Here is a 111,907-nt window from a genome sequence, read left to right as displayed (position 1 = left end):
ATTTACAAAGGCGCGTACTGGCGACACACCTGATGAGATTTGGGTGTTAGAGCATCCCCCTGTGTTTACTTTGGGTTTAGCTGGTGATGCAGGGAATTTGCATTCGCCGAGTAATCAAATTCCTCTGGTGCAGGTGGATCGCGGTGGCGAGATTACTTATCACGGGCCAGGGCAAATTGTTGTTTATCTTCTGTTGGATCTCAGGCGCCTTGGAATTTTCGTCAAGGAGCTGGTCTCTCGAATTGAGCAAGCAGTGATTGATACCCTAGCCGATTTCGGCATTAAGGCTGAAAGACACCCAGGTGCCCCAGGAATTTATGTCTCTGAGCAGCCAGGAGTGCCCCCGGAGTGGATTGGCGCCAAGATCGCTGCTTTGGGTCTCAAGGTCTCCAAAAGCTGCTCCTATCATGGTCTTGCCTTGAATGTAGCAACCGATCTGGAAGCTTTCAAGCGTATCCACCCTTGTGGTTATGAGGGTTTAAAGACGGTTGATATGCAAACCCTTGGGATCAAGGACAATATAGACACTATTAGCCAAAGGCTTTTGCAGCATTTACAAAAGCAACTGATGCCATCATGACAACGAATAAGCCTGACACCAACACACCTATTGAGGGTCGCCAAGATCTCAATTACGACGCATCACGTAAGCAAAAATCTAGTGAGAAGACTGCGCGTATCCCAATCAAGATTGTTCCACTAGAACAGGTGCTCAAAAAGCCAGATTGGATTAGAGTTAAAGCCGCCTCTAATAATTCACGCTTTTCTGAAATCAAAAAGATTTTGCGCGAAAACGAGTTAGTAACTGTTTGCGAGGAGGCAAGCTGCCCTAATATTGGTGAATGTTTTGGTAAGGGCACTGCAACTTTTATGATCATGGGTGACAAATGCACGCGTCGTTGCCCATTCTGCGATGTAGGTCACGGCAGACCAGATCCTTTGGATACAAAAGAGCCGGCTAATCTAGCCCGCACGATTGCCGCACTCAAATTGAACTATGTTGTTATTACCAGCGTGGATCGTGATGATCTGCGTGATGGTGGTGCAATGCATTATGTGGATTGTATTTCTCAATCACGTGCTCTTTCGCCCAATACCCGTATCGAAGTGTTAGTGCCAGATTTTCGCGGTCGCCTTGATAAGGCCTTAGATATTTTTGCTGAGCATGCTCCAAGTGGTTTGCCGGATGTGATGAATCACAATCTAGAAACAGTACCTCGTTTGTATAAGCAAGCAAGACCCGGTGCTGATTACCTACACTCTTTAAAGCTTCTAAAAGACTTCAAAGAGCGTTTCCCGCACGTGCCAACCAAGAGTGGTTTGATGGTAGGTCTGGGTGAAACGGATGATGAGATTTTGGAGGTTATGCGCGATATGCGTGAGCACAATATTGATATGCTCACGATCGGTCAGTATCTTGCCCCATCGGGACATCATTTGCCGGTGACGCGTTATGTTCATCCCGACGTCTTTAAGATGTTTGAGGAAAAGGCTTATGCAATGGGCTTCTCCCATGCGGCAGTAGGCGCTATGGTGCGCTCAAGCTATCACGCAGATCAACAGGCGCATGGAGCTGGGGTTGTTTAGAGGAATTACAAAAGCCGCTGCTTTATTGGCGGCTTTAGTTTTTCTCATTGCATGTAGTCCAAAGTTAGATTGGCGAACAGTCCAGTCACCACAAGAGCGATATACCGCTTTATTCCCAGGTAAGCCTGATAAATTAGACCGACGCATTCCCTATCTTGATCAAGAGTTTTTGCAGGTTCTTGAAGCGGTGAAAATTGATGATGATATTTATTCGGTTAGTACCATTCAGTTACCAGCGAATCAAAGTGCATCACTGAGCAAACTTATTTCGCAGTTGCAGGCAAATTTAATTGATAGGGCAAAAGCATCTGGCGGAGATGTTGCTGTTGAAGATGCGTTTTATAAAACTGCGGATAAACAGCGTTTATCAACAAAAGATTATTTTATTGATTTGAAGTCGAATGGAAAATCACAGCAACTCATGCGTGTTCGTTGGATTAACCGAGTTGCATCCAATGGAGATAGTTGGATTTATCAGATCTCAGTGCTGCATACGAGTGCAGCGACAGAAAATGCAAAAACATTTTTTGCCAAAGAAGAGTATGAAAACTTCTTTAGTGACTTCGTGCCAGAATAATCCGAAGACTAAAAAATTGAATCTACTGTAGTAACTTACTGTTACTGTTTTTCAAGTGCGGCTACTTTAGCTTCTAGTGCTTCTAATTTCTCACGTGTCTTAGCAAGCACCTTGCTTTGTAGTTCAAACTCTTCGCGCGTGACCAAATCCATTTTCTGAAATCCTTGATTCATCATGGCGCGTACATTTTTTTCAATCTCTTGAGCTGGTGAATTGCGGATCGCATCGCCAACTTTATTCTGCATATCGCTAGCGATACGTTGGATTTGTTCGAGGATTTCGCCTGGTTTTTGCATGATGGGGATTCGCAGTTCTATTGAGAGTTGCAGAAAAGATACACATTGGTATTTTAAGTTGTGTGGGTAAAAATGCCCAAAAAGGGGTTGAAACCTAAAAAATGACCCAAATTCACCTATCGGGTGCAATCTTGAGCACCAAAATAGTGCATAAGCATTAAATAGGGGAATTAGGCCTAAGTCAAAAAAGCCCATCCCTTCATGATCACTCCATGCAATAAGCATTTATCCCTTTTTTCATGACCACTTAGGAGTTTTAAATGAAAACAATTCAAAAGACAGCCATCGCTCTAGCAGCCTCTGGTTTATTTGCAACTGCAGCATTTGCACAAACAGCCCCAGCAGCAGCTCCTGAAGCTCCTGAAGCTAGCCCAGTTACTGCTAACGTGACATTGACTAATGACTATCGTTATCGCGGCATTACTCAGACCAATTACATGCCAGCTGTACAAGGCGGCTTTGACTATGCTCACGAGAGCGGTCTCTACATTGGTAACTGGAACTCAACAATTAGCTGGATTAGCGATCAAAACCCAGTTGGCACATCAGCGCCGTTGGAGATGGATTTTTATGCCGGCTTCAAGAAAGAATTAATTGCTCCAGGTTTTGCATCTGATTTTGGTGTTTTGCAGTACTACTACCCAGCTAAAGGTTTCAGCTCAAGCTTTATGCAAAACCCAAACTCAACTGAATTGTATGCAGCCCAAAACTTTACATTTGGTGCTCTAACCGGTTTTGTTAAGTTGTCCTATGCAGTTACAACACTCTTCGGCATTCCAAATAGCTCTGGCTCAATGTACCCAGATTTAACTTTGAACTATGACACAGGTATTTGGGGTTTAACAGCTAATGGACACATTGGATATCAGTACATTGCTGGTCAGCCTAACACTACAACCGGCTACGGAACAACACCTAACAACATTAGCTACACCGATTGGAAGTTGGGTATGACTAAAGACTTTGGCGGCGGTTTGTCTGCACAAGTTTCTTACATTAGCACCAATGCTAATCCAACTTGGTATCAAACAGGTGGCAATCAAACAACTTGGGCTGGTCGTGGCGGCGCTAACTTCTCAGTTACCAAAGCATTCTAATTTCCACTCTGAACGGAGAAACGTATGAAATTAATTACCGCAATCATCAAGCCATTCAAGCTTGACGAAGTGCGCGAAGCTCTCTCGGAAGTGGGAGTTTCGGGCATTACCGTTACTGAAGTTAAAGGCTTTGGTCGTCAAAAAGGTCACACTGAGTTGTATCGCGGTGCTGAGTATGTTGTCGATTTCTTGCCTAAGGTAAAAATTGAAGCTGCTGTTGAAGATGGCATCTTGGAGCGTGCGATTGAAGCAATTGAAAAATCTGCACGTACAGGCAAGATTGGTGATGGCAAGATTTTTGTCTCACCAGTTGAGCACGTCATTCGTATTCGTACCGGTGAAACCGGTGCGTCAGCACTTTAAAGAGAGGTTCAAAATGTTAACTTGGATGAAACGACTCGTTGCTGGTGGTGCTATGGCCTTGGCCATTGGTGCTACTAGTGTAATGGTTACTTCACCAGCGCATGCTGATGAAGTTAAGAAGCCAGCTGTAACAGCGCCTGCTGCGACTCCTGCTGCTGCAGAGCCTGCTCCAGTTCTTTGCTCTGAAAAGTGCAATAAGGCTGATACAGCTTGGTTGCTAGTGTGTACTGCATTAGTAATCCTAATGACTTTGCCTGGTTTGGCTTTGTTCTACGGTGGCTTAACAAGAAGTAAGAACATTCTTTCTGTACTCGTACAGTGCATGTTTATCTTTTCACTAGTAACGGTCTTGTGGTCACTATATGGCTATAGCTTTGCATTTAGCGAAGGCGGGGCATTTATTGGTGGATTGGATCGCTTGTTCTTGCAAGGCATGAACCCAGATTCAGTAGCAGCTACCTTTAGTAAAGGTGTTGTTATTCCTGAGTTTGTATTTATGGCTTTCCAAGCTGCGTTTGCGACGATTACTTGCTGCTTGATCGTTGGTGCGTTTGCAGAGCGTGCAAAGTTCTCCGCAATCATTTTGTTTGTGATTCTCTGGTTTACTTTCAGCTACTTGCCAATCGCTCACATGGTTTGGTTCTGGCCCGGTCCTGATGACATCAAAGATGCAGCATCACTTGAAGCAATTACAGCGCGTGCTGGTTGGTTGTGGCAGAAGGGTGTTCTCGACTTTGCTGGCGGTACCGTTGTTCATATCAATGCTGCGATTGCAGGTTTGGTTGGCTCATACGTAGTTGGTAAGCGTTTGGGTTACGGCAAAGAAGCTATGAAGCCACACAACTTGGTGTTCGTCATGATTGGCGCTTCACTATTGTGGTTTGGTTGGTTTGGTTTCAATGCTGGTTCAGCCCTCGAAGCAAACGGCAGTGCAGTACTAGCCTTCGTAAATACATTATTGGCAACAGCTGCTGCAGTATTGGGCTGGTCATTTGCTGAGTGGATTACAAAAGGCAAGCCATCTATGTTGGGTGCTGCTTCTGGATGCGTAGCTGGTTTGGTAGCTGTTACTCCTGCTGCTGGTTTTGTTGGTCCAATGGGCGCGCTCGCCATCGGTGCTGCTGCTGGTGTAGTTTGCTTGTGGGGTGTTTCTGGTCTCAAGAAGATTTTGGGTTCAGACGACAGCTTGGACGTATTCGGCGTGCATGGCGTTGGCGGTATCTTAGGTGCATTGTTGACAGGCGTATTTGCTGATCCAGCTCTCGGCGGAACAGGTATCTGGGACTATGTAGCAAATGCTGTTGCCCCTGATTACTCTATCGCTAGTCAGCTTTGGATCCAAAGCCAAGGCGTGATTGTGACTTTAATTTGGTCTGGCGTGGTTTCTTTCATTGCCTTCAAATTGGTCGATATCGTGATTGGTTTGCGTGTCAAGGAAGATCAAGAGCGCGAAGGCCTCGATATCAGCTCACATGGTGAGTCTGCCTACGAGTCTTAATCTGTAATTTACCCCTCACTGGGCGGCTGTGGTTAGCTGCCTAGTTTTAAGCGCGGGATCCTCGGATCCCGCGTCTTTCTTTTAATAATCTTACAATGGTGGAATGGTTCCACATCTCATTACTGCACTCAGCGGCCCTTTGCTCGAATTAGAGTCAAAGGTTCTAGAAGCGACCCCAACCATAGAGCGTTGGTTCAGGTTGGAATGGCAAGAGCACACGCCGCCTTTTTACTGCTCAGTTGATCTTCGTAATTCTGGGTTTAAGTTGGCGCCGGTAGATACCAATCTATTTCCAGGCGGGTTTAATAATCTATCTCCGCAGATGTTGCCTTTAGCAGTGCAAGCTGCAATGGCTGCTATTGAGAAGATTTGTCCGGAAGCAAAAAACTTATTGTTAATTCCGGAACGTCACACCCGCAATACTTTCTATTTGCAAAATATTGCTCGCTTGTCTTCGATTTTGCGTCAAGCAGGGTTGAATGTTCGCCTCGGAACTTTCTCTGAAGAAATTAAGAAGCCAACTTGGATTGAGCTGCCTGATGGCAATCGCTTATTGATGGAGCCTCTTTCCCGTCTTGGGCTAAAGAAACAACGTTTAGGTTTAAAAGATTTTGATCCCTGCTCGATCTTGTTGAATAACGATTTATCTGCAGGTATTCCTCCGATTCTGGAAAATATTTACGAACAATATCTGTTGCCAGGCCTGCATGCGGGCTGGCACGTTCGTCGGAAATCCAATCACTTTGCCGCTTATGAAGAGGTCGCAAAGAAATTTGCCAAAGTGGTTGACATTGATCCGTGGATGATTAACCCCTATTTTTCAAGTTGCTCGAATATTAATTTTCATGAGCGTAAGGGTGAAGATGAGCTGCAGACTGCAGTTGAACAAGTGCTGAAGAAGACTGCCAAAAAATATCGTGAATACGGTATCAAAGAGAAGCCATATGTCGTTGTGAAAGCGGATGCAGGAACCTACGGCATGGGCATCATGGTGGTAAACGATCCCGCACAGCTAAAGGGTTTGAACCGCAAAGATCGCAATAAGATGAGTGTGGTTAAAGAGGGTCTTGAAGTCAGCGATGTGCTGATTCAGGAGGGTGTCTATACCTTCGAAAAGGTTAACGAGGCAGTTGCTGAGCCAGTGGTGTACATGATTGACCGCTACGTTATTGGCGGCTTCTATCGCGTTCATACCGATCGCGGTCCAGATGAAAATCTTAATGCACCCGGCATGCACTTTGTGCCTCTGGCATTTGAGCAAAACTCCATGCCTGATTTAGGTGCTAAGCCAGGCAGCGCAGCACCCAATCGCTTCTATTTATATGGCGTGGTTGCCCGTTTAGCCCTTCTTGCCGCATCATTGGAGCTAGAGCGCACCGATCCAGATGCCGAAGCTGCATAAATGAAACACTAATCTCTCAATAGAAAAAATGGACTTTCTTTTTATTGCAGATCCCCTTGAGTCTTTCAAGATTCAAAAAGATTCCACGCTGGCAATGATGCGCGCTGCGCAAGAAGCTGGACATCGTTTATGGTTTTGTCAAAGTAGAAATGTTTTATGGCGAGATGATTTTGTTGTTGCTGATTGCCAAGCCTTAGCAATTAAACCAAGCTCTACGAATTGGTATGAGTTGGGTGATATAGAGTCGCGAGCACTCAAATCTTTTTCCGCAGTTCTCATGCGTACTGACCCACCATTTGATATTGAGTATCTCAATACAACTTGGTTGTTATCCGCTGCAGTTCGTCAGGGTGCAAAAGTATTTAATGAGCCGAGCGCGGTGCGTGATCACTCAGAAAAACTGTCTATTACTGAGTTTCCAGAGCTTATTCCCCCTACTCTGGTAACGCGTGAATTGGAGGCAGTAGAGCACTTTCATCAAACTCACCGAGATATTGTGATTAAACCCTTAGATGGTATGGGCGGTATGGGAGTATTTAGGGTGGGTGCCGATGGTCTTAACCTCGCTAGCATTGTCGAAACGCTTGGGGAAAATGGTGCAAGAACGCTCATGGTTCAGCGCTTTCTTCCAGAGATTGCCCAGGGCGATAAGCGAGTGCTATTAATTGGTGGCGAGGTGGTGCCATTTGCATTGGCGCGCATTCCACAGGGTAATGAAATTCGCGGCAATTTAGCAGCGGGCGGTAAGGGAGTTGCTATGCCTTTAACTGAGGGCGAAAAAAGGGTTGCCGAAAAATTAGCGCCAATCCTCAATCAGCGTGGATTATTCTTAGTTGGATTGGATTTAATCGGCGGCTTTCTCACTGAAATTAATGTGACTAGCCCCACTTGTTTTGTTGAAATTACCGACCAAAGTGATTTTAATGTTCCGCAATTTTGGTTGGCAACACTAGAGAAAGCATTGGCATAAATATGGCTGGAATTGTCATCGTTGCTCATACACCTGTTGCAAGTGCAATGTTGGGCTTTGCAGAGCATGCTTTTGGCGTGGTGCCAGAACGTGTGCAGGCGGTTGATATTCCCCCTTATGAAGATACCAAGGTAAGTTTCGATCGCGTACTGAAAGCAGCTTATGGTGTTAATACCGGCAATGGTGTTCTTATTCTGACTGATGTCATGGGCGCCACCCCTGCGAATGTCGCATCTAAGTTAGAGGCTCTGGGCCCCTTATCAGGATTAAATGCTCCTGTGGTTGTTTTAGCTGGACTTAATCTCCCTATGTTGATGCGTTGCATCTCTCACCGCGGTGAGGGTTTGGAAGAGCTCGCGCAAAAGGCGCTTGCTGGTGGGCAGCATGGCATTTTGCGCCTCGGTTCAAAAGTCAATCAAGAGTAAAGAGGGTCCATCTCAAAATGCCTACCGCAGAAATTGAAATCATTAATAAGTTGGGTTTGCACGCTCGCGCTTCTGCAAAGCTTTCTCAATTAGCCGCACAGTTTCCCTGTGAAATATTCTTGTCACGTAACGGGCGTCAAATTAATGCCAAGAGCATTATGGGCGTCATGATGTTGGCGGCTGGAATCGGCAGCACTGTCACTCTTGAAACTGTAGGTGAGAAAGAAGATGAAGCCATGCAGGCTCTGACAGCTTTGATAAATGATCGCTTTGGCGAAGGTGAGTAATTAGCATGACATTTGCTTTGCACGGAATTCCGGTATCAAAGGGCATTGCCATAGGCAAGGCCGTGCTGATATCTCGTGCAGCATTAGAAGTGAGTCATCACTTGGTTGAGGTAGGTAAAGAAGAGGCTGAAGCTCAAAAGTTGTTGGATGCGTTTGATCAAGTACGTTTAGAGCTTGATCAGTTGCGTCAAGGCTTGCCTAAAGATGCGCCACAAGAGATGGCGGCATTCTTAGATGTGCACGGCATGATATTGGCTGACCCTGCGTTGGCTGAGAAGCCGATTAAGTTAATTCGCACCCAGAGATTAAATGCCGCTTGGGCTTTAACCACTGAGCTCAATGATCTATTGGAGCAATTTGCAGATATTGAGGATGCATATCTAAAAGAGCGCGCAAATGATATTCGGCAGGTTGCTGAGCGTGTGATTAAGGCATTAAATGCCCAGAAAAAAGATTCTTTAAATGATTCAGATTTCTTACCCGGAAGTGATGTTGGGGTTGAATCGATCATTGTTGCCCATGACATTGCTCCGCATGACATGTTGCGTTTTAAAGAGCATGCCTTTACAGGCTTTGTAACGGACCTTGGTGGTAAGACCTCCCATACCGCTATTGTGGCTCGAAGTATGGAGATTCCTGCGGTAGTCGGCGTGCGTCATGCGAGCGAAATGATTCGTCATGGCGACTGGCTCGTATTGGATGGCGAGCGAGGTGTTGTGGTTGTCGCTCCTGATGAGCAACTGCTAGCCGAATATCGAAAATTACAAACTCAGGTTTTAAAAGAAGCCCGCAAGCTCCAGCAGTTAAAACATGCCAAAACTGAAACAGCTGATCGAGTTGAGATTGAGTTATTCGCCAATATTGAGTTGCCAGAAGATGCTATTCAGGCTGTGAAGTTAGGCGCCGTAGGTGTTGGCCTATTTCGATCTGAATTTTTATTCATGGATCGCAAACAGGCTTTGCCAGACGAAGAGCAGCAATATCAAGAATACCGCCGTGTAGTAGATTTGATGCATGGCTTGCCTGTCAATATCAGAACGATCGACGTTGGTGCTGATAAAGCTTTAGGCGGCGGCGGTGACATTTCGCAAACAGGCACGTCACCACTAGGTTTGCGAGCAATCCGCTGGTCCTTAACAGAACCTGAAATTTTCTTAACGCAGTTAAGAGCGATCTTGCGTGCTTCGGCACATGGCCAGGCTCGCATCATGATTCCAATGTTGGCGCATGCAAAAGAAATTGATGAAACATTTAGGTTGATTGAAAAAGCGAAGCAGCAATTGCATCAGCGCGGCAAAGCATTTAATCCGAATATTCAAGTCGGTGCCATGATTGAGATTCCGGCTGCCGCTTTAGTGCTGCCTTTGTTTATTAATCGCTTTGATTTCCTGTCCATTGGTACTAACGATTTAATTCAGTACACCTTGGCGATCGACCGAGCTGATCATGCTGTTGCACATTTATACGATCCCCTACATCCAGCCATATTGAACTTATTGGCAAATATCATTGAGCAAGCTAAACGCGCAAATGTACCTGTGGCCGTTTGTGGTGAGATGGCTGGTGATCCTGCATTAACAAGGTTATTGCTGGCGCTGGGCCTGACCGATTTTTCAATGCACTTTAGTCAGTTGCTATTGGTAAAGCGTGAGATCCTACAGGCAAATGTAGGCCTATTAAAGGCTCGTGTAGCCAGAGTATTAAGGGCTTATGAGCCCGAAGAGCAAGCGAAAGCTTTAGAACGCTTGCTTTCTTAGGGTCTTAGTGCGCTGAGCCGCACACCGAACACTCACCATTGCGGCTAATGCGGATTTCATCAATCTGGGTTGTCCGCCCATTCCATAGCAGCATGCGTCCCACTAAGGTTTCACCAAAACCAATTAAAAGTTGCAGGGCCTGAGCCGCCTGCATGGCGCCAATAATTCCCACCAAGGGTGAGAAGATGCCCATGCTAGAGCAGCTGACTTCTTCAAATTGCTCATCCGGCGAAAAGATGCAGGCATAGCATGGTGACTTTGAGTTACGTGGATCAAAAACGCTGACTTGACCATCAAATTTGAGGGCCGATCCGGACACTAGTGGAGTTTTGTTTTTAACGCAGGCAGCATTAATCAGATGCCTAGTTGAAAAATTATCTGTGCAATCTAAAACTACATCCACGCTCGGCAATAACTCATCCAGCAGTGAGCTAGTTGCTTTAGCTTGAATGGTTTCGATTTGAATCGTGGAATTAAGTCGTTCTAGAAATTCTTTTCCGGAGACAACTTTGCTTTTGCTAATACTGCTTTCGGCATGCATGATTTGACGCTGCAAATTCGTCAGCTCTACTGCATCATGATCTATCAGTGTGATGTGACCTACTCCTGCTGCTGCCAAGTAAGGCGCGGCCGCACTGCCCAGGCCGCCAGCGCCAATTACTAATACATGTGCGTCGAGCAGTTTTTCTTGGCCGACAACATCAATTTCTTCCAGCAATAAATGCCTGGAGTAGCGAAGTAACTGCTCGTCATTCATGCGCTAGCCGTAAGCTAAAAATTATTCAAGCTTAGAGGATGAGCGCTTCACTGGCTGGCCATTAATAAAGGCCACCGCCTGAGAAAGCATGAAATCATCTGCGCTGCCAAGCTCTGGCGGCTTCTTATTTTTATCTTTCTCTTTTTCCTCAGGAGTTTTCTTCGCATTTTTTTCTTCAATACGTTGCAACTCTTCAAGACGACGTTGCTCGCGATCTTTAATGAGCTTGTCTTCAGCAGATTGTTTGTTACGCAGATGCTTCTCGCTATCAATCTCACGAGTGATCAAAACATCATCAGGATCACCATCTTTATTTTGATCTACCGGAATGTCTGGTTTAACGCCAAAAGCCTGAATCGATTTACCGCTAGGGGTGTAGTAGTAAGCGGTAGTAATTTTGAGCGCTGAATCATTAGTCAGAGGGCGAACGGTTTGTACTGAGCCCTTACCAAAAGTTGTTTTGCCGATAATGGTTGCGCGTTTGTAATCCTGAAGTGCGCCAGCCACAATCTCAGAGGCTGAGGCGGAATAGGCATTTACCAACACCACCATAGGCAACTTCTTGAAGATGGCTGGTACGCCCGCTAGTGGGTCGCCAGGTTCATTCAAGCGGTACATGGCTGGAGTGGCATTGAATACTTGCTTCGAATCTGGGGATTGGCCCTTGGTAGAGACAATAATTGCATCTGCTGGCAAGAACGCTGCAGCCACTCCGACGGCACCTTGCAATAAACCGCCGCCATTATTACGCAGGTCAAGAATGATGCCTTTGAGTTTTGGATCTTGATTGGCGATATCAGTTAATTTTTTAGCAAGATCAGGAACGGTGCGCTCCTGAAAACTAGTGATACGTACCCAAGCAATATCGTTGTCGAGAATTTTAGTTTTGACTGATTGAACTTTAATTTCTGCACGAGTAATTGTTACTGGGAAGCTGCGCTCTTCACTCTTGCGGAATACTGTCAAAGTAATTTTGGTTCCCGGTGTGCCACGCATAGTACGGACAGCTTTATCGAGAGACATACCGCGTACTGGCTTATCGTCTAGACGTGTAATTAAATCTCCTGCCTGCAGACCTGCACGAGCTGCTGGGCTGTCTTCAATGGGATTTAACACCTTCACTACACCATCTTCAGATGTAATTTCAATACCGAGACCAGCAAATTTTCCAGATGTTTGTTCCTGCATTTCTGAAAAATCTTTTTTGTCTAAGAAGGTGGAATGCGGATCAAGACTACTTACCATTCCTTTGACAGCATCTGTCAATAATTGCTTGTCTTCAATCGGCTCCACATACTCACGTTTAATCTGTGCAAAGACATTGGACAGTGTGCGCAGTTCATCCAGTGGGAGCTGGGCGCCTTGCTGGGCGGTCGCGGAGAGCTGGATCGTTGCTGCAACTCCAGCAATAAGACCAACTGCGATCAGTGCAAAATTCTTTAGAAATTGGCGCATAGCTCTTTTGTTTTAATCCAAATAAAAATGTTGAATAGGCTTAAGGTCATCGTCTAATTCGTAAACCAGTGGGATACCATTTGGAACGTTGACTTCCATAATGGCTTCATCAGACATTTGATCTAAATACTTAATGAGAGAACGAATGCTATTGCCGTGAGCAACTAATAAAACGCGCTTGCCAGCTTTGAGCGCTGGAGCAATCGATTCATTCCACAATGGCAATACACGCTCAACGTTATCCTTCAGACACTCACCCAATGGAATATCGGAGGTATTGAGTTTGGAGTAACGAGGATCATTCTTAGGATTGCGCTCATCTTCGTTTTCCAGCAAAGGAGGGCGTACGTCATATGAGCGTCGCCAGATGTGAACTTGTTCATCACCATACTTCGTTGCTGTTTCTGCTTTATTGAGTCCAGTGAGGGCTCCATAGTGCCGTTCATTCAGTCGCCAGCTATGCACAACTGGAAGCCACATGAGATCCATAGTGTCTTGCACATTCCAGAGGGTGCGAATAGCGCGTCTTAAAACAGAGGTATAGGCAATATCGAATTCATAGCCCGCTTTTTTGAGGTTTGCACCTGCTGCTAGGGCCTGTTCTGCGCCTTTTGGGGTTAAGTCAACGTCCGCCCAGCCAGTGAAGCGGTTTTCAAGGTTCCAGGCGGATTCGCCATGACGAATAAGGACAAGTTGTTTCATAGAGCCATTCTATAATCCGGTGATGAACTTTCTCACGCAAATTGATAATTTAGCGCTTATTGCCCTACTACTGGTTTCGGGCGCAGCGCTTTTCCTACCCACATTATCTACGCTTATTGGCGGAAAAGGCTTGTCGCCTACAGAGGCGACGATTTGGATTAATCGTCGCAAAGCGTACGTACTTGATCTGCGTTCCGAGGAGGAGTACAAAACTGGGCACCTCCCTGGCGCTAAATTTGCCAATTCTTCCGCCTTGACCGCCGCAATTGAAAAGCTGAAGTTAGACCGTAAGCTGCCTGTTGTCCTGGTCTGTGACACTGGCACTCAATCCCGCAAACTCCTTGCTGAAGCTCAAAAGTTGGGTTTCGTAGAGGTGGGTGTATTGGATGGTGGCGTGCAGGCTTGGAAGGCAGCAGCTCTTCCCTTGGTGAAGTAAGGAAAAATAATGCCCCCAGTAACGATGTACAGCACCCAGGTTTGCCCATATTGCGTCATGGCAGAAAAGCTATTGCACAAAAAAGGCGTCGCGAACTTAGAGAAGATTTTGATTGATCGTGATCCATCTCAGCGAGAGATCATGATGACCCGCACTGGTCGCCGCACAGTCCCGCAAATTTACATTGGCGACACCCACGTTGGTGGCTATGACGACTTAGTTGCATTGGATCGCGCCGGCAAGCTTGATCCTTTGTTGGCTTAATAGATTAAACATACAAAAGAAAGTTAGTAATGACCGAACAATCCTCAGCACCCCAAGAGAGCATCGAACAATCTAAAGAGCCTGGATTTCGTATTCAGCGCATTTATCTAAAAGATTTGTCGCTTGAGCAGCCAAATGCACCACAGATTTTGTTGGTTGCATCTGAGCCTCAAGTGCAAGTAGAGATTGATATTTCCGTTGCTCCTTTAAGCGAAGGAATCTTCGAGGTGGCTTTGAGCTCTACTGTGACTGCTAAGGTGGATACAAAAGTATTGTTCTTGGTTGAAGCTAAACAAGCAGGTATTTTTGAGTTCAGCAATATCCCTGTTGAACAAATTGATCCAATGCTCGGCATTGCTTGCCCAACTATTTTGTACCCATACTTGCGTTCAAATATCGCCGACATTATTAGTCGTGCAGGCTTCCAGCCAATTCATTTGAATGAAATCAATTTCCATGGCATGTATGAGCATCGTTTGATGCAGGCTCAACAAGAAGCCGCTGCAAAAGAAGGCGCAGCAACAGAAAGTAAGCCTCACTAAGTTTTTAAGTGGGCCCACAGATCATGAAAGTGACACTGCTTGGTGCTGGCGCTTGGGGAACGGCGATGGCCGCACAGGCTACTCGCCATCTCAATGAAGGTGATGTCTGTTTATGGTCTCGCAGCCAGCAGCAATTACAAGATATTCAAAAGAGCGGTGAAAACCGTGAATACCTTTCAGGCATTCAATTACCCGAAGGATTAAAACTCGAGAGCGATTTTGCTGCTGCAATTAAAAGACTTTCGAGCGATGATCTTTTAGTCATTGCTACGCCAATGTCTGGGCTTTCTGAAACAATTGCTCATGTCTTAAAAGCTGCCGAACACCCTCTCAATATTATTTGGCTATGCAAAGGCCTAGAGCCTGATACTGCTTTGTTGCCGCATCAAGTAGTAGAGCGTGAAAGCAAAATTCACTCACATGGCATAACGCATTCGTATGGCGCCTTGTCTGGCCCTAGCTTTGCCCGTGAGGTTGGTGCGGGCATGCCTTGTGCCTTAACTGTCGCAAGTAAATCTGTAAAACTTTGCGAGGTTGTTCAAGCTGCCTTCCATCACGGTAATATGCGCGTTTACTCAAGTGATGATTTGATCGGCGTTGAATTGGGTGGCGCCATTAAGAACGTCTTGGCTATCGCCGCAGGTATTGGCGATGGTTTAGATTTAGGTCTGAATGCTCGCGCCGCAGTGTTGACACGCGGTTTGGCTGAAATGATGCGTCTAGTAAAGGCTGCAGGTGGCAAGTCTGAAACTTGTATGGGTTTAACTGGAGTCGGTGATTTAATTTTGACCGCAACAGGAGATCTGTCTCGTAATCGTCGCGTTGGTCTTGAGCTTGCCGCTGGAAAATCATTGTCCGAAATACTTGCTAGTCTTGGCCATGTTGCTGAGGGTGTGCTGTGCGCTCAAGCTGTTGGAGACTTAGCCAAACGTCTTGATGTAGAGATGCCTATTACTGCCATGATGGGCGAAGTATTGTCTGGAAAATTAAAACCACATGATGCCGTTAAGAAGCTCATGGGGCGCGATCCCAAAATCGAATCTTAAGCGCGGTTCCTAGGTCAGCTTGTTATTGACCACCAGCAAGGCCATTTTGGCGCCATGCTTCATACACAACGATTGCCACTGTATTAGATAGATTTAAGCTACGGCTACTATCTTGCATTGCAAGACGCATGCGATTAGTTTCCGGGATGGAATTTCTTACTTCATCTGTAATACCTTTGGTTTCAGAACCAAAGACAAAGTAATCATTGGGTGAATATTTGCCCTCATGAAATTTTCCTGACCCTTTGGTGGTCAATGCAAAAAGATGTTCAGGATTGGGTTTCTCATTTTGTAAAAACTCAGCCCAATTTTGATGAACTTTGACTCTTGCAAATTCGTGATAGTCCAAGCCAGCTCTGCGAAGCTTTGCATCCTCCATCGGAAAACCAAGAGGCTCTATTAGATGTAATTTCGCACCAGTGTTTGCACAGAGGCGAATGATGTTCCCGGTATTGGGAGGAATTTCTGGTTCGAATAAAACGATATTAAACATGTTGCACTCTTTCGATTGGTCGCGCAGCCCTGAGAAGTACCCAATTGATTACGCGATATACGCCATTGTCCTTCAGAATGCGGGAAATTTCATTTAGGGTTGCTCCGCTAGTCATAACATCATCAAAGATGATGACCGTTTTATCTTGAATTTGTTCGATATATTTTGCTTCAACATAAAACATTCCTTTAATGGATAGATGTCGGTCTTCAAGATTGCTTCCAGCCTGGTGTTCGGAATAATGGTGACGCTTCAGTATGTAGGGTGATTTCTGAATATGCCGCCCACATTTAATTCGTTTAGCAATTTCCCAGCTTTGATTAAAGCCACGTTGCGCCAAATTTTGGATGCTTAATGGAACAGGTAGCAAATAACTTGAGTCAATGTGTTCAAGTTGCGAAGAGATAAGCATGTTCCAGGCGCTGCTGAGTGCATGGCCATAAGCAATGCGTTTTTGATACTTAAACTCATGCAATGGCGATTGAAGAATGCCTGTGTAGCGATCTAAGCAATAAGTTTCATCAAAATAGGGTTCAGATATTTGGCAGGGTGCGCAATATTGCTGGGCAATTTCTTCGGGCTGAAGTGTGACGCCGCATTGATAGCAGCACTGATAGTTAAACAAGCCTTCATATCGCAAAGCGCCTAAACAGTTATTGCAAATCGAACGATGCTGAAACTGATGACAAGCAATGCAAGCCGTTGGTAAAAGCCGGTCACAAATCGCTTCAAAAATGTTCTCTGGAAATTGCATGGGGCGCTGAGTATACTGAGCCGATGACCCAGCCCATCAAATGGTTACAAGACGAAATTGCAGATCGCATGCTGCAGAAGTTAGACATAGTTAAGCTCGATGTAAAAGATATTTTGATAGTGCCGGACTTTCCCGGAAAGCATTTGAATACATTTGCCAAGCGCTACCCAAGGGCGCGCCTAATAAGCCTCGTAGATGAGAGTGTTTCTGGTTTTGCAATGTGGCGCGCTAAAGCAGTCACACATTGGCGCTCACTATTTGGAGCTAGCACTAGCTCTTTAGCCGATTACACATCGTCGGGAAAATTTGATCTTTCTGATAATTCTGTTGATTTGATTTTTAGTGATCTTCTATTGCACGATCTGGCAGACCCAAAAGAATTTCTACACGAGTGTTGGCGCGTCCTGCGTGAGGGTGGATTAATTGCATTTAGCTATCTGGGCCCCGATACCGGGAAAGAGTTGCGCTCAATATCCCTTTCAGAGTTAAAGCTGAAAAATCTATTAAGCCCTTGGGACATGCATGACATGGGCGATGCGTTGCTTGCTGAGCGGTTTTCAGATCCGGTAATGGATATGGAGTACCTAACCCTAGACTATGAAAACAGTGCCTTATTGTTGGGTGATATCAACGCTCTCAAGTTGATCCATTCCACCCCCATAGAGACTTCAGAATTGAGTTCTTTGCCGCAAAAACTCACTTTAGAGGTGGTTTATGGGCATGCCTGGGTCATTGGAAAGCACCTAGCGAAGGCCAAAGACAGCGTGGCCTATATTGATCTAAATCAAATTGGACGCAAGACTAGACCAGATTCTGCTTAAGTGTAAGTGCTCACTATCATTTTAACCTTGGTCAAGATTGGATCAGGCTGGGTTATCCTGGTTTGTTGTTACGCCTAATTAACCCTATAATCACGGCAGGATGTATTGGCTTGAGACCGTTTTTTGGGCAATTTGCGGCATTTTTGTCGCTTTGCTCACGACAATAAACAGAGAATAAGATGAATTTATTTGGAAAAGTCACTAGGGCTTCGCTCTATTTCGTAGCTGCTTTTGGCACTGCATTTGCATATGCAGCAGAGAATATGCCTGGTGGCCCAGCTGTTAATCAGCTAAATTTTGCAGCTCCTGCTACCAAAATCATGCAAGAGATCCACTGGTTACATTGGATGATGTTGGTAATTTGCGCCCTAATTTTTGTCGGTGTATTTGGAGTGATGTTCTATTCCATCTTGAAGCACCGTAAATCATTAGGTCACAAATCAGCGTCTTTCCATGAAAGCACCACTGTTGAAATTATTTGGACAGTGATTCCATTGCTCATCGTTATTGGTATGGCATTGCCTGCAACAAAAACAGTTGTAGCAATGAAAGACACCACCAACTCTGACATCACTATTAAAACCACTGGTTATCAGTGGAAGTGGGGTTACGACTACATCAAAGGTGAAGGTGAAGGCATTAGCTTCTTATCCACTTTGTCTACTTCACGCGAAGCAATTAATAATTTAGCACCAAAATCAAATACCTATTTGATGGAAGTTGACAATGAAATGGTTGTGCCAGTAGGCAAGAAAATTCGTTTGATCACTACTGCTAATGACGTGATTCACGCTTGGGCTATCCCAGCGTTTGGCGTAAAGCAAGATGCGATTCCAGGCTTCGTTCGTGACACCTGGTTCAGAGCTGAAACTATTGGCACTTTCCGCGGTCAGTGCTCTGAGCTTTGCGGTGCTGAGCATGCATTCATGCCAATCGTTGTGCGTGTAGTTTCACAGGATGACTACACCGCTTGGGTTGCTCAGAAGAAAAAAGAAATGGGCGCTGCCGGTGATGATCCATCTAAGGTTTACACCTTGGATGAGCAAAAAGAGCGTGGTGCAAAAGTTTACGCAGCAAACTGCGCAGCTTGTCATCAGCCTAACGGCAAAGGTGCGGGCGCTTTCCCTGCATTGGATGGTAGCAAGATGGTATTGGGCCCTAAAGCTGCTCAGTACAACATCCTGATTAATGGTAAAGGCGCAATGCCGAAATGGGCTGGCGTGATTTCTGATGGCGATATCGCTGCAGTGATGACTTATACACGTAACGCATGGGGTAATAAGACGGGTGAAGTGATTCAGACCCAAGACATTATTACTGCGCGCGGCAATTAATTCAGATTAACAAATACAGATAAAAACGAAACCGGAGTAATTCATGAGCACAGTCTCTACTACCCACGATCACGCACACGACCACGCGCACGACGATCACACGCCACATGGCTGGCGTCGTTGGTTGTTCGCAACCAACCACAAAGACATCGGTACGATGTATTTGATCTTCTCATTCGTTAGCTTGCTAGCTGGCGGTGTGATGGCTTTGGGAATTCGTTTGGAATTGTTCCAACCTGGTTTGCAGTTTCTGCGCCCAGAGTTCTTTAATCAGCTGACAACCATGCACGGTTTGGTGATGGTGTTCGGTGCGATTATGCCGGCCTTCGTTGGTTTTGCTAACTGGATGGTGCCTTTGCAAATCGGCGCATCTGATATGGCATTTGCCCGTATGAACAACTTTAGCTTCTGGATTCTTCCGGTAGCGGCAACACTGTTGTTGAGTTCATTCTTAGTTCCTGGCGGCGCTCCATCAGGTGGTTGGACTATCTATGCTCCATTGACTTCACAAATGGGCCCTGGCATGGACATGGCGATTTTTGCACTCCACTTATTGGGTGCTTCATCGATCATGGGTTCGATTAACATCATCGTAACTATTTTGAACATGCGCGCTCCTGGCATGACATTAATGAAGATGCCAATGTTCTGCTGGACATGGTTGATTACTGCTTACTTGTTGATCGCTGTGATGCCTGTATTGGCTGGCGCAATTACGATGGTTCTGACTGACCGTCATTTCGGCACTTCATTCTTCTCCGCAGTTGGCGGTGGCGATCCAATCATGTTCCAGCATATTTTCTGGTTCTTCGGTCACCCAGAGGTTTACATCATGATTCTTCCAGCATTCGGAATCATTAGTGAAATCGTACCTGCTTTCTCCAGAAAGACATTGTTTGGTTACAGCTCAATGGTTTATGCAACTGCATCGATCGCGATCTTGTCATTCATCGTTTGGGCTCACCACATGTTTGCAACTGGTATGCCAGTAACTGGTCAGTTGTTCTTTATGTACGCAACCATGTTGATCGCAGTTCCAACTGGCGTGAAGATTTTCAACTGGGTAGCAACCATGTGGAAAGGTTCAATGACCTTTGAAACTCCAATGTTGTGGGCTATCGGCTTTATCTTCGTTTTCACGATGGGCGGCTTTACTGGTTTGATCTTGGCGATGGCGCCAATTGATATCGGCGTACAAGATACTTACTACGTTGTTGCTCACTTCCACTATGTATTAGTTGCAGGTTCATTGTTCGCAATGTTTGCTGGCTTCTACTACTGGTGTCCAAAGTGGACTGGCTACATGGCTAGTGAAACTCGCGGCAAGATCCATTTCTGGGCTTCCATGATTTTCTTCAACATTACCTTCTTCCCAATGCACTTCTTGGGCTTAGCAGGTATGCCACGTCGCTATGCTGACTACCCAACTCAGTTTGCTGACTTCAATGCCATTGCATCGATCGGCGCATTGGGCTTCGGTTTAGCACAGGTTTATTTCTTACTCTTCGTTGTGATGCCAGCGTATCGGGGCCAAGGCGAAAAAGCTCCAATGAAGCCATGGGATGGAGCTAAGGGTCTTGAGTGGACAGTACCGTCACCAGCACCACACCATACTTTTGAAACTCCGCCTAGCGCAGAGCAGATGCGTGAAGCAGGAATTTAATTCATCAGGTAAGCAAGCCCTTGCTGCGAATAATCGCAGGATGGGCTTCATCCTGTTGAGCGTTGTAGCAGCCTTTTTTATTGGCATTGTGATTAAACGGAGCTTGTTGGGTTAACCCCTTGTAGACATGGTTATAGATCAAGCACTCAACCGCCAAATTTTGTTGAAGCTCTTAATTGCAGCTGTGATGATGTTTGGTTTTGGTTATGCCTTAGTTCCGATGTACAAGGCCTTGTGTGAGGTCACCGGAATTAACGTAGTAACAAGCAAGAATGATTATGGTGTCAGAGCCTTCAGTCCTAATAAGGTTGGCAATACCCAAGTTAACTATGCTCGTACAGTAACCATTGAGTTTGATTCGAATAGCCGCGGTCCGTTTACCTTCAAACCTGTAAAGAATTTTTTAGAAGTACACCCTGGTGAAATGACAGAGATTGTTTATGAAGTAACTAACAATCAAAATCGCCCAGTGCGTGCTCAAGCAATACCGAGTTATGCACCTAAAAGTGCAACTGAGTTTTTTACGAAATTAGAGTGCTTTTGCTTTCAGGAGCAAACACTAGCAGCAAAAGAAACAAAAAAGATGCCGGTAGTCTTTGTGATCGATGCAGGTTTGCCGGATGATGTAAAAACAATTACTTTGTCATATACCTTCTTTGAGTTGGGTTTAGGCGGTACGCCGCCAGCCCCCAAATCAAGGTTGGCTTCATGAAAAAGAAAAGTAGTTTTATGCAGTCTATGAAAGCCGTGATGTGGGGCTTTTTAGGAGTGCGTAAGAAGTCTGGTTTGCAGGAAGATGTTGCTTCATTGAGTTTTGTGCACATTATCATTGCAGGTGTAATTGGCGCCTTGATTTTTATGGGTGTCCTCCTGTTGATAGTGAAAGTAGTTGTGTCCCATTGATTATTTTTTGATTGAATAGAGAGAATAAGATGTCATCCAATTCAACCCCATACTATTTCGTCCCTGGACTATCTAGACATCCAGCAATGGCCGCTTTCGGCTTAATTGCTTTTGGCTTTGGTATTTCTGGATGGGTAAATCATGCCTCTTGGGGCGGACCTTTGACCCTCGCAGGCGTTGCGTTTGTTCTCTACGTTCTCTATAACTGGTTCGGTGACACGATTGCAGAATCTAATGCTGGTAAGAACGGTGTCAACGTTGACATCTCCTATCGCTGGTCGATGGCTTGGTTCATCTTCTCTGAAATCATGTTCTTCGGTGCATTCTTTGCAGCTTTGTTCTATGCACGCAATATTGCGATGCCTTGGATGGGCGATGTAGAAAGCAAATTGCTTTGGCCTAATTTCCAAGCTGTTTGGCCAAATGATGGTCCTGCTGGTTTGGTTGAGAAATTCACCACTATGGGTCCTTGGCCAATTCCAACAATCAACACATTGTTGCTCTTGAGCTCAGGCGTAACGATCACTATCGCTCACCATGCGTTAGTAGAAAACCATATGAAGAAAGCCATCATTAGCTTGGCTGCAACTGTTGGTTTAGGTATCGTTTTCTTGGGTTTCCAGGTTTATGAGTACTACCATGCATATCATGAGTTGAACTTGAAGCTGACTTCAGGCATCTACGGCTCTACATTCTTCATGTTGACCGGTTTCCATGGATTCCACGTTTTCCTTGGCGGCACGATGTTAGCGATTGTCTTGCGTCGTATGATTCGTGGCGACTTTACTTCTAAGCATCATTTCGCATTTGAAGGTGCTGCTTGGTACTGGCACTTCGTTGACGTAGTCTGGCTCGGCCTGTACATCGCTGTTTACTGGATGTAATTTAATAAAAATCGGGGCCTAAAGCCCCGATTTGTTTATAAGCCTTCAAGAAAGGTGCCGTTTAATTGGTGCCTACTTTAATTCCAGTGGCCTCAATGAGTCCAAAGTAGTGGGCCAGTAGAATTCCTGCAAACAGTACGATTGATAGTCCGATACGCAGCATGAGTGAGTGGACCATGCGTGAGCTATTGCCCCTATCTTTCATCATGTAATACAAAGCCGATCCTAAGCTAAAAACAATCATTAGTAGGACAATTGGAATAATCCACTTCATTACAAATCCTTATTATTAAATCTCTTGAATAGTCTTTTTACCGCTCTCATAACAAAGCGCATAGTTGCTACTGTATCAGCCTTGATCGTGATTGCGATTGGCTGTGGAGCAGGTATTTGGCAGCTGAGTAGAGCGGATACCAAAATTGCCTTGGCCGCCAATTTGTTGGTCCGCCAACAAATGCCTATCTTGAGTGCGAATGCCGGTCCTTGGGCTTTAGAGGAGGCTCGTGAGCGCCGCATGATTGCAAGGGGGCAATACCTTCCCGAAGCGGCCATTTGGCTGGATAACCGGCCTAGACCCATTCCTCCTGCCGGCAGTACTACTTCGCAATCGGGTTTCTATCTGATGATGCCTTTAAGGCTAGAGGGCAAGGATGAGATTCTTTGGGTTAATAGGGGTTGGGCGCCACGCAACAATGAAAATCGTGAGACCTTGCCGCCAGTACAAACGCCAAATCGGATAGTCAATGTAGAAGGCATCGTTTTTGCGCAGCCTGGTAAGGTTTATGAGTTAGGTAGCGGCAAGAATGACATTGATCCTAGTAAGCCTAGGATTAAGCAAAATTTTGACTTGGTGTCTGAAGGTAAGTGGCATAGTTGGGCGCAAGCTCCGTTTATTTTGCGTGAGGTTGAGACCGGTTCGGATGATGGTTTGCTACGTGAGTGGCCGCCTCTGACAAGTGGAGTCGATCGCCATTATGCTTATGCATTCCAGTGGTTTGCTTTAGCTTTTGCTGGTTTCGTATTTTGGTTGGCTACAGGTTTGCAGCAATATAAACGTCAGGGTTTTGGTCATGGGCATCGAGGGGATCAAGGGTGAGTGATAAAGAGTTATTAATTCCAGCATCACAGGTAGATTCGGCTGCTATTAATGCGCGCACCCGTCGTGGTCGCATTCAGATGCTATTGCTATTGCTAGCTTGTGCCTCTCCAGTAATCGCATCGTATTTTACGTATTACGTGATTAAACCTACAGGCGGTAAAACTAATTTAGGAACCCTTATTTACCCAGCTCAAGATTTCAATACAGCATGGCTTGATACACCCACAAAAGGCAAATGGAGTCTCTTAATTGCTCGCCCTGCTGGTGAATGCAAGGTTAAGGATGAAAAATGTATTGAAGCATTATTTTTGATGCGTCAAGTAAAGGTTGCTATGGGGAGAGAGGGTGGTCGTCTCCAACTCCTATGGGTTAACACAGATGGTCATCCTGTTGATCCAGAAGTTATTAAAGCATATGACGAAAAAGCTGCGGGCTTCAAAATTGTTTCCCTTCCGTCGGATACTAAACTTCGCTCTGACTTTGAGACATGGCTTAATAAAGAGGGTGCGGGTCAGCAGATTCAATTAATAGATCCAACTCCTGCAAAGATGATGTATTTCCCAGTGACAAATTCTCCTAAAGAGTTCGCTGGCATGAAGAAAGATCTAGAAAAGCTCCTGAAGCTAAATCATAAGGGCGAGAATTTGTAATGCCGAGTTTGATTTTATTTTTAGAGTTAGCGGCTATCGCAATTATTTTTGCCGGCCTGCCGCTGCTCTATCTTTGGAGAAAGCCAGGCTATAGTTTTTTCCAAAAACTCAATTGGGTATTGGTCTTTATGACCTTTGATCTGATTGTGTTTGGTGCGTTTACACGGCTTACTGACTCAGGTTTAGGCTGTCCTGACTGGCCTGGATGTTATGGCACCTCTAATCCATTTCATGCGCTCAGTGAGATTCAGCAGGCTGAGAGCGCAATGCCCACCGGGCCTGTGACGGTTATCAAAGCTTGGATCGAAATGATTCATCGCTATTTAGCGATGACTGTAGGCGCACTCATTTTGGTACAAGTAGGAATCGCTTTTACTAAGCTGAAGTCCTTAGGAAAAAATCCTTTACTTGGCAGCCTCGGTTTACTTATATTGGTTTGCGTGCAAGGCGCTTTTGGTGCTTGGACCGTGACCCTCAAGTTACAACCCATTATTGTCACCATTCATTTGATGTTGGCCTTAGTTTTATTGTCTTGCTTAACTCTGTATGCACAACATTCTTGGGAAGAAAAGCTTTCTGCAGTACGCGTTCTTCGTATTCGACCCATTTCAGCGCAGCTTCTCACTCTTTCTTTTGTAGTTCTCTTTATTCAGATTTTTTTGGGTGCTTGGGTGAGTACCAATTACGCCGTCTTAGCATGTCCAGATTTTCCGACCTGCATGGGTAGCGTATGGCCAGAAACTAATTGGAGCGAAGGCTTTACCCTTTGGCGCCAATTGGGCTTAAATGCCCAAGGCGAATTTATCTCCCCTGTAGCCTTGCAAACCATTCATTGGGCGCATCGCCTCTTTGCCATATTGGTATTGGTGGTGTTGGGCACCTTAGGCTTTAAAGCACTTCATTTGGCAACCTCAGTCTTATCTGGTCTGGGTTTGGTAGCTAAGTTGTTATTGGTTGTACTTCTGCTACAGATCGTGACCGGTATTTCGAATGTGATATTTCAGTGGCCTTTATTAGCCGCTCTATTACATACCGCTGGCTCTGCTGCTTTGGTATTCTGTTTAGTCAGAATGAGTTATTGGGCCTCTTGGAAGCCTTTCATTCAAAAGAAGATGGCATAAATATGAGTGACTCTAAAACAAACGCATCAGTGGTTATGCCACGTTGGCGTCAATATTGGGTTCTAACTAAACCTAGAGTGACTCAGCTCGCCGTATTTTGTGCTGTTATCGGCATGTTCTTAGCAACCCCTGGGATGGTGCCTTATCCAGTTCTCTTTGGCGGCATTGTGGGTATCTGGCTTTTAGCCGGTGCAGCGTTTGCAGTGAATTGTTTAATTGAGCAAGCTGTTGATGCCAAGATGAAGCGAACCTCTTGGCGTCCATCTGCTACTGGCGAAGTAACGCCATTTCACATCATTATTTTTTCCATCATTCTGGGTTCGCTCGGAATGGTTATTTTGTGGACCTTCTGTAACCCCTTAACAATGTGGCTAACACTTGCCACTTTCGTTGGATATGCAGTGATCTATACCTGGCTGCTGAAGCCTGCGACACCGCAAAATATTGTGATTGGAGGCTTGTCCGGTGCAATGCCACCAGCATTGGGCTGGGCGGCGGTAACCAATACCCTTTCAGCAGAGGCGTGGCTCCTAGTTCTGATCATCTTTGTATGGACGCCCCCACATTTCTGGGCCTTGGCTTTGTATCGCCGCGATGACTATGTACAGTCGGGCTTACCAATGCTACCGGTGACTCATGGTGAACGCTTTACGCTTTTGAATATCGTGCTCTATACCCTGATCTTGATTGCCGCCACAATGTTGCCTTATATCTATGGCATGAGTGGCATGGTGTATTTGATATCAGCCATTATTCTCGGTTTATTGTTCTTGGCTTATGTAGTTGCGCTATTTATTTCTTATAGTGATGCTTTAGCTAAGAAAACATTCCGCTTTTCCATTACCTATCTATCGCTACTCTTTGCAGCACTTTTAATAGACCACTATTTCCTCTGAGATCCATATGAATTTTTTACGCATTTGCTTTTTAGCAATTCTTTGCGTTGTATTGACTGCATGTAGCCCAAAGCCAGAGTTCAAAAACATTGATATCACCGGTAGCACTGCATTTGGTAAAGACTTTAGTTTGTTGGATCCAGATGGGAAGGTGAGAACCTTAGCTGACTTTAAGGGCAAAGTAGTTGTGATGTTTTTTGGCTATACCCAGTGTCCTGATGTCTGCCCAACGACCTTGACCGAGATGCAGCAAGTCATGACTCTGCTGGGACCCCAGTCAGATAAGGTTCAAGTGCTTTTTGTGACTGTGGATCCAGAGCGAGATACAGCGGAGATTTTGAAACAGTATGTTCCTGCATTTGATCCGCGTTTCTTGGGCTTGCGTCCAGCGGATGAAGCTGCTTTAGAGAGGGTTACCAAAGACTTCAAGATTTATTACAAAAAGGTGCCGGGTACCAAGCCGGGCTCGTACACCATGGATCACACAGCAGGTAGCTATGCATTTGATCCAGAGGGTCGTTTACGCTTATATATCAAACATGCACAAGGTCCAGAGACCTTGGCGCATGATTTGAAAGAACTGCTGAAGTAAAATAAAAAAGGGTTCTTAATCGAACCCTTTTTATTTAGGCTGCCTGGAGTAATCCACGCATCTTTTTGAGTGCAGCAGTTTCGATTTGGCGCACGCGTTCAGCAGAGATGCCGTACTCATCAGCAAGATCATGCAAAGTCTTGGTGCCATTGCCTTCAGCATCCATCGCCAACCAACGAGATTGCACAATATTGCGACTACGCTCATCTAAAGCCATCAGTGCTTGATCTAATTTAGGACCCTGCAAGGCATCCGCTTCAGCGCTGGCAATGCGGGCGGTAGGCTCTTGTGAGCTGTCTGCTAGCCATTGAATAGGCGCATATGCAGACTCTTCATCGCTGTCATCGCCTTCAAGCGCAACATCTCCACCAGCAAGACGCATTTCCATTTCTTTAACGTCAGAGCCTTTGACATCAAGCGCTTTAGCTAAAGCATCTACTTCGCTAGGAGTTAGTGCGCTTAAGGTAGGTTTATTGCTTCGCAAGTTAAAGAACAATTTACGTTGTGCTTTAGTGGTTGCAGTTTTAACCAGGCGCCAGTTCTTGAGAATGTACTCATGAATTTCTGCTTTGATCCAGTGAATAGCGTAAGACACTAAGCGAGCACCATTGTTTGGGTCGTAGCGTTTTACCGCTTTCATCAAGCCAATGTTGCCTTCTTGAATTAAGTCTGCGTGTGGAATACCGTAGCCAAGATATTGACGAGCAACAGAAACCACTAAACGCAAATGTGACAGTACTAAAGTTTTAGCGGCATCAACATTTTCTGTGCGACGAAATTCCTGCGCAAGATGCAATTCTTCCGCAGCACTGAGCATCGGTACGCGATTAACGTACGCAATGTATGAATCGAGAGTGCCAACCCCAAGAGTTGGCAGCATTGGAAATGCAGACGCCGCCGCAGTCTGCGCGACGGGCAGCGTTTGCAAATTCGGTTTGTCAGATTTCTTTTGAACCATTTTTTCTTATAAATATGAGGTGTTAATAGAGTTCTATTTTAGCACTCTTGTCAAGAGAGTGCTAATCGTTTTTAAGCTCTATAAGTTGCTGATTTAATTTAATAATTCAGAAGAATATTGCCCTGCTGTAAAGGGGGCTAAATCATCAATTCCCTCACCTTTGCCTAGGGCTAGAACAGCGGGTTTTGGGCCTTCTTGTAGGGTGTGGGCAAGGGCGCAGATCACGCCACCTTTAGCGGTGCCATCTAGCTTGGTCACGATGATTCCAGTCAGCCCCAAGGCGGCATGAAATGCCTTTACCTGGCTTAAGCCGTTCTGCCCGGTATTGCCGTCCAAAACGAGTAGTGTGTGGTGAGGCGCTCCAGGGAGTGCTTTGCCAATGACACGTTTCACCTTCTTGAGTTCTTCCATCAGATTGTCCTGGGTTGCCAGACGACCTGCGGTATCAATAATGAGAATGTCATTCTTGCGAGATATGGCAGCATGAATTGCGTCATGCGCAACAGCGGCAGCGTCACCACCTTCCTGGGTGATGACATCTACTTGATTGCGTCCACCCCACTCTTGAAGCTGGTTACGTGCGGCGGCTCTGAAGGTGTCGCCAGCAGCCAGGAGAACTGATTTACCTTGAGACTGAAAGAGTCGGCAGAGTTTGCCAATAGTTGTAGTCTTGCCGGCGCCGTTTACCCCTACAACTAACCATACCTCTGGAGTGTTAGGCTTATCACTAGTAAAGAGTGGGTTTGGTGAAGGCTCAATAGCAGTGAGTAATGAGCTAACTTCTTGAATAAGTAGCGCTTGTAACTCTTCGGGGCTGGAGGCTTTCTCTGATTTTGCTGCTTTACGAAGTTTGCTGATGAGTTGTTCGGTCGTAGAAAGGCCCACATCACTTTGTATTAGCGATTCTTCCAAAGTGTCAAACCAAGATTCATCAATCTTGTTTGATTTGAAAAGGGATCCGAGGGTTTTACGTAAGCCGAACATAATCGATACAATTTAAAACATGCATCTTATCAATTTAATTCTTAAGGTATGGTGATTTAGCAGATGCTTTCCAATTTACTTCGAATTTCCTTTGTATTCATCCTATTTACTCAAATTAGTTGGGCTACTGGTGCTCAACCTGCTGATACGCATGAATATCAGCTAAGCAATGGCCTGAAATTGATTGTCAGAGAAGATCATCGCGCGCCAACAGTCGCGCATATGGTCTGGTATCGAGCTGGCTCTATGGATGAGGTCAATGGAAAGACTGGTGTTGCCCACGTGCTTGAACACATGATGTTTAAAGGTACTCATAAGGTGAAGTCCGGAGAGTTTTCACGCTTGGTAGCTGCTGTAGGTGGGCGCGAAAATGCATTTACATCCCGTGACTACACCGCATACTTTCAGCAAGTTGAAAAATCAAAGCTAGAAAACGTGATAAAGCTTGAGGCTGATCGCATGTCTAATTTGAATTTTGACGATGCAGAGTTTTTTAAAGAAATTCAAGTCGTCATGGAAGAGCGTCGCTTACGTACTGAAGATAATCCAAGTAGCTTGCTCAATGAAGCTCTGATGGCAACCGCTTACATGAGTTCGCCATATCGTCACCCTGTGATTGGTTGGATGAATGATTTACAAAATATGAAGCCAGTAGATGCACGAGATTGGTATCGCAGCTGGTACGCGCCAAACAATGCAACCGTAGTTGTGGCTGGTGATGTGGACGCAAAACAAGTTCTGGCCATGGTGGAAAAATATTACGGCGCAGCTGCTACTCACGAACTGCCAGTTCGTAAACCACAAATTGAGCCACCCCAAAAAGGGATTAAGCAGGTTCAGGTAAAAGCACCGGCGGATAATGCTCAGCTAGCTATGGCCTGGAAGGTGCCCCGCCTTGAGCCTGGGAAGCTTGATGATGTTGAGCCATATGCATTAGAGCTGCTGACGGCTGTTCTGGATGGTTATGACAATGCCCGTCTAAATCGCACTCTCGTTAAGCAAGAAAAAGTGGTTAATGATGTTGGCGTGGGTTACGACATGGTCTCTCGCGGACCAGAGTTATTTTTAATTGGCGCAACTATGGCCAAGGGTAAGACAGTTGACCAGGCTCAGGGGAGCATTCGGAAGGCGCTTGAAGAGGTAAAGCAAAAAGGAATATTAGAGTCCGAGCTCAAAAGAATTAAGGTGCGCATTTTGTCTGACCAAATTTATAAGCGTGATTCCATCTTTGGTCAGGCAATGGAAATTGGTAGCACTGAAATGGCAGGCTTCTCTTGGAAGGATATCAACTATATGTTGGAGAAAATGCAGACCATTACTCCAGAACAAGTCCAAGCAGTTGCAAAAAAATATTTGGTTGACGAGGGTTTGACGATTGCTGTTTTGGATCCACAGACTCGTAAGTCTGCTGACAAGGGGGTTAAATAATGAATGCCTTCTTCAGAATAATTTCAGCTTGTCTATTAGGTTTGGGTGTGCTGAGTAATGCTTACGCAATATTGCCGATTGAGAAATTGGATTCCTATAAGGGCGCCCAAGCCTATTTAGTCCAGACCAAAGCGTTGCCCATGGTCGATATTGAGGTCAGTATTGATGCGGGTGACCGCTATGACCCTTCTGGTAAAAGCGGCGTGGCTGATATGGTTGCAGGCCTGATGAATTATGGTGCTAGGGGCGATAAGGGTTTGTTAACAGAGGCTCAAATAGCCGATGAAATTGCTGATTTAGGTGCCAATATTGGTTTATCAGTGGGTGGTGAGAGAGCAATTCTGCGTATTCGCAGTCTCAGCAGAAAAGATTTGCGCGACAGGGCGGTGCAATTGGCGGCAGCCATGTTGAGTGCGCCAAGCTATGATCCGAAAATAGTTGAGCGTGAGAAGCAAAGAACAATCACGAGTTTGCGTGAAGCTGAAACAAAGCCAGAATTTGTTTTAGAGCGACGTTTTAAAAAATCAGTTTATGGAAATTATCCTTTAGCAGACTCACCATCGGTGCAGTCAGTTGGTTCTGTAAACGTGAATGACCTCAAACAATTTCATAAGCAGTTTTATCGCGGTGATCGCATGATTGTGAGCATTGTGGGAGATGTGGATCGTTCTCAAGCTGCCGAAATCGTACAGACTTTGTTAAAGCAGATTCCTCAATCCGGCCAACCTATCGCGAAGTTGCCAGATCTGCAGCGTTCCCCAGTAGAGACCTTAGCTCAACGAGAGATTCAAATTCCGTTTGACTCCCAGCAAGCCCATATAGCCATGGGAATGACGGCCGTAGCACGCAACAATCCTGATTATTTCCCGTTGCTCGTTGGTAACTACATTTTGGGCGGCGGTGGTTTTGTATCTCGTCTAATGTCTGAAGTGCGTGAGAAGCGTGGCTTGGCATATAGCGTGTTTAGCTACTTTGCCCCTGGAAAAGAAAATGGTATTTTTCAAGCCGGTCTACAAACCAAGAATGATCAAGCCGCTCTAGCTTTAGATGTGATGAGCACCACTATCGCTCAATTTATTGCCGATGGCCCCACTCCATCAGAACTCGAAGCAGCTAAATTAAACTTAATCAATGGCTATCCACTACGGATTGATAACAACCGTAAATTATTGGATAACGTTTCTTCCATTGCCTGGAATGATTTACCTCTCGACACTATGGATGTTTGGACCAAGCAAGTTGAGGCAGTGACATTAGAACAAGTTAAAGCTTCGTTCCAAAAATATCTGGCAATGGATCGTATGAAGATTGTTGTATTGGGAGCAAAAAATAAATAAGCCCAATAAAGCGAATAAGCCTTTGAAGACTGAACCGCCCAAGAAGGTTCGAATTATTGGGGGTAACTGGAGGAGTCGTCTGCTAACGGTTTTAGATTTGCCGGGCTTGCGTCCCACAACTGACCGAATCCGAGAGACGCTATTTAATTGGTTGGGGCAGGATTTATCAGGCTTACGCTGTTTAGATCTTTTTGCCGGTACTGGCGCTCTAGGTTTTGAGGCGGCTTCGAGAGGGGCGCAATTAGTGATCTTGCTGGAGAAGGATAAGAAGGCTCACGCAAACTTAAACGCTAACTTTGCTTTATTGCAGTCATCTCCCGCTGATGGGGTTGTAGAAATATTGCAACGAGATAGCCTGGAGTTTTTGAAGCAACAAGCGGATCGCTCCAGTAACTTAATTTTTATTGATCCCCCATTTCAGGATTCGAGCTTACTAGATCGAGCTGTGATTGAGGCGGGAAGAGTGTGTGATGACGCCTCTGGAGGTGGTATTTATGTCGAATTCCCATCTACCCGTCCTCGCGAAGAGATAGAGGCCCTATTGCCGGACTGGCATTGTGGAAAATACTTAGAGGCAGGACAGGTAAAAGCCTGTCTATTTCGGGGTGGAAGAGGCTAAACTCTTGCCTGTAGCCGATAAAGCCTTAGGAATAATATGACTGTTGCTGTATACCCTGGAACATTTGATCCATTTACTCGTGGTCACGAGGACTTGGTGCGTCGTGCATCAAGCATTTTCACAGAGCTAATTGTGGGTGTCGCCGATAGCCGTAGCAAGCGCCCATTCTTTACACTGCAAGAGCGTATTGATATCGCCAAGGAAGTGCTGGGACATTATCCCAATGTCAAAGTTGTGGGCTTTACTGGTCTGTTAAAAGATTTTGCGCGTGAACATAATGCGCGCGTGATTGTGCGTGGTTTACGAGCTGTCTCTGACTTCGAATACGAGTTCCAAATGGCGGGTATGAATCGCTATTTATTGCCGGATGTTGAAACACTGTTTTTAACTCCATCAGATCAATATCAATTTATCTCCGGAACCTTCGTGCGTGAAATTGCATCGATGGGTGGTGATGTGAGCAAGTTTGTTTTCCCATCAGTGGAAAAATGGCTTGTGAAAAAAATTGCTTCTGGTGCTCAGAATAAAGAGTGACCAAATGAAATTTGGCGACTAAATCATGGCTTTAATGATTACGGACGAATGCATCAACTGTGATGTATGTGAGCCAGAATGTCCGAATGATGCGATTTATATGGGTCTAGAGATTTATGAAATTGATCCCAGTAAGTGCACTGAATGTGTGGGGCACTACGATGCCCCTCAATGCCGCCAAGTCTGCCCAGTAGATTGCATTCCGTTTAATCCTGAAGTTGTTGAATCTCAAGAGCAGTTGATGGTGAAGTTCAAGCTATTAACTGCCAATAAGAAAGCCAACCCAGCCTAACTGGGCGGCATATACGGTCAGCCCTTCGAGTGGAGCTCCATCATGGCGGTTTGGGTATCGCCTTTCAAAAAAAGTGACAAAATTTGTAAGCCATTTTCAATGCTGGCATCGATAAGTTTTTGCTCGGCTAATTGCGGTCTGCGCAATACATAATCTGCAACGTCCATAGGGCGGCCATCGCCTGCTAAATCTCTGGGGTGACCAATACCTAGGCGCAAGCGCCAATACTCTGGGGTACTTAAATGCGCCTGAATATCTTTTAAGCCGTTGTGACCACCTGTGCCCCCGCCTAGTTTTAAGCGTGCAGTGCCCGGCTTGAGATCCAGTTCATCTTGCACTACCAAAATATCTGCAGGTGTCATTTTATGAAAACGACAAAGCGCGCCAACAGACTGACCACTCAGATTCATGTAAGTGCTCGGTTTTAGTAGAAAGAGGTCTTCACCTTCCCATTTTGCTTTAGCTACTTTTCCATGAAAGCGTTTCTCTGATTCAAAACGAACGCCCAATTGTTTTGCTAAGGCGTCGACAAACCAGAAGCCAGCGTTATGCCGATCTTCTTCATGTTCATCTCCAGGGTTGCCTAAGCCAACAATTAATTTAGTCATGTTGAGAGTTTAAAGATATAAAAGTATTTCGCCAAAAAAGAATGAAAACTTGGGACAATAAAAAAGGCCCGCTTGCGCAGGCCTTCCAGTACAAGTGATTTAGCTAATGAATTAAGCTTTATCCTTTGCCGCATCAGCAGCCGGAGCTGCTGCAGCTGGTGCTGCAGGCGCATCGGTAGGCTCAGCAGCTTTAACTGCTGGGATACGTGCATTAGCAAGCACTGGGTTCTCTTGCTCAACATGCAATACCAAGGTAACGCCTTTTGGCAATGCGATGTCTTTAGCATGAATACCATGACCAACTTCAATCTTAGCCAAGTCCACTTCGATGAACTCTGGCAAGTCTGCTGGTAAGCAAGAAACTTCGAGCTCAGTCATGATGTGGCTGATAACAGCGCCTTGCAATTTCACAGCAGCTGAAGTGTCAGCATTTGTGAAGTGCAATGGAACGCGCATATGAACTTTCTCAGACGCGGATACGCGCTGGAAGTCAATGTGCAATACCAATGGTTTAAATGGATGCATTTGGTAATCGCGCAACAACACTTTCTGTGTCTTGCCACCAATTTCCAAATCCAAAATAGATGAGTGAAATGCTTCTTTACGGAGAGCATGGAACAACGCGTTGTGGTCTAACTCAATGACCAAGGCTGGATCTTTACTACCGTAAACGATTCCCGGAGTTTTTCCGGAATTGCGCAGACGGCGGCTCGCACCCGTTCCCTGTACGCTTCTTTCAAAGGCAACAACTTTCATATTTAATTCCCTAGTTAAGGTTAATTTCCGTTCGCGACCAAACAGAAAAGCCTTCGATTATATCGTGGGAAAGGACGTTTTTGCCTACAAAATGCTTAAAACTGCCAAAAACCGGGGTAAAACTGTGATTTTTGGCTTATTCGGCAAACATCGACATCACTGAATCACCTTTACTAATGCGGGAAAGGGTTTCAGCAAGGATGGGGGCAACGCTTAATTGGCGAATTTTTGCTACTTTCATGGCTTCAGGAGTGAGGGGAATGGTATCGGTAACAACCAATTCGTCTAGCTCAGAAGCTGCAATACGGGCCACAGCACCGCCTGATAGCACGGCGTGAGTACAGTAGGCGGTAACACCCTTAGCACCACGCTCTTTAAGCGCCTCAGCGGCTTTACAGAGGGTTCCGCCAGTATCAATGATGTCGTCCATGATTACGCAGTGGCGGCCTTCTACTTCGCCGATTAGGTGCATTACTTCAGATACGTTTGCTTTAGGGCGACGTTTATCAATAATCGCCAAATCAGTACCTAATTGCTTAGCCATCGCGCGGGCGCGAACTACGCCGCCTATGTCTGGAGACACAATGATGAGGTCTTTTTTGGTTTTCTGCGCTTCTAAATCGGCTAAAAGGACTGGAGAGGCGTAGATGTTATCTACTGGGATATCAAAAAAGCCTTGAATCTGGTCGGCATGCAAGTCCATTGTCAAAACCCGCTCAATGCCAGCAACAGACTGGAGCATGTTTGCCACGATACGTGCAGAGATCGCAACACGCGCTGAACGGGGGCGACGGTCCTGACGGGCATAGCCGAAGTAAGGAATCACTGCGGTTATGCGGCTTGCAGATGCTCGTTTCAGGGCATCAATCATGATCATGAGCTCCATCAAGCTGTCGTTTGTAGGTGCACAGGTTGATTGGATCACTACGACATTTTTGCCGCGAACGTTTTCTTGAATTTCTACTTGGATCTCACCGTCTGAGAAGCGGCCAACAAAGGCTTTTCCCATCGGGAGATTGAGTTCTTTGGCTACAGCCTCAGCCAAAACGGGATTTGCGTTGCCTGTGAAAAGAGTCAATAAATCTGCGTTTATGGAGGACATAGTCTTAAGGGTTTTGTGGGGTCAAAAGGTTTTCTTTGTCGTTTCTACAGTCTTTGGCAGGGGAAGAAGGATTCGAACCTTCGCATGCTGGAATCAAAATCCAGTGCCTTAACCAGCTTGGCGATTCCCCTACAGGTCAATCTGAAGAAATCAAATTGTAAGCGGGATTTTTATTTAGCCCCCGAACAACCCGACCTACCCACCCTTTAGGAAGATTTTGAAGCAGATTTTCTAGTTTTGCGAAGTCAGTCTTAGGGTCTAAGACTGCAAAAACGCTACTTCCAGATCCGGACATACGGGGCTGAGAGCCCGGTACTGCCTGGGTAATCCAATCCAAAGCTTGCTTCACTTCTGGGCAAATCCGCATCGCTACAGCCTGACAATCATTTGATTGAAATAACAATGGCGATGCAAGAAAGCCATCTATTGTAATCTGAGCGTGATCTCGGGTCAATTCCGGGTCTTGAAAAATACTAGCGGTTGCAATAGCCTGGTTGGGGAAGATGACCAAAAAATGAGGAGTTTCAAGAGAAATTTCTTGAATTTTCTCCCCAATACCTTCAACAAAGGCATTTTTGCCAAAAATAAAGAATGGGACATCAGCCCCTAGCTTTAAACCCAAGTTACAAAGAGTTTCATTGGGTAGATTGAGATTCCAAAGAGTGTTGAGGCCAATCAATGTGCTTGCTGCATCCGAGGATCCGCCACCCATTCCTGCGCCCATCGGAATTTGTTTTTGCAGATCAATTTCAACACCAGCCTCAAGCTTGCAAAAATCTTTCAACAGATTTGCGGCGCGTACTACTAAATCTTGTTCAGGTGCAACTCCAGGAATGGGATTTACTCGGCGCACTTCATTTTCAGGAATGCGTTTTAAGTGGAGCGTGTCACACCAGTCGATGAGTTGAAAGACGGATTGAAGTAGGTGATAACCATCTTCTCTGCGCCCAACAATATGTAAAAAAAGATTGAGCTTAGCTGGCGAGCGAAGAGATAAAGAATCGAGACTCACCATATTCTTCTTGCTTAATCATTCGGTCTGTCAAATACAAGACGAATATCAATTGAACCAATATTCGAGCTGCGTGTCATAGTGAGTTTCTCTAGACGACCGGTATTGCTCCACGTATAGAGAAGGTCCCAGCCATCTTGACTAATTTTGTTCACCTGGCCATTAGCATTTCTATCAACGCTCGCTTCACTACCGGCACGAACCTCACCTCTTAACCAGTTTGATAGACCTCTTGCTGGCAGGGGGAGTCCTAAGGTATTTTGTACTAAGGTGTCAGCGTCTACTGCCGTTACAACCTTACCATCGCTCTCCAGAGTTGCTTCACCTGGTGTGATGGTAATTTTTGCAATTGATCCACCCATGGGATTGCGTATCTCTAGTACATCTTTTAACGATTCTTGCGTTAAGGTAAATCCGCCTGAGCCACCTTGGTTTTGTGTTTCAGTTAAGCCAATAACTTTGACTGCGAAACGACCATCCCAAGAACCTTTAGCTGTTTGATCATCTCTTGTCCAATCAGGCTTAAAGCGTTTAAGTGTTTCCTTAAGCGTTGGGTTATTGGCATCCAACTTCTGGCCTTTTCGCCAGATTGCTTCTGCTTCGCTCTGGCGATTCATGACCCACAAAACCTCTCCAACATGGGCAGCAATATCTGCTTCTGGTTTCATGGCAAATGCTTGTTGCAGTTGCTCTAAGGCGAGAGCGTTTTTTCCAAGACGAAAATTCACCCAACCCAAGCTATCCAAAATGAAACTGTCTTTTGGTGATAGTTGATGTGCTTTGGTGATTAGTGCAAATGCTTCTGGTAACTGTACATTTCGATCAGCCAGAGAGTAGCCAAGAGCATTTAAAGAGTTCACATCATTTGGGTATTTCCGCAAAATATCGCGCAAGGTTTTTTCCATGACATCGATGCGGCCGACTTTTTCGGCAGACATTGCATAGGTGTAGAGCAAGCCAGGATCTTTGGGGGCAATTTTGACGGTTGATGCGATTTCATAAAACGCACGCAGTGCATCCGATTCATCTTTTGCTTTGGCAAGCAGTGCTTGTAATTGCAAAAGAGTGTTTACTTGTTGTGCCGGAGTTTGTTGTCGCAGCAATGCGATGGCTGGCTTAACTGCATCAGACCAGCGATTGCTCAGAATCAACAGGGTCACTAAAACTTCTTTCGGCTTTGAATCTGAAGCTGGAGATAGTTCATCCCAAGTCTTAGCGGCTTGCATGGCTAGGTCTGGTGAGCCGCCCGCAATCGCTATTTCCATCGCTCTTTGGGCCAACCTAGGATCTTTGTATTGACGCGCCATCTCCAGGTAGGTGTTGTAGGCCAAGCCAGCCTCGCCACGTTGGAGCGCGATTTCGGAGGCAAGCACCTCAAAGATGGCTTCACCGGTTTGTAATCCATTTGCCTGCGGCTGCGCTTGGGCGTGTGAAAGGACTCCACCAGCCAAGGTTGCCAGGAATAAAGCCGGTAATAGAGGTTTCAGTACGAATTTACTCATAAGCACATTCTAATCCGCGAATCTACAATCCATTTATGCCAGAACTTCCAGAAGTAGAGGTCACACGATTAGGAATTGCGCCTCACCTTGAGGGACGCAAAGTCACCGCCGTCAAAATCATTGATGGGCGCTTGCGTTGGCCCGTCCCTGTAAGTCTAAGCAAATCCTTGCCGGGGCAAAAGGTCAGCACCATAGAGCGTCGCGGCAAGTACCTCTTATTGGAAATGGATACGGGTTATTTGCTCATTCATTTGGGGATGACGGGAACCTTGCGAGTTTTACCAAGCTCGGATCCCCTGAAGACCCATGATCGAGTAACGTTTGAATTTGGGAAGTTGAGTTTGCGTTTGCATGACCCTAGAAAATTTGGCGCCGTTTTGTGGCACCCTAAATCTAAGGGCCCTATTGAAAAATTTACGCTTTTGCAAAAGCTGGGAGTAGAGCCATTCTCTCCAGAGTTTTCGGGAGAATTAGGTGCAGAGGTTTTGTATCAATCTTCGCGCAAGCGTAGTGTTGCAGTTAAACAATTTCTTTTGGCAGGCCAAGCAGTTGTCGGTGTTGGTAATATTTATTGTTCTGAAAGTTTATTTGAGGCAGGCATTCATCCTGCTAAGGCGGCCGGAAAGTTAACTCGACCACAATGTTCGCGCCTTGCACAGGCTGTCAGGTTGATACTAAAAAAAGCAATTGATGCCGGTGGTAGCTCACTAAAAGATTTTGTGAATAGTGATGGCGATCCAGGACATTTCATGGTCCAAACCAAGGTCTACGATCGCAAGGGGTTGCCATGCAAGGTATGTAAAACGCCCATTAGCCAGATAGTGCAGGGTCAGCGCTCCACCTACTTTTGCCCACAATGTCAAAAACGCTGATTAACACCTTTGCGCCAAAGTTAATTGCTTGGCATGGCATCAGCGGTCGCTCTGGCTTGCCTTGGCAAGGCAATCGAGATCCGTACGCGGTATGGGTGTCTGAAATCATGCTGCAACAAACCCAGGTGGCCACTGTGCTTGAGCGCTACCCACGCTTTATGAAGCGCTTCCCAACGGTTAAAAAATTAGCTGCTGCAGATATTGATGAAGTGTTGGCAGAATGGGCTGGCTTAGGCTACTACTCTCGCGCTAGAAATTTGCATTCATGTGCCAAGCAAGTAATGACAGAATTTGCGGGGAAGTTTCCAAGTGATCCCGTTTTGCTAGAGCAATTAAAAGGTATTGGTCGCTCTACTGCGGGTGCAGTCGCTGCCTTTGCATTTCATGAACGTGCGCCCATTTTGGATGCCAATGTGAAGCGCATCTTGGCTCGTTTATTTGCGGTTGAGGGTAGCATTCAAGACAAGGCCGTGAATGATCAACTTTGGAATTTGGCAACCGATATGCTGCCAAAAAAATCGGTTGATATGCCGGTATATACGCAAGCCTTGATGGACTTTGGTGCAACCTGGTGCACATCACGCAAACCGGTTTGTTTGGGATCTGAAAGAAAATGCCCCTTTGCAAAAGACTGCCAGGCTAATTTGAGCGATCAAGTACTTCTGCTTCCGCAAAAAACCAAGAAAACGAAATCTCCTGAATTCGACTGCAATATGTTGTTGATCCGTTCAGGTAATTCTGTTTTGCTGCAAAAGCGCCCCAGCAAAGCGATTTGGGGCGGCCTCTGGTCTCTGCCTGAATCAACCTGGAAGCCCAGGGTGCTGGGCTCTAAAGAGGCTGATTTAAGCTCACAGGAATTGTTTGAAGCTGCGATGCCACAAGTAAAGACGGTGGCCCTTGCAAAGGCTTGTAAGCCTTTCCAGAAGGCAAATGAAATTAAGCATGTATTTACTCATAGACGTCTATGGATGCATATATGGCAATCAAATTGCTCAAAGGAGTTGACGCTTTCAAACCCGGATTTAAAGTGGGTGCCCTTGAATCAGTTGGGGCGCTACGGCCTACCGCAACCGATTAAGATTTTGCTACAGGGATTGAGTCTAGTTCGCGGTGACGGTCTAAAAAATTAAGCTGTAAGTTGCTGAAGTCTTTTTGGCTGCGAAAGTATTCACTTAAGCGATTAACTAAATAAACCGAGCGATGTTGACCACCAGTACAGCCGATAGCCACCGTTAGATAACTGCGTCCATCGGCAATGTAATGCGGCAGCCAGCGATGAATGAATTGCGTAATGTCCGCCTCCATATTCACTACCTCAGGAATTTTTTCTAAGAACTCTTTGACAGGTTTGTCGTTGCCGGTAAGTGGTCTTAGGATTTTGTCGTAGTGAGGGTTGGGTAGGCAGCGCACATCAAAAACGAGATCTGCCTCGCTTGGCACTCCTTTTTTAAATCCAAACGATTCAAATACCACAGTCAAGCCAACAGGCTTATCTTTGAGAAGATCCTGAATCCAAGAGCGCAGCGCATGAGCGGGAATGTTGCTGGTATCAATGCTGTGCGCTTGGGCGCGTAAGGGCTCTAGCAGGTTACGTTCTTTATCAATGGCCTCAATGAGCGTTGCTGATTGGGACTGCTTGGCATTGGTAGATAAGGGGTGGCGACGACGTGTTTCTGAAAAGCGTTGCACCAAAGTATTGGTATCGGCATTTAAGAATACAACTCGGACCTGATGATTTTTGCGTAAGTTCTCAAGAATAGATGGCAGCTCTGCAATGGATTGTCCTCGACGAGCATCGATGGCAACCGCAACTCGCTCGCATTGCTCTTGCTCTAGAGTGGAGATGAGATTTTCTAAAAGAGAAACAGGAAGGTTATCAACGCAGTCATAGCCTGCATCTTCAAAAGCCCTCAGGGCTACTGATTTACCTGAGCCTGAGATTCCGGTAATCAGATTAATTTGCATAACTTAAAGTAAGCGACCCTGTGACTTAATGGAGTCTGCCTCTGCATTCATTTGCAGACGTTGGCGCTCAATGAATTCCTTCAGGGTGTCAATGCCGCGCAATTGCAAAATCGTATTGCGGACCGCTGCCTCAACTAGAACGGCTAAGTTGCGACCAGCAGCAACCTGAATTTTGACCGTACGGATTGGAATGCCCAATACATCAATGTGCTGAGCTTCAAGCGGCAAGCGCTCAAACTCACCATCAGTTCTGCGTACAAGCTGAACAATTAGGCGCAGTTTTAATTTGCGACGAACAGCTGTTTCACCGAAGATCGTCCGGATATCCAATAATCCCAATCCACGAACTTCGAGTAAGTTACGCAAGATAACAGGGCAGCGACCCTCAATGTAATCAGGTCCAAGCCGTGCAAAGTCAACTGCATCATCCGCAACCAGGCCGTGGCCACGCGAGATCAACTCAAGACCCAATTCACTCTTGCCAAGACCAGATTCGCCAGTGAGTAGGACGCCAAGACCCAAGATGTCCATAAAGACACCATGCATTGTGATTTGAGGCGCGCCAATTTTGGTTAGGTAGGTACGTAAATGATCAATTACCTCTGCAGCAGAAATCGCAGTAGTAAATAAAGGTGTTGAAGAACGTTGGCAGAAAAGTTGTAAATCAGGGTCTGCACTCTTGCCGTCGGCCACAATCACACATGGTGGAGTTTTAGAAATCAAACTCGCAATTTGCTCTTGTTTTTGTTTTGGCTCCAGAGCAGCGTGATAGTCGACCTCTTGCTCGCCGAAGATTTGTATACGGCTCGGGTGGATTAGATTTAAGTGCCCCACCAAGTCCGAGCTGGCAGCAGCGGCTTTTACAGCCTCAGGTGGAAATGTGCGATCAGCGCCTTCGAGGCCACCAATCCAAGAAAGTTTTAATTCTGAAACATTGTCATCAAAAATCTGCTGAGCAGTTACTCCGTCTAGGAGTAATGGCTGAGTCATTTTGCTGTACCCCAGCGTTGTAGGAGGTCACAAACTTTTGAGGGGTCTGTAGATGAAAGTAAAGTTTGGCGCGCATCTGCGTCTGATAGCAGTTGAGCAATTGAAGATAGGATTTCTAAATGTTGTTGTGTAGCTTTTTCAGGTACCAATAAGAAAATCAGAATGGATACCGGTTCACCGTCGGGAGCTGCAAACTCAATAGGACTTTGGAGTCGCATATAGGCTGCGTTTGGTTGCTTAAGCCCTTTAACTCGACCGTGAGGAATAGCTACCCCAGCACCAAGGGCGGTAGAGCCTAAATCTTCGCGTGCATTGAGGAACTCGACTACAGAACTTTTGTCGATCCCAGTTTGTTTGGCAAATAGCTCTCCAGCGGCTGCAAATGCATCGGCCCTACTTTTGGCAGGTACGTCCAATGCAATGCAGTCGGGAGTAAAAAGTTGGGTCAGGGCATTCATGTGAATTGATTATAGGTGTCCTGACGCAAGAGATCACTCAAAATGCTTTTCGTGGTGATGATCTTGGATCTTTTCCTTGTGTTTGACAACTTGACGCTCCAGTTTATCCACTACCGCATCCATCGCATGATAGAGGTCGGCGTTATGTGCTTCAGCGAACAAGTCCTTCCCCTTAAGGTGAATAGTGATCTCAGCGCTTTGGCGAAGATCCTTTTCCTTGGCCTTATCCACTATCAGAAAGGCGGACGCATCAATCACGTGGTCAAAGTGCTTACGAATTTTGGCTAGCCCCGCCTCAAGGTGTGAGCGCATTGCGGGTGTAACTTCTACATGACGGCTATTAATTTTTAAATTCATTAGCAACTCCTTGTATAGATACTATTAATGCGTGCGCATAGTGATGCTTAGGGTGCGCAGCAGGCCCCTGAAATTTTTTGAGCTGTTTTTTTTGGAAAAATAAACCATGAGACTCCAGCGTATCAGCGAATTTGCTGAAAACCAAGAGGGTGAAGCGATTTTTATTACTAAAAAGGTCGGAAGCCTTGCTGGGCTTACATCCGGAAGTTTTCACCCAGATAGACTCTTCTAACAGCATCGTTTTGAATAATCTGATCTGGTTTCCCTTCGGCTAGCACGCTGCCCTCGCTGATGATGTAAGCGTGGTCGCAGATGCCTAGGGTTTCGCGGACATTGTGGTCGGTAATCAGAACCCCAATTTGACGGTCTCGCAAAAAGCGTACGATCCGCTGAATTTCCCCAACGGCAATAGGGTCAACGCCGGCAAAGGGTTCATCTAACAGAATAAATTTAGGCTGGGAAGCAAGGGCTCTTGCAATCTCAACGCGCCTGCGCTCGCCACCCGACAGGGAGAGTGCTGGATTATTGCGCAGATGGCTAATCTGGAGTTCGCCCAAGAGCTCATCTAGGCGATTGGCAATCTCAGCTTTACTGAGAGGTTTGCCACCCTGAACTTGGAGCTCAAGTACGGCTTGGATATTTTCAGCTACGTTGAGCTTTCGAAATACAGACGCTTCTTGCGGTAAATAAGAAAGGCCCATGCGGGCTCTTTCGTGAATTGGCAAATGCGTAATATCTGCGCCGTCTAAAACAATGTTTCCACCATCGAGAGGAACAAGGCCAACAATCATGTAGAAGGAGGTTGTTTTACCCGCTCCATTGGGGCCTAACAAACCTACTACCTCTCCACATCGCACTTGAACGGATACGTCACGAACCACAGTCCTTGAGCCATAACGTTTTTGTAGGTTATGGGCGCTGAGTGTGGGCGCATCGCTGGCTTGAGTTAAATCCGCTGTCATTTCTCTAATGTTGCTTTTCGTCTTGGTGAAAGGATGGCTCTTGCTAATGGTAGGTCTTCTGGCTTTGCATCCTTTGGAGGGATGACACGATAGTACTGCTTTACATCATCGTACTCAATTTTCCAGCCCTTTAATTGATCGAGCATTTGCATATTGAGTAAGCGTTTCAGGCTGGCGTCTCCAGTGATTGTTAGGAACTCTGTTTTGGCATCATATGTAACCTGGGCGCCACGCCCTTGCATAAATTCATCTGCGGGTCCTTCGCGACGTTGCCTGAAGCTGGCTACCTCATTGGGATTACCGATGACATCAACAAATTCATAACCTTGAGGATCGACTGTAATGTGCCCATCTTCACCGGTAACAATAATGCTGCCTTTGATAAGGAGAACTTGACCGTTAAGGTCATAAATTTGTTTAACGTCGTTTACGGAAACTTTCTCTGCTTCCAAAATAACGGGCTTGTCTTGATCTGCTTTTTCAGCGTGCGCTGGACTCGCTATAGAGAGCCCTAATACAAGGAAGCCAAGAAGGATTCGAGCCTGCTGCCAATGAATGATGCGCATTATGGATTTCTCCGGGGCGCGCGTTCAATACGTCCCTTAACTTGACCGCTGAGCACCATACTTTGTTCAATATTATTAAATACTCCGCCATCTGTGGAGTTCATGATTGACATTCCCTGTTCCAGGGTAATGGGTCGATTCGTTTCAATAATGTCGTCGTTAATTAAAACTTTGAAATAACTAGAGCTAGCCAACATTCTTAAAGTGGCTGGCTGGGTTGCTGTGGCCTCTTGAGCAGGTCGGTAAATGCTAGCGTTATCGTATAAATCCAAAATGGTGAGATCGCCATCAAGATGCCCAGTATCGGACTTGACTGTTACCGGCGCCTTATCAGCTTGAAACAAACGCATGCGGGGCGTCAGAATATCGATGGATGCGTCATCATCATAGTGAGTTACCTTCACACCCAGAATTCGATATTTAGTGTTTCCTAATTCATTTAGCGCAGATAGCGCGCCATCTTTAATAGTGTAATCAGGCTCATGAAGGCGTACTCGCTCTAGAGGAGATTTTTCTGGTGGAGTAGTTTTTTGCACTAACCAAAAAGTGGATAGAGTCAGGACGCCCATCAAAAGCAACGGCATCAGGCGCAACAATGTGCGACCAATACCAAGCCTAATTTGTTGGGGATTCAGTTGCATTGCTTAGATACGAGCCTTGGCTAGTAATTCTTCATAGCGATTCTGTGCTTTGAGAATGAGATCACACACTTCGCGTACAGCACTATTGCCGCCGTTACGGGTAGTTACTAAGTGAGCAAATTCTTTAACAGCTTCATGACCTTGTGCTGGACAAATTCTTAAACCAGCCCGTTTCATCATTTGCATGTCTGGCCAGTCGTCACCCATAACGGCACAATCTGCTGAAGTGAGTCCTAGGGATTTGATGACTTCTGCTAATGCAATAGCTTTGTTTTCAACGCCCATGTGGACATGTTTAATTCCAAGCTCTTCACAGCGTGCCAAAACCATTTTTGAATTTCTGCCGGTGATGATTGCAGTAGGAATGCCACATTGCTCTAATAGCTTTATACCCAAACCGTCTTGAATATCAAAAGCTTTTAAAGATTCTTTGCCATCGGCGCCAATCCAAACTTGACCATTCGTTAAGACGCCATCTACATCTAGCACTAAGAGCTTTACCTTGCCTGCGCGCTCCCAGGCTTGAGGATATTGGGCTAATGGGTTGGTGTTATGAGTACTAAAGGCGCTGGGCATGAATAGATCGATTGCTAAGGAAATTAAATAACTTTGGCTGCAAATAAATCATGCAGATTTAGGGCACCCAATAAACGACCTTTGTCATCAGTCACCACTAGATGATTGATGCGATGCTTCTCCATCATCTCAATCGCCTCTTCAGCCAGTAGTTCAGCCGGGATGGTGCGAGGATCGGCAGTAGTTGCGCTCTCGAGTTTGATGCCATCTAGGTTGGTAGTTTTTTCTAGCAGGCGACGTAAGTCACCATCGGTCAATATGCCAAACACTTTTTTGTTGGCATCCAGAATTACCACCATGCCCATACGTTTTGAAGTCATCTCTAATAAGGCGTCTTGCAGAGATGCATCGATCGAGATCTTTGGGGTGTCTGCAAAACTGCGCATCACTTCGCTGACATGCATCAGTTGCTTGCGACCCAGTCTGCCACCAGGATGAGAGCGAATAAAGTCTTCAGCTTTAAATCCTCTGGCGTCAAGCAATGCAACAGCCAAGGCATCACCCATTGCTAATGCAGCAGTAGTGCTGGTAGTGGGCGCGAGATTTAATGGACAAGCTTCTTTTTCTACGCTGGTATCCAGATGAGCATCCGCTAATTTGGCAAGAGAAGAATTTGGTGCGCCGGTTAGCGCAATGAGTTTGGCGCCAGTGCGCTTCACAATAGGTACGATGGTCAAAAGCTCATCCGTTTCACCGGAATTAGATAGTGCTACAAAAACATCGTCTCTAGTAACCATGCCTAAATCACCATGGCTAGCCTCAGCAGGGTGAACAAAAAAGGCAGGGGAGCCGGTAGATGCAAAGGTGGCGGCAATTTTGCGAGCAATATGACCAGATTTGCCTATTCCGGAAACCACGATTCGGCCTTTGCAGCCATGCAGAAGTTCAACCGCCAGCACAAGGGCGTCAGCATTGACGCCTTCTAGGCGATCACGCATTGTTTGCAGTGCAGCAGCCTCAATAGTGAGGGTGTCGCGCGCAAGCTTTAGGGTACGTTCACGAGTCTTAGCTATCATCGAGTAAGTATATGCCGTCAGTCCTTCAATTAACCCTCATTCTCCTGGCCTCAGGTGTGGCCGGAGTAGTTATTTTCCGCTATTTTGGCTTGCCCCCTATTTTGGGCTATTTGGCCATCGGCGTGCTGATTGGCCCCCATGCCTTGGGTTTGGCCAATGACTCAGCCACCGTTAAGTATTTAGCCGAATTTGGCGTAGTTTTCTTGATGTTCTCGATCGGTCTGGAATTTAACCTCCACAAGCTGCGGGCAATGCGATCTATCGTATTTGGCCTAGGCGGTAGTCAAGTCATTCTGACAATGCTGTTGGCGATTCCCGCTAGCTTATTAATGAATTGGATTTACCCCATATCGTGGCATGCCGCCATTGCTTTAGGTGGCGCATTGGCAATGTCATCCACAGCAATTGTGACTAAATTGATTTCGGATCGCGCTGAATTAGAAACCGAACATGGTCGTAACGTTGTGGGTATTTTGCTATTCCAGGATTTGGCGGTTGTATTCCTTTTGATCTTATTGCCATCTCTCGGAAAAAATCCTTCTGACTTATTTGTTGCATTGACTGCAGCATCGATCAAAATCACGATGGCCTTGGTATTGATTTTCTTTATTGGCCAAAGCTTGATGAGTCATTGGTTTAGGTTGGTTGCTAAGTTGCGCTCACAAGAGTTGTTCATGCTGAACCTTTTGTTGATTGTGCTCGGCATGGCGGGGCTCACAGAGCATTTTGGTTTGTCGCTAGCGCTTGGCGCTTTCTTGGCCGGTATGTTGATTTCTGAAACCCCTTATCGCCATCAGGTGGAAGAAGACGTCAAACCATTCCGTGATGTCTTGCTCGGCCTCTTCTTTATTACGATTGGCATGTTGCTTGATTTCAATGTCATTCGCGAGCAGTGGGTGCTTGTTCTCGCTTTGTTAATCGGGCCACTTATCTTTAAGTTTGGCCTTATCGCTTTGTTGTCTAGAGTCTTTGGCTCAAGCCCCGGCATCTCCATTAGAACTGGCCTGTGTCTAGCTCAGGCAGGTGAATTCGGCTTTGTGTTGCTCAATCAGATTGATGGTTTGGATTTGATTGATCCCACTTTGAGTCAAGCGGTATTAGCAGCCATGTTGATCTCCATGTTCTGCGCGCCATTCCTAATTGAATATAGCGATCGTATTGCAATGCGCTTCTCTAGTAATGAATGGCTATTGCAATCTCTTGCATTAACACGTGTTGCTGCCAAGAGTGTGCGCAATGAAAACCATGTCGTTATTTGTGGCTTTGGTCGTTCAGGCCAAAGTTTGGCACGCATGCTTGATCAAGAAAAAATTCCGTACATTGCCTTGGATTTAGATCCAGATCGCGTCAAAGAAGCTGCAGCTGCTGGCGACAATGTGGTTTATGGCGATGCAAGTCGTGAAAACTATTTAGTTGCTGCCGGCCTCTCGAGGGCAAAGGCGGTAGTAATTACCTATGCTGATACCGCTGCAAGCATGCGTGTTCTCCGTCAAGTTGAGCATTTGCGTCCAGGCATGACTGTATTAGTGCGCACCAGAGATGATGCGGATATTGCGAAGTTACAGGCTGCGGGTGCTACCGAGGTTGTCCCTGAGTTAATCGAAGGCAGTTTGATGATTGCCTCACACGTCTTGTTAATTATGGGTGTGCCGATGCGCAAGGTGGTCCGCCGCATTACTACTGCACGGGAAGAGCGCTATAGCTTGTTGAGGGGTTACTTCCGCGGATCGGCCGACGATGACTTTGGATCCAATGAATCTTGGCGCTTGCATGCCATCACGCTTTTACCTAATTCACAGGCAATTGGTAAAACGCTAGGTGAGCTTGACCTAGAGAAAGAGGGCGTTAACGTTCAGGCGGTTCGTCGTAAGAGCCGTAACGCTGATTATGTGAAGTTGGACCCCACTCTAGATCTGCAGCTAGAAGCTAACGATATTTTGGTGATCTCAGGCAATTCAGAAGCAACCGATTTGGCTGAAGCCAAATTGCTCTGAGATCTGATAGCGCCTTACTTTTTCTTTTTGCTTGCTACAGGGGTCGGCGCTTTGCGAGTTAGTAATGGTGCCAAGTAGTGACCTGTAAAACTCACTTCATTCTTAGCCACATCTTCCGGTGTACCAGTAGCAATAATCTGTCCACCACCAGCACCACCCTTAGGACCTAGATCAATAATCCAATCTGCCGTCTTAATGACATCGAGATTGTGCTCAATGATGACAATCGTGTTGCCCTGTTTCTTGAGTGTCTGAATGACTGTCAGCAATAACTGGATGTCATGGAAATGTAAGCCAGTAGTCGGTTCATCGAGGATGTACAAGGTTCTGCCGGTGTCACGTTTGGAAAGTTCTAGAGAGAGCTTTACGCGTTGCGCTTCGCCGCCAGATAAAGTGGTTGCGCTTTGTCCAAGCTTCACATAACCCAAGCCAACATCAAGCAATGTTTTGAGTTTGCGCTTTACTACAGGAACTGCTTCAAAGAATTCATGGGCTTGTTCGATGGTCATCGATAGCACTTCATGAATATTCTTACCTTTGTAGCGAATATCTAAAGTCTCGCGGTTATAGCGTTTACCGTGACAAACATCGCAAGGAACATAGACGTCTGGCAAGAAATGCATTTCTACCTTGAGAACGCCGTCGCCTTCACAAGAATCGCAGCGACCACCTTTAACGTTAAAAGAGAAACGACCTGCCTCATAGCCACGTTCGCGTGAAGCTGGAACGCCTGCAAAAAGTTCTCTGATTGGAGTAAAGAGCCCTGTATAAGTGGCTGGGTTAGAGCGTGGTGTTCTGCCAATCGGTGACTGGTCAACGCTAATGACTTTGTCAAAATGCTCTAAACCTTTAATTGCATCGTGCGCTGCTGGTTCTGCATTAGAGCCATATAGATGCTGGGCTACAGCATGATGCAGGGTGTCATTAATGAGAGTCGATTTACCGGAGCCTGAAACGCCAGTAACGCAGGTTAACAATCCAACTGGAATCTTGGCGTGCACTGATTGCAAATTATTGCCGCGTGCACCAATGATTTCTAAGAAACGATCGTTTACTGGAATGCGATTTTCTGGAACAGCGATCGCCTCGCGTCCAGCAAGGTAAGCGCCAGTTAAAGAGTTCGGATTGGCTTCTACTTCTACTGGGGTGCCTTGAGCAACCACCTCACCACCATGAACGCCAGCACCAGGACCAATGTCGATCACCCAGTCAGATGCACGAATCATATCTTCATCATGCTCAACTACTAAAACGCTATTACCCAAATCACGTAAGTGTTTTAGCGTGCCAATGAGGCGGTCATTATCACGTTGATGCAGGCCAATCGATGGTTCATCTAAGACGTACATGACGCCGGTTAAGCCAGAGCCAATCTGGCTTGCCAGGCGGATACGCTGTGCTTCACCACCTGAAAGAGTATCTGCACTACGCTCGAGAGAAAGGTAATCAAGACCTACGTCATTTAAAAAGCGTAGACGTGCACCAATCTCTTTAACAATCTTGTCGGCGATTTCTCGTTTAGCACCTTTGAGCTCAAGCGTTTCAAAATATTCTTTTGCCTCTTTTAGAGGTAGGGCGCTGATTTCATAAATAGCGCGCGATTGTTTTTTCTCACCCACTTTGACAAAGCGGGCTTCTTTGCGTAAACGACTGCCGTTGCATTCAGGACATGTTTGTACGTTTTGATAGCGCGATAATTCTTCACGCACTGTCATTGAGTCGGTTTCGCGATAGCGTCTTTCAAAGTTCGCAACAATGCCTTCAAAAGCATGCTCACGAATGCTGTTCTTGCCACGCTCGTTGATGTACTCAAATGGAATGGTGACATCGCCAGAGCCCAATAAAATCAGGTCCTGCTGTTTCTTGTTGAGTGTCTCAAATGGTTTTTCTACGTCGAAGCCGCCATGCTTGGCTAAGGTCTGCAGTAACTTGAAATAGAACTGATTACGACGATCCCAGCCTTTAATGGCTCCTGATGCCAGCGATAAATCTGGATGAGCAACAATTCGTTTGGGATCAAAGAAGGACTGGTGGCCTAGACCATCGCAGGATGGGCAAGCGCCCATTGGATTATTGAAGGAGAAGAGGCGAGGCTCTAATTCTTGTAATGAGTATGAACACACTGGGCAAGCAAACTTGCTTGAGAAGATCATCTCTTTGCCGGTATCCATATCAACGATCATGGCTTTACCATCAGCAAGGCGTAAAGCAGTTTCAAAAGATTCCGCTAAACGTTGCTGAATATCAGGTCGAACTTTAATGCGATCGACAACCACTTCAATCGAGTGCTTATCGTTTTTCTTCAGCGTTGGTAGTTGATCAACTTCAAAGATCTCCGCCTTAGCAGTATTAGCTGTGCCGCCGCCAGAGCGTACCCGGAAGCGCACAAAGCCTTGTGCCTGTAGGTCTTGGAAGAGGTCAACGAATTCGCCTTTTCGCTCGCTGATAACAGGAGCCAAAATCATCAACTTCGTATCTTCGGGCATCGACAATACAGTGTCGACCATTTGAGAAACGCTTTGCGCTTCTAATGGAAGATCGTGATCTGGACAATGCGGCGTTCCGGCACGTGCAAATAGCAAACGCAAGTAATCATGAATTTCAGTAACGGTACCTACGGTTGATCGAGGGTTATGGCTAGTAGCTTTTTGCTCGATCGAAATCGCTGGCGATAACCCCTCAATCGTGTCAACGTCTGGTTTTTCCATGAGTTGTAAAAACTGACGTGCGTATGCAGAGAGGGACTCAACATATCGGCGCTGGCCTTCTGCATAAAGAGTGTCGAAAGCCAATGAGCTTTTGCCTGAACCGGATAAACCAGTGAGGACGACTAATTTCTCTCTAGGGATGTCTAGATTGATGTTTTTGAGGTTGTGGGTGCGGGCACCGCGGATCTTGATTTCGTTATTCATGATTTTTTAGCGTAACTTGTTAATATAGCTCTTTCCCATGAATTCTTCTGAACTTCGCTCCACTCTGGCCTTAGCAGGCATCTTTGGCCTCCGCATGTTGGGCTTATTTCTGCTATTGCCCATCTTCAGCATTCATGCACGAGGCTTGCCGGGTGGTGAGCATGCCCTTTGGGTTGGTTTGGCGCTTGGGATATTCAATATTGTTCAGGCCTGTTTTTATATCCCTTTGGGTCGTTTATCGGACCGAATTGGGCGTAAACCAGTCGTTTTATGGGGACTGTCCTTATTTGTAGCTGGCGCTCTGATTTGTGCCGCTAAAGATGATTTGTTATGGATTGCAATTGGTCGCGGAATTATGGGTGCTGGAGCAGTTTCAGCTGCCATTTCAGCCTGGGTTGCTGATTTAACCCGTGAACAAGTTCGCACCCGAGCTATGGCCTTGGTTGGTGGCAGTATTGCCCTCTCATTTGCTCTTTCTTTGGTGATTGCTGCTCCGATTTATCGCGCGATTAGCCTCAGTGGAATTTTTATTGTTCTGGCGGTGTTGGGTGTCATTGCGATGTTTGTCACTTATTACATGTTGCCAACAAGTAAACCAGAAGCAAAAGTTCAACAAGCTTCATTGAAAGAAGTTTTCTTTCGTCCAGAGTTGATGCGTTTAAATCTCGGCGTATTTGTATTGCATGCAACTCAAGTTGCTATGTTCTTGGTAGTGCCAAGGCTTTTGGTACAAGCAGGTTTACCACTTTCTTCGCATTGGGAAATTTATCTTCCTGTAGTGCTGCTCTCATTTGTCTTCATGGCGCCTGCAATTATTTATGGCGAGAAGAAGCAGAAATTAAGAACGGTATTGTTAGTAGCGATTGTTTTGTTATTGATTGCTGAAACACTATTCACCCAAGCTAATTCAGTCATGTCTATAGCGACTGCGCTACTAATTTATTTTGTTGGCTTTAATTTGCTGGAGGCTTTGCAGCCATCCCTAGTGTCGCGTTTTGCAAAAGAATCTAAGGGCACCGCCCTAGGTGTTTATAACACTACGCAATCGATTGGCTTGTTCTCTGGGGCTGTAATTGGAGGTTATTTAATGGATAGCCATGGTGATTTATCGGTCTTTGCAATGGGGGCAGTGCTCTTGGTTTGCTGGCTTATAATTGCTTGGTCGATGGGTGAAATGCCAACGAGAGCAACAGAATCAAAGGATGCAACCACAAAGACATAACCGCAGCTTCATAGATTAAATTAAAGCGAGCAGTTTATTTTTTAGCAGTAATAACAGTAGTATTTTTCTTCGGGAGACAACATGGCTTCGGTAAATAAGGTCATCATCGTAGGTAACGTAGGACGCGATCCAGAAACTCGTTACATGCCAAGCGGCGACGCCGTTACAAACATTTCAGTAGCAACATCTGATCGCTACAAAGACAAACAAACTGGCGAAATGAAAGAAACCACAGAATGGCACCGTGTTGCATTCTTCGGTAAGCTTGCAGAAATCGCTGGTCAGTACCTCAAAAAAGGTTCACAGGTTTATGTTGAAGGTCGTCTGCGTACTCGCAAATGGACTGACGCTAGCGGCCAAGAAAAGTATTCCACAGAGATCGTTGCAGAAACTATGCAAATGCTCGGTGGCAAGCCAGTTGGTGGCAGTGGTGATGGCGGCGAAAGCTACAGCCGCTCAAAGCCGGCTGAGCAGTCTGCTCCAGCAGCCTCCAACGCTGCATCACTAGGTGCAATGGACGACGATATTCCGTTTTAAACAAGACTAACTAATGCGGTGAATGCCGCAATAGCAAAAACCCCTTCTAGGATTTCCTATAAGGGGTTTTTATTTATCTACTGTCTTGCGTGACGAATATTTTCAGGCCACGGAGAGTTGTGGTCGGTACGGAAAGGGTTGATATCTAGGCCGCCGCGTCGTGTGTAACGCGCATACACAGACAACTTCTCTGGTTTGCATTGGCGCTTGATATCCGTAAAGATAGTTTCTACGCAATGTTCATGAAACTCACCTAATTGTCTAAAGCCGATGAGATAACGCAATAAACCTTCTTCCAGAATTGGTCTGCCTTGATAGCGAATTTGTACGCTTGCCCAATCTGGTTGACCTGTCACAGGGCAATTAGATTTGAGCAGGTGAGAAACCAGACACTGCTCAATTGGGCCAAAGGATTCATTCACACCCAGCAGGCTTGGGTTTGCAGGTAGGTTTGGATCAACTTCAATATCCAGGCGATCCATCAAGATGCCACCCATTTCTTGCATCCCTTTTTTAGAGATAGCTTCCGTAGGGTTGATGCGAGTAGTAATTTTGCTGCCAGCAACTGCTGATAGGTCTGTAATCAGTCTGTCTTTAACTTCATTATCATCTTCAAAGCGTGCGCTGTTGAGGCTGTTGAGATACAACTTAAAGGATTTGGACTCAATCATGTTGGGCGAGTCAGCCGGAATTTGAAACTCCGCTAAGGCAATTTGCGGCTTTCCTTTTTTGTTGAGCCAACTCAGCTCAAATGCATTCCAAATATCCACCCCAACGAATGGCAGCGCCTGATTTTCTTTGATGCCAAGTTTCTTGCGATTTTCTATTCTTGGAATGGGAAATAACAAGCTTGGATCGTATTGATCTGGATATTGCGTGGATTGTCCGAGCGGAAGTGTTGCCATGAATTGTTTTATTTCTTAGGCTTGTTAGATACGCCTGATACTACATGCCCTGTTGGCGCAACAGATGCTGCAGATTGGCAGTGACCAGTTTGATCGTCAAAGAAGAAGTCCGGCTCAAATTCTCTTAAAAACTCACTCTTCGAGAGGCCACCTAAAAACATTGCTTCATCAACATCAATACCCCATGCCATCAGAGTACGAATGGCACGCTCGTGTGCAGGCGCAGAGCGCGCTGTCACTAGTGCAGTACGAATGCGCATGCCATTTTCACTAGTGGAGCGCTGCAGTCTGTGGAGCGCTTCGAGCAAGGGTTTAAATGGGCCTGGAGGCAAGGGAATATCGACCTTTTTGCTCTCATGATCAACAAAGGCCTCAAGTCCTTTTTTCTGAAACACTTGTTCAGCTTCATCTGAAAAGAGTACCGCGTCACCGTCAAAGGCAATACGGATTTCATTCGGGTGAGACTCTGCTGTTTTGCTGGATTCCGGAAAGACACGCGCCGCAGGAAATCCAGCATCAATCGTTGCGCGTACATCATCTTCATTTGCAGATAAAAAGAGGTTGGCATGCAGTGAGCGTAGGTAATGGTACGGTGGGCGACCTCTCGTGAATACGCCACGTTCAAGATGCAAGCCGTGATGCTCTGCAGAGCGGAAGACGCGTAGGCCGCTTACGGGATCGTTGCGAGAAAGAATTACCACTTCAACGCGCTGCTCACCCTCTTCATTAAAGGCGAGTAGTTTCTTGACCAATGGAAAAGCCACCCCTTTTTGGGCTGCTTCACTCAAACGCTCAAGCTGCAATTTCATATACGCGCTGTCATCGGTTGATTCAAAGATGCGGTTTTCTTCTTCGAAATCAAACAGGGCGCGCGAGGAGATCGCGACGACGAGTTTCCCGGTGAGTGTGTATGACATTATTTAAGAAACAAACGATAAGCAGGGTTATTGCTCTCATCCCAGTGTGGGTAGCCTAGGCCAGCCAAAAAGCTTTGGAATTTCTTCTGCTCATTCTTGGGGACCTGTAGACCAACCAAAATACGTCCATAGTCAGCGCCATGATTACGATAGTGGAACAAGCTGATGTTCCAGTTCGGCGCCATGCTGGTGAGGAACTTCATCAAAGCACCTGGACGCTCTGGAAATTCAAAGCGATAGAGCAATTCATCTTTAGCAAGCGCAGAATGTCCGCCCACCATGTGGCGTAAATGTGACTTCGCTAATTCATCGTGAGTCAGGTCAATCGTTGCAAACTTTGCTTTGCGGAAATGCTTTGCAATTGTTTCGCTATCACCAGACTTTTGTGTGCTGATGCCTACAAAAATATGTGCTTCGCTTTGATCACCAATGCGATAGTTAAATTCAGTTACATTGCGTTTGCCAAGCAATTCGCAGAAGCGTTTGAATGAGCCGCGCTCCTCAGGAATTGTCACTGCAAATACGGCTTCACGGAACTCGCCAACGTCTGCGCGTTCGGCTACAAAGCGCAGGCGGCTAAAGTTCATATTAGCCCCGCAAGCCACAGCCACTAAGGTTTTCTTCTTGATCCGTTTTTTCTCAACGTACTTCTTCATCCCGGCAATGGCTAGTGCGCCAGCGGGTTCAAGAATGCTGCGAGTATCGGTAAAGACATCATTAATCGCTGCACAGATTTCATCTGTATCGACAGTGATAATTTCATCAACTACTTTTTTGCAAATGCGGAATGTTTCTTTGCCGACGAGTTTCACAGCAGTGCCGTCTGAGAACAAACCAACATCTTTCATCTCAATGCGCTTATTCGCTTTGAGCGATTGATTCATGGCATCTGAGTCTGACGCTTGAACGCCAATTACTTTTGTCTTTGGACTAACTGCTTTGATGTATTCGCCAATGCCTGCAATCAGGCCGCCACCACCAATAGCTACAAATACTGCATCGATTGGTTTTTCATATTGGGTAAAAATTTCATGGGCGATAGTTCCCTGGCCTGCAATGACATCCGGATCGTCGAATGGATGAACAAAAGTGAGACCCCGTTTTTTGCCTAAAACCTCAGAATGCTTGAAGGCATCACTATAGGATTCGCCATGAAGGATGATTTCGACCCAAGATCCGCCTCGAGCCTTAACTGCATCAATTTTGACGCTAGGAGTGGTTACCGGCATCACGATTACAGCTTTGCACTTCATTTTGGCTGCCGATAGGGCAACGCCTTGGGCATGATTGCCTGCGGAGGCTGCAATAACCCCGCGTTTTAAGGCTTCCGGGGGTAAATGGGCCATTTTGTTATAGGCGCCACGCAGTTTGAAGGAGAAAACCGGCTGGTTATCTTCCCTTTTTAGAAGTACCTGGTTGCCCAAACGCTTTGTCAGCTCGGGGGCGGGCTGAAGCTCGGTTTCTCTGGCTACGTCATAGACGCGAGCCGATAAAATTTTCTTTAAATAGTTCGTTGCCATCCAATGAGCGTACCACGGATGGCTCCTAAGCCCTTAGATTTGCAAGGGTTTATCTAATTTGGGAGCAGCTTTCTCGGAATACTGCCAGTATCAGGATTGCTCTATTAAAATGCTTATTTATCAAATATGTCGCTATGAACGCCCCACTAGCTTTGAACCAGTTGTTGAACGCTGAGGCGGGTTCCCCCCGTCTGCGTGAAATTCCCTACAACTACACCTCCTTTTCAGATCGAGAGATTGTTATTCGCCTATTGGGTGAGGAGTCATGGCGCGTACTAAATAACTTGCGTGGCGTTCGCCGTACTGGCCGTTCTGCCCGGATGTTGTTTGAGATTCTCGGTGATATCTGGGTTGTTCAACGTAACCCTTTCTTGCAAGATGACTTACTTGATAGTCCAAATCGTCGCAAGCAATTAATTGATGCTCTCTGGCATCGCTTGGGCGAAGTCAAGAAGCGCAATAATGGCGACTCTGCAGATCAAGTCGAAATTTTATTAAGCGCTGCCTATCGCGCAATTGAAAATTTTGAAAATGGATTTAAAGAAGTTGAAGTCATTCGTAAGCGTGCTCGAAAAGAGTTGGGCCGTCATACCGCTTCTGACAATATTTGTTTTGATGGTGTGTCTCGTGCTGCGCACGTTACTGATGCAACAGACTGGCGTGTTGAGTTTCCACTCGTCGTTCTCAAGCCTGACTACGAATCCGAAATTCCGGGTTTAGTGAAAGCTTGTGTTGAATTAGGTTTGACAATTATTCCTCGTGGAGGCGGCACTGGCTATACCGGTGGTGCAATTCCGCTTTATGCAATGTCCGCAGTTATTAACACTGAGAAGTTGCAAGATATTGGTAGCGTCAAAGCTAAAAAACTTCCTGGCCTTGACCGCGAAGTGTCAACCATCTTTACAGGTGCAGGTGTTGTAACCCGCCGCGTATCGGATGCTGCAGAGCATGCTGGGCTTGTGTTTGCAGTTGATCCGACCTCTGCTGATGCCAGCTGTATTGGCGGCAATATTGCGATGAATGCTGGTGGTAAAAAAGCAGTTCTCTGGGGAACGGCTTTAGATAATCTCGCTAGCTGGCGCATGGTTGATCCAGAAGGCAATTGGTTAGATGTGGAACGTCTTGATCACAACATGGGCAAGATTCATGATGTGGCAATGGTACGTTTTCAGTTAACTTGGTCTGATGGAAATAGCGAACCTGGTCAGCGCATTCTCAAAACAGAATTATTAGAAGTTGAAGGTAAACGTTTCCGTAAAGAGGGTTTGGGAAAAGACGTTACTGATAAATTTTTATCAGGATTACCTGGCGTGCAAAAAGAAGGTTGCGATGGTTTGATTACCAGTGCAACTTGGGTTTTGCATCGCATGCCTAAATTCATGCGCACTGTTTGTTTAGAGTTTTTTGGTCAAGCACGCGAAGCTATTCCGAGCATTGTAGAAATCAAGGCTTACCTAGATGGATTAAGCAAGCAAGGCGGTCCAATTTTGGCTGGTCTTGAGCATTTAGATGATCGTTACCTAAGAGCAGTTGGTTACTCAACAAAATCTAAGCGCAATAGCTTGCCGAAGATGGTGTTGATTGGCGATATTGCAGGCGATGATGAAGAGGCCGTTGCCGCTGCAACTAGTGAAGTAGTGCGTATGGCCAATTTACGGGTTGGCGAAGGCTTTGTTGCCGTTAGCGCAGAAGCACGGAAGAAGTTTTGGCTAGATCGCGCTCGTACGGCCGCGATTGCCCGTCATACCAACGCATTTAAGATCAATGAAGACGTCGTAATTCCTTTGCCACGTATGGGCGAGTACACCGATGGCATTGATCGCATCAATATTGAGCTTTCTCTCAAAAATAAGCTCAAAGTGCTCGATGGTCTAGAGGCTTTCTTGAAGAAGAGTGCTCTGCCACTTGGTAAGAGTGATGCTGAGTACGAGATTCCAACAGCAGAAATCTTGGGCGATCGTGTTCAACAAGCTTTGGAGTTAATTGCTAAGGTGCGTACTCGTTGGGCTGATTGGCTCACACAGATGGATGTGCATTTCCCGCAACTACAAAATTACAGCTTGCGTGCTTCCTGGAAAGAGGAAGTACGTTCAGAGTTGCGCATCATCTTTGGTGGTCTGGCGTTTGAGCCTATCCTCACTGAGTTGGAAGCCATTCATAAAAACATTTTGCGTAAACGTGTCTTCGTAGCTTTGCACATGCATGCGGGTGACGGTAACGTTCACACCAATATTCCTGTGAACTCTGATGACTATGAGATGTTGCAAGATGCCCATCGTGCTGTAGACCGCATCATGAAGTTAGCGCGCTCTTTGGACGGTGTGATTTCTGGCGAGCATGGTATTGGTATCACCAAATTAGAGTACCTTACTGAAGCCGAGCTTAAAGATTTCCGTAGTTATAAGAATCGCGTTGATCCAGAGGGCCGCTTTAACAAAGGCAAATTAATGCCGCATGCAGATCTGAGCATGGCTTACACACCAAGCTTTGGTTTGATGGGTCATGAGTCAATCATCATGCAACAAAGTGATATTGGCGCGATTGCTGATAGCGTGAAAGATTGCTTGCGTTGCGGTAAATGTAAGCCAGTGTGCTCTACACATGTGCCGCGTGCAAACTTGCTTTACAGCCCACGCGATAAGATTCTGGCAACCTCATTACTGATTGAAGCCTTCTTGTACGAAGAGCAGACGCGTCGTGGTGTTTCGATTCGTCACTGGGAAATGTTTGACGATGTAGCTGCGCATTGCACCGTATGTCACAAGTGTTTGACGCCTTGCCCGGTCAAGATTGACTTTGGTGACGTGACTATGAATATGCGTAATTTATTGCGCAAGATGGGTCAGCAACGTTTTAATCCTGGTACTGCTGCGTCGATGTTTTTCCTTAATGCGACTAGCCCAGAAAGCATCCATCTTGCCCGCAAGACGATGATTGGTTGGGGTTACAAGCTACAGCGCTTGGGTAATGATGTTCTGCGCAAGTTCGCCAAACAACAAACAGCACACCCTCCTGCAACGGTAGGTAAGCCGAGCGTTAAAGAGCAGGTGATCTTCTTTGTTAACAAGAAGATGCCAGGCAATTTACCCAAGAAAACCGCTCGCGCTTTATTGGATATTGAAGACGCTAACTACGTACCAATTATTCGGGACCCTAAAACGACTTCTGCTGATACTGAAGCAGTGTTTTATTTCCCGGGCTGTGGCTCTGAGCGTTTGTTCTCACAGGTAGGCTTGGCTACTCAGGCTATGTTGTGGAATGTGGGTGTGCAAACGGTATTACCTCCAGGCTACCTTTGCTGCGGCTATCCACAGCGCGGCAATGGCGACTTTGATAAAGCTGAGAAGATGATCACGGATAACCGTGTCTTATTCCACCGCGTTGCCAATACTCTGAATTACTTGGATATCAAGACCGTTGTAGTTTCATGCGGTACTTGTTATGACCAGTTGGCTGGCTATCAGTTTGAGCAGATTTTCCCCGGCTGCCGAATTATTGATATTCATGAGTTCTTGGCTGAAAAGGGTGTGAAGCTCTCTGGCGTCACTGGCGTGAAATATATGTATCACGATCCTTGCCACTCACCAATGAAGTTGCAGGATCCATTGAAGACAGTCAACGAGTTAATCCAACTCGAAGATGGTAAAGCTATTGCTAAAAATGATCGTTGCTGTGGCGAGTCTGGAACTCTGGCTGTAACTCGTCCTGATATCTCTACACAAGTTCGTTTCCGTAAGCAGATTGAAATGGAAAAAGCTGCCAATGAATTGCGTCAAGGTGATTTCACTGGCGAAGTCAAAGTGTTGACAAGCTGTCCATCCTGTTTGCAAGGCCTGACACGTTTTGATGCTGATAGCGATACAACAGCGGATTACATTGTGGTGGAGATGGCGCAGAAGTTGTTAGGCAAAGACTGGATGCAGGACTACGTTGCTAAAGCAAACCAAGGCGGTATTGAGAGGGTTCTTGTTTAATGATTCCAAGCAATATCGTTGTGCATCAACAGTCCAAGGTTCTAGAGCTCTCGTACGAGAATGGCCAGACTTATAAATTGCCCTTTGAGTTTCTAAGAGTTCTATCTCCCTCCGCTGAAGTTCAAGGTCATGGACCTGGGCAAGAAACATTACAAACTGGTAAGCGCGATGTCTTGATCGCAAATATTGAGCCTGTTGGCCACTACGCCCTCAAGCCAAGTTTTTCTGATGGACACGATTCAGGTTTGTACTCTTGGGATTTTTTATATTTCTTATGCGAAAACCAAGAGCAATTATGGAAAGAGCATTTGAGTAAATTGGCTGCTGCAGGTCTTGATCGTGATGCGCCTATGGCGCAGGCAGGACAGTCGGGCGGTCATTCTTGTGGAAGTCACTAATGAGTAAAACGCATTTTGGTTATCAAAGCGTTGATGAGGCCGAGAAGGCTGGTAAGGTCGCTGAAGTATTTCACTCGGTAGCTAGTAAATATGACGTGATGAATGACCTCATGTCATTTGGCTTACACCGTGTTTGGAAAAAAATTACGATTGCGCGCGCAAATGTTCGCCCAGGTCAAAAGGTTTTAGATATTGCCGGTGGAACTGGAGACTTAGCTGCAGCATTTGCAAAAGCGGCTGACTGGGGTCGCAACCCCGACGCTCAAGTTTGGTTAAGCGACATTAATGCCTCTATGCTGGGAGTTGGTCGCGATCGACTCTTGGATCGCGGAATGGCTTTGCCTTGTGTGCAGTTTGATGCAGAAAAGATTCCATTTCCTAATAATCATTTTGACGTAGTTACGGTTGCCTTTGGTTTGCGCAATATGACGCACAAAGAGGTGGCTTTAGGTGAAATGCGTCGGGTAATAAAGCCGGGTGGCCGTGTATTGGTATTGGAGTTTTCGAAGCCAGATGCCTTTTTGCAGCCGGTATATGACACCTATTCTTTTAAAGTTTTGCCATGGTTGGGTGAGAAGATTGCCCAAGATTCAGAGAGCTATCGCTATTTGGCGGAATCCATTCGTATGCATCCAGATGCCCAAACCCTCAAAGAAATGATGTTAGGAGTGGGTTTTGATGAAGTGGAAACCCATAGGATGACTGGGGGTATCGTTGCCCTACATATTGGTATTAAATACTGATGGTTGTATAGTTTTAAAGTCTTAAAAACTAAAGAAATTCAGCAGTTATAAGAAGGGGTACGGGTTTATGAATAAACATTTTTTTAAAGCAACACTCTTAAGTCTTACTTTAATTTTTGCAACAGTGGGCCATGTTGATGCAGCTCGTTTAGGTGGTGGCAAGAGCGTAGGCAGAGCCCCAAGTGCGCCAATTCAAAAGCAAGCTGCGCCAGTACAAAAACCTGCACAGCAAGCACAGCCTGCTGCACCCGCTCCAGCTCCACAAGCTCCTGCACCTAGTCGTTTTGGCGGCATGGGTGGCATTTTGGGTGGCTTAGCTGCAGGCTTGGGTATTGGTTACCTCTTGTCCCATTTTGGTTTGGGTGAGGCAGCCTCTTCTTTGATCACTGGTTTGCTGATTGCTGTTTTGGCAGGCTTTGCGATTATGTTTGTAATGCGCAAGCTCATGCCAAAAATGTCTAGTGCAGGTCAAAGCCCTAATCTTTCCTCTAGTGGAATGCAGCGCACTGGCTTGGATCGGACACCAAGACAGGAGCCGGCTTTTACTCCTGCTGCAAACGCATTTGGTGGAGTCAGCGCAGAGCCAGAGCCGTTTCAATCAACCTTGCCCCCTGGTTTTGATCAGCAAACATTCCTTGAGAATGCAAAGCAATATTTTGCAACCTTGCAAAAAGCATGGGATCAGGGTGATCTTGCTTCTTTGCGAGAATTTACAACTCCAGAAATGTTTGCCACGATCCAACAGGATTTAGCGGGCCGTACTGATGCAAGTAATCAAACCGATGTTGTCACTATCAATGCTCAGCTTTTGGGAATTGAGACTGCTGATGGTCATTATTTCTGTAGTGTTCAGTTCAGCGGCATGATTCGTGAGCAGCAGGGCGCGCCAGCGAGTGACTTCTCTGAAATTTGGAATCTAAGTAAGCCAGTAGAGGGTCCTGGTGGCTGGGTACTGGCGGGTATTACCCAGTTGGTTTAAGCTTTAGGTACTTGCCGTCGGAAAACCCGCACTTGTGCGGGTTTTTTACACTTATGAACACACATTCCTCAACTACCCATACCATTGCCTCCAGCGCTGCCTGCCGGGGGATCAACCATGTTTTAGCTAGTGAGCCATGGGCATGTACTGAGTTGGCTCGCCATGCTAATAAAACCATTTTGTTACAGCTTCCGCTGGGCAACCTATGTTTTGAGATAAAGCCTGATGGTTTACTGGCTAGCCTAAAAGAGATTGAGACTCCTGTACTTACTTTAGAGGTTTCCTCAAGAGCGCTGAGTGATTTGGCTGGCAGCGCTGGTTCATTGCGCGAGCAAGCCTTCAAAGCGGTAAAAATTACTGGTGATGCAGATTTGGCTCAACTATTGGGTCGTCTTGCTGGGCAGCTACGTTGGGAGTACGAGGAAGATTTAGCACGTTTAGTGGGTGATGCACCAGCAAACTTTGCGGTAAGACAAGGGAAAAAGTTTGTCTTTGCTACTCGCTCTGCTGCTAGTGATTTACTGGACAATGTAGTGGAGTATGTCAGCGAAGAGAGAAAAGTGCTTTTGAATAAACGAGATTTCATAGTTCGTAAATCTGAATTAAGCGAATTGCGCGAATCGGTGGATCGCATGGAAAAGCGCATTCAACTTCTAGAGCAAAAGGCTAAATAATCGTGCGTCGCATTGCTCGTCTTTACTTCATCTTTTTTACTGCTTGGCGTTATGGCTTATTGCCTTTGCTTCGCGATCTTTTAAAACCAGGCATTCGCCGTGGATTCTTAACGATGCTTTGTTGGGTTTCTCCTGGCACACATTTGCCCAGAGGTGAACGCATTCGATTAACACTAGAAGCACTTGGTCCGATATTTGTAAAGTTTGGACAGGTTCTTTCTACACGTCGCGACTTGTTGCCAGAAGACATTGCCAATGAGTTGGCCAAGCTACAGGATCAAGTACCACCATTCTCAAATGAAGAATCTCGTCGCTTAATTGAGAAAGATCTAGGGCAGTCGATTGAGGATGTATTTATTAGTTTTGATGCAACTCCTGTTGCTAGCGCCTCAGTGGCGCAGGTGCACTTTGGTGTATTGCGTGGAACAGATAAACGTCCTGAGTGGGAAGGTCGTGCAGTAGCTATCAAAGTTCTACGTCCCGGCATTTTGCCGGTGATTAACGGTGATCTGGCATTGATGTATGACCTTGCCAAGGTGATTGAGAAAAGCTCCGAAGATGGTCGACGTTTAAAGCCGCGTGAGAACGTAGCAGAGTTTGATACGTATTTGCATGATGAGCTGGATCTCATGCGCGAGGCTGCCAATGCAAGCCAATTACGCAGGCAGTTTGCTGATTCTCAGAAACTCATGATTCCTGAAATGTATTGGGATCTTTGTCATACCAATGTGATTGTGATGGAGAGAATGTATGGCATCTCTATTGGAAAAACTGATGCACTACGAGAGGCTGGAGTTGACTTTAAAAAGCTGGCTGCTGATGGCGTAGAGATATTCTTTACTCAAGTATTTGAGTATGGGTTCTTCCATGCAGATATGCATCCTGGCAACATCATGATTAGCTTAGAGCCAGAAACATTTGGCCGTTTCATTTCACTTGATTTTGGAATCGTTGGCGCATTAAGTGAGACTGATAAAAACTATTTGGCGCTGAATTTCTTGGCATTCTTTAATCGTGATTACCGACGCGTTGCTGAGTTGCATATCGAGTCAGGCTGGGTCCCAGCCAATACTCGTGTTGAGGAATTAGAGGGTGCAGTGCGCTCTGTTTGTGAGCCGTACTTTGATCGCCCGCTAAAAGAAATTTCTCTGGGTATTGTGTTGATGCGTTTATTCCAGACGTCACGCCGCTTTAAAGTGGAAATTCAGCCACAACTGACCTTATTGCAAAAAACACTCTTGAATGTAGAGGGTCTGGCCCGTCAACTTGATCCCGATCTGGATCTTTGGAAAACAGCTAAGCCGATTTTGGAGAGATGGGTAAGTAAGCAATTAGGATGGCGTGGTTTATTGGATGGCTTAAAGGAAGAGGCGCCTACTTGGGCCAAGATTCTGCCCACTTTGCCTCGTTTGATAGTGGATAGTATGGCTAAAGGCCGAAATCCCGCAAAAGACCAAAACGGCGAAATTGAGGTCCTAAAGGCCCTTTTGCTCGAAGAAAGACGTACTCACCGCCTACTGGCCGGTGCTTTGCTCTTTGCAGGTGGGTTTTTGGCGGGAATTTTGATCATCAGCCTGGGCTTTTATTAGTCTCTCCCTGATTGGCTGCTAACCCGCTAAAATAGCGGGTTAGGCAGAACACATGAAAAAATACTTTATCGCTGGCATCCTCGTATGGGCACCATTGTCGATCACCATCTGGGTGATTGCCTGGGGCTTGGGTTTGCTCGATGGCGTATTCGGTTCTGTAATGCACGCCATCATTGCAGTCTTCCCGCGTCAATTTGCTGGAGATTTGCAGCATTTCCGTGAATTGCCTGGCGTTGGCATTTTGATTGTGATTGGTGTGATCATGGCCACTGGTTTGTTAGCAATTAGTTTTGCTGGTCAGTGGTGGATCCGGATGTGGAATAAACAGATCAATCGTATTCCAATCGTTCGATCTATTTATTCAAGTGTTCAGCAGGTTTCTTCCACCTTATTTTCCGGAAGCGGCCAAGCTTTTAGCAAAGCATTGTTAATTCGCTACCCCCATGCTGATTCATGGGTGATTGCTTTTCAAACAGGTACTCCTGCAAAAGAAGTGACTGCCAAATTAGGTGAGGATTACGTTAACGTATTTTTACCAACAACCCCAAACCCTACCTCTGGTTTTTTCATGATTGTGCCCCGCGCACAAACGATTGAATTAGAGATGAGCGTGGAAGAGGCTCTGAAACATATTGTTTCCATGGGCTCTGTACCTCCCAATAGTTCTAGTGGCATAACTGCAACGCAGTTACCACACCATTTTTGATTTATAGGAAATTGTTATGTCGATGCGAAGCCATACCTGCGGCCAGGTAACCGATTCACTGATTGGTCAAGAAGTCACTCTCTCTGGTTGGGTGAATCGTCGCCGTGACCACGGAGGCGTTATCTTTATTGACTTGCGTGACCGCGAAGGTTTCGTGCAAGTAGTTTGCGATCCAGATCGCCCAGAGATGTTTGCCTTGGCTGAGCAAGTGCGTAGCGAGTTCTGCATACAGATTAAAGGTCTCGTGCGTGCCCGTCCTGCTGGTACTGAGAATGTAGATTTAGTTAGTGGAAAAGTAGAAATTCTTTGCCATAGCTTAGTGATCTTGAATGCGTCTGTAACACCACCATTCCAAATTGACGATGAGAATTTATCCGAGACCACCCGTTTGACCCATCGTGTATTAGATTTACGTCGTCCACAAATGCAAAAGAATTTGCGCTTGCGTTACAACGTTGCGATGGAGTGCCGTCGTTATTTAGATGACGCAGGATTTATCGATATTGAAACACCAATGCTTACTAAGAGCACACCAGAAGGCGCGCGTGATTATTTAGTTCCATCACGTGTACATGACGGTCAGTTCTTTGCATTGCCACAGTCTCCTCAATTGTTTAAGCAGTTGTTAATGGTGGCCGGCTTTGATCGTTACTATCAAATTACAAAGTGCTTCCGTGATGAAGACTTACGCGCAGATCGTCAGCCTGAATTTACTCAGATCGACTGTGAAACTGCTTTCTTGAGCGAGTTAGAAATTCGTGATTTGTTTGAAAACATGATTCGTCATATTTTCAAGAAGACAATGAATGTCGAGTTGCCGAACCCATTCCCAACAATGCCTTATTCAGAAGGTATGGCGCGTTTTGGCTCCGATAAGCCAGATTTGCGCGTGAACTTTGAGTTCACTGAATTGACAGATTTGATGAAAGACGTTGATTTCAAAGTGTTCTCAGGTGCAGCGAACCAAGTTGGCGGCCGCGTAGTGGGCTTGTGTGTGCCTGGCGGTGCTGAAATTAGCCGTAGCGAAATCGATGACTACACCCAGTTCGTTAGCATCTATGGTGCTAAAGGTTTGGCGTGGATTAAGGTCAACTCTGTGGCTGAAGGCCGCAATGGTTTGCAGTCACCAATCGTGAAGAATTTGCATGACGCTGCGATTGAAGGTATCTTGAAGCGCACTGGTGCAAAAGATGGCGACATCATTTTCTTTGGCGCTGATAAAGAAAAAGTAGTAAACGATGCAATCGGTAATTTACGTCTACGTATCGGTCAATCTGCTTGGGGTAAAGAGCATGGACTGTTTACAGAAGGCTGGAAGCCATTATGGATAGTTGACTTCCCAATGTTTGATTACGATGAAGGCGAAGCGCGCTGGGTTGCTTGCCATCATCCGTTCACCAGCCCTAAAGATGAGCATATGCAGTACTTGGAGTCTGATCCAGGCAAGTGCTTAGCCAAGGCTTATGACATGGTGTTGAACGGTAGTGAAATTGGTGGTGGTTCTGTTCGTATTCACCAAGAAGCAGTTCAAAGCCAAGTATTCCGTGCATTGAAGATTGATGCGGAAGAAGCTCAAGCTAAGTTTGGCTTCTTGTTGGATGCACTCCAATATGGTGCGCCTCCACATGGCGGTATTGCATTTGGTTTGGACCGTATCGTCACCATGATGACTGGTGCCGAATCAATTCGAGATGTAATCGCCTTCCCTAAAACACAGCGTGCGCAATGTTTATTAACTCAGGCTCCTAGCCCAGTGGATGAGCGTCAATTGCGTGAGTTACATATTCGTTTGCGTCAAGCAGCACCTGCTGCTTAAAACAACTTAAGTAGCGTTTTAGATCCACCTTGAAAATCCCTATTTCGGTTTTAGTAGTTATCTATAAATCGAATAGGGATGTTTTATTGATAGAGCGTGCAGATCGCGCGAGCTTTTGGCAGTCCGTCACTGGTAGCCTTGATGCTAGCGACGAAGATCTTGCTTTGGCGGCAGCCCGTGAAGTATTTGAAGAGACGGGTATTGCGGTAGAGGGGTTGCCAAAAGATGCTTTGAAAAATATGCACCACCAGATCGAATATGAAATCTATCCTGCCTGGCGGTCTCGTTATGCGCCTGGCGTCACGCGCAATACTGAACACTGGTTCTCATTAGAGGTTCCCGATAACACCCCTATTACGCTAGCCCCCAGGGAGCATGTGGCCTATGAATGGCTCCCATACCAAGAGGCCGCTAAAAAATGTTTTTCTCCTAGTAATGGAGAGGCGATTCTCAAATTATTTTCAGCAGACAAAAGCCAGCTTGAATAAGGAATAAGATAGAGCGATGAGACATTCATCGGGGCATCATCACGGTAGCGCAGATTCAAAAACAGCGGGGCGCGGTGACTGGCGCGTTATTCGCGACCTACTTCCTTATCTATTGGAATATCGCTTTAGGGTCTTGATTGCCCTAAGCTGTTTAATTGCCGCCAAGGTTACCAATCTTGGCATACCAATTGTCTTGAAAGACTTAATTGATTCTTTAAATATCAATGTCAATTCGCCACAAGCGCTTTTGGTCGTTCCCTTAGGAATTATTGTTGCTTATGGCCTTTTAAGAATTTTTGCATCCGTATTTACAGAGCTTCGCGAAGCATTGTTTGCTAAGGTCACACAGAACGCAGTTCGTAAAGTAGCGCTTCAAGTTTTTGAGCACTTGCACTCCTTAGCGCTGAGCTTTCACCTTGCTCGTCAAACTGGTGGCGTAAGTCGAGATATTGAGCGTGGCACACGTGGCATACAGTCACTGATTTCTTATTCTCTCTATAGCATTCTGCCCACACTGATTGAATTCTGTTTGGTTTTAGGCTACCTTGCTTACTCCTACGATATTTGGTTTGCTACGATTACTTTAGTCGCCTTGGTTCTTTACATTGTTTTCACAGTCGTAGTTACAGAGTGGCGTACACATTTTCGCCGCACGATGAATGATATGGATTCGAAAGCCAATCAAAAGGCGATTGATTCCTTATTAAATTTCGAGACAGTGAAGTACTTTGGTAACGAGGCATTTGAAGCCAGTCGTTACGATGAAAATCTTCTGCGCTATCAATCGGCTGCGGTGAAGTCCCAAAAGACTTTGGCGGTATTGAATCTTGGTCAGCAAATCATTATTGCAGTTGGCTTAATGCTGATTCTTTGGCGCGCCACGGTTGGTGTAGTCAATGGCACCATGACTTTGGGCGATTTGGTCTTGGTTAACACCTTAATGATTCAGCTCTATATCCCCCTGAACTTCTTGGGCGTGATTTATCGAGAGATTAAGCAATCATTGACTGACATGGATCGCATGTTTTCTTTACTCAATACTGAGAAAGAGATAGCGGATTCACCGGATGCTAAGACACTTCAAATTGAAAATCATGATCGTGGCCCAGATGTGCGATTTGAGCACGTATCGTTTCACTATGATGCTAAGCGTGAAATTCTCCGCGATGTGAGCTTCAATATTCCTGCTGGGACGATTACAGCGGTGGTTGGTCAAAGTGGCGCTGGTAAAAGTACCCTCGCAAGATTATTGTTCCGTTTTTATGATGTTCAATCAGGAAAGATTTTGATTGATGGTCAAAATATTCAGGATGTCACTCAGGCTAGTTTGCGCAAAGCTATTGGTATCGTGCCACAAGATACAGTCTTATTTAATGACACGATTGGATACAACATAGCCTATGGCAATCCCTCTGCAACTATTGAAGAGGTGCAGGAGGCGGCCAGAGCCGCGCAAATTGATAGCTTTATTAAGCGCTTGCCTGAGGGTTATGACACTCAAGTTGGCGAGCGGGGTCTCAAGCTATCCGGGGGTGAGAAGCAAAGGGTTGCTATTGCGAGAACACTCTTAAAGAAACCTGCCATGCTTATTTTTGATGAAGCTACTTCAGCGCTCGACTCTAAAACCGAACGTGCTTTTCAAGAAGAGCTTCTCAGCTTAGCTAAGAACCGAACAACACTCATCATTGCCCATCGTCTTTCAACCATCATTCATGCAGATCAAATTTTGGTAATGGATCATGGACAAATTGTGGAGCATGGAACCCATGAGGAGTTGCTTGCGGTAAAGGGTAAATATGCCGAGATGTGGCAGATGCAAGAGCGCGCCACTCTTGATTAAAATAGCTTTATGACCAAAAGCGTCTCTCCAAGCTCGGCAGCCAACAGTACAGAAGCAATCTTAAAAAATGCTTTTGCCGCTGCCGTCGCAGTTGCTGATCCACAAGTGATTGTTCCGCAGTATTTAGCGCAGATATTTCCAAAGGGTCAAGAACCTAAAGGGCGCTGTTTAGTTGTGGGTGCCGGTAAAGCTAGTGCATCTATGGCTAGCGCATTTGAAGCTTACGCAAAAGCTAATTGGCCGCAGGCAAAATTAGAAGGCGTTGTACTGACGCGTTACGGCCATAACTCACCAACAAGCCATATTAAGATTGTTGAGGCTGGGCATCCGGTGCCTGACCAAGCCGGCATGGATGGGGCCAAGGAAGTATTGGCGCTAACAAAGCAATTAGAGCAAGGCGATGTATTGATCGCTTTGGTATCTGGGGGAGGCTCAAGCCTTCTGACTTTGCCTCAAGAAGGCATTTCTATTGATGACATGCGCAAGACCACAGAAGCGCTTTTGCGAAGTGGCGCCCCGATTGAAGAGATGAATGTGGTACGCAAACACCTATCTGCAATTTTGGGTGGTAACTTGGCCAGAGTTGCGATTGCACGTGGCGCAAGAGTGGAAGCTTTATTGATTTCTGACGTCACAGGTGACTCACCTGCAGATATTGCTAGTGGTCCTTGTGCTGCGGATTACTCTACGTATTTAGATGCGCTCAATATTTTGCAAAAATACGATTTAGATGCATCTACTATTCCGGCATCTGTTCTTGATCATCTCAAGCGAGGTTTAGCAGGAGAAATCCCTGAGACCTTAAAAGATATTGATTTGGTTGATAGCCAAGTTTCGAATCATGTTATTGCAACTGCCTATAAAAGCCTAGAAGCTGCTGCTGAGTATGTCCGTCACCAAGGCTATGAGCCAATTATTTTGGGTGACACAATTACCGGCGAGGCACAGGAGGTTGGTTTAGAGCAGGCCGCTTTAGTGCGAGACTATGTGGCTAAGGGATTTGATAAGCCGCTAGCCTTAATTTCTGGGGGTGAATGCACTGTCACCATCCCAGCTGGAGTCAAAGGCCGTGGTGGTCGTTGCAGCGAGTATTTGCTCTCACTCTTTGCGGCATCAAGCGATTTACCTCAATTGGCTGCCTTGGCTGCTGATACCGATGGGATTGATGGTAGCGAGAAGAATGCTGGCGCTTGGTTTGATGGTTCCGTACGTCAAGCTAGTCAAACAGCAGAATTTGCGCCAGAAAAATTCTTATTGGCACATGATTGCTACGGCTTCTTTGCAGAAATGGATGCTTTAGTGGAAACTGGCCCTACACTTACGAATGTGAATGACTTCCGCATCATCTTGCTTAATAAATAATATGTCCAATAGCCCTACAAAAATTGAATTAACTCAGCCGGACGATTGGCATTTACATATTCGCGATGGCGAAGTAATGAAAGATGTATTAGCAGATACTGCGCGTCAATTTGCACGTGCCATCATCATGCCAAACTTAAAGCCACCAGTCACCACTGTGGATTTGGCAAAAGCTTATCAGTCACGCATTGAATCGAATTTGAAATTATTGGGCGTCACTGAATTTATGCCTTTGATGACTCTCTATCTTACTGATAACACTTCTGCAGATGAAGTTCGTAAGGCTAAGGATGCAGGTATTGCTGCATTCAAGTTGTATCCCGCAGGAGCAACCACTAATAGCGACGCTGGTGTGAGTGACCTTAAACATTGCCATGCTGCTTTAGAGGCAATGCAGGCTGTTGGTATGCCCTTGCTTGTGCACGGCGAAGTAACACATGCAGATATTGATATCTTTGATCGTGAGGCGGTATTTATTGATACGATATTAGAGCCGTTACGTAAAAAGTTACCTGAACTCAAGATTGTGTTTGAACACATCACTACCAAGCAAGCCGCTCACTATGTTCGTGATGCAGTGACTGGTGGGAAAAATACGATTGCGGCCACGATTACGCCTCAGCATTTGCTTATGAATCGTAATGCGATTTTTGCGGGTGGGATTCGTCCACACAATTATTGCTTGCCGGTTCTTAAGCGTGAGGAGCATCGAGTTGCGCTTTTGCAGGCTGCTACAAGTGGTAACTCTCGCTTCTTCTTGGGAACTGATAGTGCGCCGCATGCCAAGGGTGCTAAGGAGGCGGCATGTGGTTGTGCGGGATGCTACAGCGCATTTAACGCACTAGGTTTATATGCCGAAGCATTTGAGAGTGTTGGTAAGTTGGATAAATTAGAAGGCTTTGCTAGTTTCTTTGGCCCCGATTTTTATTCTTTGCCACGCAATAGTAAAAAGATTACTTTGGTAAAACACGCGCAAAGCATTCCTATGGAATTGCCTTTGGGTGATGCCACCATCGTTCCGCTGCGCGCCGGCGAAACGATTGCTTGGTCACTCGTTTAAAAAACTCAAATCATTAGTTTCTTAGCCAAATTGCTCTGACTGCGTTAGACTGCAGGCGCAGAGTCAATTGGGCAATCGCCGCCTCTTTATTGAGGGGGAGGAAAGTCCGGACTCCATAGGGAAGGGTGATGGCTAACGGCCATCCACGGCGACGTGAGGAATAGGGCCACAGAGACGAGCGTATTTAGTTACGGTGAAACGCGGTAACCTCCACCTGGAGCAATCCCAAGTAAGCAGGCGATGAGGCGTCCCGCTGAGTCTGCGGGTAGGGAGCTTGAGCCGTTAGGTAACTAACGGCCTAGAGGAATGATTGCCCCTAGATGCAAATCTAGGCGACAGAATCCGGCTTATCGATTGACTCTGCACTTATTCTGAAACGATTTCTACGCTGTAAGTTAATTCTGCGGTTTTGGCCAACATGGTGGTGGCGGAGCAGTACTTCTCATGAGAAAGTTTTACAGCGCGATCCACTTTAGCCTGATCAAGGTCTTTTCCTTTGACCGTAAAGTGCAGATTGATCTTGGTGAAGACTTTGGGGTCTTCTGTGGCGCGTTCTGCTTGGAGGTTCACTTCACAGCCGCTAATGGCCTGACGGGCCCTTTGTAGGATTAAAACCACATCAAATGCAGAGCAGCCGCCCGCACCGGCTAAAAGGAGCTCCATTGGCCTTGGAGCTAGGTTTCTGCCACCCGCTTCTGGGGCTCCATCCATGTTGACGAGGTGGCCACTGCCAGTTTCGGCTGAAAAAGCCATACCGCCATTACCCAACCAAGATACTCGACAATCCATTGTAGTGACCCCTAACTTACTAAATTAACTAATATTATCAATAGTTTACCAATATTTATGGCATGCCGTTTGCTGCTCAAAATAGCCAAAAAGCATCAAAAAATTGATTTTGGTCAATATTCTTGCGTTGCACCATATTGTTTGTGTAGAATAACCATATTGGTAGTCAGTCTTGTATAAGACTGCGACTTACCTTCCAGTGTCTCCTCCACCCAAACATAGGTGGATTCCAACCCAGGACTCGTTCCTGGGTTTTTTTTAGGTTATAATTCAAGGCTTTACTGAATTACCGAGCCGGTCAGCGGTAATTTGTTGTACCAGTTAAATTGCAGAATCTGCGAGCTTGCAAACATAAGCAGGGCCAAGGTGGACGTAGTTTGGTTGGGGTAATTTTTTTGACCATAACAATTTGAGAAATCATGAAAACTTTTTCTGCAAAATCCCATGAGGTAGTGCATGAATGGTTCGTGATTGACGCTACGGACAAAGTCCTCGGTCGTGTCGCCAGTGAAGTGGCACTCCGTCTACGCGGCAAGCACAAGCCTGAATACACTCCACACGTTGATACTGGCGACTTTATTGTCGTTATCAATTCTTCAAAGCTCCGTGTCACAGGCACAAAAGGCTTGAACAAAATTTATTACCGTCACAGCGGATACCCAGGTGGTATTAGCTCAACTAACTTCGACAAGATGCAAGACCGTTTCCCAGGTCGCGCTTTGGAGAAGGCTGTGAAGGGTATGTTGCCAAAAGGCCCACTAGGCTATGCCATGATTAAGAAATTAAAAGTCTACGGCGACGCCAATCATCCGCATGCGGCTCAACAGCCAAAAGCGTTAGAGATTTAAGGAAACCAAATGGCTATTAATTACGGAAATTGGAATTACGGTACTGGTCGCCGCAAGAGTTCTGTTGCGCGCGTATTCATTAAATCTGGCAAAGGCGACATCATTGTTAATGGTAAGCCTATCGATGCATATTTTGCTCGTGAAACATCACGCATGATCGCTCGTCAGCCTTTGGCTCTCACAGCTCACTTAACGACCTTTGATATCAAAGTAAACGTTTCTGGTGGCGGTGAAACTGGCCAAGCTGGTGCAGTTCGTCACGGTGTTACTCGTGCATTGATCGACTACGACAACGCCTTGAAGCCAACTCTGTCTAAGGCAGGCTTGGTAACTCGCGATGCTCGTGAAGTTGAGCGTAAAAAAGTTGGTCTGCACGGCGCGCGTCGTCGTAAGCAGTTCAGCAAGCGCTAATTCTTTCAGTCGCTCAAGTTTTATCGAAAGGGTCGCGCAAGCGGCCCTTTTTGTTTCTACAATCTAGGTATTAAAGAAATAAAATTCATCAGTCGGTATTTTGGAGAATGGCATGATTAAAGTTGGCATCGTAGGTGGCACTGGTTATACCGGAGTGGAGTTATTGCGTTTATTGGCGCAGCATCCCGAGGTAAAGCTGACTGCAATTACTTCTCGTACAGAAGCGGGTATGCCTGTGGCTGAGATGTTCCCATCTTTACGTGGTCGTGTTGATCTGAAATTCACAACACCTGATGAAGCTAAATTAAACGAATGCGATGCAGTGTTCTTTGCAACTCCACATGGTGTTGCGATGGCGCAAGCAAAAGAATTGCTTGCTAACAATGTCAAGGTTTTGGATCTTGCTGCAGACTTCCGTTTAAAGGATGTTAAAGAATTTTCTAAGTGGTACGGCATGGAGCACGGCTGCCCAGAAATTTTGGCGGAAGCGGTTTACGGTTTGCCAGAGATTAATCGCGAAGCAATTAAAAAAGCACGCGTAGTGGGTTTGGCAGGCTGCTACCCAACATCAGTCCAGCTTGGCCTCGCGCCTTTGTTGTCACCAAAATCGACTGGCGGTAAGCACTTGATTGATGGTACGCACATCATCTCGGATTCCAAGTCAGGCACCTCTGGTGCTGGCCGTAAAGCAGAGATCGGCACCTTATTGTCTGAAGCTAGCGATAACTTCAAGGCATATAGCGTTAAAGGACATCGTCATCTTCCGGAAATTGAGCAAGGCTTAAAAGCAATTGCTGGTCACGATCAAATTGGCCTGACCTTTGTGCCACATTTAACGCCGATGATTAGAGGTATCCATTCAACGCTATATGTGCGTTTGACTGATGCTGGTAAAGATATTGACTACCAAAAACTTTATGAGACTTTCTATAAAGATGAGCCATTTGTCGATGTGATGCCTGCAGGCAGTCATCCAGAAACACGTTCAGTACGTGGTAGCAACGGCATTCGGATTGCGATCCATCGTCCAGGCGGCGGTGATACTTTGGTCATTTTGGTGGTTGAGGACAATTTAGTAAAAGGGGCCTCAGGACAGGGGGTTCAGTGTTTAAACCTCATGTTTGGCTTGCCAGAGACTACGGGGCTCACCCAGATAGCTGTATCCCCGTAATGACCCTTCAGCAAACTGGGCATTAAAAGCCTAAAATGAGACATTGCCTTTTGAATTAGGAGTAAATCATGACTGAATTAGCTACACAACCTGCACAAGATTTAGCTGAGCCACCAACCCCATTGGTGTTCACCGATAGCGCTGCTGCAAAAGTGGCTGACTTGATTGCTGAAGAAGGTAATCCAGAATTGAAGTTGCGCGTATTCGTACAAGGTGGTGGTTGCTCAGGCTTTCAGTATGGCTTCACATTTGATGATGCCGTAAATGAAGACGACACACTCTTTGAAAAGAATGGCGTTACTTTGTTAGTAGACTCAATGAGCTTCCAATATTTGGTTGGTGCTGAGATCGACTACAAAGAAGACATCAACGGCTCACAGTTTGTGATTAAGAATCCAAATGCGCAAACAACTTGTGGCTGCGGATCTTCTTTCTCTGCTTAAGAAAAAGTTTAATTATTTAAGCGGGATAGCAAGCGCCTAGAATTCTAGAGCCCTTCGCTCCCGTAACGGCTGGCAAATTTGCTGGCCTTTTTTCTTTATGGGCCCATGCAAGCCATGCAAAAGCGAGACCTTCAACTAGTTGTGGATCGATCCCGGCAGAATCACTAGTTGTAATCTCTAAGGGTTGTTTAAAGAAGTGTTGCGACTTCACTTTGAATAAATTCATCAGCGCATGATTTCTGGCACCACCTCCGCAGATAATCAGCTTCTGGGTCTGCGGGGCATGACGCGCTAGAGCCTCTAGGGCCGAGTGGGCTGTTAGATGAAGTAAGGTTGCTTGCACGTCTTCACAAAGAAAATTTTCACCATTCAATTTTTCTTGTAACCAACCAAGATGAAAGTCATCTCTGCCTGTACTCTTAGGCGGCGCTTTTGTAAAAAATGGATCAGTCAGCATTCTTGCAAGCAATACTTCATTAACTTTGCCTTGTAATGCCCAGTTGCCATTCTCATCAAATGCATTACCTTGATGTTCGTGTATCCAGGCATCCATCAACATGTTTCCTGGACCGCAATCAAAACCGGTCACTTGCCCATCCTTGGGAAGTAGCGTGAAGTTAGCAATGCCGCCAATATTGAGAATGGCTAAATTTTTATTTTCTACAAATTGCTGCGCATGAAACGCTGGGACTAAAGGGGCGCCATGCCCACCAGCAGCCAAATCTCGGCTTCTAAAATCAGCAATGACATCGATGCCTGTTTTTTCTGCCAAGAGGGCAGGATTGAGCGTTTGGTGGGTATAGGCCATATCGCCAAGATGCGGTTGGTGACGAATGGTCTGCCCATGAGCGCCAATAGCAGTGATATCAGACGCCTGCAATTTTGTCTTTTGAAGCAATTGATTTACTGCTTCTGCGTAAGCCAAGGCTAGGGCATTTCCAGCCTGTTTCTCCCGGTGCAGCTCATTAGGCCCAGGGCTTTGAAGCTCAAATAGGGCTTTGCGTAGTTCAGGGCTAAAGGAGGTGCTCACTGCATCCAGGGCGCTTGCTTCCCCGTTGGGTCCAATCTTTGCAAGGACAGCATCTATCCCATCCAGGCTGGTGCCAGACATTAGTCCGATATAGAGGGAATGGGGTTTGTTCATGGTGCTCTCAGGAATGCGACAATTATGCTTTAGCAATTTAACTACTAATTTAACTGAATCAGCAATCCGAATCAGCATGACGGCTAAACCAGAACAAAAATACCCTTTGACTCCTGAAGTCTATGCAGCACTCGAGGTCACTAAGCGTGGCTGTGATGAGTTATTAGTTGAGGCTGATTGGGTTCAGAAACTGGCGCGCAGTCAGGCTACCAAGATCCCACTCAGAATTAAATTAGGCTTAGATCCAACGGCTCCTGATATTCATTTGGGGCATACGGTTGTTTTAAACAAATTGCGTCAATTGCAAGACATCGGTCATACCGTTATTTTCTTGATCGGTGACTTCACCAGCATGATTGGTGACCCATCTGGACGTAACGCTACTCGCCCACCATTAACTGCAGAAGAAATTGCGGTTAATGCCGAGACTTACTATCGTCAAGCGAGTATGGTGCTCGATCCTTCTAAAACTGAAGTGCGTTACAACAGTGAATGGTGTGATCCATTAGGCGCGCGTGGCATGATTCAGTTAGCAGCGCGATATACCGTTGCACAGATGTTAGAGCGCGATGACTTTACAAAGCGCTACCGTAGTGGTGTACCTATCTCTGTACATGAGTTTCTGTATCCATTGATGCAAGGCTACGACTCTGTTGCCTTGAAGAGCGACTTAGAGCTCGGTGGTACTGATCAGAAATTTAATCTCCTGGTTGGGCGCGAGCTTCAACGTGAGTATGGCCAAGAGCCTCAATGTATTTTGACAATGCCACTACTAGTTGGTCTAGATGGTGTGGACAAGATGAGTAAGTCCAAAGGCAATTACATTGGCATTAGCGAGCCTGCGGGAGAAATGTTTGGCAAGCTTTTGAGTATCTCCGATGAATTGATGTGGGATTACTTCACATTGCTTTCTTTCCGCCCAATGGCTGAAATCGACTTGATGAAGCAAGAAGTTGCCGCCGGTAGAAATCCGAAAGACTGCAAAGTACTGCTCGCGCAAGAAATTGTTGCACGCTTTCATTCACAGGCTGCGGCAGAAAAAGCATTAGAAGACTTCAATCACCGCGCTAAAGGTGGTGTACCGGATGATATTCCAGAGGTCAATCTCTCCGGAGCCCCAATGCAAATCGCCAATCTTTTGAAAGCTGCTGGTTTAGCCCCATCCACATCAGAGGCTAATCGCAATATCGAGCAAAACGGTGTGAAGATTGATGGCGCAACGATCACTGATAAACAGCTGAAAGTTGAAGCGGGAACTTATGTTGTACAAGTAGGCAAACGTAAGTTTGCGAAAGTGACGCTAGCTTAAATATCTAGACTAGCGCTGCCGCTAGGCGGCGTTAATCCAAAATGCTCATAAGACTGGCGTGTTGCTACTCGTCCACGCGAGGTTCTCTGTAAGTAGCCCTGCTGAATCAGATATGGCTCAAGCACATCTTCAATGGTGTCGCGTTCTTCGCCAATAGCTGCTGCCAAGTTATCGATACCCACTGGGCCACCATCAAACTTGTGCAAGATGGCTTCTAGTAATTTTCTATCCATTACGTCAAAGCCGCTTGGATCGACATCTAGCATCTTCAAGGCTGCATCAGCCATAGCTTTAGTAATGGTTCCCGTGCCTTTGACTTCTGCGTAGTCACGTACACGACGTAGTAATCGGTTTGCGATACGTGGAGTGCCACGTGCACGCTTAGCAATTTCTACTGATCCCTCTGGATCAATATCGGCCTTGAGCAGACTGGCTGAGCGATTAATAATTTTGGTCAGTTCTTCGGTGGTGTAGAACTCCAGTCTTGCCACAATGCCAAAGCGATCACGTAATGGATTGGTCAGCATGCCAGCACGGGTGGTGGCACCAATCAATGTGAATGGCTTGAGATCAATTTTTACGCTGCGTGCTGCAGGGCCTTCGCCAATCATGATGTCAAGACTGTAATCTTCTAGTGCTGGGTAAAGAATTTCCTCAACCACAGGAGATAGGCGATGAATCTCATCAATAAAGAGAACATCGTTTTCTTCTAGATTAGTTAGTAGGGCAGCAAGATCACCAGGCCTATCCAGTACGGGGCCGCTAGTTTGGCGCAAGTTAACGCCAAGCTCCCTGGCAATGATGTGGGCCAAGGTAGTTTTACCAAGGCCAGGAGGCCCAAATAAGAGAACGTGATCTAAGGCTTCTTGACGTGCTCTTGTGGCACTGATGAAAATCTCTAATTGGGCGCGTGCTTTAGTTTGACCAACATACTCATCGAGTTGTTTTGGCCGTAGCGCTCTCTCAAAGACGGCCTCAGAATTACCCGCTGAGCCGCTCACAATGCGGTCATTGCCTTCCGGTAAATCTTCGGGGATGGAGCTTAGGTCGTCTGTATGAATTGCCATGTTTAGAGTTTAGTTCCGTTTGACATTAGGCTTTAGATAAATACTTCAAGCCCATACGGATGCCATCCGATACATTTGTCTCTGGTGGGATTTGCTTGAGCGCTAAAAGCGCTTCTTTTTCTGAGTAGCCTAATGCCAACAGAGCTTGCAAGACTTCGCTGCTAGCTTCAATCGCCTGTGATTTGCCGCCTGTAATACCCAGGTCAGGGGCTAACTTACCTTTGAGTTCTAGGCAAAGACGTTCAGCGGTTTTCTTGCCAATGCCTGGTACTTGAGTGAGGCGTCCAGCCTCTTGTAGGGCAATCGCTTGGGCTAACTCATTGACGCTCATACCAGAGAGAACTGCTAGTGCGGTACGGGAACCAACACCACTAATCTTGATGAGCTGTCTAAATGCTTCACGTTCAGTCTCGGTAGCAAAGCCAAAAAGTTGCTGCGCATCTTCACGAACTTGAAAGTGCGTAAGAAGCGTAATTTTTTGACCGGCTTGAGGAAGTTGATAAAGGGTACTCATAGGTACATCAACCTCATAACCAATACCTTGGCAATCTACCAAGAGACGGGGTGGATGAACTGAAACGAGAGTACCTTGAATGCGACCAATCATGTAGAGATCTTAACCTGTGATGTGTATTTTTACTTGCTACGTTTCTTTGGTGCTAATGCGGCGGTAGCTGCAGTTATAGCTTTTGGTATTTGCGCATGATGAGCGGCGCAGATAGCAACACCCAATGCATCAGATGCGTCAGTACCTGGGGCACGATTTAGTCTTAAAAGACGCTTAACCATCTCCTGCACTTGTGGCTTGGCTGCGCGACCTGTGCCAACAATGGCTTGCTTCACGCGCAGAGCGCTGTACTCAGCTACGGGAAGCTTTTCAGATACGAGCGCAGCGATCACGGCACCCCTTGCTTGACCTAGCATTAGCGTTGAACGAGGATTCACATTTAAGAAAACCTCTTCAATCGCAGCAGACTCAGGATGATAGGTCTCTAAAACTTCTTTAAGACCCGCATAGAGAGCGCCCAAACGTTCAGGTAAGCCTTTGGCTGGATCACCACTTTCAATCGTCCCAGAGGCTACGTAGGTCAGCTTTTGGCCGTCGACATCAATGACACCAAAACCGGTAGTACGCAAACCTGGGTCAATTCCTATCCAGCGCATAAGTTTGTTTATTACTTCCTGTTTGCTTAGTGACGGAAGTGACGTGTGCCAGTAAAGATCATGGCAATACCATGTTCATTTGCTGCTGCAATGATTTCATCGTCACGCATACTGCCGCCCGGCTGAATGGCGCAACTTGCACCGCCATTGACGACTACATCCAAGCCATCACGAAACGGGAAGAAGGCATCGCTTGCAACGGCAGAACCTTTAAGGCTCAGGCCAGCGTTCTCAGCTTTAATGCTGGCCATACGTGCAGAGTCAACACGACTCATTTGGCCTGCACCAATACCGAGAGTCATACCATTTGCACAATAGACGATGGCATTGGACTTCACAAATTTAGCAACGCGCCATGCAAACATCATGTCATGCATTTCGCTTGGAGTTGGTAGACGCTTGCTGACAACGCGCATTTCATTTTCGAGAACGTTTTTGGCATCAGGCGATTGCACGAGCAAGCCACCACCAACGCGTTTGAAATCAAACGTATTAAATGCAGTACCTAATGGGATCTCTAAAAGACGCACATTTTGTTTTGCAGCAAAGATTGCCTTTGCTTCATCGCTAAAGCTAGGGGCAATTAATACTTCTACGAATTGCTTGGAGATCGCCTCTGCCGCTGCGCCATCGCAAGGAACGTTAAAAGCAATAATGCCGCCAAAGGCTGAGCTTGGATCGGTCTTAAATGCTTTTTGATAGGCTTCAAGAGCGCTAGCTCCAACAGCTACGCCACAAGGATTGGCGTGTTTGATGATGACGCATGCGGCAGCGCCTCCTGCGTTACCGGTAAAGCTCTTCACGCATTCCCAGGCAGAGTCAGCATCCGCAATATTGTTGTACGAAAGCTCTTTACCTTGAAGTTGCTTGTAATTGGCTAGCGCGCCATTAACAGGGTAAATATCTTTATAGAAGGCGGCAGATTGGTGTGGGTTCTCGCCGTAGCGCATCTCTTGTACTTTTTCAAAAGCAAGATGCAAAGTTTCTGGGTAAGCAGAACGCGCTTTGTGATCCAAGTCATCTCCCAAAGCAGAGAGGTAGTTGGCAATAGCACCGTCATACTGAGCAGTATGCGCAAATACTTTTTTGGCTAAAGCTAAATTTGTCTTATAAGAAACAGCATTCTTGTTAGACTTCATCTCTGCCAATACTGGGGCGTAATCTTCTGGTGATATTAAAACGGTAACGTCTTGATGGTTCTTTGCAGCAGCTCGCAACATAGCAGGACCGCCAATATCAATATTCTCTACAGCATCCTCAAATGAGCAACTTTCTTTAGCGACTGTCTCATTAAATGGGTATAGGTTGATGACGAGCATATCGATAGTGTCGATTCCATGCTCTTTTAAGGCAGCCATATGTTCTGGGAAGTCTCTACGAGCTAACAAGCCACCGTGCACCATAGGGTGAAGGGTTTTTACGCGACCATCGAGCATTTCTGGGAATTTTGTTAGCGAAGAAACTTCAACTACTGGCAGATTATTTTCAGCTAGAAGTTTTGCGGTGCCGCCAGTAGAAATAAGCTTAATACCCTGCTCATGGAGGGCTTTAGCAAAAGGCACGATGCCATTTTTATCGGATACGGAGAGAAGGGCTGTACGGATCATAGTTTTCGGAGGGTTTAATTAAAAGAAATGACTTTGTGATGAATGCTTACTTCAGCAGCTGATGTTCAACGAGCTTCTTATGAAGTGTGTTGCGGTTAATACCAAGATATTGCGCTGCTAGTGATTGATTCTGTTTGGCGTGCTGCATAACTAATTCCAGCATAGGCTTTTCTACAACAGCCAAGACCATTTGATAGATATCGGTTGGTGCCGTTCCTTTGAGGTCATTTAGGTAACCCTGTAATTGGGTTTCAATACATTCGGTAATTGGGTGCTTATTGGTCATAACAGTCTATCAATACAAAAAACAAGAAAATAAAAAAATACAGCAGGGATTCGGCAGGAATTAAGCTGCCTCTAAAAACAGTAAGCGTTCAGAATGCAATTTCATCTCATCAAAATAATCATTCACCATTTGCAATTGGGTTTTGCAATCATCAGCAGTATTCATGCGCTGACGGAATGCATGTGAGTCTCGCAAACCTTTGCAATACCAACCGATATGCTTGCGAGCTGTGCGAAGGCCGATATGTTCACCATAGAACTCATAGTGATCTAAGAGGTGGACATTCATAATCGCCTGAATCTCATTGATCTCAGGAGTTGGCAATTTGCCACCAGTTTCAAGGTAATGATTGATCTCGCGGAAGATCCAAGGGCGACCTTGTGCCGCACGTCCGATCATGATGGCATCAGCCCCAGTGATCTTTAAAACTTGCTCTGCTTTCTCGGGGCTAGTAATGTCACCATTTGCAACCACCGGAATGCCTACATTATTTTTGACTGCAGTAATGGTTTCGTACTCTGCTTCACCGTGATATAGGTCAGCTCTAGTGCGACCATGAACTGTCAACATGGAGATGCCAGACTTTTCTGCGAGACGCGCAATCTCGATTGCATTTTTATGTTCGCGATCCCAACCAGTACGAATCTTTAAGGTAACTGGCACTGCATCTGGTCCAACACCGACAGCATTCACAACGGCTTCTAAAATTTTCTGCACTAAAGGTTCATCGCGCAATAGCGCAGAACCAGCAGCTACGTTGCAAACTTTCTTCGCGGGGCAACCCATATTGATATCAATAATTTGTGCGCCATGATCTACGTTAATTTTTGCCGCAGCTGCCATCATTGCTGGATCGGCCCCAGCGATTTGCACTGCGATAGGTTTGAATTCACCGACATGATTGGCGCGACGTTGTGTTTTCTCGCTTTTCCAAAGCAGGGCATTAGATGCCACCATTTCAGAAACCGCATAGCCTGCACCCAACTTCTTGCAAAGCTGCCTAAACGGGCGATCTGTTACCCCAGCCATGGGGGCTACAAATAGCTTATTTGCGAGTGTGTGAGGGCCAATGTTCATCAAAAAGGGGGCTTGGGCGGAAAGCATGACACTTTAGCACAGTCGACCCCAAATCTGCCTATTTTTTAGGCAGATTGCTTGTTACAGATCAAATCAGGAATACTTATATTTAGAAGCGATTTAAGCCCTTTAGCGCCTACCAAACATCATCTGGCGGGCTAAGGCTGTCTTTACTGGTGGAAGCCACTGAAGGGCGCTTAAAGCTAGCCCTCTGGCTAGCACTACTGGGGCAAGATTGGAGGTAAACACCCTAGCCATAAAGTCCGTTAGGCCAATCGTCGTTGTTCTGTCAATTTTGCGGCTTTGAGCATAGCTTTGGAGCGCATTTTGGATATCCACTGGAGATTGATCTTCTGCTGACCCAGAAAATACGCCAACTAATTTTTCCGCCAGCAAGAAGGCATCCCTTAAGCCTAGATTTAAACCTTGTCCTGCTACCGGGTGCAAAGTTTGAGCAGCGTTACCAATCCACACTTCATTGTATTTGGTAATTTCTTTGCGATAGTTCAAACCCAGCTCATATAAACGACGATCCTGAATTTTCAGAAAGCGACCAATGCGTGAACCAAATTCTTTTTCTAGTTCGTTTAAGAAATCGGCATCACTGAGTTGCAAGCGATGTCCTGACGACTCTGGTGAACCACACCAAACTAGATTCAAAATATTGGGGCCGTAATGACTTGGCAAAACTGCTAAAGGACCTTCAGCAGTAAAACGTTCCCAAGCATGATGGGGCGCCGCATTTTCTACCTCAACCAATCCGACTAAAGCTGACTGACCATAATCGCGACCAGATTCAACCCAATCTTGTGTTTTAAATAAGCCGCCTTCAGCATGCACGATACAGTTGGCGTGGATATTATTTTCTTCGGCTTCTTTATCGATATGTCGCCAAACAAAGTTGGGGCACTTTGCTTGAATGGTCCTCAATGCCTGGCGAAGTGTGATGTGGATGTCGCGATAGCGAATGATGTGCCCTAGCGCATCTTGATTGAGTTCTTCGCGGGTCATCAGGGCTCTGCCAAAGCGTCCAGCTTGTGAAACATGTACACGATGAATTTGGGCAGATTCTTTTGGCCAAGCGTTGATGGTATCTAGTAATAATTTACTGCCGTGTGAAAGGGCGATGCCTCGACTATCGGCATTTGCTAAATCGTCATCATTTACTGGGTTGCGATCGAGTAGTGTGATTTTTGCGTCTGGAAATTTCTGCAGGGTCCACGCGGCACAAGCAAGCCCAACCGGGCCACCGCCTTGAATCAAAATATCGCAATTAGATGAGCTCATTGGCAATGAAATGTGATCAAGAGTTTTTCATGAGAGCTTCAATCTCATCTGCTTTGACGGGTACGCCGCGAGAAATCAATTCACATCCAGAGTTGTTAAGGACGGCATCATCTTCAATACGAATACCAATATTCCAAAATTTCTCATCCACATCATCGGCTGGTCTGACATAGAGGCCAGGCTCGATCGTAATGACCATGCCGCTCTTGAGGACGCGCCATGGCTTATCTTCACTAGATGAAGCATGGCTGGCCTCGCGATAGGAGCCTACGTCATGCACATCCATGCCCAACCAATGTGATGTGCGGTGCATGTAGAAGCGGCGGTAAGCACCTGTTTCTATGGCATTTTCAAGTGAGCCTAGATCGGTAAGCTTGAGTAACTTCTCATCAAGTAAGCCTTGGGTTAGTACTTTCAGTGCTGCTTCATGCGGCTGCATAAAAGTATTGCCCGGTTTGGTCATGGCAATTGCGGCCTCTTGCGCAGCTAATGTAATGTCGTATAGAGCACGTTGTGGGCCAGTAAATTTTCCATTTACTGGAAAGGTCCGAGTGATGTCGGATGCATAACCATCCAGTTCGCAACCAGCATCAATTAAGCAAAGTTCGCCGCTACGTAATTCTGTTGAGCCTGCGCGATAGTGCAGGATGCAAGAGTTAGCGCCACCAGCAACAATGCTGTTATAGGCAACGCTTTGCGCACCGCTATTGCGGAACTCATGGAGCAATTCAGCTTCGAGTTGGTATTCACGCATACCAGGCGTGCAGATTTGCATGGCGCGGATATGTGCGCGAGCAGAGATGGCAGCAGCACGGCGCATGATCTCAATTTCATGCACATCTTTAAATAGACGCATTTCATGAATCAGCGCTTCAATATCATGAAACTCTGATGGTGGATTCACGCCTGAGCGAACTTGCCCGCGAACTTGTTTCATCCAATGACGCAAGCGCCTATCAGCCTCAGCACTTTCAGCAAGACGAATATAGACTGCGTCTTGATCTGCCAATAGCTCACCTAGTTTTCGATCGAGCTCCTGGTTGCTATGCGCATATTCAATGCCTAAAACTTCAGGCGCTGCTTCAGGGCCAAGACGAATGCCATCCCAAATTTCTCTCTCGGGATCCTTGGGTCTACAAAATAAATGGGATTGAAGTTGAAAGTTTTTTCCATCACCATCAACTTTCATCACAAGGGTTGATCCCGGCTCTTCAAATCCTGTCAGATAGTAAAAGTCGCTGTCGTGACGATATGGAAATTCACTATCGCGATTGCGGGCAATTTCAGGCGCTGTAGAAATGACTGCAATTCCGCCACCAGTCTTAGCAAATATTTGTTTTGCTAATTCATTTCGACGAAGTTGATAAATATCTGGTTTATTCATATGCTGCATTAAGCTCTTGTAAGCGTTGTGGCGTACCTACATCGTGCCATGGACCGGTATATTTTTCACCGGTCACTTTATTTTGCTCCATCGCGGTTCTCAGCAAAGGGGCTAACTTGGCAGGCGCTCCGAATTCCAGGTCCTTAAAGAGGTCTTTGTGATAAATCCCAATCCCTGAGAAGGTTAGCTTTTCACTCTCTACGGATTCAGTGTCTCCCACAGTGCAGTCTTGCAGGTAAAAATCCCCTTCAGGGTGCTGCACTGGGTTGGGAACCATGAATAAGTGGGCCAACGGCTTGCTAGGGTCAGCACGCATTCTGGAGGCTGTTTCCAATAACGTGCTTACAGGTAAATTCGGGCTAAATACATCTCCATTGATGACCAGAAAGTAATCATCTGGTGCGATGATGGGTAATGCCTTACAAATACCGCCCGCTGTCTCTAGAGCGCTACCTTCAGGGGAGTAGTGGATGTTGAGACCAAATTGCTGACCGTTCCCAAGAGCTGCCTCAATTTTTTCACCCAACCAAGCATGGTTAATGACGACTTTCTGAATTCCTGCCTTAGCTAAAGCTTCTAAATGCCAAGCTAGTAAGGATTTATTCTGAATGGTTAATAGGGGTTTGGGTAAGACGTCTGTGAGAGGGCGCATACGTTCACCTCTGCCAGCAGCCAGTAAAAAGCAAGGAATGAGATTGCTCTTATTCATCATGTATATCCAACTAGTCTTTATGCGTGCGAGTCGATTCCAGAATGCGAGCCAAAGGCTTTAATTCAATATAACGATTGGCTGTTGCAATGGCATATTCAAGAACGAGAGGAATATCTTTGAGATAACCGTCTTTGCCATCCCGGTGATATAGCCTTGCAAAGATACCAAGCACCTTAAGGTGGCGTTGTAAACCCATCCATTCAAAATCACGATAGAAGTGACCAAAATCGTCTGGCATCGGCAACCCTGCCTTACGGCCTGCCTCCCAGAATTTAATAACCCAATCAATCACTCGCTCTTCTGGCCATGCAATATAGGCATCGCGCCAAAGAGATGCTGCGTCATAAGTAATGGGACCATAAACTGCATCCTGAAAGTCAATTACTCCAGGATTATTTTTTTCTGTAACCATTAAATTACGCGAGTGGTAATCACGATGAACATAGACTTTTGCTTGAGCTAAATTATTTTCAATAATGAGCTCAAATGATTTTTTTAGTTGATCCGATTGTTGTGTGCTGAGTTCAATGCTGAGATGTTTCTTTAAATACCATTCAAGAAGTAAATCGAGCTCTCGTTGTAACAATGCCTGGTCATAGTTTGGTAGGACGCCAGGCTTGCTTGCCAACTGCATTAAAACTAGCGCATGAGTTGCATCTTTATAAAGATGATCTGCAGTCTCATTATTCAGTTCAGCCAGGTAAGTTTTTATACCCAAATCGTTTAATAGCAAAAAGCCTTCAGCAATATTTTGCTCGAGTATTTTTGGCACATTTAAACCTGCTTCTGAGAGCAATAAATCGACCTTAATAAAGGCATCTAAAGGCTCATGTTGGGGTGGTGCATCCATCACGATCAAAGTCCCAAAACTGGGGTTTTTAGATGTAATTCGGAAATAGCGTCTAAAGCTGGCATCAGCCGAGGCTGGCGCTAAAGAGTCAAGATCTAATTGCCAGCTAGCTTCTAGGGCTTTTAGCCAGTTGCGGAGGGTGTTTAGGCGTGAGTCAGTCATGGTCGATTCGTATAATAAGGCGGGTCTGGATCTATGAGTCATTATCGCCGTCGCGCCGGCCTTTGCGCCCCTCTTTTTTTGCATGTATCCCTGCGCGTAATGGCGGGGGTTGTATTGCTGCAATTTACGCTCCAGGGATACGCTCAGGCCCCAGCTCCTTTGCCCGCAAATGCACAGGCTAACTCGAATACTGTTTTATTGCCTGATCGTGGAAATGTCACCGTTTTAAAGTTGGATGATCAGCTGCGTACTGGTATTCCTTTGGACGATAGCAAGGCGCTAACGTTTACATCCAGCGATGTAATTGAGGGTGTTGTTGACCGCAAGATGAAGCTGAAGGGGCGCGCACAAATTCGTCGCAATGGTGGCGTGATTAAAGCTGATGAAATTATTTATGACCCAGATACTGATATTGCAGATTTAGTAGGGAACGCTGAGCTGATAAAAGGAAATACTTCTTTTAAAGGACCTACCGCTCAATTTAAAGTAGATGCGCGTGAGGGCGAGATGGATTCGCCTACATACGAACTTCGCGATACGCGTGGTAACGGCTCCGCAAAAAAACTGACAATTGAAAATACCGATATTTTTGTTTTCGATAAAGCAACTTATACGACATGTACCCCTCAAAACATGGATTGGTATTTTTCGGCCAGTACATTAGAAATTGATAATGAACAGAAAGAAATGGTTGGCACACATGGTGTGATGCGCTTCTTCGATGTACCTATCGCATACATACCTTACTTCACTGCTCCCACCTCTGGTCAGCGACGTACTGGTATTTTGGCTCCCGTTGCTGGCTACAACTCAAATAATGGCTTTGATGTTACGCAGCCTTACTACGTCAATATTGCCCCCAATAGAGACTTGTTAATCTTGCCGCGCTATATGAGTGAGCGTGGTCTGCAGATAGGCGCAAATTACCGTTTTCTAGATACCAAGTACAGCGGCACCTTAGTTGGCGATTATTTGGCGCATGATAATAAAACCGGTACAGATCGCTGGCGTTATGACTGGCAACAGCGGCAGGTGTTTAGTGGTGGTGTTGCTCCAGGCGGAGTGCCTTTGCCTGGATCTTGGACTGGCTATGCCAATATGTCTCGTGTATCTGATAACCTTTATCCAACTGACTTTTCACAAAGCATTGCTGGTGCGGTGACTAGTCAGTTTCGCCAAGAGGTTGGAACTACAAAAGGTTTGACTGGAAGTTTGAGTAACTGGAATGTCTCTGCGCGAGCATTAACCTTTCAAACCTTGCAGCCTGATCCTACCTCCGTGGTTCAAGCGCCTTATAACGTGCTGCCTAATATTAGCGCGGCATATAACAATCGTTTAACCCCTGCAGTGGCAGATACCAGCGGTAAATACGTTACCCTACCAACAGGCCCAGCGACTACATTTTCAGCTGACTTCACTAGGTTCTCTTACAACATAGGTAGTAACTTGGTAGCTACTGCACCTGGAGTTTATAGCCAAGCTGATCGAACAGTAATTAAGGGTGCCATGGCTTTGCCACAGGTGACGCCGGGTTATTACGTCACTCCAAAAGTCAGCTTTCAATCTAACACCTATAACGCCACTCCATTTATTTCGACTGGCGCACCCGTAGTTCAGGGTTTCACAATTCCAACATTTAGTTTGGATTCTGGTTTGGCTTTCGAAAGAGAGGCCGCAGAATTAAAAGGCTTTTATGGTCGAGATATGTTGCTAACGATGGAGCCAAGAGCTTTTTATGTTTATACGCCCTATCAAAATCAAGCACAAACCCCGATCTTCGATACCGCAGATGCCGGCTTTGGAGTCTCCCAAATTTTTAGTGAAAATACTTTCGTCGGTAACGATCGTATAGCTAATAGCAATGCAGCAACTCTTGGTTTAACTAGTCGAATGATTGAAGCAAATACTGGAGCAGAGCGTGCCAATGTAACGCTCGCCCAAAAGCAGCAGTTCGCTGGACAGAAAGTTGGCTTGAATGGCAATATCACCAACCCTACCACCTATTCAGATACTTTAGGCTCGGGCTCCGTTCGCCTACTCGGTAATTTTAGTGCGGATGTATTTGGTCAATACAACACCCAATTGAACCGTTTTGTACAAAGTACTGTGGGTGGAAGTTGGCGACCTACGCAGGGCAGAAGTTTGAATTTCGGTTACCGGAATGTGTGGTCTCCTCCAGTACAGGCATCTCTTCAAAACAATCAAGCTTTTGTACCTGCCTCAACGACAACTGATCAATACAATATTTCGGGTCAATGGCCCATCACTAGGGAAGTATCGGTTTTGGGTCGCTGGGGATATGATGCTTTAACCACGAAAACCTTAAATAGTCTGGTGGCACTGGAGTGGAGCAGGGATTGCTGGACTTTCCGTGGTGCTTACTCGCAGGTCTTAAATACGTCCCAAATAACCACTACCCAGGTGCTGTTTCAGATTGAATTTAGAGGCTTTGGTAGCGCCGGCAGTAATCCAGTTGATATCATGAAGCTCAATGTACCTGGATATATGCCTACCTCTAAGCCTATACCACCCTCAACATACGAGAACTATCAATGACGCTTTGTATGAACCGTGTTAGAAAAATTAGTGCCCTTTCCTTCATTATGGCAATCGGTCTGTGCGCAACTACTATCTTTGCGCAAGATACAGCAAAAACGAATGCAGCCTCTGAAAGTAAGATTCGGAATATTGATGGCGTAGCCGCAGTAGTCAATACTGGCTTTGTGACGCGCAAAGAAATTGATGATCGAATCGCGGCACTCAAAAAACAGGGCGTGAAGTTGCCTGAGGATGGATCAGCGCGAAAAGTGATTCTAGATCGACTGATATTAGAAAAAATTCAACTACAAAATGCCGAGCAAGAGGGTGTATCTGTAACTAATAAAGAGCTGGATAGGATCATTGGCGACATAGCGGCAAAAAATAAATTAACTGTTGCGGAATTTAAAGCAAAAGTCATCGCTTCTGGTTCTACTTTCGAGCGCTATAAACAATTACTGCGTGATGATGTCATGATTACCCGCTATCGAGAGCGTGAGGTGGAAACTAAGCTCAAAATATCTGACGCTGAAATTGATAACTTTATTGCTGAGCGTACCCGGGCAATGACCTCGGGTGGGGCGCCAAGATCGGCGCCGGTCGCTAAGGGCGAGCCAGAAGAAATTGATGTTGCCCAAATCTTTATTCCCGTAGATGCTGGAGCTGGAGCTGGAGCTCAAGCTGATGCCAAAAAGAAGGCGGATGCTCTGTTGCGGGATGCACGAGGCGATGTTGATTTCTTGCAGCTGGGCGCTATGGCTGCAAAAGAAAATCCTAAGATTAAGTTTCAAGATTTGGGGTACCGTACCCCCGATCGTTTGCCGCAATTGTTTTATGAGGCCATTCGAAATACTGGTGGCGGACAAGTAGCAAATACTGTTGTAAAGAGCCCTGCCGGTTACCACGTCCTTAAGGTTTTGGATCGCCGGGCAGCAGGAGCGAGTGCCCCTGCTCAGCAGGCAGTCGCCCCAGATGCTGGCTCAACCACTCCGCAAAATATCCCCATTACACAAACCCTATCTCGTCATATTTTGTTGCGCAATCGTCCTGGTCTAAGTGATCAAGATGCTGAAAGACGCTTGCAGGGATATCGCGATCAGGTGCGCGCTAAGACGGCAGATTTTGCTGAGCTTGCTAAAAAATACTCTGAAGATGGTTCAGCGCCAAATGGCGGTGACTTAGGCTGGATGAGCCCTGGGGACTTGGTTCCAGAGTTTGAACAGGCTATGAATCGTTTGCAAATTGGTGAAGTCAGCAATCCGGTTAAATCTGAATTCGGTTGGCATTTGATTCAAGTAATGGATCGTCGTGAAGGCCAACTGACTGTAGAGAAGCAACGTCAATTTGCGCGCGCAGCTATTCGTGAAAGAAAATTTGATCAAGCCTATCAAGAGTGGATGCGCGAATTGCGTGATAACGCTACCGTCAAAATTCTGAACGTGGATGATGAAGCAAGTAGTCCCTCACGTTAATTTGGTTGTGACTACCGGCGAGCCAGCCGGTATTGGACCTGAGGTTTCTCTTGCTGCCGCTCTCAATTTCTTGCGTGAACAGAGTAATGTTGCCATTACCTTGCTGGGTGATGACAAGTTACTAACCCTGCCAAAAAATATTGATCCAGCATTAGCTAGTCGATTGCAGGTTGAGTCCATTAAGCTTGAAGCGCCTGTTGTTTCAGGCGTCTTGAATCCCCAAAATGCTCGATATGTCATCGCCCTATTAGATCAAGCAATCAATGGTTGTCAGCAGGGTCGTTTTGATGCGATGGTAACTGCACCACTTCAAAAAAGCATCATTAACGATGCCGGCACTTCTTTTACGGGGCATACCGAACACCTTGCACAGCGATGCAATATTTCTCATGTGGTCATGATGTTGTGTGCACCATTGCCTACTGGATTTTTAGGGCTTAAGTCCCCTAGGGATTTAAGGGTAGCCTTAGTGACCACCCATGTGCCGTTGAAAGATGTGCCACAGGCCCTCAGTTATGACTTGATATTGGAAACAATTCAAATTGTGAATCGAGATTTGCAGAGAAAATTTGGCATAGCAAACCCGGTTATTCGTATGGCTGGTTTAAATCCTCATGCTGGAGAGTCTGGCTACTTGGGGCGCGAGGAAATTGAAATCATTACGCCTGCAATTGAAGCGGCTAAGGCAATGGGCATTCAGGTATCTGGCCCTTATCCAGGCGACACAATGTTTGACCCTGAATCAGTTGCAACAGTGGATGCGTTTATTGCGATGTATCACGACCAAGGTTTAGCGCCTTTTAAGTTTGTAACTTTTGGCAATGGTGTAAATATAACCTTGGGATTGCCAATTATCCGCACCTCAGTAGATCACGGAACTGCTTTAGACATTGCTGGCAAGGGTATTGCTGATTCCGGCAGCATGCTTGAAGCTTTACGCTTGGCTTATCAATTGGCCGTCAATCAAAGAAAGCAACCCTAATACATGCATCGTGCACGTAAACGATTTGGTCAGAACTTTTTACAGGACAACGGAATTATTTATTCCATTGTTGCCCTAATTAATCCTAGTGCTGATGCACATGTGATTGAGATTGGCCCAGGTCTCGGGGCGCTAACACTGCCACTATTAGAAAATCTTGATCACTTAGATCTTTTAGAGATTGATCGTGATTTGGTCGCATTCTGGAATGAGAAAAATCTCAAAGGCTTAACGGTAATCGAGGGGGATGCCCTTAAGTTTGATTTTTTGTCATGGGCGCAGAATCGCGCTGGTAAGAAAGGTTTATGTAAGGTGGTTGGTAACCTGCCTTACAACATCTCTTCACCGCTTCTATTTCATTTGGTTTCTGCTGCAAATTCAATTGATGAACAAGTATTTATGTTGCAAGCAGAGGTTGTGGAGCGAATGGTTGCCAAAGAAGGAAGTTCGGACTTCAGTCGTCTTTCCGTCATGCTGCAAGCTCGTTACGATATGGAGTTGGTGCTGGAAGTTCCGCCTGAGGCTTTTGATCCGCAGCCTAAAGTGAATTCGGCTGTAGTGCGAATGATCCCCAGAAGAGATTTCACCTTGAGTGATATCCAGTGGAGTGCTTTGGAAAAAGTAGTTGCTGCAGCCTTTTCCCAAAGAAGAAAAATGCTTCGAACCAATTTACAAGCGTTTGCTGACAGGCTAAATCTAACTGAAACTGAGCTTAAAGCAAGGGCACAAGATATTTCAGTAGATCGCTATATTGAATGGGCTAGGGTTTTAGCTTCTTAAGTCAGCGCCAGAGGTATCTGACGTACTAATCGTTTAGAAACAATTCTGTTTATACGCGCTTGGATCAATGACGCGCATTTCAGATTCAATCCAACCTTCAACTTCTTTCTGAAGCTGTTCTGCTGACTTGTTGGCTGAGCTGATCGCAGGCCCTATTGAAAAAATGACTGTGCCTGGATTCTTGATAAAGCTATTTTTTGGCCAGCAGCGCCCAGCATTGTGTGCAATTGGGATGACAAGTGCATCAGTAGCGCTGGCTAGGCGTGCGCCGCCTTTGCGGTAAGGCTTGGTTGAGCCTGTGGCTGTTCTGGTGCCCTCCGGAAAGAGCATGATCCATTTACCTTCACTTAAGCGCTTGCGCCCTTGAGTAGCTACAGAATGGGCTGCAGTCTGTTTATTGGAGCGATTAATGTGAATCATTTTGAGCAAGGCTAATGCCCAACCAAAGAAAGGGATCCAAAGTAGCTCACGCTTAAACACAAAACAAAGTTGTTTCGGTAGTAGGGCAATATAAGCGATCGTCTCGTAAGCGGACTGGTGTTTACTAAGGATGATGACGCGCTCATTGAGCACCGCTTGCATGTTTTCCATGCCGCGAATTTCATAATGAATTCCGCACAGCGGCTTCAGCAATGCAATAACGATTTTGTTCCAGAGTCCAATAAAGGTATAGCGATTTTCGGGGCTTAAAAAAGGAAATGCCAACATACACAACACAGACCAAATGGGTGTGAATACTACTAAAAATAAGGCAAAGAGAATCGAGCGAATGAATTGCATGATGAATTTAGACCTTATCTTCTAAAAGTGCATTAGCAAAAGCCAAGAGATCGGCATGTATTTGGGTGCCATCTGGTAGGTTGCCTTTAGCCAGGGTCTTTTCACCCTTGCCGGTGAGAACCAAGTGGGGCGTTGCCCCTAATGCAACTCCAGCCTGAAGATCACGCAAAGAGTCACCCACAATAGGGGTACCGGTAAGGGGCTTGATGCTGTCAGTTTTTTTATAGCGCAAAGCAATTTCTTTCATCAGGCCAGGCGCAGGTTTACGACAATCACATTGATGTGCATCCTGATGGGGACAAAAGAAGATGCTATCGATACGACCACCCAATGGCTTAAGTAAGCTATCCATCTTGCTATGCATCGCATGCAAATCATTGATTGTGAAGTAGCCTCTGGAGAGGCCTGATTGATTTGTTGCTATTGCAATTTGGTAGCCTGCTTGATTTAGCAGAGCTATTGCTTCAAGACTGCCTGGGAGTGGAATCCACTCATCCACCGACTTGACATAATCATCACTGTCTTCATTGATCACGCCATCGCGATCGAGAATAATAAGTTTAGAAGAGCCGGTGCTCATGCTAATTTGCCGAGATCGGCAACGAGATTCATTTTCTGGTGAAGTTGTTGCAGAAGAGCTAAGCGGTTATCACGCAGCTCAGGATTCGGGTCCATGACCATCACATCAGCAAAGAATTGATCAATTGGACCGCTTAAAGCCACAAGAGATCTCAATAGTTCTACAAATTGACGTTTTTCATAAGCTGCATTGATTGCGGGTGTAACTGCTTCCAATGCTTGATGTAATGAAGCTTCTGCTGAAATTTGCAGTAATTTTTCTGAACAAGCCGAAGGGATGGCGGTAGTCGTCTTTTTGAGGATGTTGCTAATGCGCTTATTGGCGGCAGCAAGCTGAGCAGCTTCTGCAAGGGCATTAAATTCACGCAATGCAGTTAAGCGTTCGATCAGATCATTAATTTGGGCTGGATCTTGGCTTAAAACAGCATCAATTTCTGCGCTAGTAAACGCTTTGCCAGCAACAGATTGGTCTCGTAGATAGGCGCGCAAGCGATCGATGATGAAAGCGTAGATATCGGCAGCCTTTGCGTTCTCTTGCACATCAGCCTGTGGAAACTGCGCACGAGCCAATTCAATGAGCTCAGGCAAATTGAGCGAAAGATTTTTTTCTAAGAGCAAACGGCAAATACCAAGAGCATGACGGCGCAATGCATATGGGTCTTTATCGCCCGTTGGTGCGAGACCAACGCCCCAAATACCAACTAGAGTTTCCAATTTGTCGGCAATTGCCAGAATTGTTCCAGTTTGGGTTTGCGGCAATGCATCGCCCGCAAAGCGTGGCATGTAGTGTTCGCTGCAGGCGCTAGCAACATCAGCATTCTCACCATCATGATTGGCGTAGTAGCGACCCATGATGCCTTGAAGCTCTGGGAACTCCCCAACCATATCGGTCAATAAGTCTGTTTTAGCAATTTCAGCAGCACGTGAAGCAAGCGTTTCATCGGCATTTAGTTTTTTGGCGATGCCTACAGCAAGGCCTTGAACGCGTTTGGTACGGTCTAACTGGTTGCCTAATTGATTGTGATAAACCACTTTGCCAAGATCGACTACGCGTGAAGCTAGCGGGCGTTTTTGATCTTGCTGAAAGAAGAAGCGGGCGTCTGATAAACGAGGACGCACAACACGTTCGTTACCAGAAATAATCGCATGAGGCTTATTCGTTTCAATATTAGAAACAATGAGGAAGCGATTGCGTAACTTGCCTTGCTTATCGGTTAATGCAAAGTATTTCTGATTGGTTTGCATTGTCAAAATCAAGCATTCTTGCGGAACTTCCAAGAACTCTTGATCGAAGTGGCACTCATAGATAGCCGGCCATTCCACAAGGGCAGTTACTTCATCCAAGAGGCTGTCTGGCATCAAAACTAAATCATCGCCAGCCGCCTTTAAAAGTTCAGCTTCAATTTGTGCGCGACGCTGGTTAAAGCTAGGAATAATCTTAGCTTTGGATTGCAAATCGGTTTCGTATTGATCTGCGCTAGAAACCGTTACATTGCCAGGCGCCAGGAAGCGATGCCCTTCAGTTTGATTGGCAGCATCAATGCCTAAAGCACTGATATTGAGAATGGTGCTCCCATGAAGTGCGATGATGCGGTGAGCAGGGCGGGCAAACTGCACGTCAGCCAATTGACCATTTTTCTGCAGCACTTGGTAGTGCATCATTTTTGCGATGGGCAGCTTGTTTAAGGTTTGCTCAAGAGCGGTTTGAGCCATTTGCTCAAGTGCAGCGCCTTTGGCAATGACGTTAAGGTAGAAGGCTTCATTCTTACCTTCACCAGCTTTTTCTAATGTGGCGAGATCAACATCTGCATATCCAAGGGCGCCTAATTTTTTAAGTAGGGGTGGAGTTGCTTTACCTTCAGCATCGAATGCAATGCTCGTCGGTAGTAATTTTTCACGTACGGGATAGTCCGGCGCTTGATCTAAAACATCCGTAATTTGAACCGCTAAGCGACGGGGTGTTGCAAAGCCAGTAACTTTTGAGCCCTCTGTTGCCAAGCCAGCAGACTTGAGCGCTGTGAAAATGCCTTCACTAAAAGCGTCACCTAGACGACGTAATGACTTTGGAGGTAATTCTTCGGTAAATACCTCAATCAATAAAGTGGCTGATTGTGGTTTTGAATTAGATGTGCTCATAGATGGAATGCAGAAATCTCGATGCGCTTAAGCCTGAGCTTTAGCTTGACGTTGACACATTGGGAAACCCAGCTTTTCTCTGGACTCAAAGTAAGCTTGGGCAACAGCACGAGAGAGATTACGGATGCGTCCAATATAGGCTGCGCGCTCAGTAACAGAGATAGCGCCACGAGCATCCAGCAAGTTAAATGTATGTGCTGCTTTTAAAACCATTTCGTAAGCAGGCAGAGCAAGTGGAACTTCCATCAAACGCTTTGCTTCGCTTTCATAGTTTGTGAAGTTAGCAAAGAGTAAATCAGTGTTGGAGTGTTCAAAGTTGTAGCAAGATTGTTCAACTTCATTTTGGTGATACACATCACCGTAAGAAATGCCATCTGCCCACACTAAGTCGTATACGTTAGAGCAGTTTTGGATATACATTGCCAAACGTTCGATGCCGTAAGTAATTTCGCCAAGTACAGGCTTGCAATCTAAGCCACCAACTTGTTGGAAGTAGGTGAACTGTGTCACCTCCATCCCGTTAAGCCAAACTTCCCAGCCGAGACCCCAGGCACCAAGAGTTGGGTTTTCCCAGTCGTCTTCCACGAAGCGGACATCATTTTCTTTAAGGTCTAAACCTAGTGCAGCGAGAGATCCTAGATAAAGATCGAGAATATTTTCTGGGGCTGGCTTAAGTACTACCTGGTATTGATAGTAGTGCTGCAAGCGATTTGGGTTTTCACCATAACGACCATCTTTTGGTCTACGTGATGGCTGCACGTAGGCAGCTTTCCAAGGCTCTGGACCAATGGCGCGTAAGAAAGTGGCGGTATGAGATGTACCGGCGCCTACCTCGAGGTCGATAGGTTGCAATAGGGCACAACCTTGTTGGTCCCAATAATCTTGAAGTTTGAGAATGATTTGCTGAAAAGTAAGCATGATTAACCTGGCTAAGCCATTGATTTTACATGGCTAGGGCACTCAAGAGTTAAAAAATGCCTAAAAACGTCTATGGCGAATGAGACCCCAGAGCAAGAGAAGGCAAGAAAGACCCAAAATCGGTAAATTGCCCCAAATGACATAAGGTGTTTTTCCAGAATAGGCTTGGACTTGGGTGCTCAGGGTGCCTTGGGTAAATTCAGGAAGATCTTGCAATACTTTGCCATCAGGACCTAAGACGGCTGTAATGCCTGTGTTGGTAGCGCGCAAAGCAGGTAACCCAGTTTCTAAAGAGCGTAGCTGAGATAGTCTGAGTTGCTGGGTAGAGGCCTGAGATTCACCAAACCATGCAAGATTGGTCATATTGATAAGTAAATTCACTGGCTGGGCGCTGTGCTGAATCCGAGAGGCCAACTCACCACCAAAGACATCTTCATAGCAAATCGTAATAGCCGCATGAATATCTGCTTGATCCTTGCGCACAATCGCAAACGGAGGTTGATCTAGTTTTCCTCTAGCAAAGTCGCTCATTGGTACGTGAAATGCTTTAACGAACCATTGGAATCCAGGTGGAATAAATTCTCCGAAAGGAACAAGATGCGCTTTATCGTATTGATAAGCTGGTGTATTTGGCGAGAGTCCAGTAGCGCGATTGGAATACTGTATGCCAAGCTCCCCAGGCACTTCACCAATTAAACCAACAAGAACATTGCTATCACTGCTGTTAGAGAAATCTTGTAGGTAATTTAGTAGGCCGATTGGTAAATTCGGAATAGGCCATGGGAATGCAGTCTCAGGAATGATGATGAGATTGGCTGCTTTCTTGGTAATTTCACCGGCATAAAAATCAATCTGTTGACCAATCGCTTGAGGATTAAATTTCAGACTTTGCTCAAAGTTGCCCTGAATGAGTCGAACGCTAATAGGCTCTCCAATGGGCTTGGTAAAAGTAAATAGGCCAGCAAATTGAGTCAGACTAATAGCTGCCACAATCAGGAGCGTACTGGAAGTGGGGTGTTTGCGAGCTTGATAAAGCTCCCAGGAGGCCCAGATTACTAGGAAGGTGCAAGTCAGTCCACCAAAGAAGGGTGCAATGAGGGCGAATGGCCCAGTAAATTGGGTTTCGGCAAAACCCATCCAAGGAAATCCCGTAAAGATGTAGCCACGCAAAAATTCTGCAACAACCCAGCTTGACGCTAGCAGCAAACCAGTGAATCGATTCTTTTTAAATAAAGGAATTGCTAATGTGGCTATCGAAAAGTAGATAGCTACGTAAGCCGAGAGTAAAAATACTCCCATGCAAGCAAGTAGTGCATTCATACCACCAACGTCATGCAAGCTAATGTATAGCCACCATAGACCTACGACAAAATAGCCAATGCCAAATGTGAGACCTAATGCAAATTGTTTTTTGACTGAGGGTGAAGGGTGGGAATCAAAACGCCACCAGAGAATGCTTAAAAGAGGAATCTGAATCCAGCCGCCGTAAGGGAGCTCTGCAGCCAGAGCAAGTGCTGCCCCCAATAACAGCAAGATAAACACTGAAAATATTGTGACGCTTTTGTGCTGCTGATAGGGGTGCTGATCAAACAAGGTAAATCTCAGTCAGATTTTTTATTGGTTTTTCGCGCAAGCAAAATATGAATTTGTCTTGGGTCGGCGCGCTGCACCTCAAATTCAATTCCGTCGATTTCAATAAGCTCACCCATCTTAGGTACACGGCCAAGATGTTGAATAACTAAACCAGCCACTGTCTCGATATCTTCAAGCTCGAAGTGGGTGCCCAGTGCTTTATTAAATTGCTCAAGCTCCGTAATGCCTTTGACGCGGATGTCTCCGTTATCTAGGGAAATGAGATTATCTGCCTCTTCATCAACGTCATGCTCATCTTCAATATCGCCAACGATTTGCTCAAGGACGTCCTCGATCGTAATAATTCCCGCTACGCCGCTATATTCATCAACCACAATCGCTAAGTGATTGCGATTATCTTTAAAGTCGCGCAATAAAACGCTAAGACGTTTGGATTCTGGAATAAAGACGGCAGGTCGCAACCAGTCGCGCACCTGAAAATCTTTTTCTGTGGCGTGACGCAATAAATCTTTGGCTAGCAAAATGCCGATGACATTATCTCGACTGCCTTCAAATACTGGAAAGCGGGAGTGTGCCGCTTCGATCACATTCTTAATAATCTCAGGAAGCGCCTGACCGATGTCGATCCAATCAATCTGGGCGCGCGGTACAAGAATGTCACGTGCGGATAATTGACCTACCTGAAAGACGCCTTCAATCATTGAGAGGGCATCTGCATCTATTAAGCCCTCGGCTTGTGCCTCACGAAGGGTTTCAATCAGTTCTTGACGGCGTTCGCCAGGCTCCGTTGGCTGAGGGGTTAAAAAATCAGCTAAACGGTCTAAAAGGGATTTATTGGGGTCAGGCATATAGCAAGAATAGCGTAGAAATAAGTCAAATCATTGATAAGGGTTAGCAAAGCCCATTTTTTGGAGAGTCTGGATTTCCAGGGTTTCCATTTTCTTTGCATCTTTGGCCGCTTCGTGATCGTAGCCTTGGGCGTGAAGGCAGCCATGCACAACTAAATGCGCCAAATGGGCCTTCAGTAATTTATCTTGTTCTTTTGCTTCCTTCTGCAATACAGGGAGACAGAAAATGATATCTGCTACCAATTCATTTTTTGAAAGCTCATAAGGAAAAGTGAGCACATTAGTTGCGTAATCTTTTTGGCGAAAAGCTAGGTTTAACCTTTTGCCTTCGGTGGCATTTACAAAGCGAAGTGTCATCAGACCGCCAAGAGGTATTGCATTCTTGACCCATTTTTTTATTAAAGCGGGCGAAGCGATTTTGCTAAGAGTAGATTCAATTGCAGTACTAGCGTATTGCAAGTCAATTTTTAATTTAGGTAGATTGACTTTGTTCTTAGCTGACATTTGCTTCTACCAATTCACCCCTAAGGGTGTAGTTAAGGACTTCGGTGATGCGTATGTCTACGATCTGACCAATGAGACTCTCAATATCTTGATCCGGTGCCGTGAAATGAATGACACGATTATTTTCGGCACGTCCTTGCAAGTTAATACCGTCTTTAGCAAGACCTTCGATCAGCACTCGTTCAGTATTACCCAACATTTTTTGGCTAATTTGATTTGCCTGACCCTCAACAAGAGCTAGTAATGTTTGAAGGCGCTTCAGCTTGACCTCGTAAGGCGTGTCATCGTGTAAGTTTGCAGCTGGTGTTCCTGGGCGTGGGCTGAAGATAAAACAAAAACTATTGTCAAAATTTAATTCTTTGACCATCTTGAGTAGCTTCTCAAAGTCTGCTTCAGTCTCTCCTGGAAAGCCCACAATGAAGTCACTCGATAGAGTGAGGTCGGGACGAACTGCACGCATTTTGCGAATGATGCTTTTGAACTCTAATGCCGTATAGCCACGTTTCATGGCTGACAACATGGCATCAGATCCATGTTGGACAGGGAGGTGTAAGTGGCTTACAAGCTTCGGTACTTTTGCATAGACATCTATGAGGCGTTGGGTAAATTCTTTAGGGTGGCTAGTTGTAAATCGAATTCGTTCAACCCCTGGAATTTCAGCAATGTATTCGATGAGAAGAGCAAAGTCTGCGATCTCTTCGGTACCGCCCATCTTACCTAAATAGGCATTCACATTTTGACCTAGCAGGACGATTTCTTTCACACCCTTACTGGCAAGGCCTGCTACTTCGGTGAGTACATCGTCAAAAGGCCTAGAAACTTCTTCGCCGCGTGTATAAGGTACAACGCAGTAACTACAGTATTTAGAACAGCCTTCCATGATCGATACATAGGCTGAGCCACGAGTTTGTCGTGATGCCGGCAGATGATCAAACTTTTCAATTTCTGGAAATGAGATGTCTACTTGAGAGACGCCTGTTTTACGTCTTTCTGCAATAAGGTCGGATAAGCGATGTAATGTTTGCGGACCAAACACCACGTCAACATATGGTGCGCGACTGACAATTTGCTGACCTTCTTGACTTGCTACACAACCACCAACACCAATCAATAGATTGGGTTTTGTTTTCTTAAGCTCGCGAAGTCGACCTAGGTCCGAAAAGACTTTGTCTTCAGCTTTTTCTCGAATAGAGCAAGTATTGAGAATGACAACATCAGCATCTTCGGGTCGATCTGTCATGACCATGCCTTCATCGGCATGCAATAGGTCGGTCATCTTGCCTGAGTCATACTCATTCATTTGACAGCCGAAGGTTTTGATATAGAGCTTTTTCATATGCCGTTCTCAGGTTTATAGCTGGGGGCGAAGCTCAGATTTTACTGCCTAAGTCTTGTCGAGACCTCAGATGAGTCGATAAGCCAAGATGGCTACTATTGTGGGTGGAATGGCGGCGATTAATAAATAGAGCGCCGAGACCGCGCCATTTGGGAAGTGCTGTCGCAGGATGGCAATGCCGGCTGGGTTGGGTGCATTGGCAATTACGGTTAGACCACCACCCGCTACTGCACCTCCTACCAAAGCAAGCTTGAATTCTGGTGATGTTCCAGTTACCAATGAGCCTAAATAAGTGAGCGCTGCATTATCAGTAAAGGCGGTGAGAACCAGACTGCCATAGAACACTGCGGTAGGGCTCATTCTTTCAAGAATGGGTTGTAGCCACCAGCCTTGTAGTGAGCCTACTACGACTAAGCCACCCAAGAAGAAGCCGACTAGCAAAGCTTCTTTCAGAATTAATGGGCTTTGATGTTTTGGGTAAGCAGTGGTGTAGCCGATAAAGAACAACAGAATCCAGGTAAAAATAATCGGATCATGTGCAAAGATCACTACTCCACACAAGAAGAGTAGGTGCACCGAAATTACGGCCAATGGAATCTTGACTTCTTTCTTGTCTGTATTGGGCTCAACCAGTTGGCGATGGAATAAAAGTGTGACTGCTAGAGCATTAATAAAAATGGCTATGCAAGACTCGATGCCAAAGTTGGCAAACATAAATGCTGAGCTCCATCCCCAGGTAGAGGCCACCATCAGTACTGGTGGCGCAGCAAAGTTGGTGAGTGTTCCACCGATTGAGATGTTAACGAAGAGAACCCCGAGCGTTCCAAATAGGAGGGCTGTTGAGCATTTATGGCGATAGACCAAATCACGCAGCAGAAAAGCTGCCAGGGTCATCGCAGCTGGTTCGGTGATGACTGAGCCTAGAAGAGGGGTAATCGCCAGAGTTAGAAAATATAAAGCGGGAGCACTTTTAATGCGTAATAGATATTGCAATACTGTAGCTAAAGCATGCAGAATTTTCGTCGCAAAATACAAAATAGGTTTTGTGCCGGCCACAATCATGATGGCAAAAACAAATAGCGGTTCAGTGAAGTTGCGTTTATTTAAAAATTCTTTAGCAGTAGCTAGGCCATCATTTAAAGAGATGAAAATAACCAAGATGGCGGCCCAAAAGCCAAAAACGATTTCTACTTCGCCGAGAAGGTGCCAAAGCCCTGCGTGCCGTGGAGATTTTTTGGCGATAGATTCAAAATAACCAGTGCAAAAAGTATGCAAAACTGCAATTGTAAAAATAATACTTGCGCCAAGTTCTGTCGGGGTAAAGTTCATAGCAGAATGGTAGCAGGTACTTAATAAAAATGAGGCATTGTTAATTTAGGAGATTTTGGTGAAATTAAAGATTGGATATCAAGAGCTCATTCAAAGTGCGATGACTGAAATCGAGACTCTGTCCCTGGAAAAAGCACAGCAACTATTTACAGACCCCAACGTGGTGTTTGTGGATATTCGTGATATCCGTGAATTGGAGCGAGAAGGCATGATTCCCAATGCTTTTCATGCCCCCAGAGGAATGTTGGAGTTCTGGGTTGATCCTGATAGCCCTTATTACAAGCCAATTTTCGGCGAAGGTAAGAGACTCATTTTGTATTGTGCCTCCGCTTGGCGTTCAGCTCTATCCACTCAAACGCTGCAGAGAATGGGCGTGCCCAATATTTGTCATTTGGAGGGCGGTTTTAGTGCGTGGAAGAAAGCACAATTACCAACGGTGGAAAAAGCAAGCAAACCCCATTCCAGTTAAAGTCATCGTTAATCGTGTTCAAGTATCAATTATTTATTTAGGATCTTTATGAGAAAAGTCGTGTCACAGTTTGGCAATGGTCCACTTCAGCAAAAATTGACTGCTGGTGATTTACATTTCTTATCGGATGCGGAAGTCTCTAAAGGCGGTGAGGGAGCTGGACCTAGTCCTCATGAGTATCTTGGTGCCGCATTGGCAGCTTGTACATCAATGACTTTGAAAATGTATTCCGGTCGCAAAGCAATGAATTTAGAGAACGCCATTGTGACTGTAGATATCGAGCGAACGAATGATGTTGAAGTCTTTTCTCGCGAGATTCAATTGCAGGGAAATTTAAGCGCAGAAGAAAAGGAGCGCTTACTGGAGATCGCTGATAAGTGCCCAATTCATAAAGCACTGGCTGGGCAGATCCAAATAAAAACCCAGCTAGTAAATTAATACAGGCTGGGTTGTTTTGCTGCATCCAGGCCGTAACGGCTCTGGATAGAAAGCTTAACTAGACGACTTAATTAGGCGCCTTAGCAGGCTGATTATTTTTTCCAGCGTTATAGCCAGAGTTGTATTCAGCTGCCTGATCTTTCTTGTAAGCGTCGTATACATAACCAGAAGCTGCACCAACCGCTGCGCCACCAACTGCGCCCCAGATAGGATTGCCGTGGAAGATTGCAGTGCCAACAGCGCCAGCTGCTGCGCCAATGCTCGCGCCTGAGAGTGTGCGTTGTTCTGTGTTGCTCATGTTTGAGCAACCAACGATTGCTAAAGTTGCTGCGGTAATTGCGATAATTTTTTTCATCTCAACTGATCCTTTAAAAATGTATTAGTTTGGCTAAGTCGCTGGAATTATTTTCTGGCGCAAGGGAAGCGTGAAGCTAAGAAGCCCAAGAAAACACCTGCTGCTGGTTTGTCAGCAACTTGTGGATTACTTTGTGCAAACTTTACAAAATCACCAATCACTTCATCACGTGCTGGAGCTGGTTGCTTTACGCAAATAAATGGCTTTGCACGTTGTGGGTGACGTGTAGCTAAATAGGTTTCATAAACAGAAGTAGTGAAGCCAATGCAAAAACTACGTGATTCTGGGCTTGCAGGTAGTTTGCAAACATTAGCGAGTTCTTGTGTGCTTAAAACCTTGATGGTTTCTTGTGCTTGTGCAAAGCCTGAAAAAGAGGCTAAAGCAGCCAATGCAATGAGGAATTTCTTCATGGGTTCTCCCTTAGGTGTATGTAAAAACGATAATAAACCATATACTTCCCAAATCATGCACTAATAGGGTGCATATCGCACTTCTTTGGACTTCTTTATTCCCCATAATGATGCAAAAAATAAGAGGGGAAATTCATGGAAACTTTGAAAACAGGTAGTGATGCTTTATTCATCTTGCTTGGTGCAATCATGGTTCTTGCCATGCATGCAGGCTTTGCATTCTTAGAACTGGGTACCGTACGCAAGAAGAACCAGGTAAATGCTTTGGTAAAAATCTTGGTGGACTTTGCGGTTTCAACCATTGCGTATTTTTTCATTGGTTACAGCATCGCTTATGGTGTGAACTTTTTCTCTGGTGCAGAGTTGCTCGCTGAGAAGAACGGCTATGAGTTAGTGAAGTTTTTCTTCTTACTTACTTTTGCTGCAGCTATTCCAGCAATTATTTCTGGTGGTATTGCAGAGCGCGCTAAATTTAATCCTCAGCTTATTGCTACTTTTATCTTGGTGGGTTTTATTTACCCCTTCTTCGAGGGTATCGCCTGGAATCAACATTACGGTATTCAGGCTTGGATTAAAGGTCTAACAGGTGAAGAGTTCCATGACTTTGCAGGTTCAGTTGTCGTGCATGCCGTTGGTGGTTGGATTGCATTGCCGGCCGTTATTCTGTTAGGCGCTCGCCGTGGACGCTATACAAAAGAAGGTCAAATTTCTGCTCATCCACCATCAAGCATTCCTTTCTTGGCCTTAGGCGCTTGGATTTTGGCGGTAGGTTGGTTTGGCTTTAACGTGATGAGCGCTCAAACAATCGACAAGATCAGTGGCTTGGTTGCAATGAACTCCTTAATGGCAATGGTTGGTGGTACATTGGCTGCTTGGGTAGTTGGTCGAAACGATCCAGGTTTTACCTATAACGGCCCTCTCGCTGGCTTGGTAGCAGTTTGTGCAGGCTCAGATTTAATGCACCCTCTTGGCGCTTTGTTTGTTGGATTGGTTGCTGGTGGACTGTTTGTATATATGTTTACCTTGGTACAAAACCGCTGGAAGTTGGATGATGTTCTCGGTGTTTGGCCATTACACGGTCTGTGCGGTTTGTGGGGAGGTCTAGCCGCAGGTATTTTTGGTACCAAAGCTTTTGGTGGTCTCGGCGGTATCACTTTTACCGGGCAGCTGATTGGTAGTGCCTTAGGGGTAGGTATCGCACTGATCGGTGGTTTTGTTGTATACGGAGCCCTGAAGGCGACCTTAGGTATTCGCATGTCTCAAGAAGAGGAATTTGAAGGCGCTGATTTAAGTGTGCATCGCATTTCTTCATCACCGGATCGCGAGCCTAACTGGTAATTGATTTTTTAGTGCAAGGCTGTTCATCTATAGCCTGATTCATACCTATAATGAGTCATGGCTATATTTGAACTAGACGGAAATGCCCCTCATTTAGCTGAGGGAGCTTGGGTTGCTGAGAGTGCAGAAGTGATCGGCAAAGTAGAGCTTCATCAAGATGCAAGCATCTGGCCCAAAGTCGTGATCCGTGGCGATAACGACCTCATTCAAATTGGCGCAGGTAGTAATGTGCAAGACGCATCTGTATTGCATACCGATCCTGGATATCCACTCATGATTGGTAAGGGTGTCACCGTTGGACATCAAGTGATGCTGCACGGTTGTCAGATTGGCGACGGGAGTTTGATTGGCATTGGCGCAGTAATTTTGAATGGCGCCAAGATTGGTAAAAATTGCCTAGTGGGTGCTGGTGCTCTTGTTACCGAAGGAAAAGAATTTCCGGACGGCTCTATGATTTTAGGAACGCCAGCAAAAGCGGTGAAAGAGCTAACTGCAGAGCAAATAGCGGGGATTCACGATATCGCTGGACGTTACGTGAAAAATGCACAGCGTTATGTCAAGACGCTGAAAAAGATTGCCTAACCTCCTCAATAAATTTTGCTCTACGTATTCAATGTAGTTTTACCTGTTTTCTTGCTCATACTGATTGGGTATGTTGGTGGGCGCGCTGGTAAGTTAGGCATCAATGCCTCTACTGAGTTAAACCGGTTTGTTGTTTGGCTCGCTTTGCCTGCTCAACTATTTAACTTTGCCGTCAATAGCGGATGGCAAACACTATGGCAGCCTGGCTTTATCACGGCATTTTTCCTGAGTTGCTTAATTGTTTTTGCCTTAGTGTTACTGGTGAGCTGGATACGTCATCGAGACTTAGCTGCCGCCAGCTTTGATGGGCTCAGTGCATCTTATTCAAATACTGGATACATGGGCATTCCATTGTGCGCACTCGCCCTTGGTCAAGATGGACTGGCTCCAGCCATTATTTCAACCTTCATAGTATTTGTGATGTTTGCTTTAGCAACAGTATTTATAGAGATTGGCATCTTGTCACACAAGAAGTCACATGAGATTGTCTTAAGCGTTATTAAATCCTTGTGTACCAATCCATTACTCATAGCTCCAGTCGCTGGTTTGATATGGGCTTCTAGCGAATTGACTTTGTATGATCCGATTGCACAAGTGATCTCATTTTTGGCGGCCGCTTCTACGCCATGCGCTTTAGTTTCAATCGGTTTGTTTCTCATTCAAAAAAGTACTGCTCCTCCAGGAAGGGCATGGGGTATTAGTTTGGCAAAGTTAATACTGCAACCTTTAATTGCCTGGATGATTGCGGGTCCGATTTTGGGCTTGCCTGAATTATGGGTAAGCGCTATTGTGATTTTGAGCGCCTTGCCCACTGGCACCGGGCCTTTTATGTTGGCCCAGTATTACAAGGCAGATGGCAGCATTATTTCTAGAGTGGTATTAATTACTACGGTGAGCTCGTTGCTTACGCTCTCATTATTTCTTTGGTGGAGCAACGGGGTTTAACCCTTCAGCATCGATTTGTTTTTCCCAGGATGCATCAATAAAAGCGGGCAACTTCATGCACTCATGAAAAATGCTCATGAGTGTGGGGTAGGGCTCCACATCTACTTTTGCACTGAGTGCATTAAATAGCTGCGGCACTAAGCAGATATCAATTAAGCCTGGTTGATCGCCGTAGGCAAACCTCCCAACCCTAGAGTCATTACTCAATTGTTTTTCAATACTCTGCAGTCCTACTTTGACCCAGTGCTGGTACCACTCATCTTTAGCTTCGTTGTTAATGCCAAGTTTTTTGATGAGGTAGCGCAGTACGCGAACGTTGTTAATTGGATGAATATCGCTGGTGATATCCATTGCAACAGATCGCACCCAAGCTCGATCAATTGCCACTTTAGGAAGAAGCGCTGGCTCAGGCTGAGCTTCTTCAAGGTATTCAATGATTGCCAGCGATTGATGAATGCTTTTCTGCCCATCTTCAAATAAAGGTACTAAGCGATTGGGATTTTTGCTGCTATATACCTCTCCCATTTGCTCACCACCATTTTTACTGAGGTGGATTGGAATAATTTCGTAGTCCATACCCTTAAGGTTGAGGGCGATACGTACCCGATAGGCTGCAGAGCTACGCCAAAAGCTGTATAGCTTGGGGGTCATATTGATGTCTTATCGGAGTTCATGGCTAACAGTATATTCAGAATAGTTATTTAAGTTAGCGCGTAAGCAAAGTGCTTTAGACTCTTTGCTATGGAAGAGATTAGTTTCTGGATCGGCATCATTGCAACCATGGCCTTTGCGGTTACGGGGGTTTTGGCTATCGCAGATCGTGGCGTTGATCTTTTCGGCGTTCTAGTGCTAGGTTTGATTACCGCCATTGGTGGGGGCACTATTCGCGACATTATTTTGGAAGTACCTACTTTCTGGTCGGACAATCAAATATATGTATGGCTTGCCTTAGGCGCAAGTGTGCTGACATTTTTCGCAGAATCGTTTTTTACCCAACCACAAATTTATCGTTGGATGTTGTACATCGATGGATTTGGTGCCGCACTATTTGCAATTCAGGGTGCCGATAAAGCTTGGAATATGAATTTTGGTTTGCCTGTTGCACCAGTCATCTTAGGGGTAATTACCGCGATCGGTGGTGGCCTGTTGCGGGATGTACTTGCTGGCAGAAAAACGTTAATCATGTCGCATGAGCTTTATGCAATTCCGGTGACCTTGGGTTGTGTTGCTTATGTTTTAGTGCTGAACTTCTTGCCACAGTATGTGGTTGAAGGTTCTGTGATTTGTATGCTCGGAATTTTTGGGCTACGCGCAGCTGCTATTTATTGGGATCTGCGCGTGCCTAAAATGTTTATTACTAAAACGCGCTAACCGCACCATCGCTGCGAGGATCCCATCCCCCTCGCAAAGTACCTGATGAGTCACGAATAATGCAACCCGCATGCCCCACGGTTTCATCAAATGCATCGAGCATTTCTATCTCATGACCTAAGGCATGCAGTTCTTTTGCAACCCAAGGACTAAAGCGAGACTCGAGTTTTAAGCTATCGCTCGTTTGGCCCCAAGTGCGACCGAGCAACCAACGTGGACGGCTAATAGCATCTTGTGGGTCTAAGCCGTAAGTGGCAGTGCGAGTAAATACTGCGCATTGCGTTTGCGGTTGACCATCGCCACCCATCGTTCCATAAACCATCGAACGACCATCTTTGAATAAAGCCATCGCTGGATTCAATGTGTGGAATGGTTTGCGATAGGGTTCAAGATGATTGAGTGTATTGGGATCAAGCGAAAAACTGCAGCCACGGTTTTGCCAGTTCACACCAGATTTGGGTAGCACAATGCCAGCACCAAACTCGTGATAAATACTTTGAATGAATGAAACGCAGTTGCCATCATCGTCAATGACGCCCATCCAAATAGTATCTGCCGGTCCTTTGCCTTGCCCCCAAGGTAAAGCTTTGTTGGGGTCAATATTCTTGGCAAGTTTTTTGAGGAAAGCAGGTGCTAAAAAAGACTGCGCATTTCTAGTCATATACGCAGGGTCTGTTACAAACTGATCGCGAATCTTGAATGCTTGTTTTGTTGCTTCAACACAATGGTGCACGTACTCGGCACTATCGACCTTAAAGCGTTTTAAGTTCAGCTGATCCAAGATCCCGATGATCATTAATGACACAACACCTTGAGTAGGTGGAATCATGTTGTACACCTTACCTAGACTATGTTTGAGCTCTAAGGGATCAATGAGTTTGGCGTGATGACGATGTAAGTCATCGAGGCGCAATGGACTACCAATGTCGGTTAGCTCTTTTGCAAGGAGGTCTGCAAGATCGCCGCGGTAATAATCGTCCGTTCCCTTAGTGGCAATTTGACGCAAGGTTTTGGCTAGACGTTCTTGTTTAAAGATGCTGCCTACCGCAGGTGCTTTACCACCCACTAAAAAAGTTTTAGCAAACCCAGGAATGGAGCTGAGCTCTTCCCGCTTCTTTGCAGTCAAGCTTGATTGACTATAAGTAACGGGTACACCTGCTTCTGCGTAATGAATGGCATCAGCCAATAAGCGAGACAGGGGAATCTTCCCACCTAGGCCTTGCTTGGAAAGTTTGTGAGCAGCACCCCAGCCAGAGATAGTTCCGGCAACCGTATTTGCGGCAACGGGCCCTCTAAAAGGAATGGCTTTAGTAATACTTCGCTCCGCATACCATTGCTTAGTGGCTAAACCAGCTGCAGCACCGCAAGCATCGATGCCACCCATAGCCTTGCCAGGTGAGTGAATGACCCAAAAAGAGTCACCACCTATGGAATTCATATGCGGGTACACCACTGCAATGGTTGCTGCTGCTGCCACCATAGCTTCTAAGGCATTGCCACCCTCGCGAAGAACTGCAAGCGCAGATTCAGATGCAAGAGAATGTGGCGCTACTGCCATTCCTCGAATTCCCCATTTTTGTTGCATGGTTATTGTGTCTCCAATATATAAACTTCTGCCTTTGCATTAGACGCTAGGCTAGTACTTGTTGTGAAATTGCCTCTAGTTTCCTGATTTCTCGGGAAAACCCCGATCCTATTTGATGGGGAATTACCCTAACTAGTGGATTTCTTTGAAATTTTTCAAAGCATAATCGACCCGTTGTTTTTTATTTAATAAAAATAGTTAGGAGCTACTGATGTCAACATCAACTAAAGCAGCCCCAATGACCCCTGAAGAGCGCAAGGTTATTTTTGCATCCTCATTAGGTACAGTCTTTGAGTGGTACGACTTTTATCTTTACGGTTCTTTGGCTGCCGTTATTGCCAAGCAGTTTTTCTCAGGCTTAGATGCTGGCTCTGCCTTCATTTTCGCTTTGTTAGCGTTTGCTGCTGGTTTCATCGTGCGTCCATTCGGCGCGTTGGTGTTTGGTCGCTTAGGCGATTTGATCGGACGTAAATATACGTTCTTGGTCACCATCCTGTTAATGGGTGGCGCAACCTTCATCGTAGGTATTCTGCCTAACTACGCAACTATTGGTGTTGCTGCTCCAGTTATCTTGATCGCATTGCGTATGCTTCAAGGTTTGGCTTTGGGTGGTGAGTACGGTGGTGCTGCTACTTATGTTGCAGAACATGCCCCTCACGGTAAGCGTGGTGCCTACACAGCTTGGATTCAAACAACTGCTACTTTGGGTTTGTTCCTCTCCTTGCTCGTGATTTTGTTCACACGTGAATTCACTGGTCCAGACTTTGATGTTTGGGGTTGGCGTATTCCTTTCATCGCTTCTATCGCATTGTTGGCGATCTCTGTATGGATTCGTTTGTCCATGAATGAGTCCCCAGCTTTCAAGAAGATGAAAGAAGAAGGCAAATTGTCAAAAGCTCCTTTGTCCGAGTCTTTCGGTCAATGGAAGAACTTGAAGATTGTTATCCTAGCATTGTTTGGTCTGGTTGCAGGTCAAGCGGTGGTTTGGTACACAGGTCAGTTCTATGCGTTGTTCTACCTCACACAAGTGTTGAAAGTAGATGCTAAGACTGCGAACTTGTTGATT

General features: G+C 45.9%; 117 protein-coding genes, 1 tRNA gene and 1 other RNA gene (2 of these 119 cut by a window edge). 66 read left to right on the top strand and 53 right to left on the bottom strand.

Annotation, left to right across the window (positions count from 1 at the left end; genetic code table 11):
- The 3 genes in view from lipB to JaK3_RS00870 are tightly spaced (each overlapping or abutting the next) and all read left to right on the top strand, a layout consistent with a single transcriptional unit that may run on beyond the window.
- Positions 1–580: the 3' portion of a lipoyl(octanoyl) transferase LipB gene (gene lipB, locus JaK3_RS00880; RefSeq protein WP_068319718.1), read on the top strand. It extends 65 nt beyond the left edge of the window; only the last 580 of its 645 coding nucleotides appear in the window; the start codon falls outside the window, past its left edge; the stop codon is at positions 578–580.
- The gene (lipA, locus tag JaK3_RS00875; protein ID WP_068319716.1) at positions 577–1,587 is read left to right on the top strand and encodes a lipoyl synthase; all 1,011 of its coding nucleotides are present in this window, start codon (positions 577–579) and stop codon (positions 1,585–1,587) included. The genes lipB and lipA overlap by 4 nt, the downstream gene beginning before the upstream one ends.
- On the top strand, positions 1,580–2,164 hold the full coding sequence (locus JaK3_RS00870; RefSeq protein WP_068319714.1) for a hypothetical protein: 585 nt from the start codon (positions 1,580–1,582) through the stop codon (positions 2,162–2,164). The genes lipA and JaK3_RS00870 overlap by 8 nt, the downstream gene beginning before the upstream one ends.
- A gap of 41 nt (positions 2,165–2,205) precedes the next feature.
- Here the strand turns inward: JaK3_RS00870 and JaK3_RS00865 are convergent, their stop codons facing one another.
- The gene (locus tag JaK3_RS00865; RefSeq protein WP_068320637.1) at positions 2,206–2,460 is read right to left on the bottom strand and encodes an accessory factor UbiK family protein; all 255 of its coding nucleotides are present in this window, start codon (positions 2,458–2,460) and stop codon (positions 2,206–2,208) included.
- 260 nt (positions 2,461–2,720) lie between these two features.
- Here JaK3_RS00865 and JaK3_RS00860 point away from each other — a divergent pair, with 260 nt between their 5' ends.
- The 8 genes from JaK3_RS00860 (at position 2,721) to ptsP (ending at position 10,259) form a co-directional block, all read left to right on the top strand.
- Entirely contained in the window at positions 2,721–3,557 is an 837-nt protein-coding gene (locus JaK3_RS00860) for a TorF family putative porin (protein WP_068319712.1), read from the top strand.
- A 24-nt stretch (positions 3,558–3,581) separates the two neighbouring features.
- Positions 3,582–3,920: a P-II family nitrogen regulator gene (locus JaK3_RS00855; protein WP_011903792.1), complete on the top strand. Its 339-nt coding sequence runs from the start codon at positions 3,582–3,584 to the stop codon at positions 3,918–3,920.
- Between the two features lie 13 nt (positions 3,921–3,933).
- Positions 3,934–5,418 (top strand): ammonium transporter, encoded by a 1,485-nt coding sequence (locus JaK3_RS00850; RefSeq protein ID WP_068319710.1) that lies wholly within the window; start codon positions 3,934–3,936, stop codon positions 5,416–5,418.
- Between the two features lie 103 nt (positions 5,419–5,521).
- Positions 5,522–6,820, top strand: coding sequence for a glutamate--cysteine ligase (gene gshA / locus JaK3_RS00845; RefSeq protein ID WP_068319708.1), 1,299 nt, complete (start codon positions 5,522–5,524; stop codon positions 6,818–6,820).
- A 28-nt stretch (positions 6,821–6,848) separates the two neighbouring features.
- A complete protein-coding gene (gene gshB, locus JaK3_RS00840; protein WP_068319706.1) occupies positions 6,849–7,790 on the top strand; it encodes a glutathione synthase in 942 nt (313 codons plus the stop codon).
- Between the two features lie 2 nt (positions 7,791–7,792).
- The gene (locus tag JaK3_RS00835; RefSeq protein ID WP_068319704.1) at positions 7,793–8,215 is read left to right on the top strand and encodes a PTS sugar transporter subunit IIA; all 423 of its coding nucleotides are present in this window, start codon (positions 7,793–7,795) and stop codon (positions 8,213–8,215) included.
- Positions 8,216–8,232: 17 nt separating this feature from the next.
- Entirely contained in the window at positions 8,233–8,502 is a 270-nt protein-coding gene (locus tag JaK3_RS00830) for an HPr family phosphocarrier protein (protein ID WP_068319699.1), read from the top strand.
- Between the two features lie 5 nt (positions 8,503–8,507).
- On the top strand, positions 8,508–10,259 hold the full coding sequence (gene ptsP / locus JaK3_RS00825) for a phosphoenolpyruvate--protein phosphotransferase (RefSeq protein ID WP_068319692.1): 1,752 nt from the start codon (positions 8,508–8,510) through the stop codon (positions 10,257–10,259).
- Positions 10,260–10,263: 4 nt separating this feature from the next.
- On the opposite strand, the gene JaK3_RS00820 is transcribed toward ptsP, so the two are convergent.
- Genes JaK3_RS00820 through gpmA form a run of 3 tightly spaced genes read right to left on the bottom strand, consistent with a single transcriptional unit; the run spans position 10,264 to position 13,173 of the window.
- Entirely contained in the window at positions 10,264–11,016 is a 753-nt protein-coding gene (locus JaK3_RS00820; RefSeq protein WP_068319690.1) for a HesA/MoeB/ThiF family protein, read from the bottom strand.
- A gap of 21 nt (positions 11,017–11,037) precedes the next feature.
- Positions 11,038–12,471 (bottom strand): S41 family peptidase, encoded by a 1,434-nt coding sequence (locus JaK3_RS00815; protein ID WP_068319686.1) that lies wholly within the window; start codon positions 12,469–12,471, stop codon positions 11,038–11,040.
- 12 nt (positions 12,472–12,483) lie between these two features.
- Positions 12,484–13,173 carry a 2,3-diphosphoglycerate-dependent phosphoglycerate mutase gene (gene gpmA, locus JaK3_RS00810; RefSeq protein ID WP_068319684.1) on the bottom strand — a complete coding sequence of 230 codons (690 nt, stop codon included), beginning with the start codon at positions 13,171–13,173 and terminating at the stop codon, positions 12,484–12,486.
- A gap of 22 nt (positions 13,174–13,195) precedes the next feature.
- Here gpmA and JaK3_RS00805 point away from each other — a divergent pair, with 22 nt between their 5' ends.
- The 4 genes from JaK3_RS00805 to JaK3_RS00790 are packed head-to-tail and all read left to right on the top strand — an operon-like array spanning position 13,196 to position 15,461.
- The gene (locus JaK3_RS00805; protein ID WP_068319682.1) at positions 13,196–13,609 is read left to right on the top strand and encodes a rhodanese-like domain-containing protein; all 414 of its coding nucleotides are present in this window, start codon (positions 13,196–13,198) and stop codon (positions 13,607–13,609) included.
- 9 nt (positions 13,610–13,618) lie between these two features.
- Complete coding sequence (grxC, locus tag JaK3_RS00800; RefSeq protein ID WP_068319680.1) at positions 13,619–13,873, top strand: glutaredoxin 3; 255 nt, start codon at positions 13,619–13,621, stop codon at positions 13,871–13,873.
- A gap of 29 nt (positions 13,874–13,902) precedes the next feature.
- Positions 13,903–14,415, top strand: a complete 513-nt coding sequence (secB, locus tag JaK3_RS00795; RefSeq protein ID WP_068319678.1) for a protein-export chaperone SecB — start codon at positions 13,903–13,905, stop codon at positions 14,413–14,415.
- A 23-nt stretch (positions 14,416–14,438) separates the two neighbouring features.
- A complete protein-coding gene (locus tag JaK3_RS00790; protein ID WP_068319677.1) occupies positions 14,439–15,461 on the top strand; it encodes an NAD(P)H-dependent glycerol-3-phosphate dehydrogenase in 1,023 nt (340 codons plus the stop codon).
- A 22-nt stretch (positions 15,462–15,483) separates the two neighbouring features.
- On the opposite strand, the gene trmL is transcribed toward JaK3_RS00790, so the two are convergent.
- On the bottom strand, positions 15,484–15,954 hold the full coding sequence (gene trmL, locus JaK3_RS00785) for a tRNA (uridine(34)/cytosine(34)/5-carboxymethylaminomethyluridine(34)-2'-O)-methyltransferase TrmL (protein ID WP_068319674.1): 471 nt from the start codon (positions 15,952–15,954) through the stop codon (positions 15,484–15,486).
- Positions 15,947–16,708 (bottom strand): ComF family protein, encoded by a 762-nt coding sequence (locus JaK3_RS00780; RefSeq protein WP_068319672.1) that lies wholly within the window; start codon positions 16,706–16,708, stop codon positions 15,947–15,949. Before JaK3_RS00780 ends, trmL begins: the two co-directional genes overlap by 8 nt.
- Before the next feature lie 23 nt (positions 16,709–16,731).
- On the opposite strand from JaK3_RS00780, the gene JaK3_RS00775 reads away from it, so the two are divergent.
- The 7 genes from JaK3_RS00775 to JaK3_RS00750 all read left to right on the top strand — a co-directional run bounded on the left by JaK3_RS00775 (position 16,732) and on the right by JaK3_RS00750 (position 22,313).
- Positions 16,732–17,529 (top strand): methyltransferase domain-containing protein, encoded by a 798-nt coding sequence (locus tag JaK3_RS00775; RefSeq protein ID WP_167345980.1) that lies wholly within the window; start codon positions 16,732–16,734, stop codon positions 17,527–17,529.
- A gap of 263 nt (positions 17,530–17,792) precedes the next feature.
- On the top strand, positions 17,793–18,863 hold the full coding sequence (gene coxB / locus JaK3_RS00770; protein ID WP_420865679.1) for a cytochrome c oxidase subunit II: 1,071 nt from the start codon (positions 17,793–17,795) through the stop codon (positions 18,861–18,863).
- Positions 18,864–18,906: 43 nt separating this feature from the next.
- The gene (ctaD, locus tag JaK3_RS00765) at positions 18,907–20,526 is read left to right on the top strand and encodes a cytochrome c oxidase subunit I (protein ID WP_068319668.1); all 1,620 of its coding nucleotides are present in this window, start codon (positions 18,907–18,909) and stop codon (positions 20,524–20,526) included.
- The gene (locus JaK3_RS10905; RefSeq protein WP_276203325.1) at positions 20,426–20,641 is read left to right on the top strand and encodes a cytochrome oxidase small assembly protein; all 216 of its coding nucleotides are present in this window, start codon (positions 20,426–20,428) and stop codon (positions 20,639–20,641) included. Before ctaD ends, JaK3_RS10905 begins: the two co-directional genes overlap by 101 nt.
- Positions 20,642–20,653: 12 nt before the next feature.
- The gene (locus JaK3_RS00760; protein ID WP_068319666.1) at positions 20,654–21,238 is read left to right on the top strand and encodes a cytochrome c oxidase assembly protein; all 585 of its coding nucleotides are present in this window, start codon (positions 20,654–20,656) and stop codon (positions 21,236–21,238) included.
- A gap of 17 nt (positions 21,239–21,255) precedes the next feature.
- Positions 21,256–21,429 carry a DUF2970 domain-containing protein gene (locus tag JaK3_RS00755; RefSeq protein ID WP_338091679.1) on the top strand — a complete coding sequence of 58 codons (174 nt, stop codon included), beginning with the start codon at positions 21,256–21,258 and terminating at the stop codon, positions 21,427–21,429.
- A 29-nt stretch (positions 21,430–21,458) separates the two neighbouring features.
- Positions 21,459–22,313 carry a cytochrome c oxidase subunit 3 gene (locus tag JaK3_RS00750; RefSeq protein WP_068319662.1) on the top strand — a complete coding sequence of 285 codons (855 nt, stop codon included), beginning with the start codon at positions 21,459–21,461 and terminating at the stop codon, positions 22,311–22,313.
- 61 nt (positions 22,314–22,374) lie between these two features.
- Here JaK3_RS00750 and JaK3_RS00745 read toward each other — a convergent pair whose 3' ends face one another.
- A complete protein-coding gene (locus JaK3_RS00745) occupies positions 22,375–22,587 on the bottom strand; it encodes a twin transmembrane helix small protein (RefSeq protein ID WP_068319661.1) in 213 nt (70 codons plus the stop codon).
- A 24-nt stretch (positions 22,588–22,611) separates the two neighbouring features.
- Between JaK3_RS00745 and JaK3_RS00740 the strand changes: the two genes are divergently transcribed.
- Genes JaK3_RS00740 through JaK3_RS00720 form a run of 5 tightly spaced genes read left to right on the top strand, consistent with a single transcriptional unit; the run spans position 22,612 to position 26,671 of the window.
- Positions 22,612–23,409, top strand: coding sequence for an SURF1 family protein (locus tag JaK3_RS00740; protein ID WP_240480843.1), 798 nt, complete (start codon positions 22,612–22,614; stop codon positions 23,407–23,409).
- Positions 23,406–24,062, top strand: coding sequence for a hypothetical protein (locus JaK3_RS00735; RefSeq protein ID WP_068319660.1), 657 nt, complete (start codon positions 23,406–23,408; stop codon positions 24,060–24,062). The genes JaK3_RS00740 and JaK3_RS00735 overlap by 4 nt, the downstream gene beginning before the upstream one ends.
- Positions 24,062–25,183 carry a COX15/CtaA family protein gene (locus tag JaK3_RS00730; RefSeq protein WP_068319659.1) on the top strand — a complete coding sequence of 374 codons (1,122 nt, stop codon included), beginning with the start codon at positions 24,062–24,064 and terminating at the stop codon, positions 25,181–25,183. The genes JaK3_RS00735 and JaK3_RS00730 overlap by 1 nt, the downstream gene beginning before the upstream one ends.
- A gap of 2 nt (positions 25,184–25,185) precedes the next feature.
- On the top strand, positions 25,186–26,079 hold the full coding sequence (gene cyoE, locus JaK3_RS00725) for a heme o synthase (protein WP_068319658.1): 894 nt from the start codon (positions 25,186–25,188) through the stop codon (positions 26,077–26,079).
- Between the two features lie 7 nt (positions 26,080–26,086).
- Positions 26,087–26,671: an SCO family protein gene (locus tag JaK3_RS00720; RefSeq protein ID WP_068319656.1), complete on the top strand. Its 585-nt coding sequence runs from the start codon at positions 26,087–26,089 to the stop codon at positions 26,669–26,671.
- A gap of 34 nt (positions 26,672–26,705) precedes the next feature.
- Here the strand turns inward: JaK3_RS00720 and rpoH are convergent, their stop codons facing one another.
- Together rpoH and ftsY are read right to left on the bottom strand one after the other, a co-directional pair.
- Positions 26,706–27,629 carry an RNA polymerase sigma factor RpoH gene (gene rpoH / locus JaK3_RS00715; RefSeq protein WP_068319654.1) on the bottom strand — a complete coding sequence of 308 codons (924 nt, stop codon included), beginning with the start codon at positions 27,627–27,629 and terminating at the stop codon, positions 26,706–26,708.
- 93 nt (positions 27,630–27,722) lie between these two features.
- Complete coding sequence (ftsY, locus tag JaK3_RS00710; RefSeq protein WP_068319652.1) at positions 27,723–28,613, bottom strand: signal recognition particle-docking protein FtsY; 891 nt, start codon at positions 28,611–28,613, stop codon at positions 27,723–27,725.
- Between the two features lie 63 nt (positions 28,614–28,676).
- Here ftsY and JaK3_RS00705 point away from each other — a divergent pair, with 63 nt between their 5' ends.
- Genes JaK3_RS00705 through JaK3_RS00685 form a run of 5 tightly spaced genes read left to right on the top strand, consistent with a single transcriptional unit; the run spans position 28,677 to position 32,823 of the window.
- Entirely contained in the window at positions 28,677–30,041 is a 1,365-nt protein-coding gene (locus JaK3_RS00705; RefSeq protein WP_068319650.1) for a M16 family metallopeptidase, read from the top strand.
- The gene (locus tag JaK3_RS00700) at positions 30,041–31,378 is read left to right on the top strand and encodes a M16 family metallopeptidase (protein ID WP_068319649.1); all 1,338 of its coding nucleotides are present in this window, start codon (positions 30,041–30,043) and stop codon (positions 31,376–31,378) included. The genes JaK3_RS00705 and JaK3_RS00700 overlap by 1 nt, the downstream gene beginning before the upstream one ends.
- 22 nt (positions 31,379–31,400) lie before the next feature.
- On the top strand, positions 31,401–31,997 hold the full coding sequence (rsmD, locus tag JaK3_RS00695) for a 16S rRNA (guanine(966)-N(2))-methyltransferase RsmD (RefSeq protein ID WP_068320631.1): 597 nt from the start codon (positions 31,401–31,403) through the stop codon (positions 31,995–31,997).
- Positions 31,998–32,033: 36 nt separating this feature from the next.
- The gene (gene coaD / locus JaK3_RS00690) at positions 32,034–32,531 is read left to right on the top strand and encodes a pantetheine-phosphate adenylyltransferase (RefSeq protein WP_068319648.1); all 498 of its coding nucleotides are present in this window, start codon (positions 32,034–32,036) and stop codon (positions 32,529–32,531) included.
- Positions 32,532–32,556: 25 nt separating this feature from the next.
- The gene (locus tag JaK3_RS00685) at positions 32,557–32,823 is read left to right on the top strand and encodes a YfhL family 4Fe-4S dicluster ferredoxin (protein ID WP_068319646.1); all 267 of its coding nucleotides are present in this window, start codon (positions 32,557–32,559) and stop codon (positions 32,821–32,823) included.
- Between the two features lie 17 nt (positions 32,824–32,840).
- Here the strand turns inward: JaK3_RS00685 and pth are convergent, their stop codons facing one another.
- From pth to JaK3_RS00655, 6 genes are all read right to left on the bottom strand, one after another.
- Positions 32,841–33,431 carry an aminoacyl-tRNA hydrolase gene (gene pth / locus JaK3_RS00680; protein WP_068319644.1) on the bottom strand — a complete coding sequence of 197 codons (591 nt, stop codon included), beginning with the start codon at positions 33,429–33,431 and terminating at the stop codon, positions 32,841–32,843.
- Positions 33,432–33,542: 111 nt separating this feature from the next.
- The gene (locus tag JaK3_RS00675) at positions 33,543–34,187 is read right to left on the bottom strand and encodes a 50S ribosomal protein L25/general stress protein Ctc (protein ID WP_068319643.1); all 645 of its coding nucleotides are present in this window, start codon (positions 34,185–34,187) and stop codon (positions 33,543–33,545) included.
- Between the two features lie 136 nt (positions 34,188–34,323).
- Positions 34,324–35,289 (bottom strand): ribose-phosphate pyrophosphokinase, encoded by a 966-nt coding sequence (locus tag JaK3_RS00670; RefSeq protein ID WP_068319641.1) that lies wholly within the window; start codon positions 35,287–35,289, stop codon positions 34,324–34,326.
- Positions 35,290–35,343: 54 nt separating this feature from the next.
- Positions 35,344–35,420 (bottom strand) — tRNA-Gln (locus JaK3_RS00665).
- A gap of 5 nt (positions 35,421–35,425) precedes the next feature.
- Positions 35,426–36,304, bottom strand: coding sequence for a 4-(cytidine 5'-diphospho)-2-C-methyl-D-erythritol kinase (gene ispE, locus JaK3_RS00660; RefSeq protein ID WP_420865677.1), 879 nt, complete (start codon positions 36,302–36,304; stop codon positions 35,426–35,428).
- A gap of 11 nt (positions 36,305–36,315) precedes the next feature.
- Positions 36,316–37,803, bottom strand: a complete 1,488-nt coding sequence (locus tag JaK3_RS00655; protein ID WP_068319639.1) for a lipoprotein insertase outer membrane protein LolB — start codon at positions 37,801–37,803, stop codon at positions 36,316–36,318.
- A 35-nt stretch (positions 37,804–37,838) separates the two neighbouring features.
- Between JaK3_RS00655 and mutM the strand changes: the two genes are divergently transcribed.
- On the top strand, positions 37,839–38,675 hold the full coding sequence (gene mutM, locus JaK3_RS00650) for a bifunctional DNA-formamidopyrimidine glycosylase/DNA-(apurinic or apyrimidinic site) lyase (protein WP_068319638.1): 837 nt from the start codon (positions 37,839–37,841) through the stop codon (positions 38,673–38,675).
- The gene (gene mutY / locus JaK3_RS00645; RefSeq protein WP_068319636.1) at positions 38,660–39,805 is read left to right on the top strand and encodes an A/G-specific adenine glycosylase; all 1,146 of its coding nucleotides are present in this window, start codon (positions 38,660–38,662) and stop codon (positions 39,803–39,805) included. The genes mutM and mutY overlap by 16 nt, the downstream gene beginning before the upstream one ends.
- Here the strand turns inward: mutY and rapZ are convergent.
- From rapZ to JaK3_RS00595, 9 genes are all read right to left on the bottom strand, one after another.
- Complete coding sequence (gene rapZ, locus JaK3_RS00640; RefSeq protein WP_068319632.1) at positions 39,750–40,640, bottom strand: RNase adapter RapZ; 891 nt, start codon at positions 40,638–40,640, stop codon at positions 39,750–39,752. The genes mutY and rapZ overlap by 56 nt on opposite strands.
- Positions 40,641–40,643: 3 nt before the next feature.
- Positions 40,644–41,630, bottom strand: a complete 987-nt coding sequence (gene hprK, locus JaK3_RS00635; RefSeq protein WP_068319631.1) for an HPr(Ser) kinase/phosphatase — start codon at positions 41,628–41,630, stop codon at positions 40,644–40,646.
- Positions 41,627–42,088, bottom strand: a complete 462-nt coding sequence (locus tag JaK3_RS00630; RefSeq protein ID WP_068319629.1) for a PTS sugar transporter subunit IIA — start codon at positions 42,086–42,088, stop codon at positions 41,627–41,629. Before JaK3_RS00630 ends, hprK begins: the two co-directional genes overlap by 4 nt.
- 33 nt (positions 42,089–42,121) lie before the next feature.
- A complete protein-coding gene (hpf, locus tag JaK3_RS00625) occupies positions 42,122–42,445 on the bottom strand; it encodes a ribosome hibernation-promoting factor, HPF/YfiA family (protein WP_068319625.1) in 324 nt (107 codons plus the stop codon).
- A gap of 194 nt (positions 42,446–42,639) precedes the next feature.
- Complete coding sequence (gene lptB, locus JaK3_RS00615; protein WP_068319620.1) at positions 42,640–43,407, bottom strand: LPS export ABC transporter ATP-binding protein; 768 nt, start codon at positions 43,405–43,407, stop codon at positions 42,640–42,642.
- Positions 43,404–43,973: a lipopolysaccharide transport periplasmic protein LptA gene (lptA, locus tag JaK3_RS00610; RefSeq protein WP_068319618.1), complete on the bottom strand. Its 570-nt coding sequence runs from the start codon at positions 43,971–43,973 to the stop codon at positions 43,404–43,406. The genes lptB and lptA overlap by 4 nt, the downstream gene beginning before the upstream one ends.
- Entirely contained in the window at positions 43,973–44,614 is a 642-nt protein-coding gene (gene lptC, locus JaK3_RS00605) for an LPS export ABC transporter periplasmic protein LptC (protein WP_068319617.1), read from the bottom strand. The genes lptA and lptC overlap by 1 nt, the downstream gene beginning before the upstream one ends.
- Positions 44,615–44,617: 3 nt before the next feature.
- Positions 44,618–45,190, bottom strand: coding sequence for a KdsC family phosphatase (locus JaK3_RS00600; RefSeq protein WP_068319616.1), 573 nt, complete (start codon positions 45,188–45,190; stop codon positions 44,618–44,620).
- A gap of 23 nt (positions 45,191–45,213) precedes the next feature.
- Positions 45,214–46,206, bottom strand: a complete 993-nt coding sequence (locus tag JaK3_RS00595) for a KpsF/GutQ family sugar-phosphate isomerase (RefSeq protein ID WP_068319615.1) — start codon at positions 46,204–46,206, stop codon at positions 45,214–45,216.
- Positions 46,207–46,217: 11 nt separating this feature from the next.
- Between JaK3_RS00595 and JaK3_RS00590 the strand changes: the two genes are divergently transcribed.
- Positions 46,218–48,200, top strand: a complete 1,983-nt coding sequence (locus tag JaK3_RS00590; protein ID WP_068319613.1) for a monovalent cation:proton antiporter family protein — start codon at positions 46,218–46,220, stop codon at positions 48,198–48,200.
- Between the two features lie 14 nt (positions 48,201–48,214).
- On the opposite strand, the gene uvrA is transcribed toward JaK3_RS00590, so the two are convergent.
- Positions 48,215–51,112 carry an excinuclease ABC subunit UvrA gene (uvrA, locus tag JaK3_RS00585; protein ID WP_068319611.1) on the bottom strand — a complete coding sequence of 966 codons (2,898 nt, stop codon included), beginning with the start codon at positions 51,110–51,112 and terminating at the stop codon, positions 48,215–48,217.
- A gap of 37 nt (positions 51,113–51,149) precedes the next feature.
- Here uvrA and JaK3_RS00580 point away from each other — a divergent pair, with 37 nt between their 5' ends.
- A complete protein-coding gene (locus tag JaK3_RS00580; RefSeq protein WP_068319609.1) occupies positions 51,150–52,334 on the top strand; it encodes an MFS transporter in 1,185 nt (394 codons plus the stop codon).
- A gap of 81 nt (positions 52,335–52,415) precedes the next feature.
- Positions 52,416–52,871 (top strand): single-stranded DNA-binding protein, encoded by a 456-nt coding sequence (gene ssb, locus JaK3_RS00575; protein ID WP_068319607.1) that lies wholly within the window; start codon positions 52,416–52,418, stop codon positions 52,869–52,871.
- A gap of 77 nt (positions 52,872–52,948) precedes the next feature.
- Here the strand turns inward: ssb and queF are convergent, their stop codons facing one another.
- The 3 genes from queF to ilvA are packed head-to-tail and all read right to left on the bottom strand — an operon-like array spanning position 52,949 to position 56,213.
- The gene (gene queF, locus JaK3_RS00570; RefSeq protein ID WP_068319605.1) at positions 52,949–53,776 is read right to left on the bottom strand and encodes an NADPH-dependent 7-cyano-7-deazaguanine reductase QueF; all 828 of its coding nucleotides are present in this window, start codon (positions 53,774–53,776) and stop codon (positions 52,949–52,951) included.
- Between the two features lie 8 nt (positions 53,777–53,784).
- Positions 53,785–54,693: a 5'-nucleotidase gene (locus JaK3_RS00565; RefSeq protein WP_068319603.1), complete on the bottom strand. Its 909-nt coding sequence runs from the start codon at positions 54,691–54,693 to the stop codon at positions 53,785–53,787.
- On the bottom strand, positions 54,693–56,213 hold the full coding sequence (gene ilvA, locus JaK3_RS00560; RefSeq protein ID WP_068319602.1) for a threonine ammonia-lyase, biosynthetic: 1,521 nt from the start codon (positions 56,211–56,213) through the stop codon (positions 54,693–54,695). Before ilvA ends, JaK3_RS00565 begins: the two co-directional genes overlap by 1 nt.
- Positions 56,214–56,347: 134 nt before the next feature.
- Between ilvA and JaK3_RS00555 the strand changes: the two genes are divergently transcribed.
- The 13 genes from JaK3_RS00555 to rnpB all read left to right on the top strand — a co-directional run bounded on the left by JaK3_RS00555 (position 56,348) and on the right by rnpB (position 72,208).
- Positions 56,348–60,187, top strand: a complete 3,840-nt coding sequence (locus JaK3_RS00555) for a DUF3683 domain-containing protein (protein ID WP_068319601.1) — start codon at positions 56,348–56,350, stop codon at positions 60,185–60,187.
- Positions 60,187–60,585 (top strand): gamma-butyrobetaine hydroxylase family protein, encoded by a 399-nt coding sequence (locus JaK3_RS00550; protein ID WP_068319599.1) that lies wholly within the window; start codon positions 60,187–60,189, stop codon positions 60,583–60,585. The genes JaK3_RS00555 and JaK3_RS00550 overlap by 1 nt, the downstream gene beginning before the upstream one ends.
- A complete protein-coding gene (gene ubiE / locus JaK3_RS00545) occupies positions 60,585–61,328 on the top strand; it encodes a bifunctional demethylmenaquinone methyltransferase/2-methoxy-6-polyprenyl-1,4-benzoquinol methylase UbiE (RefSeq protein WP_068319597.1) in 744 nt (247 codons plus the stop codon). Before JaK3_RS00550 ends, ubiE begins: the two co-directional genes overlap by 1 nt.
- A gap of 67 nt (positions 61,329–61,395) precedes the next feature.
- Positions 61,396–62,307, top strand: coding sequence for a Tim44 domain-containing protein (locus tag JaK3_RS00540; RefSeq protein WP_068319595.1), 912 nt, complete (start codon positions 61,396–61,398; stop codon positions 62,305–62,307).
- A 53-nt stretch (positions 62,308–62,360) separates the two neighbouring features.
- Positions 62,361–62,981, top strand: coding sequence for a ubiquinone biosynthesis accessory factor UbiJ (locus JaK3_RS00535; RefSeq protein ID WP_068319593.1), 621 nt, complete (start codon positions 62,361–62,363; stop codon positions 62,979–62,981).
- A gap of 2 nt (positions 62,982–62,983) precedes the next feature.
- Positions 62,984–64,570 carry a ubiquinone biosynthesis regulatory protein kinase UbiB gene (gene ubiB / locus JaK3_RS00530; protein WP_068319591.1) on the top strand — a complete coding sequence of 529 codons (1,587 nt, stop codon included), beginning with the start codon at positions 62,984–62,986 and terminating at the stop codon, positions 64,568–64,570.
- 52 nt (positions 64,571–64,622) lie between these two features.
- Positions 64,623–65,276, top strand: coding sequence for a DUF502 domain-containing protein (locus JaK3_RS00525; RefSeq protein ID WP_068319589.1), 654 nt, complete (start codon positions 64,623–64,625; stop codon positions 65,274–65,276).
- Between the two features lie 16 nt (positions 65,277–65,292).
- Positions 65,293–67,092, top strand: coding sequence for an aspartate--tRNA ligase (aspS, locus tag JaK3_RS00520; protein WP_068319587.1), 1,800 nt, complete (start codon positions 65,293–65,295; stop codon positions 67,090–67,092).
- Between the two features lie 29 nt (positions 67,093–67,121).
- Positions 67,122–67,580: a dihydroneopterin triphosphate diphosphatase gene (gene nudB / locus JaK3_RS00515; RefSeq protein ID WP_068319585.1), complete on the top strand. Its 459-nt coding sequence runs from the start codon at positions 67,122–67,124 to the stop codon at positions 67,578–67,580.
- Between the two features lie 16 nt (positions 67,581–67,596).
- On the top strand, positions 67,597–69,420 hold the full coding sequence (locus JaK3_RS00510; RefSeq protein ID WP_068319583.1) for an ABCB family ABC transporter ATP-binding protein/permease: 1,824 nt from the start codon (positions 67,597–67,599) through the stop codon (positions 69,418–69,420).
- Positions 69,421–69,429: 9 nt separating this feature from the next.
- Positions 69,430–70,782: a glycerate kinase type-2 family protein gene (locus JaK3_RS00505; protein ID WP_068319581.1), complete on the top strand. Its 1,353-nt coding sequence runs from the start codon at positions 69,430–69,432 to the stop codon at positions 70,780–70,782.
- Between the two features lies 1 nt (position 70,783).
- Entirely contained in the window at positions 70,784–71,842 is a 1,059-nt protein-coding gene (gene pyrC, locus JaK3_RS00500) for a dihydroorotase (protein WP_068319580.1), read from the top strand.
- Between the two features lie 59 nt (positions 71,843–71,901).
- An RNA gene (gene rnpB / locus JaK3_RS00495) (RNase P RNA component class A) lies at positions 71,902–72,208 on the top strand.
- Here rnpB and JaK3_RS00490 read toward each other — a convergent pair.
- Positions 72,209–72,631 carry an OsmC family protein gene (locus JaK3_RS00490; RefSeq protein ID WP_068319578.1) on the bottom strand — a complete coding sequence of 141 codons (423 nt, stop codon included), beginning with the start codon at positions 72,629–72,631 and terminating at the stop codon, positions 72,209–72,211.
- Positions 72,632–73,050: 419 nt separating this feature from the next.
- Between JaK3_RS00490 and rplM the strand changes: the two genes are divergently transcribed.
- From rplM to erpA, 4 genes are all read left to right on the top strand, one after another.
- On the top strand, positions 73,051–73,479 hold the full coding sequence (gene rplM, locus JaK3_RS00485) for a 50S ribosomal protein L13 (RefSeq protein ID WP_011903721.1): 429 nt from the start codon (positions 73,051–73,053) through the stop codon (positions 73,477–73,479).
- A 9-nt stretch (positions 73,480–73,488) separates the two neighbouring features.
- Positions 73,489–73,890: a 30S ribosomal protein S9 gene (gene rpsI / locus JaK3_RS00480; RefSeq protein WP_011903720.1), complete on the top strand. Its 402-nt coding sequence runs from the start codon at positions 73,489–73,491 to the stop codon at positions 73,888–73,890.
- A gap of 112 nt (positions 73,891–74,002) precedes the next feature.
- A complete protein-coding gene (argC, locus tag JaK3_RS00475; RefSeq protein WP_068319576.1) occupies positions 74,003–75,061 on the top strand; it encodes an N-acetyl-gamma-glutamyl-phosphate reductase in 1,059 nt (352 codons plus the stop codon).
- Positions 75,062–75,129: 68 nt separating this feature from the next.
- Positions 75,130–75,504, top strand: a complete 375-nt coding sequence (erpA, locus tag JaK3_RS00470; protein WP_068319574.1) for an iron-sulfur cluster insertion protein ErpA — start codon at positions 75,130–75,132, stop codon at positions 75,502–75,504.
- A gap of 16 nt (positions 75,505–75,520) precedes the next feature.
- On the opposite strand, the gene JaK3_RS00465 is transcribed toward erpA, so the two are convergent.
- A complete protein-coding gene (locus tag JaK3_RS00465; RefSeq protein ID WP_068320627.1) occupies positions 75,521–76,648 on the bottom strand; it encodes an anhydro-N-acetylmuramic acid kinase in 1,128 nt (375 codons plus the stop codon).
- A gap of 76 nt (positions 76,649–76,724) precedes the next feature.
- Here JaK3_RS00465 and tyrS point away from each other — a divergent pair, with 76 nt between their 5' ends.
- Positions 76,725–77,957 carry a tyrosine--tRNA ligase gene (gene tyrS / locus JaK3_RS00460; protein WP_068319569.1) on the top strand — a complete coding sequence of 411 codons (1,233 nt, stop codon included), beginning with the start codon at positions 76,725–76,727 and terminating at the stop codon, positions 77,955–77,957.
- On the opposite strand, the gene ruvB is transcribed toward tyrS, so the two are convergent.
- From ruvB to JaK3_RS00410, 10 genes are all read right to left on the bottom strand, one after another.
- Positions 77,954–79,024 (bottom strand): Holliday junction branch migration DNA helicase RuvB, encoded by a 1,071-nt coding sequence (gene ruvB / locus JaK3_RS00455; protein ID WP_068319567.1) that lies wholly within the window; start codon positions 79,022–79,024, stop codon positions 77,954–77,956. The genes tyrS and ruvB overlap by 4 nt on opposite strands.
- A 25-nt stretch (positions 79,025–79,049) precedes the next feature.
- On the bottom strand, positions 79,050–79,631 hold the full coding sequence (gene ruvA / locus JaK3_RS00450; protein WP_068319563.1) for a Holliday junction branch migration protein RuvA: 582 nt from the start codon (positions 79,629–79,631) through the stop codon (positions 79,050–79,052).
- Positions 79,632–79,660: 29 nt separating this feature from the next.
- The gene (gene ruvC / locus JaK3_RS00445; RefSeq protein WP_068319561.1) at positions 79,661–80,188 is read right to left on the bottom strand and encodes a crossover junction endodeoxyribonuclease RuvC; all 528 of its coding nucleotides are present in this window, start codon (positions 80,186–80,188) and stop codon (positions 79,661–79,663) included.
- A 26-nt stretch (positions 80,189–80,214) separates the two neighbouring features.
- A complete protein-coding gene (gene purH / locus JaK3_RS00440; protein ID WP_068319559.1) occupies positions 80,215–81,795 on the bottom strand; it encodes a bifunctional phosphoribosylaminoimidazolecarboxamide formyltransferase/IMP cyclohydrolase in 1,581 nt (526 codons plus the stop codon).
- Positions 81,796–81,841: 46 nt separating this feature from the next.
- A complete protein-coding gene (locus JaK3_RS00435; RefSeq protein WP_068319558.1) occupies positions 81,842–82,081 on the bottom strand; it encodes a helix-turn-helix domain-containing protein in 240 nt (79 codons plus the stop codon).
- 60 nt (positions 82,082–82,141) lie between these two features.
- A complete protein-coding gene (gene dusB, locus JaK3_RS00430) occupies positions 82,142–83,158 on the bottom strand; it encodes a tRNA dihydrouridine synthase DusB (protein WP_068320626.1) in 1,017 nt (338 codons plus the stop codon).
- Positions 83,159–83,287: 129 nt separating this feature from the next.
- Positions 83,288–84,445, bottom strand: coding sequence for an FAD-dependent monooxygenase (locus JaK3_RS00425; RefSeq protein ID WP_068319556.1), 1,158 nt, complete (start codon positions 84,443–84,445; stop codon positions 83,288–83,290).
- Positions 84,446–84,461: 16 nt separating this feature from the next.
- Positions 84,462–85,829 (bottom strand): aminopeptidase P N-terminal domain-containing protein, encoded by a 1,368-nt coding sequence (locus JaK3_RS00420; RefSeq protein ID WP_068319554.1) that lies wholly within the window; start codon positions 85,827–85,829, stop codon positions 84,462–84,464.
- On the bottom strand, positions 85,822–86,538 hold the full coding sequence (gene murU / locus JaK3_RS00415) for an N-acetylmuramate alpha-1-phosphate uridylyltransferase MurU (RefSeq protein ID WP_068320625.1): 717 nt from the start codon (positions 86,536–86,538) through the stop codon (positions 85,822–85,824). Before murU ends, JaK3_RS00420 begins: the two co-directional genes overlap by 8 nt.
- A 13-nt stretch (positions 86,539–86,551) precedes the next feature.
- The gene (locus JaK3_RS00410) at positions 86,552–87,553 is read right to left on the bottom strand and encodes an aminoglycoside phosphotransferase family protein (protein WP_082786333.1); all 1,002 of its coding nucleotides are present in this window, start codon (positions 87,551–87,553) and stop codon (positions 86,552–86,554) included.
- 33 nt (positions 87,554–87,586) lie between these two features.
- Between JaK3_RS00410 and JaK3_RS00405 the strand changes: the two genes are divergently transcribed.
- Genes JaK3_RS00405 through rsmA form a run of 4 tightly spaced genes read left to right on the top strand, consistent with a single transcriptional unit; the run spans position 87,587 to position 93,325 of the window.
- The gene (locus JaK3_RS00405; RefSeq protein ID WP_068319550.1) at positions 87,587–90,109 is read left to right on the top strand and encodes an LPS-assembly protein LptD; all 2,523 of its coding nucleotides are present in this window, start codon (positions 87,587–87,589) and stop codon (positions 90,107–90,109) included.
- A gap of 8 nt (positions 90,110–90,117) precedes the next feature.
- Positions 90,118–91,563, top strand: coding sequence for a peptidylprolyl isomerase (locus JaK3_RS00400; protein ID WP_068319547.1), 1,446 nt, complete (start codon positions 90,118–90,120; stop codon positions 91,561–91,563).
- On the top strand, positions 91,538–92,545 hold the full coding sequence (gene pdxA / locus JaK3_RS00395; protein WP_068320624.1) for a 4-hydroxythreonine-4-phosphate dehydrogenase PdxA: 1,008 nt from the start codon (positions 91,538–91,540) through the stop codon (positions 92,543–92,545). Before JaK3_RS00400 ends, pdxA begins: the two co-directional genes overlap by 26 nt.
- Before the next feature lie 3 nt (positions 92,546–92,548).
- The gene (rsmA, locus tag JaK3_RS00390; RefSeq protein ID WP_068319545.1) at positions 92,549–93,325 is read left to right on the top strand and encodes a 16S rRNA (adenine(1518)-N(6)/adenine(1519)-N(6))-dimethyltransferase RsmA; all 777 of its coding nucleotides are present in this window, start codon (positions 92,549–92,551) and stop codon (positions 93,323–93,325) included.
- Between the two features lie 33 nt (positions 93,326–93,358).
- On the opposite strand, the gene JaK3_RS00385 is transcribed toward rsmA, so the two are convergent.
- From JaK3_RS00385 to JaK3_RS00345, 9 genes are all read right to left on the bottom strand, one after another.
- The gene (locus JaK3_RS00385) at positions 93,359–94,105 is read right to left on the bottom strand and encodes a lysophospholipid acyltransferase family protein (RefSeq protein ID WP_068319543.1); all 747 of its coding nucleotides are present in this window, start codon (positions 94,103–94,105) and stop codon (positions 93,359–93,361) included.
- 7 nt (positions 94,106–94,112) lie between these two features.
- Positions 94,113–94,685 carry a D-glycero-beta-D-manno-heptose 1,7-bisphosphate 7-phosphatase gene (gene gmhB, locus JaK3_RS00380; RefSeq protein WP_068319540.1) on the bottom strand — a complete coding sequence of 191 codons (573 nt, stop codon included), beginning with the start codon at positions 94,683–94,685 and terminating at the stop codon, positions 94,113–94,115.
- Positions 94,682–96,820, bottom strand: coding sequence for a glycine--tRNA ligase subunit beta (gene glyS, locus JaK3_RS00375; RefSeq protein WP_068319538.1), 2,139 nt, complete (start codon positions 96,818–96,820; stop codon positions 94,682–94,684). The genes gmhB and glyS overlap by 4 nt, the downstream gene beginning before the upstream one ends.
- A 27-nt stretch (positions 96,821–96,847) precedes the next feature.
- On the bottom strand, positions 96,848–97,738 hold the full coding sequence (gene glyQ / locus JaK3_RS00370) for a glycine--tRNA ligase subunit alpha (RefSeq protein ID WP_068319536.1): 891 nt from the start codon (positions 97,736–97,738) through the stop codon (positions 96,848–96,850).
- A 60-nt stretch (positions 97,739–97,798) separates the two neighbouring features.
- Complete coding sequence (gene lnt, locus JaK3_RS00365) at positions 97,799–99,331, bottom strand: apolipoprotein N-acyltransferase (RefSeq protein WP_068319533.1); 1,533 nt, start codon at positions 99,329–99,331, stop codon at positions 97,799–97,801.
- Between the two features lie 8 nt (positions 99,332–99,339).
- On the bottom strand, positions 99,340–100,179 hold the full coding sequence (locus JaK3_RS00360; protein ID WP_068319531.1) for an HlyC/CorC family transporter: 840 nt from the start codon (positions 100,177–100,179) through the stop codon (positions 99,340–99,342).
- Between the two features lie 30 nt (positions 100,180–100,209).
- Positions 100,210–100,683: an rRNA maturation RNase YbeY gene (gene ybeY, locus JaK3_RS00355; protein ID WP_068319529.1), complete on the bottom strand. Its 474-nt coding sequence runs from the start codon at positions 100,681–100,683 to the stop codon at positions 100,210–100,212.
- Positions 100,673–102,019: a tRNA (N6-isopentenyl adenosine(37)-C2)-methylthiotransferase MiaB gene (miaB, locus tag JaK3_RS00350; protein ID WP_068319527.1), complete on the bottom strand. Its 1,347-nt coding sequence runs from the start codon at positions 102,017–102,019 to the stop codon at positions 100,673–100,675. Before miaB ends, ybeY begins: the two co-directional genes overlap by 11 nt.
- A 66-nt stretch (positions 102,020–102,085) precedes the next feature.
- Positions 102,086–103,348 (bottom strand): putative Na+/H+ antiporter, encoded by a 1,263-nt coding sequence (locus tag JaK3_RS00345; RefSeq protein WP_068319525.1) that lies wholly within the window; start codon positions 103,346–103,348, stop codon positions 102,086–102,088.
- Positions 103,349–103,406: 58 nt separating this feature from the next.
- Here JaK3_RS00345 and JaK3_RS00340 point away from each other — a divergent pair, with 58 nt between their 5' ends.
- Both JaK3_RS00340 and JaK3_RS00335 read left to right on the top strand, forming a co-directional pair.
- Complete coding sequence (locus JaK3_RS00340) at positions 103,407–103,817, top strand: rhodanese-like domain-containing protein (RefSeq protein WP_082786331.1); 411 nt, start codon at positions 103,407–103,409, stop codon at positions 103,815–103,817.
- Between the two features lie 48 nt (positions 103,818–103,865).
- Positions 103,866–104,255, top strand: coding sequence for an OsmC family protein (locus JaK3_RS00335; protein ID WP_068319523.1), 390 nt, complete (start codon positions 103,866–103,868; stop codon positions 104,253–104,255).
- 67 nt (positions 104,256–104,322) lie between these two features.
- Here the strand turns inward: JaK3_RS00335 and JaK3_RS00330 are convergent, their stop codons facing one another.
- A complete protein-coding gene (locus JaK3_RS00330) occupies positions 104,323–104,610 on the bottom strand; it encodes a glycine zipper domain-containing protein (RefSeq protein WP_068319518.1) in 288 nt (95 codons plus the stop codon).
- A gap of 47 nt (positions 104,611–104,657) precedes the next feature.
- Positions 104,658–105,020, bottom strand: a complete 363-nt coding sequence (locus JaK3_RS00325; protein WP_068319516.1) for a Rap1a/Tai family immunity protein — start codon at positions 105,018–105,020, stop codon at positions 104,658–104,660.
- Positions 105,021–105,155: 135 nt separating this feature from the next.
- Between JaK3_RS00325 and JaK3_RS00320 the strand changes: the two genes are divergently transcribed.
- From JaK3_RS00320 to JaK3_RS00310, 3 genes are read left to right on the top strand one after another with little or no spacing between them, the layout of a single operon-like run.
- On the top strand, positions 105,156–106,358 hold the full coding sequence (locus JaK3_RS00320) for an ammonium transporter (protein ID WP_068319511.1): 1,203 nt from the start codon (positions 105,156–105,158) through the stop codon (positions 106,356–106,358).
- Positions 106,359–106,415: 57 nt separating this feature from the next.
- Positions 106,416–106,940, top strand: a complete 525-nt coding sequence (locus JaK3_RS00315) for a gamma carbonic anhydrase family protein (protein ID WP_068319510.1) — start codon at positions 106,416–106,418, stop codon at positions 106,938–106,940.
- Positions 106,941–106,955: 15 nt separating this feature from the next.
- Complete coding sequence (locus tag JaK3_RS00310; RefSeq protein ID WP_068319509.1) at positions 106,956–107,885, top strand: AEC family transporter; 930 nt, start codon at positions 106,956–106,958, stop codon at positions 107,883–107,885.
- Here the strand turns inward: JaK3_RS00310 and maiA are convergent.
- Complete coding sequence (gene maiA, locus JaK3_RS00305; protein ID WP_068319508.1) at positions 107,856–108,536, bottom strand: maleylacetoacetate isomerase; 681 nt, start codon at positions 108,534–108,536, stop codon at positions 107,856–107,858. The genes JaK3_RS00310 and maiA overlap by 30 nt on opposite strands.
- A gap of 90 nt (positions 108,537–108,626) precedes the next feature.
- Here maiA and JaK3_RS00300 point away from each other — a divergent pair, with 90 nt between their 5' ends.
- Positions 108,627–109,256: a trimeric intracellular cation channel family protein gene (locus JaK3_RS00300; protein WP_068319507.1), complete on the top strand. Its 630-nt coding sequence runs from the start codon at positions 108,627–108,629 to the stop codon at positions 109,254–109,256.
- Here the strand turns inward: JaK3_RS00300 and JaK3_RS00295 are convergent.
- The gene (locus JaK3_RS00295; protein ID WP_068319505.1) at positions 109,243–110,841 is read right to left on the bottom strand and encodes a gamma-glutamyltransferase family protein; all 1,599 of its coding nucleotides are present in this window, start codon (positions 110,839–110,841) and stop codon (positions 109,243–109,245) included. The two genes, JaK3_RS00300 and JaK3_RS00295, sit on opposite strands and share 14 nt — an antisense overlap.
- Before the next feature lie 211 nt (positions 110,842–111,052).
- Here JaK3_RS00295 and JaK3_RS00290 point away from each other — a divergent pair, with 211 nt between their 5' ends.
- A protein-coding gene (locus tag JaK3_RS00290; RefSeq protein WP_068319503.1) for an MFS transporter crosses the window boundary here: on the top strand, positions 111,053–111,907 show its 5' portion. The gene runs 816 nt beyond the window's last position; the window shows 855 of its 1,671 coding nt (coding positions 1–855); the start codon lies at positions 111,053–111,055; the stop codon falls past the right edge of the window.

Origin of the sequence: Polynucleobacter yangtzensis (genome assembly GCF_001595965.1) — a bacterium.
Taxonomy (GTDB): Bacteria; Pseudomonadota; Gammaproteobacteria; order Burkholderiales; family Burkholderiaceae; genus Polynucleobacter; species Polynucleobacter yangtzensis.
The sequence above is the reverse complement of the archived record's forward strand: the minus strand, read 5'-3'. Positions and strand labels throughout refer to the sequence as shown.

What these genes read in the sequence shown, in the direction of transcription:
- lipA (WP_068319716.1), top strand. Translation starts at nt 577, where the DNA reads ATGACAACGAATAAGCCTGACACCAACACACCTATTGAGGGTCGCCAA.
- JaK3_RS00865 (WP_068320637.1), bottom strand. Translation starts at nt 2,460, where the DNA reads ATGCAAAAACCAGGCGAAATCCTCGAACAAATCCAACGTATCGCTAGC.
- JaK3_RS00860 (WP_068319712.1), top strand. Translation starts at nt 2,721, where the DNA reads ATGAAAACAATTCAAAAGACAGCCATCGCTCTAGCAGCCTCTGGTTTA.
- JaK3_RS00855 (WP_011903792.1), top strand. Translation starts at nt 3,582, where the DNA reads ATGAAATTAATTACCGCAATCATCAAGCCATTCAAGCTTGACGAAGTG.
- JaK3_RS00850 (WP_068319710.1), top strand. Translation starts at nt 3,934, where the DNA reads ATGTTAACTTGGATGAAACGACTCGTTGCTGGTGGTGCTATGGCCTTG.
- gshA (WP_068319708.1), top strand. Translation starts at nt 5,522, where the DNA reads ATGGTTCCACATCTCATTACTGCACTCAGCGGCCCTTTGCTCGAATTA.
- gshB (WP_068319706.1), top strand. Translation starts at nt 6,849, where the DNA reads ATGGACTTTCTTTTTATTGCAGATCCCCTTGAGTCTTTCAAGATTCAA.
- JaK3_RS00835 (WP_068319704.1), top strand. Translation starts at nt 7,793, where the DNA reads ATGGCTGGAATTGTCATCGTTGCTCATACACCTGTTGCAAGTGCAATG.
- JaK3_RS00830 (WP_068319699.1), top strand. Translation starts at nt 8,233, where the DNA reads ATGCCTACCGCAGAAATTGAAATCATTAATAAGTTGGGTTTGCACGCT.
- ptsP (WP_068319692.1), top strand. Translation starts at nt 8,508, where the DNA reads ATGACATTTGCTTTGCACGGAATTCCGGTATCAAAGGGCATTGCCATA.
- JaK3_RS00820 (WP_068319690.1), bottom strand. Translation starts at nt 11,016, where the DNA reads ATGAATGACGAGCAGTTACTTCGCTACTCCAGGCATTTATTGCTGGAA.
- JaK3_RS00815 (WP_068319686.1), bottom strand. Translation starts at nt 12,471, where the DNA reads ATGCGCCAATTTCTAAAGAATTTTGCACTGATCGCAGTTGGTCTTATT.
- gpmA (WP_068319684.1), bottom strand. Translation starts at nt 13,173, where the DNA reads ATGAAACAACTTGTCCTTATTCGTCATGGCGAATCCGCCTGGAACCTT.
- JaK3_RS00805 (WP_068319682.1), top strand. Translation starts at nt 13,196, where the DNA reads ATGAACTTTCTCACGCAAATTGATAATTTAGCGCTTATTGCCCTACTA.
- grxC (WP_068319680.1), top strand. Translation starts at nt 13,619, where the DNA reads ATGCCCCCAGTAACGATGTACAGCACCCAGGTTTGCCCATATTGCGTC.
- secB (WP_068319678.1), top strand. Translation starts at nt 13,903, where the DNA reads ATGACCGAACAATCCTCAGCACCCCAAGAGAGCATCGAACAATCTAAA.
- JaK3_RS00790 (WP_068319677.1), top strand. Translation starts at nt 14,439, where the DNA reads ATGAAAGTGACACTGCTTGGTGCTGGCGCTTGGGGAACGGCGATGGCC.
- trmL (WP_068319674.1), bottom strand. Translation starts at nt 15,954, where the DNA reads ATGTTTAATATCGTTTTATTCGAACCAGAAATTCCTCCCAATACCGGG.
- JaK3_RS00780 (WP_068319672.1), bottom strand. Translation starts at nt 16,708, where the DNA reads ATGCAATTTCCAGAGAACATTTTTGAAGCGATTTGTGACCGGCTTTTA.
- JaK3_RS00775 (WP_167345980.1), top strand. Translation starts at nt 16,732, where the DNA reads ATGACCCAGCCCATCAAATGGTTACAAGACGAAATTGCAGATCGCATG.
- coxB (WP_420865679.1), top strand. Translation starts at nt 17,793, where the DNA reads ATGCCTGGTGGCCCAGCTGTTAATCAGCTAAATTTTGCAGCTCCTGCT.
- ctaD (WP_068319668.1), top strand. Translation starts at nt 18,907, where the DNA reads ATGAGCACAGTCTCTACTACCCACGATCACGCACACGACCACGCGCAC.
- JaK3_RS10905 (WP_276203325.1), top strand. Translation starts at nt 20,426, where the DNA reads ATGGAGCTAAGGGTCTTGAGTGGACAGTACCGTCACCAGCACCACACC.
- JaK3_RS00760 (WP_068319666.1), top strand. Translation starts at nt 20,654, where the DNA reads ATGGTTATAGATCAAGCACTCAACCGCCAAATTTTGTTGAAGCTCTTA.
- JaK3_RS00755 (WP_338091679.1), top strand. Translation starts at nt 21,256, where the DNA reads ATGCAGTCTATGAAAGCCGTGATGTGGGGCTTTTTAGGAGTGCGTAAG.
- JaK3_RS00750 (WP_068319662.1), top strand. Translation starts at nt 21,459, where the DNA reads ATGTCATCCAATTCAACCCCATACTATTTCGTCCCTGGACTATCTAGA.
- JaK3_RS00745 (WP_068319661.1), bottom strand. Translation starts at nt 22,587, where the DNA reads ATGAAGTGGATTATTCCAATTGTCCTACTAATGATTGTTTTTAGCTTA.
- JaK3_RS00730 (WP_068319659.1), top strand. Translation starts at nt 24,062, where the DNA reads ATGCCGAGTTTGATTTTATTTTTAGAGTTAGCGGCTATCGCAATTATT.
- cyoE (WP_068319658.1), top strand. Translation starts at nt 25,186, where the DNA reads ATGAGTGACTCTAAAACAAACGCATCAGTGGTTATGCCACGTTGGCGT.
- JaK3_RS00720 (WP_068319656.1), top strand. Translation starts at nt 26,087, where the DNA reads ATGAATTTTTTACGCATTTGCTTTTTAGCAATTCTTTGCGTTGTATTG.
- rpoH (WP_068319654.1), bottom strand. Translation starts at nt 27,629, where the DNA reads ATGGTTCAAAAGAAATCTGACAAACCGAATTTGCAAACGCTGCCCGTC.
- ftsY (WP_068319652.1), bottom strand. Translation starts at nt 28,613, where the DNA reads ATGTTCGGCTTACGTAAAACCCTCGGATCCCTTTTCAAATCAAACAAG.
- JaK3_RS00705 (WP_068319650.1), top strand. Translation starts at nt 28,677, where the DNA reads ATGCTTTCCAATTTACTTCGAATTTCCTTTGTATTCATCCTATTTACT.
- JaK3_RS00700 (WP_068319649.1), top strand. Translation starts at nt 30,041, where the DNA reads ATGAATGCCTTCTTCAGAATAATTTCAGCTTGTCTATTAGGTTTGGGT.
- coaD (WP_068319648.1), top strand. Translation starts at nt 32,034, where the DNA reads ATGACTGTTGCTGTATACCCTGGAACATTTGATCCATTTACTCGTGGT.
- JaK3_RS00685 (WP_068319646.1), top strand. Translation starts at nt 32,557, where the DNA reads ATGGCTTTAATGATTACGGACGAATGCATCAACTGTGATGTATGTGAG.
- pth (WP_068319644.1), bottom strand. Translation starts at nt 33,431, where the DNA reads ATGACTAAATTAATTGTTGGCTTAGGCAACCCTGGAGATGAACATGAA.
- JaK3_RS00675 (WP_068319643.1), bottom strand. Translation starts at nt 34,187, where the DNA reads ATGAAAGTTGTTGCCTTTGAAAGAAGCGTACAGGGAACGGGTGCGAGC.
- JaK3_RS00670 (WP_068319641.1), bottom strand. Translation starts at nt 35,289, where the DNA reads ATGTCCTCCATAAACGCAGATTTATTGACTCTTTTCACAGGCAACGCA.
- ispE (WP_420865677.1), bottom strand. Translation starts at nt 36,304, where the DNA reads ATGGTGAGTCTCGATTCTTTATCTCTTCGCTCGCCAGCTAAGCTCAAT.
- JaK3_RS00655 (WP_068319639.1), bottom strand. Translation starts at nt 37,803, where the DNA reads ATGAGTAAATTCGTACTGAAACCTCTATTACCGGCTTTATTCCTGGCA.
- mutM (WP_068319638.1), top strand. Translation starts at nt 37,839, where the DNA reads ATGCCAGAACTTCCAGAAGTAGAGGTCACACGATTAGGAATTGCGCCT.
- mutY (WP_068319636.1), top strand. Translation starts at nt 38,660, where the DNA reads ATGTCAAAAACGCTGATTAACACCTTTGCGCCAAAGTTAATTGCTTGG.
- rapZ (WP_068319632.1), bottom strand. Translation starts at nt 40,640, where the DNA reads ATGCAAATTAATCTGATTACCGGAATCTCAGGCTCAGGTAAATCAGTA.
- hprK (WP_068319631.1), bottom strand. Translation starts at nt 41,630, where the DNA reads ATGACTCAGCCATTACTCCTAGACGGAGTAACTGCTCAGCAGATTTTT.
- JaK3_RS00630 (WP_068319629.1), bottom strand. Translation starts at nt 42,088, where the DNA reads ATGAATGCCCTGACCCAACTTTTTACTCCCGACTGCATTGCATTGGAC.
- hpf (WP_068319625.1), bottom strand. Translation starts at nt 42,445, where the DNA reads ATGAATTTAAAAATTAATAGCCGTCATGTAGAAGTTACACCCGCAATG.
- lptB (WP_068319620.1), bottom strand. Translation starts at nt 43,407, where the DNA reads ATGACAGCGGATTTAACTCAAGCCAGCGATGCGCCCACACTCAGCGCC.
- lptA (WP_068319618.1), bottom strand. Translation starts at nt 43,973, where the DNA reads ATGCGCATCATTCATTGGCAGCAGGCTCGAATCCTTCTTGGCTTCCTT.
- lptC (WP_068319617.1), bottom strand. Translation starts at nt 44,614, where the DNA reads ATGCAACTGAATCCCCAACAAATTAGGCTTGGTATTGGTCGCACATTG.
- JaK3_RS00600 (WP_068319616.1), bottom strand. Translation starts at nt 45,190, where the DNA reads ATGCCCAGCGCCTTTAGTACTCATAACACCAACCCATTAGCCCAATAT.
- JaK3_RS00595 (WP_068319615.1), bottom strand. Translation starts at nt 46,206, where the DNA reads ATGATAGCTAAGACTCGTGAACGTACCCTAAAGCTTGCGCGCGACACC.
- JaK3_RS00590 (WP_068319613.1), top strand. Translation starts at nt 46,218, where the DNA reads ATGCCGTCAGTCCTTCAATTAACCCTCATTCTCCTGGCCTCAGGTGTG.
- uvrA (WP_068319611.1), bottom strand. Translation starts at nt 51,112, where the DNA reads ATGAATAACGAAATCAAGATCCGCGGTGCCCGCACCCACAACCTCAAA.
- JaK3_RS00580 (WP_068319609.1), top strand. Translation starts at nt 51,150, where the DNA reads ATGAATTCTTCTGAACTTCGCTCCACTCTGGCCTTAGCAGGCATCTTT.
- ssb (WP_068319607.1), top strand. Translation starts at nt 52,416, where the DNA reads ATGGCTTCGGTAAATAAGGTCATCATCGTAGGTAACGTAGGACGCGAT.
- queF (WP_068319605.1), bottom strand. Translation starts at nt 53,776, where the DNA reads ATGGCAACACTTCCGCTCGGACAATCCACGCAATATCCAGATCAATAC.
- JaK3_RS00565 (WP_068319603.1), bottom strand. Translation starts at nt 54,693, where the DNA reads ATGTCATACACACTCACCGGGAAACTCGTCGTCGCGATCTCCTCGCGC.
- ilvA (WP_068319602.1), bottom strand. Translation starts at nt 56,213, where the DNA reads ATGGCAACGAACTATTTAAAGAAAATTTTATCGGCTCGCGTCTATGAC.
- JaK3_RS00555 (WP_068319601.1), top strand. Translation starts at nt 56,348, where the DNA reads ATGAACGCCCCACTAGCTTTGAACCAGTTGTTGAACGCTGAGGCGGGT.
- JaK3_RS00550 (WP_068319599.1), top strand. Translation starts at nt 60,187, where the DNA reads ATGATTCCAAGCAATATCGTTGTGCATCAACAGTCCAAGGTTCTAGAG.
- ubiE (WP_068319597.1), top strand. Translation starts at nt 60,585, where the DNA reads ATGAGTAAAACGCATTTTGGTTATCAAAGCGTTGATGAGGCCGAGAAG.
- JaK3_RS00540 (WP_068319595.1), top strand. Translation starts at nt 61,396, where the DNA reads ATGAATAAACATTTTTTTAAAGCAACACTCTTAAGTCTTACTTTAATT.
- JaK3_RS00535 (WP_068319593.1), top strand. Translation starts at nt 62,361, where the DNA reads ATGAACACACATTCCTCAACTACCCATACCATTGCCTCCAGCGCTGCC.
- JaK3_RS00525 (WP_068319589.1), top strand. Translation starts at nt 64,623, where the DNA reads ATGAAAAAATACTTTATCGCTGGCATCCTCGTATGGGCACCATTGTCG.
- aspS (WP_068319587.1), top strand. Translation starts at nt 65,293, where the DNA reads ATGTCGATGCGAAGCCATACCTGCGGCCAGGTAACCGATTCACTGATT.
- JaK3_RS00510 (WP_068319583.1), top strand. Translation starts at nt 67,597, where the DNA reads ATGAGACATTCATCGGGGCATCATCACGGTAGCGCAGATTCAAAAACA.
- JaK3_RS00505 (WP_068319581.1), top strand. Translation starts at nt 69,430, where the DNA reads ATGACCAAAAGCGTCTCTCCAAGCTCGGCAGCCAACAGTACAGAAGCA.
- pyrC (WP_068319580.1), top strand. Translation starts at nt 70,784, where the DNA reads ATGTCCAATAGCCCTACAAAAATTGAATTAACTCAGCCGGACGATTGG.
- JaK3_RS00490 (WP_068319578.1), bottom strand. Translation starts at nt 72,631, where the DNA reads ATGGATTGTCGAGTATCTTGGTTGGGTAATGGCGGTATGGCTTTTTCA.
- rplM (WP_011903721.1), top strand. Translation starts at nt 73,051, where the DNA reads ATGAAAACTTTTTCTGCAAAATCCCATGAGGTAGTGCATGAATGGTTC.
- rpsI (WP_011903720.1), top strand. Translation starts at nt 73,489, where the DNA reads ATGGCTATTAATTACGGAAATTGGAATTACGGTACTGGTCGCCGCAAG.
- argC (WP_068319576.1), top strand. Translation starts at nt 74,003, where the DNA reads ATGATTAAAGTTGGCATCGTAGGTGGCACTGGTTATACCGGAGTGGAG.
- erpA (WP_068319574.1), top strand. Translation starts at nt 75,130, where the DNA reads ATGACTGAATTAGCTACACAACCTGCACAAGATTTAGCTGAGCCACCA.
- JaK3_RS00465 (WP_068320627.1), bottom strand. Translation starts at nt 76,648, where the DNA reads ATGAACAAACCCCATTCCCTCTATATCGGACTAATGTCTGGCACCAGC.
- tyrS (WP_068319569.1), top strand. Translation starts at nt 76,725, where the DNA reads ATGACGGCTAAACCAGAACAAAAATACCCTTTGACTCCTGAAGTCTAT.
- ruvB (WP_068319567.1), bottom strand. Translation starts at nt 79,024, where the DNA reads ATGGCAATTCATACAGACGACCTAAGCTCCATCCCCGAAGATTTACCG.
- ruvA (WP_068319563.1), bottom strand. Translation starts at nt 79,631, where the DNA reads ATGATTGGTCGCATTCAAGGTACTCTCGTTTCAGTTCATCCACCCCGT.
- ruvC (WP_068319561.1), bottom strand. Translation starts at nt 80,188, where the DNA reads ATGCGCTGGATAGGAATTGACCCAGGTTTGCGTACTACCGGTTTTGGT.
- purH (WP_068319559.1), bottom strand. Translation starts at nt 81,795, where the DNA reads ATGATCCGTACAGCCCTTCTCTCCGTATCCGATAAAAATGGCATCGTG.
- JaK3_RS00435 (WP_068319558.1), bottom strand. Translation starts at nt 82,081, where the DNA reads ATGACCAATAAGCACCCAATTACCGAATGTATTGAAACCCAATTACAG.
- dusB (WP_068320626.1), bottom strand. Translation starts at nt 83,158, where the DNA reads ATGAACATTGGCCCTCACACACTCGCAAATAAGCTATTTGTAGCCCCC.
- JaK3_RS00425 (WP_068319556.1), bottom strand. Translation starts at nt 84,445, where the DNA reads ATGAGCTCATCTAATTGCGATATTTTGATTCAAGGCGGTGGCCCGGTT.
- JaK3_RS00420 (WP_068319554.1), bottom strand. Translation starts at nt 85,829, where the DNA reads ATGAATAAACCAGATATTTATCAACTTCGTCGAAATGAATTAGCAAAA.
- murU (WP_068320625.1), bottom strand. Translation starts at nt 86,538, where the DNA reads ATGAATAAGAGCAATCTCATTCCTTGCTTTTTACTGGCTGCTGGCAGA.
- JaK3_RS00410 (WP_082786333.1), bottom strand. Translation starts at nt 87,553, where the DNA reads ATGACTGACTCACGCCTAAACACCCTCCGCAACTGGCTAAAAGCCCTA.
- JaK3_RS00405 (WP_068319550.1), top strand. Translation starts at nt 87,587, where the DNA reads ATGAGTCATTATCGCCGTCGCGCCGGCCTTTGCGCCCCTCTTTTTTTG.
- JaK3_RS00400 (WP_068319547.1), top strand. Translation starts at nt 90,118, where the DNA reads ATGAACCGTGTTAGAAAAATTAGTGCCCTTTCCTTCATTATGGCAATC.
- pdxA (WP_068320624.1), top strand. Translation starts at nt 91,538, where the DNA reads ATGAAGCAAGTAGTCCCTCACGTTAATTTGGTTGTGACTACCGGCGAG.
- rsmA (WP_068319545.1), top strand. Translation starts at nt 92,549, where the DNA reads ATGCATCGTGCACGTAAACGATTTGGTCAGAACTTTTTACAGGACAAC.
- JaK3_RS00385 (WP_068319543.1), bottom strand. Translation starts at nt 94,105, where the DNA reads ATGCAATTCATTCGCTCGATTCTCTTTGCCTTATTTTTAGTAGTATTC.
- gmhB (WP_068319540.1), bottom strand. Translation starts at nt 94,685, where the DNA reads ATGAGCACCGGCTCTTCTAAACTTATTATTCTCGATCGCGATGGCGTG.
- glyS (WP_068319538.1), bottom strand. Translation starts at nt 96,820, where the DNA reads ATGAGCACATCTAATTCAAAACCACAATCAGCCACTTTATTGATTGAG.
- glyQ (WP_068319536.1), bottom strand. Translation starts at nt 97,738, where the DNA reads ATGCTTACTTTTCAGCAAATCATTCTCAAACTTCAAGATTATTGGGAC.
- JaK3_RS00360 (WP_068319531.1), bottom strand. Translation starts at nt 100,179, where the DNA reads ATGCCTGACCCCAATAAATCCCTTTTAGACCGTTTAGCTGATTTTTTA.
- ybeY (WP_068319529.1), bottom strand. Translation starts at nt 100,683, where the DNA reads ATGTCAGCTAAGAACAAAGTCAATCTACCTAAATTAAAAATTGACTTG.
- miaB (WP_068319527.1), bottom strand. Translation starts at nt 102,019, where the DNA reads ATGAAAAAGCTCTATATCAAAACCTTCGGCTGTCAAATGAATGAGTAT.
- JaK3_RS00345 (WP_068319525.1), bottom strand. Translation starts at nt 103,348, where the DNA reads ATGAACTTTACCCCGACAGAACTTGGCGCAAGTATTATTTTTACAATT.
- JaK3_RS00335 (WP_068319523.1), top strand. Translation starts at nt 103,866, where the DNA reads ATGAGAAAAGTCGTGTCACAGTTTGGCAATGGTCCACTTCAGCAAAAA.
- JaK3_RS00330 (WP_068319518.1), bottom strand. Translation starts at nt 104,610, where the DNA reads ATGAAAAAAATTATCGCAATTACCGCAGCAACTTTAGCAATCGTTGGT.
- JaK3_RS00325 (WP_068319516.1), bottom strand. Translation starts at nt 105,020, where the DNA reads ATGAAGAAATTCCTCATTGCATTGGCTGCTTTAGCCTCTTTTTCAGGC.
- JaK3_RS00320 (WP_068319511.1), top strand. Translation starts at nt 105,156, where the DNA reads ATGGAAACTTTGAAAACAGGTAGTGATGCTTTATTCATCTTGCTTGGT.
- JaK3_RS00315 (WP_068319510.1), top strand. Translation starts at nt 106,416, where the DNA reads ATGGCTATATTTGAACTAGACGGAAATGCCCCTCATTTAGCTGAGGGA.
- maiA (WP_068319508.1), bottom strand. Translation starts at nt 108,536, where the DNA reads ATGACCCCCAAGCTATACAGCTTTTGGCGTAGCTCTGCAGCCTATCGG.
- JaK3_RS00300 (WP_068319507.1), top strand. Translation starts at nt 108,627, where the DNA reads ATGGAAGAGATTAGTTTCTGGATCGGCATCATTGCAACCATGGCCTTT.
- JaK3_RS00295 (WP_068319505.1), bottom strand. Translation starts at nt 110,841, where the DNA reads ATGCAACAAAAATGGGGAATTCGAGGAATGGCAGTAGCGCCACATTCT.